We start from the raw sequence: 115,343 nt of genomic DNA, 5'->3' as shown, positions 1-115,343 counted from the left end.
GACTGGAAGGTGTACGGCAAAACGGAGCGTTTTTATATAAAGCGCTACGAGGCCGAAACCAACCTGCGCGCCTACGTGGTGCTTGACGTGAGCAGTTCCATGCGTTTCAAATACTTTGCGGAGTGGAGCAAGCTGCAATATGCCATTCACCTGGCCGGTTCGCTCATGTACATGCTGCATCGCCAGCGGGATGCATGCGGACTCACCCTGTTCGATGAGGAGATCCGCGAAATGCTCCCTGCAAGGTCGTCTTACAGTCACCTTAGGCTGCTCTACACCAAACTGGAGGAGCAGCTGGAGAGGGAACGCAATGAGAAGGAGGATGAGTACGGAACCCGGCGCCGTTCGTCCGCATCAGCAGAAGCGCTTCATCACCTGGCCGAAAGGCTGAAGCACCGCAGCCTGGTGATTGTGATGTCGGACCTCTTTGAAAACGTGGAAAACCATGAGCCGCTGCTGTCGGCACTGCGCCATCTTCGCCACAAAAAACATGAAGTGCTGCTGTTCAACATACTTGAGCACAAAAGCGAGCGCGAACTCGATTTTCCGGACGGCAAGTTTCTTTTTGAGGATATGGAAACCGGTTCCGAACTCGAGGTGATTCCCGCACAGGTTCGCGAGGAGTACAAGCGAAAGGTAAAAGAGTACACCACCCAATTTAAGATCGCATGCAACGACTCCCGCATCGATTTCGAGGAAATAGACACCATGAGCCCCTTCGATTTGGCGCTTCTGGCTTATCTGAATAAGAGGAAACGATTAGGGTGAGTACTTGGAGTTAGGAGTCATGAGTAGTGAGTACTGAGTATTGAGATAGGCTAAAAAATCGCCAGTCACAAGTCGTCAGTCATCAATCAACACCCGTCTCCTGTCTCCCGTTTGACGTTTCACCATTGCCCGACACACTGACATACTTTAAAGCGGCGCTGGAAAGCCATAGTTCTATTTGGTATCAGGATGCGCCGCCATTGTAATATCGTGCCATTGTCATCCCAAGTGAAACCGGTCCGGATGCTTTTTCCGGAGCGGTGGAATCGAGGGATCGCCGAACCCGTAAGAAGTGGGAATTTGCCAAAGTTTGCCCCGTTGCACGATTCGGGGATCCCTCCGCTCCACCGTTGGCTTACGGTTCCGGTCGGGATGAAAGCTGTGGGTTTAGTAATGGACGGCGCGCTAGATTTGGTGTGGAATCGGGACTGTTCCTCGCCGCCAAACATTCATAATCTCCTCGGCCTTTGCCCCGATCCCGAACATTCGGGAGGAGCGATGGAAACAGTACGAAATATTCAACCGAGCAACCGAGCAACCGAGCAACCGAGCAACAGACAAACCGTACAACCGATCAACCGAGTTAATGGCCTATCTCAATAAGAGGAAAAAACTGGGTTAAAGCAGTGCCTGGAGTTAGGAGTACTTGGAGTTGGGGAGTACTTGGAATTTGGTGCTTGTTATTTGGAACTTTACCCTTCTCGGTTCGTCTGTTCGTCCGTTCTTTTGTTCCCTCAGGTCACCTGCACTTTTTTCAAGATCATATTCAGCAGCCGTGGCGAGAGGCGTTTTACGTAAACAGACAGGATTTCAGAGCCGCCGATATAGATCTCTTCTTTCTTTTTGGCCAGTTTGGGCAGCAGCTTTTTGGCAAATTCGTCGGCCGGCATGGCGCTTTTCTGGGCCTTTTCCATCTTGTTGTATTTGTCGCCGTCGCCTGTAAGGGCATTTACCGTGACATTGGTTTTCACAAAGCCGGGGCATACCAGGCTCACGTCAATATCGTGTTCATACACCTCCTGCCTGAGGCAGTCGAACCAGCCGTGCAGCGCGTGCTTGGATGCCGCATAGGCCGAGCGGTACCGGGTGCCAATCTTGCCCATCACGCTGCTGATAACCACAATATGTCCGGAGTTTTGCTCAATCATATGCGGCAGCACCGCGTTGGTGAGAGCTATGGTTCCAAAAAAGTTCACCTCCATGATTCGCCGCACGGTCTCCATGGAGGTGTTCACCGCATAGGCTCGCTGACTGATACCCCCGTTGTTGATCAGCATATCGATGGAGCCGAACATGGAAAGGGCCTCTTTAGTTTTGGCGTTCAGACTCTGTGTATCAGCCAGGTCCAGCGGCAGGATGCGAACGCTCTCATCAGGATTCTCGCACGCAATCTTAACCCGTTCCAGTTCTTCAGGCCTGCGTGAAGAAAGAATTAAGTGTGCCCCTTTTTTGTTAAATTCGTACGCCAGTGCTTCACCGATACCCGATGAGGCGCCGGTGATCCAAATGACTTTTTTTTCTGGGCCCATGGTATTGTTTGATTCAAGTAGTATTGTAAATGCAACACGTTTCAACCGCGATGTCGAAACGGGAGTTGCCCGTCGGCCGATAATCCAAGGTAAAAACCGTACCCTTTAAAAGCTATCATCTGCATGCAGCCGAAACAAACCATTCTATTAGTTGAAGATGAGCAGGAGCCGGCCGAAATGCTGGCCAATTTTCTGGAAATGAGCGACTACCGCGTGTTACTTGCGCGCGACGGCCGCGAGGCGCTGGATATCATCGATAAAGAGGCCGGCGACATCCAGGTTGCGGTGCTCGATATCATGGTTCCGCACGTAAACGGTAAGGAGATCTGCAGAGTGATTCGCAAACACCCCGTACTCAGCGATATTCCTGTCATTTTTCTTACGGCCAAAGACAAGGAGAAGGATGAAATAGAGGGGCTGGAACTTGGAGCCGATGATTACATATCCAAACCTGCCAGCCTGAAACTGGTGAAAGCGCATATCGAATCCCTGTTGCGGAGGCAGCATCCCAAAAACAGCAAATGGATCCAGCACGGATCTCTCTACCTGGATACGGCGGGCAAAGATCTCTATTCAGGCAATCAGCGCATCGACCTCACCTCCACGGAGTATGCGTTGACGGAGCTGTTTTTCCAGAACCCGAAAAGAGTGTACACCCGTCAGGAAATCCTGGAGCATATCAGCGGGGACGATCGCTTTGTATTTGACCGCACGGTGGATGTGCACATTAAGAATCTGAGGCTGAAACTGGGGGAAGATGCCGATATGATTAAAACGTACCGGGGAATGGGGTACGGAATGAACCGGGACCTGATCAATTAACTGAACCGAACCCGCCCATGAGCATCCGCGCAAAACTGGCATGGACCTTCATTCTCTTGCTGATTTTCGGTATCACGGCCATTAGCAGCTACTCTATTCTCTTTATCAGAAATTATCTGCTGGAAGCGGGAAGAGAGCAGATTATCAACGATTCCGAGTGGCTTGCCATTACCATCCAGAACCTGCAGCCCGGCCCTGGCTTCGACACCAACCTGAATGAAGCCGCACGAACCTCCGGCTATCGCATCGCTGTGTACGATGAAGAGGGCGTACTCTTTGCCGAGGTTCCCTACAGCGCAGAGCTCCAGGCGGCAGAAGTTCTGAGCGAAAACATCCTTCAGATGATCGCCGACCGGGAAAGCACCTATCTGCCGGACTCAGAGGGCAGTGAGCGGCTCGAAACGTACCGAAGCCTGGATGCGGATCAGAATCCGGCCGCCTACCTGAAAGTGAGCATCCTGAAAGACCGCCTTTACGAGCCGATTAAAACGATCCGGTGGATTATATACAGCGGGATGTTTATCTCGATGGGGCTTGTAATCCTGGTAAGCATTCTTTTTTCCAGATACATCTCACGTCCCATACTGCAGCTCGAGTCGGCCGCCAGGGATATTGCGGGGGGAAACGTGAACCGTACGCTCAATCTCGACCGCAAGGACGAATTCGGTGATCTTGCCGCTTCCCTGAACAGGATGGCTGAACGTTTTCGCTCCGACAATGAAGAGATTAAAAAACTGTACGAAAAGCAGAGGCAGTTTTTTGCGGACATTACGCACGAAATACGTAACCCGCTGCACACCATTGCCGGCTCGCTTGAAATGCTTCAGATGCAGAGCCTGGATCCGGGCAAGCGTGATCACTACCTGCAAACGGCGATGCGCCAAACCGAACGAATTAATCGGCTGTTCAAGGATCTGCTCACACTTCAGCGGTACGATTCCGACAGCTATTTTATTGAAAAGAAAACATTCGACCTAAGTGAGATAATAAGGCATGTCGTTGAACTCTATCGCGACGAGGCGCGGCTGAAGGGCCTCTCACTACGATACGACGAAGCTCCGCATACCGTGCATGCCGACCCGGACAAAATTGAGCAGGTGATCGAAAACCTGGTTTCAAACGCCGTGAAATATACCGCTGAAGGAGAGATCGGCATTGTGGTCGATGAATATGAAGACAGCGTGAGCGTTGCGATACGCGATACCGGGATCGGAATATCACCTGAACACCTCGAACGGCTGTTCGACCGTTTTTATCGTACGGACAAGGCACGGTCAAGGGATAAGGGCGGCACGGGACTTGGTCTGGCTGTCGTGAAGAGCATCCTGAATGCTCATGGCACGGATATCAGAGTAAAAAGCAAACCGGGCGAGGGCAGCGAATTCAGCTTCGATCTTTCCCGGGGCTGATAACACGTCCATAAATGAAAACGGCTGCGAGCCCTCCCAGCAAAGGAGCAATCAGATAGACGGGGAGATAGTAGTAGGAGTAGCCGTTGTTCAGCGTGTCGGCAACAATAAACATGGTGGTGGTAACGGGATTCAGCCCCATGCCGGTAATCGGTATCGTAATCATGTAGCAGGCCCCAAACACAAGGCCGATGACAAATCCGAATGCGGGATTTTTCCTCCTTCGCGGAGGATACATCATGCCCAGGTACGTCAGCACAAATAACAGTGAGAGGATCAGCTCAAGCGCGATAAATCGAAGTGTACCCACAGAACTTTCAGGCATCGGCGCATAGGTACCGCCTGTAAACCACCATAAAAAGACCACAGCGGGTACTGCACCGCTTAACTGCGCCATCAGGTAGCTCCAGAGCTGCCTCGTGCTGATTTCATCCCTCGCCCAGCAGGCAACAGAAACGGCCGGATTCAGGTGCGCACCTGAAGCATCCGAAAAAAGATAGACCAAGGTGCCGAGAATCAAACCGATGGCAAGAGGACTGGATGTGAGTCCGATTGCAAGCGTTAAAAAAAGTACCCCGATTAGCTCGGCCTGATATTTTTGCATGAAGAACAGTTCAATGAGCAGGTAGCGACCCGAATCTACTTTGAGCTGCACCTATAATGCAAATATTTATATTAATCGTTTGTTTAACTTTGTTAACAGCTCATCTCATCAGGCGTGAAGCGGTTTCGGCAGGGCGGGATCATGAATTTGCTCTTCACGATTGCTTCACAAAAAAACGGTTTCTTTGACAATTGAAGCCTTATAAGACTAAAACAGCCATTTCTGATAAATGTCTATGCGTATTGGAGTAGTACTGATGAACCTCGGCGGTCCCACCCATGAGGACAATGTGAGAATTTTCCTCAAAAACCTCTTTCGGGACGAGGATATCATCAAGCTCGGAGGCGGGGTCACTCAAAAAGCTTTTTCGAATGTGATCTCCAAATTCCGTGCGCCAAGCGTGGCTGAAGATTACAAGGAAATTAACGGATGTCCGAACGGCTGTACAGGGAACAAGCACTGCTTTAACCGAAAGAATAAAGTTGTTTCTGACTGCTGCTCACCGATTAACGGATTGACAGAAGCGCAGAGAAGAGGCCTTGAAAAATATTTCAAAAAAATTATGCCCGGGCATGAGGTTAAAGTCTACACCTGTATGCGCTACTGGCTTCCATTTGCAGACCAAGTGATGGACGACATGGTGGAAGACGGTATTACTCATACAGTTTTGATGCCGCTCTATCCACAGTTTTCATGGACCACCACCGGAAGCAGCTTCCGCGACTGGGAAAATGTGGTGAAGGAGAAGTTTCCCGACGGCAACAAGCCCTGGAAGGAGTTTCATGTGAAGAACTACTACCATAATGAAAGCTACCTGGGAGCGATTAACGCGCGGATCGATGAAGCGCTTGCTGAGATGGATGAGGAAACCCGCAAAAAAACGCATTTCATTTTCAGTGCTCACGGAACACCCCTGCTGGAAGTACGAAGCGGTGATCCCTACACGGTCGAAATTAAAGAGACCATGGAAGCCGTGATGGCCCGCAGAGAGGAGAAAAATTCCTATTGGCTCAGTTTTCAGTCAAGAGTGGGTCCCCAGAAATGGACGCAACCCAATACTGAGGATCTGGTGGAGAGGCATCTCGAGTATGGAATCAAAAATTTTCTTATGATTCCGATCGCGTTCGTGACCGATCATATCGAGACGCTATACGAGCTCGGGGTGGAGCTCGTTGAGGATATGGAAGAGGAAGGTTTTGAGTTTGAGAACTACAAGGTGATGAATGGATTGAACGACCATCCGGGATATATCAGGGCGCTGGCCGAAGAGACCGTCAATGTCCTGAAGCATGAAATTTCCGAAGGGGCCGTTCAATGGGATCAGCAATCAGACGCCGTGCCCGAAAATGGCAGTGCACGTCGCGAAAAGTCAGCAGTTAAAACGTAAGGGATGGTTCATCCGACAATTAAGGATTTTACGGTTATTGGCATCAATCACTGGGATGCTCCGGTGGAGGTGCGTGAAAAATTCAGCCTTGGACGGCACGGGCGCACCATGCTTCTTGACGGCGCCTGCAGGGAGGGCATCAACAGCCTCTTTGTGATTTCAACCTGCAACCGCACCGAGATTTTTGCAGAAGGCGCCACCACACGCGAGCTCATCCGCCTTCTTACTACCTACTCCAAGGGGACCCTCGACGAATTTCACCGCTACGGTTTTGAAATGGAGGGCGAACGTGCGGTAGAACACCTGTTCCGTGTTGCAACCGGCCTCGATTCCCAGATTCTGGGCGACCTGCAGATTGTAAAACAGGTGAAGGAAGGATACGACTATTCCGCATCACGCGACATGGTCTCAGGAGAGTTTCACAGGCTGATGCAGCACGTTTTTCGTGCACACAAGCGCTCCAGGAACGAGACCTCGCTCGGCAGGGGGGCGGCCACGGTGGCGTATGCGGCGATACAGTTTGCCATGCGTACATTCGATAACCTCACCAGTAAGAATATTCTGCTTGTCGGAACCGGCAAAATCGGAAAGGTGACCTGCAAAAACCTGGTGAACCTGGGCGCCAGCAAGCTTACGCTGGTAAACCGCACACGCGACCGTGCAGAATTTGTTGCAGATAAATTCAACCTGGAGGTGGCCGACATGGACCATCTTCCGGAACAGATCGCTGAAGCCGACCTGGTAATTGTGGCTACCGGAGCTTCCGAACCGGTGATCTGCATGGAACACATGGAACCGTCGCTGAAAGACCCGAAGTTCAGGGTAATGCTGGACCTTTCCGTTCCCCGAAACATCGATCCAGAGGTTGCTTCACTCCATTTTATCGATGTTGCCAACATGGATATGCTCAGCGATGTGACTGATGAGGCATACAGGCAGCGCGAGCAGGAGGTGCCGGCTGTCAAAAATATCCTCGCTGAAGAGTTTTCCGACTACAAGCTGTGGCTCAATGAGCAGCGGGTAGTTCCGACCATCAAGGCGCTTACCAGGAAATTTGAAACCATTCGCGAAGATGAGCTCAACTTTTTCCGTAACAAGATCGAGACCGACGATTACGACAAAATTGAGAACCTCACCCGCCGCATTGTCAACAAAATTGCGGCATACAGCATTGAACATCTGAGAGATCACCACAATTCGGATGAGGTGGCGGAAATGGTGGCGCGTATGTTCAAGCTGGAATCGGAAAACAGACATGAGTGACGCTTCCCCGATCCGGATTGGAACGCGCGACAGCGAGCTTGCAACCTGGCAGGCGCATCAGGTGGAAAAAGAGCTTCAAAAACAGGGTCACCCCACAAAGATTGTATTTGTAAAGTCGGAAGGCGACCTGGATCTCACCACACCGCTGACTGAAATGGGCGGGAAAGGCGTATTCACCAAAGCACTCGATGATGCGCTTCTGAAATCACAGATAGATGTAGCGGTTCACTCCTACAAGGATCTTCCAACCGATAACCCGCTTCCACTCGCCGTATCCGCCGTGATGGAGCGGGAGGACCCGCGCGACAGCCTCGTGGCTCCGAAGGGAACGGGTTTTTTGAATGATGACAGCATCTCCGCGATCATCGCCACGAGCAGCAACCGCAGGAAGGCTCAATGGCTTCACCGTTATCCGGGCCATGAAATTACCAATATCCGCGGAAACGTTAATACGCGCCTCCGGAAAGTGCGTGAAAATGAATGGCACGGCGCGATCTTTGCGGCGGCAGGACTGAAACGGATCAGCCTCGACCATCATATCAGCGAGTACCTCGACTGGATGGTCCCCGCGCCCGCACAGGGAGCCATGGCGGTGATGGTTAGGGAAGAGGATGAGCGCATGATTGAAATAACCTCTATTCTGAATCATAAGGAAACAGAACTTTGCACCCGACTGGAACGTGAACTTCTGAACGAATTGGAGGGCGGCTGCAGCGCCCCGGTAGGTGCTTTTGCGTGGATAGAGGGCGACGAGGTTATTCTGCACGCCGTAGTGCTGAAAATTGACGGGTCACTGCAATATGATATTGAAGTAAAAGCGCCGGTGGAAGAGTCGGAAGAGATGGGGCGACATGCTGCACGCAATTTGCTTGCACAGGGAGCGGATAAGCTGGTTGAGGATATGAGGAAACAACAGTAGGAAGTGATGCTTCCGGTCACTCTCTAAAAGAAAAGGGGTCATTCAACCCAAACCAACAACAATGTCTGCAACCCAATCCATACTTGTTACCCGTGAGATGTCGGATGATCAGCGAGAGCTGGCGAAGAAAATCGGCCTTGTCCTTGTTGAAATGCCGGCTATCTCGATCACCTATCGGGACAACTGGTTGTCGGTTCAGGATACAGTACGCCGGGCAGGTAAAATGGTAATTGCTTTTACCAGTGCCAACGGCGTCAGAGGGTTTGAGCGGTTCCGCCGGGCCGGGCTGGATCTTCCCGAAAACCTGCGTGTCTATGCCGTGGGAGGAAAAACAGCTGAAGCACTGTTTGAAGCAGGCTGGGATAAAAAGGATATCCGGACTCCGGAGAGGCAGGATGGCGTGGGGCTGGCACAGCTGCTCGCGGATGACTTTCTCAACGGTGAGGTTCCTGCGGATACCGTGGTACTTCACTTCTGCGGAAACCGGCGCAGGGACGAATTCAGGCAGTATCTTAAAGAATCAAACGTACAGGTCAGGGATATAGTGGTGTATGCCACCGATCTCAATGAGATGGAACTGCCCGACAACCTGAACACGTTTGAAGCAATCCTGTTTTACAGCCCAAGCGCGGTACAGGCCTTCCGGAACAGCGGTGGATTTACCCGAAACGGATTGCCGGAGCTCTTTGCGATCGGTTCAACCACAGCTGAAGAACTCAGCATCGAATCCGGGAAGCATGTTCATATCTCCCCTCAGCCCGATACGGAAATGTTTTTAAAGTTTGTGGCCAAATTAATGGAGGATATTTGAAACTAAAGGAAGAAACCAAAAAGTCCCCTCTCGAGAGGGGATATAGGGGTGTGTTCAACCAGATTGAGAATTGGAGCAGAGCTCATCTCCGAAATGTGAATATCCCCCTTTTCCCATAGGGATCCCCACGGGATAAGGGGGACAAATTCCCAAACATTTTATAAATACCTGAATTAAATAAATCATGTCACACAACTTCCCCGAACTCAAAAACGACCTTTTCCTCCGCGCTCTTAAAGGAGAAGAGGTGGAGCGTCCGCCGGTATGGATGATGCGCCAGGCCGGACGCTACCTGCCGCAGTACATGGTGCTGCGGAAAAAGTACACCTTTTTTGAGCGTGTGGAGACGCCGGAACTGGCCTGTGAAATCACCATTCAGCCGATTGATGAGCTGGAGCCGGACGCAGCCATCATCTTTTCCGATATCCTCACGGTGCCCCAGGCGCTCAACATCGATGTGCAGATGGTGCCGGGCAAGGGGCCTGTGATGGGAAACCCGATCCGGACGGAAGACGATGCGTTTGCCATACTTGCAGAGGACGTGGCGCAAAAGCTGCAGCATGTAATGGACGCCATCACCCTCACCCGGAAGGAGCTGAACGGACGAGTACCGCTGATCGGCTTTGCCGGCGCTCCATGGACCCTCTTTTGCTACATGGTGCAGGGCGAGGGATCCAAAAACTTTGATAAGGCGAAAGCCTTCCTGTTTCAGCATCCGGATGCATCGCGTCATGTGATGAAAGAACTGACCAAAGCCACGATCGACTATCTCCGGGCACAGGTGGACGCCGGTGCGCAGGCGGTTCAGGTTTTCGATTCCTGGGCCGGGCTCCTGAGTCCCGACGATTTCAACGAGTGGGCCATGCCGTACCTGATGGAAATTACGCACGCAATCAGGGATGTACCCGTGATCCTGTTTGCCAAAGGCGCGTGGTACGCGCTTGAACGGCTCAGTTTTAAAAGCGGAGCTGCGGCGCTTGGCCTGGACTGGACAATCTCCCCGGAGTTTGCCCGCCTGAAATCGCGCAGTGAGATTACGCTGCAGGGTAATTTCGATCCGACGCACCTGCTGGCACCCATTCCCGAGATCCGGAAGCAGACCCGAAGGATGATCGACCGTTTTGGAGCCCGGCGCTACATCGCGAACCTGGGCCACGGTATACTGCCCCACGTACCGGTAGATCACGCCAGGGCGTTTGTGGATAGTGTAAAGGAATATGGGAGTGGAGAGTGAAAAGGCAGAAGAGTAATTTTATGGGTTTTTAAGCCATTTAAAGCATGATATGTAAAGTCCCCTCTTGCCCCGAAGGGATCCCAATGGGAAGAGGGGACCGATTTGAGACAGATCGCAAAGCGATACTGTCGAGAATCAGGGGTGTGTTTAGAAAGGCTCGGTAGCCAATAAATTAACTCACTCCTTGCTTTACTAAACAGCACTCTGTGATTTGGGTTTCTAATTAACCCTAAAAAAAGAATAAAACGACCAATGCCAACAACCAAAGAATCTTTTACCCAATACATCCACAACCTGCAGGATGAAATCTGCTCTGCGCTGGAAGAGGTTGACGGAAAAGCTGCGTTTCGCGAGGATAACTGGGAGCGTGACGGAGGCGGCGGCGGACGAACCCGCGTGATTGAAAAAGGAGAGGTATTTGAAAAAGGCGGGGTGAATATTTCAACCGTGCACGGAGAGCTTCCTGATCCGATTAAGAAGCATTTTAACGTGGAGCAGGGGTGGTTCTGGGCCGGGGGCATTTCATTGGTGATTCATCCAGAAAGCCCGATGGTACCCACTGTTCATGCCAATTTCCGCTATTTTGAGCTGTATGAGGATGAGCAGATGGAAAACGTCTCAGACGCCTGGTTTGGCGGCGGGGCCGATCTGACGCCCTATTACCTGTGGGATGAGGATGCGGAACACTTTCACAGGGTGTTCAAAGAGGCGTGCGATCCGCATGGGAAAGACCTCTATCCGAAATTCAAGCAGCAGTGCGATGACTATTTTCACAACTCCCACCGGGGTGAGGCAAGAGGAATCGGCGGACTGTTTTTTGATTACCTGCGCGCCGATGAGAAACGGTCCATCGGTGACTGGCACTCTTTTACTACCGATATTGGAAAAGTTTTTCTGGATGCCTACCTGCCTATCGTTCGCAACCGGGTTCATGAGCCCTATAACCCGGCCCAAAAGTACTGGCAGGAGATACGGCGCGGGCGGTATGTGGAGTTCAACCTGATTCACGACCGGGGAACGCTCTTTGGGCTGAAGACCAACGGCCGCATCGAATCTATCCTCATGAGCCTGCCACCGCAGGTGCGATGGGATTATGATTTTCAGCCGGCAGAAGGCAGCAGAGAGGCGGAACTTATTGAGGTGCTTCAGAATCCCAGGGAGTGGGCCGAATAGGATGAGTGATGGACGATTTGTGACTTGCGATGTGTGATTTTATTTGCCTTAAATAAACTGGATCTCTGGTTTATGACACTCATCCAGTCCGCCGGTTGGCGGATCAACGTCAATAGCCCCAGGCGGAAGCCCGGGGAAGGAATGGGGCATGATCCTGCAACGCCAAAGGCGTTGAATATGTGATTAAGAGGATAATCGTTAAGATTGGCAACCGGTCCTGGCAAGGAATGTGCCACCACATACCATTCAACACCTCCGGTGTTGCCCGATCCCGGCCGATAGCGAACCCCGGGTTGCCACCCGGGGCTAATGAATTTGGACGCCTCCCGGCGTCTGTGAATGTATGTTGAAAATCAACGTATCGGCCCAAAATAATTTTGGTGGTATATTTTAGCATGGAATGAATGGCTATACCATAGTTTCATGTACTGAAACCAATCTGTTAGTGACCTTCAGGATTTGGCCCAGCCAAATGGGTAAGATCTCCTGCCAAGATCCCGATCCGCCGGATGGCGGATCAATGTCAATAGCCCCGGGCGGAAGCCCGGGGTAGGGAAGGGCGCCTTTCCCCACAACGCCGGAGGTGTTGAATAATTCGTGAGGCATAAATTTTTTTTGTAAGGAAATCCTGAATCCCGGTTCATAAGGTTAGAGAGATACAATTTTGGTTTGCATAAAAAACGGAGAGACCATGAATACCTATCTGAAAAATTATCATCACATCGTTTTCAGTACAAAACACCGGTCTGCATGTCTGACAAAACCCGGGAGAGAAGATCTTTACAGATTTATTACAGGGATATTAAGGAACAAGAGATGCAAGCTGTATCAAATCAATGGTGTGGATGACCATATCCACATTCTAAGCCATATTCATCCGGATCAATCTTTATCAGGATTGGTGAAAGATATAAAGCTTGCGAGTACATGTTTTATAAAAGAGATGCAGCTGTTCGAAACATTTTCAGGGTGGCAAAATGGATATGCTGCATTTACGCACAGCGAGAAAGAAAAGTCAAGATTGATTCAATACATAAAAAATCAGGAACAGAGGCACAAGGTCGATTCATTTACCGTGGAATTAAGAGCACTCTTGAAGGAACACAAAGTTGATTTTGATGAGAAGTACCTTGTGTAAGAAATTGAAATGAGAGGTTGAAATTTATAATCCGGAACATCCTCTGGTATTTGGGAGTGAGCCCAAAAACGCAAACTCACGCCGGCTGATACGTGAACTTCCGACACCAGACAATCCGTCCGACGGTGGACCAATCAGAATAGCCCCGGGCGAAAGCCAGGGGAAGGAATGGGGCAACATCCTACAACGCCGGAGGCGTTAAATGTTATAATATGGATTCGATTATTGATTGAGCTGAAAGGAAAATACCAAGGATTTTGAAAATGACTTGTCATTTCGTTATTTCTGGTAAACGATAATCATAGTATTGTTCGATTTGAAATTATTATTCAGGATCACATTCCTCATATTGGTTGTTCAGAACAACCTGTTTGCACAAAATATAAATGTAGAATCCGAGTATCTGTTTACAGTAGGTGAGCAAACAGAATTTGGAGAACCCGGATATCTGTATATGCCTCAATCCGTGGCAACGGACAGTGAAGGACGAATTTTCGTATCGGACCACAGAGGCAGAACCATACACATGTATACCCCGGAGGGTGATTACCTGAAAAGTTTTGGCGGACCGGGAAGGGGCCCCGGCGAGTTTAACAGAATTACGGAAATTGCCATAGATGAGAATGACAATCTTTTGGTGCTCGATCGGTTTCAATTTAAGGTGACTCGCTTCAATATCAGTAAGGACATTGTAGAAGAGCACTTTTACGAAGATATGCCGGAAATGACCACGATGACACTTGCCCCGCTAAGCGGTGATCGTTTTGCCTCTGTTTATGTGGGTATGGAAGTACCAGACAGTACTGAAAGTAATCTTAATGCGGTCAGAGTTTATCAATTTGGGGAAAACGAGGCAAAAACCACTCACTTTGAAATTTTCAAACATCAATTTGACAATCAGATACCCATCGAGAAGAATATGGCCAGGGGTATTGGGCATAAACTTGCACCCGTTGGAGGAGATGTATTAGTGGCCGGTCACATGGTCTATGCCGGAAAACTGTTTTTTATAGATGTAAAATCAGACCAGGTGACTGAAGCAGTAAACCCGGGGCTTAAGCCGCCTTATTACATTGAGTATAATATAGATTCAATCTCTGAGATTCCCGACGTAGCTGGCAGAATTAGTTCCTCGGGCAGGGCCGGGAGCTTTCGGTATCAGGTAATTAATTATTCTCACCTTATTGATTCATCGGATCGTAGAATATTTCATTTTTTTCGGGAAAATGAAGAGCGTGGTGGGACCAAAAGGGATGTCATGGAAATGTATGACCGGAACGGGACTTTTTTGGGCCAGACAACAATCTCAGACCATTTTGATTACGGGCAGGAGGTTCGTGTGTATTATTCCCACATTGATAAAACGGGCCGCCTTTTTATCAGAAGGTATTTTGATGATCGTGATGCTGATGTGAGGGTATACAAAATCAGGTGGTCAGATATTGAATAAGTAATTGATTGAATCAGCCTGTGAGGCTGATCTTGAGAATCATTTATATTGACCTTTCAGATATTAAAAAGATGCTGCCAATCCGCCGGACGGCGGATCAATCAGAATAGCCCCGGGCGTGAGTCCGGGGTAGGTATGGGGCAAGATCCCACAACGCCGCATGCGTTGAATGTTTGATTAAGGGATCATCGTTGATAATGGCAACCGATCCGGTCCGGAAATGTGCCACCACAAGCCATTCAACACCTCCGGTGTTGCAAAATTCGGGCTATCGCTTTACCCCGGGTTTACACCCGGGGCTATTGAGATTGGACGCCTCCCGGCGTCCGATTGGATAATAATCCGAACTGGAGATGGTTAACAGTCCGATAAACCGTTGTTGGCTGCTTTCCTGTGGCAGACTTGATGCCTGAAATCTAGCTCGGGGCCTGACATTGTAAAATCCATGCTATCCTTTTCAAAACAATAGGGATCAATTTACCAGAGGATCATCGTTTAATACGATTGAAATTGTCTGGCAGTCCCCGATCCGCTGAACAGCGGATCAACGTCAATAGCCCCGGGCGGAAGCCCGGGGTAGGGAAGGGCGCCTGCCCCCAACGCCGGAGGCGTTGAATATGAGGTGAAGGGGATATTCTTTGTGTTGGCAACCGTTACAGGTCGAAAATGTGCCACCACAGGCCATTCAACACCTTTGGTGTTGCCCGATCCCGGCCGATAGCCAACCCCGGGTTGCCACCCGGGGCTATTGAGATTGGACGCCTGCCGGCGTCCGATTGGATAATAATCCGGACAGGAGATGGTTAACGGTCCGATAGACAGTTGTTGGCTGCTTTCCTGTGGCAGACTTGATGCCTGAAATCTAGCTCGGCGCCTGACATTGTAAAATCCATGCTATCCTTTTCAAAACAATAGGGATCAATTTACCAGAGGATCATCGTTTAATACGATTGAAATTGTCTGGCAGTCCCCGATCCGCTGAACAGCGGATCAATGTCAATAGCCCCGGGCGGAAGCCCGGGGTAGGGAAGGGCGCCTGTCCCCAACGCCAAAGGCGTTGAATGTGAGGTCAAGAAGATAATCGTTGAGATTGGCAACCGGTCCTGGCAAGGAATGTGCCACCATAGGCCATTCAACACCTCCGGTGTTGCCCGAACCCGGCCGATAGCTAATCCCGGGTTTACACCCGGGGCTAATGAGATTGGACGCCTCCGGCGTCCGATTGAATAATCATCCGGCAATGCGACTGGATGCAGGGCTCTGTCTTTACTTTTTTCCCCTGCGCAAAAACTCTTCCACCCGACGGATGTGCTCCTCACTCTCCCAGAATCGGCTGAACGGCTCCAGCTCTTCGGTGATCTTTTTTCGGTGGTTCTTCTTCATATAATCAATAAAAGTCCGGTCATTGAGCACCAGCTTCTGCATCAGCTTTTCCAGCTTCCCGTCATATTCATCATCCGGGAAAACATCCTGAATTAGCCCTGCGCGCAATGCTTCTTCTGCGCTGATGATTTTTTGCGACGCCAGCCAGTAATCGGCCGTTTTTTTGCCGACAATACGGTTCAAACGCGTCAGCCCGCCCCAGCCGGGCGGCAGGTAGAATTTGCCCTGCGTAAAGCCAAATGATGCCGACTCCCTTGCAACGGCAAAATCAAAACTGATCAGCGTTTCCCACCCGCCTCCGTAAGCAGGTCCGTTCACGGCGGCCAGCGTCCAGCACTCCAGCTGCTCAATCCTTTCCAGTATCGCAAGCATCCTCTCCGACATTTTGCGGGCTCCCTCCGCATCCCGGATGCCATGAAACTCCTTTAGGTCGCCGCCCGCAATAAAACTGTTGCCGGATCCTGTCAGCATAAAAAGGCGCAGGCTTTCATCCTGTTCGGCCATTTCGAGGGCTTCTTCCAGGCCGTTCATCACGTCAAAATTGATGGCGTTCATTGCATCCGGCCGCTGAATGGCAGCAGTCAAAACATGGCCGGATGTCCGTATTGATACAGGCATATGCAGCAAATTGAGCTCTGGTATTCTATTTGAGATCAGCACCGGGAGGAAGAGGGGGCTGGACGGATGTAATCAGCCAGTTCAGGTAGTCCTCATTTCCCTCCTGTTCAGCGAGATTGATGCTAATGATGCAGGGTACATCATAAGAATGAAGTTCTTTCACCTTTTTGGTGAGCCGGGATACATTGCTGTGTGTGGTTTTTGCAATGAGAATACACTCCGACTCAGCAACAATCTCTCCATCCCAGCGGTAGATAGACTCCATACCGTCAATAATATTCACACAGGCAACAAACTTTCTTTTTACCAGCTCTTCGCCAATTTTTCGTGCTTCTTCCCGGTCTTTTGTGGTTATGTAAACAAGGCGCAGATTTCTGAACATGGAATTAAATCAGTCAGATATGATATGATTAATTGATTATCAGGATCGATAAGTAAAACTACAAAAAAGAAGGGAATGTGGTGTGTAAAAAGAGTAAGCTAAAGGAAGTCTCACAGGTTGAATCAGGATAGATAAAACCGTATTTTATTAGGCTCTGATTCAAATCATTATTTGAACCCGGAAAAGGCCCTGCGAGAGTGGCGGAATTGGTAGACGCGCCAGATTTAGGATCTGGTACTTTAACCGGTGTGGGGGTTCGAGTCCCCCCTCTCGTACTCCATTCTTACAGCCAGAGAAACTGCAGGTACATTAAATTATTTAAAACCAAACTGAACACACGTGAACATTTCTGTTGAAGAACTGACTTCTGTAGATAAAGAGATTACCATCAAAGCAAACCGGGAAGACCTTTCCCCCAAATTCAATCAGGCGTTTAAAAAATATCAGAAACAGATCCAGATGCCAGGTTTTCGGCCCGGAAATGTTCCTATCGGACTGGTAAAAAAACGCTTTGGCCGGGAAATTGAGATGGAAGAGATCAACAGCTATGTCCAGGAGGTGTACGAAAAGGAGATCGTGCCCGAATATGAGCCCGTCGGGGAAACCCAGATGGTGGATATGAAATGGGAAGACGACCAGCTCGAAGTTACCTTCAAGGTAGGTGCCAAGCCCTCTTTCGAACTCACCGACCTATCGAAAGTAAAAGTTGACAAGATGGTTCACGATGTATCCGATGAGGAGGTGGAAGAGGAGATCGAACGGACCCTCGACAAGCAAGGCAATTGGGCTGAAACAGACGGTGAAATTACCGAAGAGAGCCGTGTTACCGTTGATGCTGTAACACTCGACGCCGAAGGCAATCCTGTAGAAGGTGAAACCGATGAAGATCAAAAGCTGGACTTGCGCCAGGAAGGAGCCAAAGAATTCCGCGAAAACCTTATCGGAAAAAAAGCAGGCGATGTTGTGAACATGGAGCTGGGCGAAGGCGACGATGCCGACAGATTTGAGCTGCATGTGAAAAAAGTGGAAGAGATGCAGAAAGCAGAACTAACAGACGAATTCGCCAAAGAACAGTCGCAGGGACAGGCAGCCAATGTTGATGAATTCCGCAGCTATATCAAAAGCAGCATGCAGGAATACTATGATCAGTCGGCCAACGACATGTTTCGCAATGATGTTGTAAATGAACTGACCGAAGCACACGATTTTGAAATCCCGGACGTAATGGAAGAACAGATCCTGGAATCGTATGTGGAATATGCCAAACAGCAGTCGGGCGGACAGCTTCCGGAGGATTTCAATTTTGATGAATACAAGGAACGCATGCGAGACTCTGCTGTACGTGAAGGAAAATGGGCATTTATCAGCGAGAAACTCCAGGAAAAATTTGATGATATCGAAATCAAACCTGAAGATATTGATGAATTTATTGCTGTGGAAGCAGCCCGTTACGGTGCCACAGCCGATCAGCTGAAGAGCTACTACGCACAGAATCCTTCTCAGCTTGAAAACCTTCGTAACAGCATACGCGAAAATAAAGTTTTTGATAAATTGAACGAGGTTGTTACCATCAATGAACTCCCGAAAGAAGAGTTTCGTGAAAAGCGGGAGAAAAAAGAGGAAAAACAGGAAAAAGCCAAGTAATCAAGTAATTACGTAACACAGAAAGAATCGACATGAATGTGAAACAACCCCTGTACGAAATTCCTGATATGAATGATATAGACCGAATTCAGAATAATCTTATACCCATGGTTGTGGAAACAACCAACAGGGGAGAACGCGCCTACGATATCTACTCCCGTCTGCTAAAAGACCGGATTGTTATTTTGGGTACTCCCGTAAACGATACCGTTGCCAGTACCATCGTTGCACAGCTTCTCTTCCTGGAATCGCAGGATGCCGAGAAAGACATTAACCTCTATATCAACAGCCCGGGCGGAGTCGTATCGGCCGGTATGGCTATATATGACACCATGCAGTATGTGAAATGTGATGTGGCCACCACATGTGTGGGAATGGCAGCATCCATGGGCGCCGTTCTGCTCACTGCAGGCGCCAAGGGCAAGCGAAGTGCGCTGCCGCATGCGCGGGTCATGATCCACCAGCCGCTGGGTGGTGTGCAGGGTCAGGCGAGTGATATTGAAATTGAAGCACAGGAAATCCTCCGTATCAAGCGTACGCTCAGTGAGGTTCTGGCGCATCATACCGGTAAGTCGGTGGATCAGATTGTTGAAGATTCCGACCGTAACAAGTGGTTAACGGCCGACGAAGCCCAGGATTACGGACTGGTTGACCGTGTGATGAGACGCGAGAAAGATAACAAGTAATAAACCGGGTTATTTTGGCCAGACGGTTATAAGACCAGGTCAAATACACAAAGAAGAGCCAATCCGGTAAAATGAAATCCGGCATAAATGAGTAAGAAAAAAGAGAACGAACTTGTCTACTGCTCCTTCTGCGGCAGGTCGAGCCAGGAAGTAAGTTCCATGGTTGCTGGTCCCGATGTATATATCTGTAATCACTGCGTGGAGGATGCATCCAGTATTATTCAGAGCGATTTGGCTTCACTGTCGCGCCGGCGCGAAAAGCAGTACAGCCCGATGCTCAAGCCTTTAGAGATCAAGGCGCGGCTTGATGAGTATGTGATTGGTCAGAATGATGCAAAAAAAGCACTCTCCGTAGCTGTTTACAATCACTACAAGCGTATCTCCAACGGCGGGGAAATCAATTTTGAAGACACCCGCATTGAAAAGAGCAATATCTGCCTTCTGGGGCCAACCGGATCGGGCAAAACACTTCTGGCCCGGACACTCGCAAAGATTATTGATGTTCCCTTTACCATTGCCGACGCAACCGTTCTCACCGAAGCCGGTTATGTGGGCGAGGATGTAGAGAGCATACTCAGCAATCTTCTTCAGGCCGCCGACTATGATGTGGAACGTGCCCGGCGCGGCATCGTATATATCGATGAGATCGACAAAGTTTCACGTAAAAGTGACAACCCGTCCATTACCCGCGACGTATCGGGCGAAGGCGTGCAGCAGGCACTTCTCAAAATATTGGAGGGAACTACCGCAAATATCCCTCCCAAAGGCGGCCGGAAACATCCTGAGCAAAGCTTTATACAGCTCGATACATCCGACATCCTGTTTGTATGCGGGGGCGCTTTCAGCGGACTTGAAGAAATTATTGCCCGAAGGCTATCTACGTCTGCCATGGGCTTCCATTCCGTGGACCAGAGAAAATTTGACAAGAACGATCCTGAAATTTTTACGCATGTAGAGCCCGAAGACCTTCAAAAATTCGGACTTATTCCCGAACTCATCGGTCGTCTGCCGATTATTTGTGGCCTCGAAGAACTTTCTGACGAAGCCATGATCGAAATTCTCCTCACTCCAAAAAATGCGATCACCAAGCAATACAAAAAACTGTTTCAGATGGAGGATGTAGAGCTTGTGTTTGAAGAGGATGCACTTCATGCTATTGTAGAGAGGGCAAGGGAAAGGAAAACGGGAGCCCGTGGATTGCGCTCTATTCTGGAAGATGCCATGCTGGATGTTATGTTTACCATTCCTTCCATGAAAAATGTGAAGCGATGTATTGTAACGCGTGAAACCATCGAAAAGAAGGCACCTCCCGTATACGAAAAACACAAGGCTTCTGCCTGATTGTTATTTGCTGCTGAAAGCTGCACAATAAGCACCATTGGCTTGGAAGCCTGCTTTTTTGGATATTGATTCCGGTTCTCACCCGTTTAATAAACGATATGCACCGACTGCTTCCATCCAACCGGATTAAAATCATTTTAGTGACGCTGCTCATGCTGCTTGCAGGCGCATCGTTCATCTACAACCAGTTTCTGCTGAACAGAATTATGGAGCAGGAACGCGCCAGCATTGAGTTGTGGACCCGTGCATTTGAGTTTAACAATCTGCCCATCCATCAACAGAAAAGTCTCACCCTTTTTTCTGTGGCCAACCAGCTTCAGGGGTATCCGCAGGTTCCCGACAGCTTATCGCGAATGGTACTCGATGCGGAAGCGGCAGAAAGCCAGAGTGATTTCGTGTTCAGTGAAATCATTCAGCCCAATCTGTTCCAGATTCCGGTGATGCTCGTGGATGAATCAGGATTTATCGTTCACTACAGGAACCTCGAAGAAGAGGACCTGGATATGAACATTGACCAGTTTATTGAAAAATACCGTGCCTACAGCGACCCCATCCCTCTCGTGTTTGGGGAAGAGCCAAATATTCAGAGACAGTTTGCCTACTTTGGTGAAAGTCCCACACTGCAATATCTTCGCTACTTTCCATATATCCAGTTTGGAATACTGGCTTTGCTGCTGGGCGTAGGTTACACAACCTACCGGAGCATTACCCGCTCGGAGCAGTCAAATCTCTGGGTGGGGATGACTAAGGAAGCTGCCCATCAGCTGGGAACTCCGTTATCAAGCATGTACGGCTGGCTGCAGCTGCTGAAGGAGAAAAATCAGAACGACGAGGAGGCCCTGTCCATCGTTTATGAGGTCGAAAATGATGTTACCAGGCTGAAGGGTATTGCTGAGCGGTTTAATAAGATAGGGTCAAGGCCGGAACTGAAAAAGGTAAGTGTGGAGCCCATAATTGATGATGTGATCGCCTATATGGAGAAACGATTGCCGCAGTTTGGAAAACACATCGAGGTGAAGAAGTCCATTCAGACAAACGCAAAACTCAACCTAAATCCGCAGCTTTTCCAATGGGCAATTGAAAATCTCATTAAAAACTCCATGGACGCGATGAAAGAGGTTAAGGATGGAGCCTATGTATCAATCCGGGTAACGCGAGACATGGACCAGGTGCGGATAGATATCGAGGACAGTGGAGCAGGAATTGACAAAAAAGTGCTGCACGAAATTTTTAAACCGGGGTACAGTACAAAGAAGAGAGGATGGGGGCTTGGTCTCAGTCTTACCCGGCGCATTATTGAAGAGTACCACGACGGAAAAGTATTTGTTCTGAACTCTGAAATGGGCCGTGGAACAACAATCAGGGTGCTATTGCCCTGCCCCGTTTAGTCGTGAGTGTACCCGCGTTTGGTAGCGTAATCCATCAGCTGTGCTTTCAGCAGATTACGGCCCCGGTGCAGGCGTGAGCGTATTGTTCCGATGGGTACGTCGAGCATATTGGCGATCTCCTCGTAAGTGAAATCCTCCACGTCGCAAAGAAGCACGACAGTCCTGAAATCTTCCGGAATTTCGTCGAGCGCATTGGAGATATCATCATCGATGAGCTCTCTGAACATCTTGTCTTCAAGATCGGACGTTTCGGTACGCTCTGCGCGAATGGTTTCGTAAAAAGTGGCTACTTCATCATAGTCAACTTCCTGAGGTTTTTTGGACTTCTTCCGGTAGTTGTTGATGTAGGAATTTTTCAGAATTCTGAAAAGCCATGCCTTTGCATTGGTGCCTTTCTCATAGCTGCTGAAAAACCGGTAAGCTTTTACAATGGTATCCTGCACCAGATCCTCTGCATCATTTGGATCAGATGTAAGTCGAAGCCCGAAATTATATAAAGCATCAAGATGAGGAATGATCTCATCATTAAAATCCTGCTGCTTTTGAACTTCCTTTTTGGTGAGTTCAGCCATCCCGTTAGTCAGAACGTTAAAAGTGAAAAATATACATTGTGCGAAACGTACAACCTTAAAGAATCGCGTTTTCGCAACAATCGTTCACATCAAGTGAGAAGCTACCATTCCGAGTGCTAACAATCCAATTGATAGAATTGATCGACGCTTTAGTTTAAACCTAACAAGTCCCGATTTTTAACTTGTTACATCCTCATTATTACGATCAGATCATACAAAGCGTGTGTCCACGCTGCCATCCCAAATCCTCTTATAACATAAACAACATTTAGCGCCAAGCCAAATAAAAAGCGAAATAAAAACGAGCCAAGCTCAAACGAATCACCCATTTGACCAATGTAGTGGACGGTGCTAAACATAAGCGCTGCAAGGATTGCGGAGAGTGCATATGTTGTATTCTTCGACTTCAGGTATCGCTTGAAAATAAAAACTAGCAGACCTACCAGTATCACCCTGAAAAAGAGTTCCTCGTAAAGCCCTGCTCCCAGGGAAAGTGCGATAAGCTGCAGCTTGCTCATGCCGGCCAGAGCCGAATCCGCAGATATGTTCAGAAGAAATCCAAGAAATTGACTGATAACCAAACTGATAACGACTGCATAAATGAACGATTCGGCAATCATGAACCAAAAATACCGGCTTTTAACCGATGCCAGTTCAGAACGCTGCCTGTAGAGTATCACTCCCCCCGCTACCGCTGCGACAAGAAGGGTAGCCGTTATTGTATGCAGTCCGAATGAGGCAAACAGTGACTTAAACCATGCATCAACGGATATTCTGACCAGGTAATCCGGGTTGGGCTGAGAAAGTATGATGAGAACCTCATAGAGCAGAAGCAGAGGCAGGGATATCAGATAGCTGTATAGCAGGCTGCCGGATTCACGATGATAGGCCGAAATCGGATTCACGATATATGCACGGGTTCCTTAATGAATTCGTTAGTTATCGAGATATATTGTAACACTCTGTCCGTTTCCGGCCGAAAGGCCCAGCATAGTGTATGCTTTTCCTGAAAGTTTGAGCCCTTCTCCGGAGTGCCGGTCGTTGATCTTAACAAACACCCCGCGGCCGTTTTCAGGATTTTCCAGGTAAATCACGTTTCCAAGGCTCATATTTGCGTGAGCGGCCGTCAGCTGATCCGGGTTGTACAGCTCTCCGCTTGTTGTTGGCGAAGCCGTTTCATTGTCGCTGTACCTGAATACCGGTACACGTCCCAGGTCCTGCAGTGAAGCCCCTTTCTTATACGGATTGGCAAAGGTGCGATTGGGAGGAAGAAGTACGGTAACAAGCTGGCCGGATGCAAGTTCTTCCAATTCAACGCCCGGATTAAGTGCGGAAAGCTCCTGCTCGCTCATATTGAATTTCTGTAAAAGATCTCCGGATGATTCGCCGCGCTCCATGCGGTACTGTACAAACCGCCCCTGTGGCGTTGATTCATCCGGGTTCTCGGCAACCGAAGGAGCAGATGACTCCGTTTCCCTCACAATCAGCTGCTGACCGATTCGCAGCATGTCGCCTTCCAGATTGTTCAGATTGCGCAACTCCCCAATTGTCATCCCGTGGTCGCCAGCAATTTTGTACAGCGTATCACCGCTGCGTACAGTATAATAGGTATTGGCTGTTCCTGAATCTGCCGATCTTACAATGGATTCTCTCTGTTCCGGTATCTGTCCGCCATTCGCGGGATCGGGTGTTACAAGAGGTTCCTCGGCGTTGCCGGGTTCAGGCAGATAAATCACTAGTTCACTTCCAAGATCCAGGTTATTGGTTCTCAGATCATTCCACTGCTGTATCTCGGCAATGGTAACTCCATATTTCCGCGAGATCGAAAAGAGTGTTTCACCCTGATCAACCGTGTGAGTGATTTGGTTTTCAGCGGGAGGAGGTGAAATCCGGATCGACTGGCCGGGCCTCAGGTTGTCAGACTCCAGGCCATTCCATTGCCGTAATTCACCAACGGTAATATTATAATCTCTGGCTATGCTGAAGAGGGTTTCGCCCTGTTGTACAACATGAACCTCCGTTGTCTGTTGTGAGTGTGCCGGTATCGCAATCGTTGCCATAAGTATGACCAACAGAGCCATGGTGGGCCGAATGTTGAATAAAAAGGCTTTTACATTCATCATGATCACAGTAAACGTTAATACGTTAAAAGTTCAAGAGCATCTATCAGCTCGGCTTCAGTGCGCTGGTTTCCCTGCTCGCGGGCAAGATCCACTCCCTGCTTATACAGGGTTTCGGCCTCTCCGTTGAGTCCTATGCGCTCATAAAGCTTGCCCAGATGATAATAAACGCCCAGATAGTCAGGATCTTGCGCCAGTATCGATTCAAACAACACTCTCGCTTTGGATACTGAATTCTGCTTCATCAGTTCCAGTGCCAGGGCAAATTTGGAAAAAGAATCGCCCGGGTTCTGTTTCACGTATCCTGCAAGTTGCTTGATTTTGTCGCTGTTTTCAGCCATTTCAGTATGCCGTTATGTTCGTTCTATCGGGATGGATAACGGTCTTTGATCTCATCCATTGAGTCTCCGCCGAATTTTTCCAGTATGGCATTTGCAATTACCGGTGCAATTACGCTTTCCGCTACAACAACGGCCCTGGGCAGGGCACACACGTCAGACCGCTCATACCGGGTATCCAACTCCTCTTTGGTGTCAATATCGGCTGTTTTAAGCGGTTTGATCATGGTGGGTATCGGCTTCATCACGCCTCGGATAATCAGCGGCATGCCGGTGGTTACCCCGCCCTCAAGACCGCCCAGCCTGTTTGTTTTTCGTGTGAAATGGTGGTCGGCATAGGCTATTTCATCGTGTACATCATGGCCTTGTCGCCTTCCTGATTCAAAACCGAGACCGATCTCGATGCCCTTCATGGCTTGTGTTCCCATAATTGCCTGTGCAAGCAAACCGTCCAGTTTTCTGTCCCAGTGCACGTAGCTGCCAAGCCCGGCGGGTACTCCGGTAACCAGAATCTCATAAATCCCTCCCAGGGAGGTGCCCTCTTTGCGTCGCTTCTTGATCTCTTCGCGCATCTGTTCACTCAGGGTGCCGTCAAGGCAGCGCACATCCGATTTGTCTGCTGTGCGCCATACGTTTTCTGCTCCTTCACTGCTCTCTGCGATGGTGTCGGCAGCGGATCGTACCTCTTCCCACGACCCGTACCCAACGGAGCCGATCTGAATCACATGTCCGCCGATGCGGATTCCAAGCTCCTGGAGAAACCTTCTTGCTACTGAACAGCAGGCCACCCTCATAGCCGTTTCACGCGCACTGGAGCGTTCGATGACCGGTCGAATATCGTCAAACCCGTATTTTTGGACACCCACAAGATCTGCGTGGCCTGGCCGAGGCAGTGTGATGCGTTCGACGTCGCCGCGTTCTCCATCTTTGGCCATCACTTTTGGCCAGTTGCTGTCATCTTTTTCGTAAGCCCTGTTAATCATGCTGAGCGAGATGGGGGCACCGGTTGTCAGGCCGAAACGAACTCCTGACCGGATTTCAGCCCGGTCTTTTTCGAAAGCCATACGTCCGCCCCGGCCATAACCCTGTTGTCGGCGAACCAGGTGCTCTTCAATAAACTCTTCGGTAAGCGGCAAGCCTGCGGGAATACCTTCTGCAATTCCGGTTAATTCCGGTCCGTGCGATTCACCCGCTGTAAAATATCTGAACATAAGATGATTGAATTAGAGATCGTCTGAGATTTTCAGGAAGATAAGAGATAAATTAGCTACCTGCTTTTATTGTTAATCGGCTGATAAAAACTTTAAGTTCCATCTTTCGATAGTAAAAACCCGTATCCGGGGTTGCTGCGTAAGCTGAAGCATATGTCCATGTTAATTTATATAATAAAATCAAAAGCATAGACCGAAACGTTTCTTTCAGGTTTCCTATATGTCAGGTTGAAAAGTAATCCATGCAGTCTCTCAACGAGTTAGGGAAATACAGCACACTGCTTTATCAGGCCCTTCGTTCATCAACGGAATTCAGCACGTATCGCAAGAATCTGTTCCAGGAACTGGTGAAGGTAGGCTATGATTCCGTGCCCATTATTGTACTTACCGGTATTTTTACGGGTTCGGTGATGACGCTGCAATCGGCCTACCAGCTGGAATCTGCTTTTATTCCCCTTTCTACAATCGGTGCAATTGTGTCGGAGTCGATTCTGATTGAGCTGGCCGCCGTTATCTCCAGCCTTGTTCTTGCCGGAAAGGTGGGGGCGCGTGTTGCAACAGAGCTCGGCACGATGCGCGTAAGCGAACAGATCGACGCCCTGGAGTCGATGGGCTTCAACTCTGTCTCTTTCCTGGTGGTTCCGAGAGTGCTCGCGGGAATCCTGATGTTTCCGGTTCTCTATATCGTTGCAAGCATTTTTGGGATCGGAGGGGGAATCTCCGCCGGGTATTTTTCCGGAACTGTCCCTCCGGCTGATTTTCTTCAGGGAGCCCGCATGTACTTTTATCCATGGAATGTTGTTTTCGGATTCGTGAAGATGTTCGTATTTGGATTTATTATTACGTCTGTTTCATGTTACAAAGGGTATTTTGCAACGGGCGGGGCAGAAGGAGTGGGTAAAAGTACAACCGATGCAACCGTATTGAGCTGTATTCTTATTCTACTTGCTGATTTTATCCTGGCAGCTATACTACTATGATCGAAATTCAAAACCTTACAAAAAGTTTTGACGACCTTCTCGTATGGGAGGATGTAAGCTTCAGCATTGATGACAATGAAACGGTTGCGGTAATCGGACGTTCCGGCTGCGGCAAATCTGTTCTGCTGAAACACATCAATGCTCTGCTCACGCCCGACAGCGGAAAGGTAATTATCGATGGAAAAGATCTGTTCAGTCTTGATTACGTGGACCAAAGAAAACTGCGGCAGGAATTTGGAATTCTTTTTCAGGGGTCAGCACTCTTCGATTCAATCAATACCTTCGAGAACGTAGCGTTTCCGCTGAGGTATTTTACAGACCGGAGCGAGGCGGAAATCCGGGAGCGGGTGATGCACTGCCTGGAATATGTGAACCTTCAGGATGCTTCGGACAAAGAGACCTCGGAACTTTCAGGAGGTATGAGGAAAAGAGTGGGCCTGGCCAGGGCCATTGTGCTCGAGCCCAAATATATCATGTACGATGAGCCCACATCAGGGCTTGATCCGCAAACAGCGGATGAAATAAATGGGTTGATCATGTCGATGGCCCAGGGGCTCAATATTACCTCTGTGGTGATTACACACGACATGCACAGCGTTTTAAAAGTAGCCGATAAAGTGGCTTTTCTGGACAAACACAAGCTGAGCTGGTTCGGAACCGTTGATGAAATGAGACGTACCGACCATAAGGGGCTGCTCGAATTTGTGACTGCCAGTGAATATCAATTATAAGCTTAATGAACTATGCTAAACCTGAGTAATGAAGTAAAAGTAGGGATCACGGTGCTTGTGGCGTTTATGATTGCCTTTGTCGGATTTCGCTTTATGCGGGACATCCCCATCTTCAGGCAGACTTTCCAGATAACCGCAACATTCGACAGGGGTGACGGAATCAGCCGCGGCAGCCTGGTAAATGTAAGCGGCGTAAAGGTGGGTTCGGTTAGCTCAGTGGAGCTGAACCGCAATGGCCGTGTGAAGGTAACAATGAGCCTTGACGGTGATTTTCCGATACCCGACGATACCGTGGCACAGCTTACTTCGCTGGGTATTGTGGAGGGAAAATCGATCGTGCTCAGATTAGGCGATTCAGACAGCAATATTGAGTACGGAGATGAGATTGAAGGTGAATATGTGGAAAGCGTGACGGAAGTGCTGGGCAGCCGGAGTGAGGAGATCGCAGGAGACGTATCGGAATCCCTGTCTGAGCTGAACACTTTTTTGAGGCAGCTGAACTCTACGTTTGATGACAGTACACGCGCCACACTCGATGAAACCATTGTAAGCGCATCTCAGGCCGCCGAACAGCTCTCTCTCATACTTACGCAACGCCAGCAGGATATCAGCCGCGCAATCACCTCCGGCTCACAAATGCTAAGCCGGCTCGATACCCTTGCCGCCGACAACAGCCCCCGGGTAGACAGTATCATGGTGTCGCTGGAGAAAAACATCTCGGAACTGGAACTTCTGAGAACGGAACTGGAAAGCGCAACATCCAACCTTAATCAGATACTTGACAAGATCAACAGCGGAGAGGGTACTATCGGTAAACTGGTGAACGACCCGGCCGTTTATGACAATGTAGAAGAACTTTCGAGGGAACTTAAGGAACTGATCAGGAACCTGAATGAAGAGCCCGGCAGGTATCTGCGGCATATGAATATCATTGAACTTTTTTAGATTAAAATGATCTTCGCCCTTCCCCGTTAAAGGATGGCAGAATTGCGACTCGCAAGATGTTGTCGTATATTTTCAGGCTCAAAAAATTTATTAGAAACATAACTTTTAAAGTACTTTTCAGAGGATCTCTTCATGGGTGTAATGGAAAAAATGAGAAACAGTACGTCCTCCATTTTGTGGATACTGATTTTCTCGTTTGGAATTTTATGGGTGCTCGCAGACGTCGACTTTTTTGGTGGGGTGACCCAGGGACCAAGAAGTCTCGGTATTGTAAATGGTGACGAAATCACCCTGAATGAATACAATCAGCGGGTTAGCTTCTATACAGAACAGTTCAATCAGCAATCCGGAAACCCGATGTCGCCCGAAATCAGGGCCCTGTACGAAAATCAGGCCTGGGAAGACCTGGTTGCCGCACGCCTGATTCGCCAAAAAATGGATGAACTTGGCATCACGGTTACAGACACCGAATTGATGGAAATGGTAACCGGAGATAATCCTGATCCTTTTATCAGGCAGCAGTTTGCTGACGAGACCGGTCAGATTGACCGAATTGCCCTTCAAACGGCCATCGATTCACCCGAAAACAGTGAAGTTTGGATCCTCATTGAGCAGCAGCTGCGAGAGAATCGCCGTCAGCAAAAACTCAATAACTACATTTCGTCCGGGCTGAGAGTAACTCCCATGGAGATCCGGAATGAGTATGTGAGAGAAAACTCCTTTGCTGATATAGAATTTGTTCGTTTTCCTTACAGCGAGATTCAGGACGAGGAAATTTCAATGACCGATTCGGAACTTCAGCAGTATTACAGGGAGAACTCCGATCTGTACCAAAGAGAGGAGACCTACAGGTTCCGGTATGTAAGCTGGGATAAAACACCCACCGCCGAAGATACGCTGAATACCGTCAGAGAAATTGAGGACCTTCGATCAGCGTTTGAATCTGCAGAAAATGATTCCCTTTTCGTGCTGCGGTACCAGTCATCCACTCCGTTCCGGGGAGCTTACGTAAACGTTGATAATATTCGTGAGGAGTTCAGTCCCGTTGTGGACCTTGAGATCGGAGAAGTTTCGGATGTTGAGATGGTTAATGGCAACCCGCACCTGTTCAAAAAGATTGATCAGCAGGGAGATGAGATTAAATTTGCAGTACTTTCCTACGATGTCATCGCTGATCCCATTGCTACAATCGACCGACTTGCTGAAGAGGCAAGCGAGTTCAAGTTTTATGCGGAATCCGAAAGTTTTGAGGAAGAAGCGGAGCGCAATGACAAGCCTGTCCGGGAAGCCACCGCTACAAAAGACACTCCATTTATTCCCGGTCTGGGGCAAAGCCAGGTTGCAGTAGATGCACTTGAAGATTTAAGTGTGAACAGCATTTCAGAACCTATTGAATTGAATGACCAATTTATCGTAGCACAGATGCTCGAGCGTACGCCCGCAGGCACGCGGCCATTTGATGAAGTAAGAACACAGGTTGAAAATGCGCTGCGTAACGACAAACGTCAGGTTCAGGCGCTGGCTGCAGTCACCGAACAGCTTACAGCCAATTCCGACCTCGAGAGCCTTGCTTCGGCACTCGACACTGAAATATCCGAAGCGGAAGGTGTAAGATACAGCAGTACCACGATACCCGGTGCAGGCCGTGAAGTGGAAGTAATCGGTGCAATTTTTGGTATGGAAGAAGGCGGTATGTCCGGTGCGATACAGGGTTCCAATGCAGTTTTTGTTATTCGGGTGGTAAATATGGACATGGCTGATGCGCAGAACATGACTGCTGAGCAGCAGAATACACTTCGCAATCGGCTCGAGCAGCAGAAATTCATGGCATTTAACCAGGTATTTATTGACAGGCTGAAAGAAGACGCATCAATTCAGGATAACCGCGACCGGATTCTGCGCTGATCTCACAGAGATTCTGCATTGTAGAAAATGAACGAATTTGGAGGGCAGGAGATCGGATATCTTCTGCCCTTTTTATTTTCATTGAAGATGCCATTCTGCACTGCAGGCTCAGATTCGGAGAGCTGTAACTCCCTCTGTCGGTCGGGCTGAGGATTCGGCCATCTTCACAACAAACGCCTGAAAAATTTTTAGAGAGTATTTAGAATTGATAAATCCTTCTTACGGAATAACGTTAACTTCATAGCATCCTCAGTTCAGAAGAGTTTTATGAGTGATTCAGCAGCCCAGCAAAATGGAAATTACCGGCTTTGGATGCAGCGTGCTTTAAACCTTGCCCTGCGGGGAAAAGGCTATGTGTCGCCGAATCCGATGGTAGGATGTGTGATCGTTTCTAAAGACGGAAACATCATTGGGGAGGGTTATCACGAAAGATACGGCAAGGCACATGCAGAGGTAAATGCCGTTCAATCGGTTGAGAACCGTGAGCTGCTGAAAAACGCTACGGTTGTGGTTACTCTTGAGCCGTGTTCCCATACCGGTAAAACGCCGCCCTGTGCCGATATGCTCGCTGAACTGCCAATTGCCCGGGTGGTTATTGCAATGAAAGATCCTCACCCTTCTGTAAACGGCAAAGGCATTAAAAAGCTGAAAGCGGCAGATATTGAGGTCATTACAGGTGTTTTGCAGAAAGAGGCAGAGAAGCTGAATGAAACGTGGCTTCACGCTCTTGAATTGGGCAGGCCTTTTGTGACGCTTAAAATTGCCCAGACGGCCGATGGCTATATCGCAGCGCCAAACGGTGATTCAAAATGGATCTCTTGCGAAGAGTCGAGGAAGTTGGTACACCGGTGGAGAAGTGAGGATGATGCCGTGATGGTGGGTCGCAATACGGCTCTGCACGACAATCCTTCGCTTACGGTACGGCTGGTAGAGGGCAGGCAGCCGAAAAGGGTGGTAATTGACGGGCCCTTTGAACTGCCGCGGCACCTGAATCTGTTATCCGATCAGTATGAGGAGAAAACAATCGTGATAACCCATAACCGGGAGAAATGGGAGAAAGAGTCGGACCCCATGCTGAAAATGCTGCAAAGCAATTACTTCAGGGGAGAAGTCATCCACGCGGAAAAGTCGGGAGGGCACGTGCGGCTGAAAGACGCTCTTCGAAAGCTGCATGACAACGGTATTCACTCGCTTCTTGTTGAGGGAGGAAGGGATCTGTCTTCCGCATTGGTCAGGGCCGGCCTGGTTGATCGTCTTCGTCTTTTTATTTCACCAAAGCTGCTGGGTGGCGGAACAAAATCAATTTCGGGCCTGAATGTTCAGCGCATGGAGGATATCGTCCCGTTCCGTGATTTTAAATGGGAGCAAAGCGGCTCCGATATGTTATTAACTGCAAATCTATAGATTATGTTTACCGGTATAATTTCTGAAGTGGGCAGGGTGTCAGCCATTAAAAAAATGAAGGGCGGAAAGGAGCTCGCAATTGCCTGTTCCTTTGCCGGAAATACACATGAGGATGAGAGTATCGCCGTGAATGGGGTTTGCCTCACGGTCGTATCCTTTAATGGCGATCAGTTTCATGTGCAGTGCGTTGAGGAAACACTCAGAAAAACAAGTCTGGGTGATTTAAAGGAGGGAAGCCCTGTGAACCTGGAGCGATCTCTCACGCTTGATAAAGGAATTGAAGGCCACCTGGTGCAGGGTCATGTCGATACTACCGGTGTAATCACGTCCATTGACCAGAAAGACGCCGATCTGCTGATTTCAGTGGAGTACCCCCAGGAATTCAGTGATCTTGTGGTTGGGCGCGGCAGTATTGCCATCGACGGAATCAGCCTTACGATAGCGCGGCATGAGAAAAACCGGTTTACGGTCGCGATTATCCCCTATACCTGGGAACACACCAATCTGATAGACAAATCGGAAGGTGACCGGGTAAACCTGGAGTTCGATATGTTCGGTAAGTACATTATCCAATACCTGAAAAATCGCGAAAGCGGCAACGGATAATTCAATTCAATCCGGCTTTTTGTGCACCGTGCATTTTATAAAATCAATAACGGCGAGGCGAGCGGCCCGTGGGAGACGAGCTCCGTTCCAGGTTGTTCAGCCCGGGCAGTTTCTGGAAAAGGCTGGCAATTTGTGAATTACTCAGTGAAAGCTTGAAGAAATAGTACTGGAAATCACCGAATGGATTAAAGGTGAATGAGAGGTTCCAGCAGATCATGTTGCGGGTCAGGCTGAATTGAGCCGGCGTGAGATCCTTTTCAATAAAATCGTACCCCATACTTGTATTTACCTGCCACTTTGGAGTAAGCCTGAAGCGGATACTGTTTGCGTTGAGAATGGCGCTTTTTTGCGCCTCCCGTTCAAACCTGTAGGTCCACCGATAACTGAAATCCAGTCCAAAACCCCAGGGAGAATCTGCACGCTGTACAGGCTGTGCGTTAAATCGCGGGTCTATGGGACTGAAAAATGCCTGGTCAAGAGGATCGTAGGAGCGATATTCCGGTGTGGTTAAACGAGGCCCGTTGCTGCCGCCCTGGAAGGAGGTTGATAAACTCAGGCTGTAATTGAGGGGTTGCAGAATTTTATTGCTGGCGTTCCAGATAAAGGTGTCGATTTCACGCCCGTTTTCATCCCGTGTGTAAAACGAGTAGTTGGCGCTGACCCGAAGCCGCAAGCCGTCAACCACCCGTGAAGAGAGCCGTACATTCAGACGGCTCAGTTTCAGGCTGTCTGCCGCAAAGTTATAACCTGCACTTGCCGACAGGTTATCAATCAGTTTCAGGTTGGTTGACTTCACCTCGCCCGTTGTATCCCGCTTCACCTGCTTGGTTTCCAGGATATTGGTCAGATCGAACGACATGGATTGAACTTTACCTGCCCCGGGCCCTCCGAGTATACCGTCCTCAAAAATAGAATATCGCTGCGTATTGCCGAGGGTATCAGACTGAACTTCGCGATAAAAGCCCCATCGTTCGTCCGAAAAATCAGGCCGGTAACTGAAGCTTACCGTTGGCCTCAGTGTGTGGCGAAACCCCTCCAGGTTCCCGATTTTAGCCTGGGAAATACCGTACAGTGTGGTGCTGAAATTGAGGGAGGTATTGAAATCCCGTGCAGCAGCAAATCCGTCTACCCGGCGGGACACAAGCCGGTTTTCTTCCGGATCCAGTTCTTTTCTGATTGTGGAGGGATACCAGTACTCGTTATAGCTGATGCTGGAGCTGACATTCAGGTATTGACTTGGAATCAGCTGACCAATGGAAATGGAGGCCGACTGTTCAAGGCCGTATCGTATGTGATCGTCGTTTCCGGTTGCCTCCTCGTAAAGAGTGCGGTCAAACAGGGCATCGAGCCAGTTAACGGTGGCCGAATCGGCATCAATGGGCCTGAAGTTATAGTCCGACCGAAACTGGTTTCTGTAATTGATGCTGATTCTCTCATACCATCTCTCCCTGTTCACGCCGGGCTGATCTGATTTGAAGGGAGTGATCTGGCGAAGTGAGAACTGCATATCCGGACCGCTGAAACGGGTGCTGTTTCTGGTAAATTGCTGATTCAGGCTCGAGGAAAGGCTGAAATTGTAAATATTTTCAGGATGGCTGTAACGGTACGATATCCTGGATGTACTGTTGGTCTGCGCCCGCTCATTCGGATCAAATGAGTTTCGCTGGAAGTAATTCGCAGTCTGAAGGTTAATATTTGCGGTAAGGTTGGCATAGGGCGAGATCTGTTGATTATGACTCACCGACAAACGTTTACTTGTAACCTCCTGAAAGTTTGGATCGGTGGGTTCTAGGCCGCGCTCATAGGAATAACCCAAAGTTACAGAGCCGCTGAAGCGGTCAGTGTCACGGTACTGCCACCTTGATGTTGTAAAAATGGTACCTGAAGTGAATACGTCAAATGCGATTTGTCCCGTCAGATAATCATTGAAATACTGAAACCAGCCCAGGTTCTGGAGCCCGATACCGCGCGTAGAGGTATTTTGAAAAACGTAGGTGGGTTCGAGCAGGCCGGACTGGCGCGACTCAATGCCCGCGGGTACGTATCCAAATGGGAAGACCAGTGGATAAGGGATATCAAGGATATACAGACGCGCATTGGTAAAAAAGACCTCCTCCTCATCCACCACCTTCATCCGTTTTGCCTGAATATAGTAATACATATGGTCGGGCGGACAGGTGGAGTAGATGCCGTCTTCAATGAAAACCTCGCTTTGCGAAACATTTTTCACCTTTGTACCTATCAGATGACCGTCAGGAACGGATATTTCAGCCACCTCAAATTTACCCCGTTCCGTTTCGTAGTTGAACAGGATACGATTGCTTCGCAGGTTCTGTCCATCTTGGCGAAGAACCGGGTAGGAAAGGGTATCGGCCGGGCTTTGGGCGGTGGCCTGTACCAGGTTTTGATCCAGGTCGAGTTCAATGGTGCCCGCGCTCAGTTCCCCGCTGGTATGTTTAACGTTGCCGGACCCATAAAGGAGTGCGGTTCGCTGACCCCTGAAGTTAAATGTAAGAGAATCCCTTGCCGAAAAACTTACCGCATCGGGTACGGACTCGCGCGCAGCCTCGCGCGACTGGGGAACCTGTGAGGGCTGACCGGATCGGGAAAGCGTGTCGGGCACCGATGGTGTCTGGCCTGTACGTGAAAGCGTATCGGGCACCGATGATGTTCGCAGGGAGTCGGGTACTCCCTGAGCCATGGCAGGAGCCGAACTCAACATACAGAGCACAAGTAAAACGGGGGCTGCTTTTAAAAGCCCGGCATGGCTGCATGTTTTTAGGAACATCCGCATGGATCAGATTATCGGGATCACTGCAGCTCTTCGAACGCCAGGCTTGCCGCTCCTAAAAGTGCTGCATCGTTTCCAAGTGATTCATAGATGATTTCGAATTCTTCCAGAAAAGGAGGCATCAGATATTTTGCCGCCGTGTCATAAGCCGGTTTCAGGAGAAATTTGCCTGCTTTGGCAACTCCTCCGCTTACTACAATTTTCCGGATATCGAGAATATGGACATAGTTTACAATTGCATAGCCGAGTTTCTCACCGGCTTTCCTCAGAATATCAATGGCGAGATTATTGTCCTCATTGGCTGCCTTGTAAAGGTCCACAGGCTCCAGTTTTTCAAAATCCTTATGAAATTTAATGTACAGGGGGTTGTCTGTATTCTGACGAATAAGGTCTGCGGCAAAGCGGCTTAAAAAACGCTGCCCCAGGTATGCTTCCACTCCTCCCCTTGTGTTACTGTTGGATAACGGGCCGTGGTAGTCAATAATTACATGCCCCAGTTCACCCGCCATTCCGGTGGTGCCGCGATATATTTTATTATTGATGATAATGCCGCCGCCAACCCCGGTTCCCAGGGTAACCATAATGAAATAATCCAGTTCAGTTCCCACACCGAAACGGGCAGAACCCAGTGCAGCCAGATTTGCATCATTTTCTATTACACAGGGAAGCCCGGTCCGTTTTTCGATTTCTGATGATACATTTTCTGTTTTCCATCCGGGCAGGTTGGGAGGACTTTTTACTGTTTTTCTGTCCATGCTCACCATTCCGGGAAGCCCCATTCCGACACCAATCGGTTTATCTTTCTCATCTTTAAGCAAGGCCTCTATTGCAAGCGCAATGCGGTCAAAGACGTGTTCCTTGCCCTCCTCGGCCTCGGTGGGAATGGAGGATGTTTTAAGAAACCCCTTCTCTCTGTGAACAAGAGCCGTCTTGATGTTGGTGCCACCCAAATCGATGCCAATCGAGATCATGTGTGTAGCGTTTAGATTAAAAAAACGAAAATAGTGAAAAATGAGCTAAACCATCAGAAAAGAAGAAAAAGGATACTATTCTGCAGGTTCAATACGGTATACGGTTTCGCCGGGTTTGCGCATCCCATACTCTTCACGGGCAATTTTTTCAAGCAGGTGGGGATTATTCTCCAACGCGTTGATTTTCTCTTTCAGCTCTTGGGTCATCATATTGTACTCGGCGGTTTTTTCAATGAGTACGTCTTTTCTTGACTCCAGCTGATAGCGGGTAAGCAGGCTGTAGGTGTCGATAAACAAGAACCAGATGACGATAAATGCAAGGAAAACGGACACCAAAACAGGGCGTTTCCAGCGAAGCGGATTGAGGTATTCAGTTTTCATGGAGTGATACTGTAGATGAACTGCAAAATTACTTTAAAAAATGAATTTCACAAAACCGGATACGCTCACATGTATAAGAAAGGCAGGGAGGTATAAAAAATAACCCCTACCGGGTATCAGCCGATAAGGGTTAATCAAGAGAGAGTCAATAAAATAATGGAAACTCATTGCAATATGAGTCGTGAATCGGGTGGGGCTCGAACCCACGACCCGCGGCTTAAAAGGCCGCTGCTCTACCAGCTGAGCTACCGATTCAATAAAAGAATCAAGACTCCTAAGATAAGGAGTGAAGCCCCTGAAAATCAAACTGCAGTTTATAAAATTTTAAAATAAACCATGCTGCACTGAATTTCCCGGCCGGCATGCGGCGGTTGCTTTCTTTGCCTAAGTTTGTACATTTAAACAGAAAAAAAAGAACGCAACTGTTACTATAGAAAAGAAACGAGATGGCAACCATATTTACAAAAATTATACAGGGTGAAATTCCCTGCCATAAAGTAGCTGAAAATGATTCACATATCGCTTTCCTCGATATCAATCCCATAGCAAAGGGACACGCACTTGTGGTGCCAAAGAGAGAGACGGATTATCTTTTTGACCTGCCGGACGACCTTCTGGGCGATACCCTCATTTTTGCAAAACGGGTGGCTTATGCAATCGATCTCGCCCTCGATCCTCTTCGCACCGGCATCATTGTGGAAGGGCTCGAAGTGCCGCATGCGCACGTACACCTGGTACCGATCTATCATGAAGGGCAAAATGTATCCCTCCGAAACAAGGTGCAGATTTCAGAAGAGGAGATGAAGCAGATAGCAGACGCGGTTGCCTCGGAGGTGAAGCTGTGAAGTTTTTAATTTTGAACGGCCCGAACCTGAATCTGCTGGGTGAAAGGGATCCGTCTGTTTATGGGGCTAACAGACTGAGCGATATAGAAAACCTGATCAGGCAAACGTTTCCGGATCATGTATTCAGATTTGTTCAGAGCAATCACGAAGGGGAGCTGATTGACGCCATACAGTCTGCCAAAAACGGATCTGTGGATGCACTCATCGCAAACTGGGGAGGCTTCACCCACTCATCCGTTGCCATACATGATGCGCTGGAACTTCTTCAAATTCCAAAAGTTGAAGTTCATCTTTCCAATATTCATGCTCGTGAAGAATTCCGGGAGCGCTCACTGACCGGTAAGGCTATGCACGGTATTATTACCGGATTTGGCCCGGACAGCTATCTTCTTGGAATAGATGCAGCACTGAAAATGCTGAACAGAAAATAAAACCTTGCAAAAACTCAAAGAACTCTTTTCCGATACGCTGGTTTACGGCATCAGCAGTGTGCTTGCAAGGTTTATCAATTATCTGCTTGTACCCCTGCACACCGGTGTGTTCAATACGGCACAATATGGAGTAATTGGTCTGGTGTATGCAGCTATTGCATTTCTGAACGTGGTTTTTACGTTTGGGATGGAGTCGGCGTACCTGCGATATGCTGAAAACCGGGAAAATGCACCCCACGTTTTCAAAACGCTGCAAACCGGACTCCTGATATTCGCATCACTGCTTTGCTTGCTCCTCTACTTGCTGATGCCCTTGCTGTTGCCGCTGATGAGCCTTCCTCCGGGTATTTCAGATATCTTTCTGTTGATGCTGGGCATTCTGTGGCTGGATACGCTATCTATTGTTCCGCTGGCTGAACTGCGCCTCACGCGGCGTTCATGGCTGTTTGCCGGCATCAAGCTGATGAATGTCAGTATCAATATCGGAATGAACTTCTACCTGATTCTTGGATTGGGAATGGGTATTGAATCGGTGTTTCTGGCTAACCTGGCTGCTTCGTTTGTGATGACGATCGTTGCATGGAGTGTAACGGCCGATCTGCTGAAGGGATCATTCAGCCGCGATTGGATGGTGACTGCATTCCGTTTCGGGTGGCCGTTCGTTCCGTCCGGCATCGGTTTCGTGATCAATGAGATGCTCGACCGGTTTCTGCTGTACGGGATAAACCCTGAAAATGCAGCCAGGCTTTACGGGGATGGAACCACTCCTGAGGATGTGGTGGGAATCTACAATGCCTGCTATAAGCTGGCCGTTTTTATGCTGCTGGCGGTACAGATGTTCCGAATGGCATGGCAGCCGTTTTTTATGAGGCATGCGGAAGAGAGGGAGTCCCGAATCATTTTCGGACAGGCTTTTGCATGGTATAATACGTTCTCCGCGCTCCTTTTTTTGGCGGTTGCACTATTCAGGGATCTGATTGTGGCTATAGAGATACCAGGAACGGGGGCCACCATTATCGATAGTGCGTATTGGTCAGGGCTGGAAATTGTACCGTTTTTGCTGCTGGCCTACTGGTTCCATGGATGGTACATCAATTTCTCATCGGGTGTGTTTATCAAGGAGAAAACCCGGGTTTTCTACAAAATAACGCTGATGGGGGCGGGGGTTACGATTGTGTCGAACCTGCTGCTGATACCTCACTTCGGCATGTCCGGTGCCGCAACCGCTACACTTTTGAGCTATGGTGCGATGGCTGTGACGCTCGGGCTGTATAGCAGGAAAGTTATGGAGGTGCCATATCGCCTTACAGAAAGTTTTGCCTTGATGGTGCTTACAGGGGGGCTTGTGTTTGCTGAACCATGGTTTGCAACGCAGATCCCCGTTGGTGAAATGGCTCTCCGGATCCTGTTGCTTATATCAGGAGCACTGATCTCCGTGGCATATCTTGCATGGTATCTCAAAAAGAGTGCAGAGGCAGAACCCTGATGAAACTTCACGACACCAGGCGTCCCTCCGGAACGCATTGAGAGTGCAGTGTCCACCCGTTGGCTGTACCGACCAGACGTTCCTCCGGAACGCGGCAGGTATCTGGTAATGAGTTTGGGTTACTAACATAAAATCATCCCTGATGCGGATTTTATCTGCTGTTTGGGGTTCCCAAAACCACCAAACGTCCAGGTGGGGTGCTTTCCGGTAATATGGGTATGTGATGAGCTCTTTAGTGCAAGGGTGAGTTACGGCTGATCTGTAAATTAAGCCCTAATAGATAAACCCGGACCGGGGTTGAAAATTGGCCGGAAAGCCGCCGGCAAAGCATCCGTCCGGGATGCGGGGTCTGTCTGCTGCCTGCGTTCTGGAAGCCATCTGCGCGCTCCGTTGGTTCGTGCGGTTGGCAACTCCTGCAAACCCGGGACTGTCACTCCGCGCATTCCGGAAAACCGAGTGGTTGACAACTCCTGTAGATCCTGGGTGCCACACCCTTGCATTCCGTAGGGCCGTGCGGTTAGCAATCCCTGCATACCCGGGAATGCCGCTCTACACATCCCGGAAAATCGAGTGGTTGACAACTCCTGTAGATCCTGGGTGCCACACCCTTGCATTCCGTAGGGCCATGCGGTTAGTAATCCCTGCATACCCGGGAATGCCGCTCCACACATCCCGGACAATCGTCTGGCTGGCAACTCCTGCATACCCTGGGCGTTCCATCTTCGCATCCGGGAGGGTCTTTTGGTTGGCAATCTCTCCATATCCGGGCTGTTCTATCTCTGCGTTCCAGCGGAACGCCTGATCGGTAACCCCGCAATAATCTGATCTCTCCATCTCCGCGTTCCGGAGGAACGCCTGATGTCTTACAGATATCGCAACCCCAAATGCTGCCCGTCATATCCCGATCAAAGCAAAAAAATCTGTAAGGAACTACCCAAAAAGAGATCATACATACACAAGAGTGTTAAAAAATCAATTGAGAAGTTGAAAAAGTGAGAAAAACTCAAAACAAAAAAAGCAACGTCCCAAACACCTACTCCCAAATTCATATACATTTGGTTTTTGCTGTGAAATTCAGAAGGGCATTAATCCTTCCGCAATGGAAAAACAGACTTCATATGTACATGACGGGCATTATTCAGAACAATGGACATAAACTGGTCCAGATTAATAGTATGCCAGATCATCTGCACATCCTGATTGGATATAAAATGCATCAGGCCATACCGGCTCTTGTACAAAATCTGAAATCGGAAAGCACCAAATGGATCAACCGAATGGGGCTCAGTAAAGAGACTTTTGCATGGCAGAAAGGATACGGTGCATTTTCCTACTGTAAAAGGGATCTCTCATACGTAATCAGATATATTCAGAATCAGGAATTGCGTCACAAAAAAGAGTCTTTTCTTGGTGAGTATGTTAAAATGCTGGAATCGTTTGAAGTAGATTATAACCCTGAGTATCTGTTTAATGAACTCATTTGAAAAAAAGAGGAAGAAAAAAGGGCTATGAAACAGTGAGAAATCGATTTTTGCATGTAATCTTAAAAGTCAATCATGGGTGATTTAACCAGTTTCAAACATTAAATATCAGATGTCAGTGAACGGTGTCACCAGGCGTCCCTCCGGGACGCATTGAGAGTGCTGCGTCCACCCGGTGGGTGTACCGACCAGACGTTCCTCCGGAACGCTTGCTGGTAATGTGCTCATTTGGCCATAAAATGACTGTTTTGATAAAGGCAGAACACTGATGGTGCTATTGTCCCGGATGCACAATTGGCGGCTTCAGGCAATGCGTTTGAATTCTAAACCGTAGGGGCAAAGGATTGAGTGATCAGCGGATGTATATTCGAATTTGAATCTGTATTTTAGATCACCGGAAAAATGGGAGCTGTCATGCAGCGATTCCGTAAAGTGCCTTTATCGCACCGCGTGACCCACCGCTTCCTTTTACCATATGGTCAGTACATTTAACGGATCAACCCACAATGATCAAATCACTCTACATCAAAGATTTTGCCCTGATTGACGAGCTGGAAGTAGGCTTTGACAGCGGGCTGAACATTCTGACCGGACAGACCGGGGCGGGTAAATCCATTATCATCGGAGCACTGAATATGATTTTGGGTGAGCGGGCGGATACGGAGGTCATCCGGCAGGGCGCTGATAAAGCCATTGCAGAAGCTGCCATTCAGGTGGGCGAGAATGAATCCCTCAAAAGTCTTCTTGAAGAAAATGCAGTCGAATTCAGAGAGGAACTCATTCTGAGACGCGAAATTCGTCAATCAGCCAGCCGTGCGTTTATAAATGATACACCCGTAACCATTTCGGTGTTGAAACTGGTGGGCGATCAGCTGGTGGACCTCCATGGGCAGCACGACCATCAGATGCTTCTTCGCGATGAGAATCATCTTGGTGTGATTGATCAGTACGATGCCATCAAACCCCTGCTGAAGGAGTACAGGGAAGCTTATGAAAAAATGAAGTCTCTACGGCTGGAACTGTCAGCTTTGAGGAAACGTGAACGAGACCTCATGGAAAAAACGGAACTCTATCAGTTTCAGGTTAAGGAGCTGGAAGAGGCTGAACTTTCCGTTCATGAGGAAGAGGAGATTGAAGCGGAAATGAATCTGCTCGACAATGCGGAAGATCTGGATCAAAAGGCGGCATCCATCGCTGAAATCGGAGCAGGAGAAGATATCAGCCTGATGGAGATGCTCAATAACATCAAGCTGACCCTCGAGGATATGGCGCGCATCGAGCCCGAATTCGAAACCTATCTGCAGGAAGTGAACTCCGCTCGGATCAGCATCCAGGAGGCCGTCAGTTTTGCAGAGCGGTATCGCAGCAGGATCGAGTTTAATCCGCAGCGGCTGGAGAAACTTCGCAGTCGTCAGTCTGAGCTAAACCGTCTTCGAAAAAAATACCAGCGTACCATTCCGGAGTTGATCTCTTATTACAATGAGATCAAAAAGGAGCTGAACGTAGCAGAGAACTTTGACCTCGAGATCGAAAAACTGGAAACGGATATCTCTAAACAGGCAGAGATACTTCGGCAGCGTGCAATAAGAGTTCATAACGAGCGGGAACGCATTGGTGAAGTGCTCTCCGCTGAGATTGTAGCCGCACTTGCAAATCTGGGTATCGGCCACGGACAGTTCCGCGTGGACGTGGAGTGGAAAGAGTCGGATACCGGCTGGATTCAGATTGACGGCAAGCAGGTTGAGTGTACCGTTAACGGGTGTGACGACGTTCGGTTTTTCATCTCCACCAATAAGGGTGAAGATCCAAAGCCTTTGGCAAAAATTGCATCAGGCGGTGAAGTGAGCCGTGTGATGCTCTCCCTGAAATCGATTCTGGCCAGGGAACAGCATCTGCCGGTCATGATTTTTGATGAGATCGACACCGGAATCAGCGGCAATATTTCTGAAAAAGTAGGCCGTGAAATGCGAAAGCTTTCCGGACACTGTCAGATTGTAGCGATTACACACCAGCCGCAGATTGCCAGTCAGGCACACAGGCACTACCGCGTAGAAAAAAGGGAAACCGGGGACCGCACAGTTACTCAGATTACACCGCTATCACCTGAAGAGCATATCCGTGAAGTGGCTGCACTGATGAGCGGTGAGAGCATATCCGATTCTGCACTAAGCAGTGCCCGTGAGCTTATTGAGAGAGTGGGAATTCAAAATTAGATAAGAAAAAAGCCCGGTAACAGGCTGCCATTACAAAACATTTCTATCATTCAGCCGTATTTGTGTATCGCAGGTAACCGACATCTTTTGCAGAATAACCGTCCCGTGTAAAACCAAAATTCAAAAAAAGGAAACCAATGACCCCAAAAATGACCTTCCCTTTTTTCCTACTGGTCCTCTCTTTGTGGATTCTGCCTGCTTCAATGCAGGCACAGGACCGAACGGGTGAAACGGTACGGATTGAAACGAACGATGGCACAGTACTGGTCGGCCGGATTGTAGAAGAAAATGAGGATCAGATCATTCTCAGGGTGGATGGACTGGGCGAGATCACCATTGAGAAAACAAACATCCGCTCTTTGCGAACCATTGAACCGGACAGAATCAGGGATGGGAGCTACTGGTTCGAGAACCCTCAGGGTACCCGGTACTTTTTTGCCCCGAATGCGATCGGACTGAAACAGGGTGCCGGATACTACCAAAACACCTGGATTCTGTTAAACAATGCCAATGTGGGAATAACCGATAATGTGTCCATCGGTGCCGGTTTGGTTCCGCTATTTCTATTTGGCCAGTCATCGTTCCCATTCTGGATACTACCCAAAGTTTCCATTCCCATCACTCACGGTAAATTTTATGCGGGTGGAGGAGCCTTGATCGGTGGTGTGGTCGGCGAAGACACCGATGGCGGTTTCGGATTGTTTTATGGAAATACAACGATTGGCAACAGGGATAAAAACCTCACCATAGGCTTTGGATATGGGTTTGGCGGAGGAGAAATTTCCGATACACCGCTGGTAAACGTGAGCGGACTGATCAGGACAAACAGAACATTTCAGCTGCTTGGCGAGATTTACTTTTTGCCGGGTATCGAAGGCAGCGGGTTTGGTATCTTCGGGGGAAGATGGGCTCCAGAAAATTTTGCGCTCGATTTTGGCCTGGCCCGCCCGCTGTCGGCTGTTGACATCGTAGGCGTGCCATGGCTCAGTGTCACCATTCCGTTCGGGAACAGATAATCCGGGACACCGCAGTTTCTTAGTATAACCCCTAATCAAAGATTGATGAAACAGGCAACGTTAACCGTTTTTATTCTTCTTTTTTTTATTAGCAGTTACTCTGCATTTGCTCAAAAAACGGTATTGATTGCATATCACTCCGAAACGGGAAATACGGAGATGATGGCCCGCAGCGTGGCCGACGGAGCAAGGTCGGTTGATGGTATTCAGGTCCTGCTGAAACAGTCTGCAGATGTTACGGAAACGGATCTGAAAAATGCAGATGCTATCATCGTGGGCAGCCCGGTGTATAATGCCGCCATAACCCCCGAAATATCGAGATTTATCGCTTCATGGCCGTTTGAGGGTTCACCGCTGAAGGATAAAATCGGTGCCGTTTTTGTTACCGGGGGTGGTATTTCTGCAGGGGAGGAGCTGGCGCAAACCGGTGTTCTGCAGAGTATGCTCATTTTCGGGATGATTGTGGTAGGCGGCCCCGACTGGACCCAGGCCTTTGGTGCGTCTGCCATTACATCCGAAGAACCGTTCGCTGCAGGGCAACCGGAAAACATTCATCCCCGATTTCTGGAAAAAGGAAGAAAACTGGGTGAACGTGTTGCTCAGGTTACACTTCGCTTCAGTATTGCAGAGTAAAGTTAAACAGATGACTGCAAAGGTTGGTTGAGATCAGAAGGTGAAGCCCATACCAACACTTATTCTGCGGTACGTCAAATCCGTACGCACCACTTCGGTTCCCCATCCGTCAAACTCGAAGGATGACTGATCGATATTATAGCCCGCCTGAATATACCAACCGAAGCCCGATGCGAAATTGAAGTCGATTCCCGCACCGGGATTTATGAGCAATCCTCCTGTATGGCGGTTCAGCGCGGCAGTATCTTCATTTTCGTTCTTCATGGTGAAATTGTATCCCGCTTTCAGATAGATATAGGGGGAGGTGTTGGCTTTCAGGAGCCTGTAATTTACATCCGCAAAGAAAGGGATCAGGTTCAGCGGATCATTGTAGGGTGTAAGGCCTATTCCCAGGCCTGCCGATAGGTGCGGATTGAAATGGAGGCCGTGAATGCTGGCAAACCGAAACGTATTACCGCCTGTACCGCTCAATATTTCAAATCCTGACCGGTTCATATAACCGGAAGTGTTGTAGTGAAGTCCGGTGGAAACCCGGTCACGGTTCACACGCAGGATGTCGTTTACCATTATCAACAGCTCATCAGAATTCGAATAGCGAATGCGTATATGCCCGTTCTCTTTGATCTCCAGAATTTCACCGCGGATCACGCTGCCATTTTTCAGATATATGACGTCTGTTCCGGCTTCACGCTGTTGTCCGGACAGCACGCCGGTAACAGAGACGCATAGCGTAAAAAGAATGAGGAGTGTTTTCATGATATACAATCTGAAAGGTGTTAAATCATCCAGGTTTATGAGAGAACGCTTTTAGTTTCGTAAAAAGTCAACATTTCAACTGAGTTTAGGATAAAAGCTTGTTGAAGAGTGTCCCTCCGTCGGCTGACGGAGGGCAATGGGGCTCTTCCTGTTCAATTTCTTATTTCGCCCCGTGAGGGATCCCTTCGGGAAACTCACGTTAAATCAGCTTATTGGCCCAAATCATCCACCTCACTTACCGGAACCCTGTGATGTTACTCGCTGTACACAGGTATGGTGCTCAGTAGCCGCAGATTATCGAGGTCTGAGTAGTCGTACTGAACAATTCCGCCGCCGCCGGTCACCATCAGCACACCATTCAGGGGGATCACATCATAAGCCTGTATATCCGTGATGTGTCGCAGCTGACGTATTTCAAGCGGATTGGCTGCATCCAGGATTTTTAACCCGTACTCGCCTTCGCTGACAAAGAGCGTTCCGTTATCGATTCCCAGCCCGTGCGGATTGATCATTTCATAGGACTGCACCTTGGTGGGCTGCGTCAGGTTCTCTACATCGATAACTTCAAGGCGGTTGATGCCTCGCGGACACCGTTCACCCTCCCTCAGGGTCACAAAGGCATAATCTCCCTCAACCACAACAGGGTCGCAGGAGGTTGCATGCAGATATACCGAAAGTTGTGAGGGACTGGTCGGGTTGCTCAGCTCATAGATGTACATGGCCGATTCCGACCCGATAAACAGGTTTTCCTGATACGGGAATATGGTTTCAATAGCCCATCCAAGACTTTTCTGATCCACCTTAATCGTATTGTCGGCAGACGTTACGTTAAATGTGATCAGGTCGGTATGGTCCACCGCATACAGGTAATCGCCCTGAATTGTGAACCGGGCCATGGATCCCCCGACCCCGCTTTGCGAACCCTCAGAGCCCGCCCCGCCGCTGAACATCGCGTCGGTGGATGCAAGCGTGCGAAATCCCCAGCCGGGGTGCGATCTGCAGGTTCCTTCACAAATCTCTTCCTTCACTACGGGTTTCCAGTCGATTACGAGGCCCTTTTCCGGATCAACCGCCTGGGTTGTGAATCCGGGAGCCATCTCTGCACTGGTGTTGAATACGTCTTCAATGCGCTCGATAAGCTCAGCATTTTCCAGGTCACTGATATCGAATATCAGCAGGTCTTTTTGCGAATCTGCGTAAAGAATATCGTTCCGGATTGCGAGATCTTTATTTGCCGGAATATTGATGAATCCGACATTAACTGGGCTGGAAGGATCCCGGTTGTCGATGATGTGGATTCCCTCATTTACCTCATTCACAAAAAGGTAGCCGTTGTAAAAATAGATCTTGCCCGGGTTCTCAAGGTCTTTGGCACTTTCCTGTGCAACGGAGTTCAGGAACTCCTCCTGCGACATGTAAACAGGTTCAAATTCAACCCAGGTAATGGTCTGCTTGGTGATGTCATCACAGGAGCTGAGCAACAGCAAGATAAGAACAGGAAATAGCAGAAGGCTGGCGGCTGGTTTTTTCATAGCGGAAACGGTTTAAGGATAATGAAATGGTTTCTGCTATGAGTACAGCCGGGAAAAGAGAGATACCTATGGAGAGAAGAAAAACAGATGAACAGACGAACAGATGAACAGAGAAACAGACGAACAGAGAAACAGAGAAACAGAGAAACCGAACAAGGAGCAACGAACTACGAACAACTATCAACGAACCACGAACTACCAACCTCCAACTACATCCCTCCAAAGGCATTTTCCATGATTACGGCCGGATGCAGGGCTTTGCGCTTAACCCCGTCGGTGATCTGATGCCGGCAGGAGAAGCCCGGTGCGCAGACGATGGCATCGTCCGGCAGTTCGCGAAGTGCGGGAAAGAGCACCTGTTCACCCACGGACATCGATACATCATACTTATCCCGTTCATAACCGAAACTACCCGCCATCCCGCAGCAGCCCGTCTTCAGAGCAACCGGTTCGAAACCCATCAGCTTAAAGGCTTGCATCAGGGGATCTCCACCAACGAGCGCCTTCGTGTGGCAGTGGCCATGAATGTAAACCGTTGACCCGCCAGCCTGCGGCGCATCATCCAATGCCGACAACTCGGTTGTGATAAATTCTTCCCACAAAAACGCGTTTCGCGCGATGGCTGTCGCGTCGTCAAAATCTTGCTCGCTGCAGAGATCGGTGTATTCGTCTCGAAGGGTAAGGATTTCGCTGGGTTCGAGCCCCACAATGGGCATGCTTTTATCCGCATAACCTTTCAGACGGTGAATGTTTTCGGTACAGATGGCCGATGCCTCATCCAGCAGCCCTTTTGAGATCTGCGGCCTTCCCGTGGGAAATATTCCGGGAAATGCTACATCATACCCAAGCTTGTCAATGATTTTGCTGGCGGCAATGGCTGCATCCGGCTCATGGTAGTTGGTAAAGATATCGACCAGCAAAACCACCTCTTTTCTGTCGCGCCCGGTATGGGTTGTCCTGTTCTTTCGGAACCAGCTTTCAAAAGTTTCGGATGCGAACTCCGGCAGGTTTCGTCGCGAATCGATATTGAAAAGCTTTTCAAGAAGCACCTTCACCGGTTTTTGCCGGTTGATAAGATTGGTGACCGGGGCAAATGCGGAAGCCAACGGATAGAGTTTTTCCGGCTGACCAAAAAAGCGTTCCCCGGCGCTTGTACCTTGCTGTTTATGCCATCCGTTCATGAACTCCGCCTTCATTTTAGCCATGTCCACATTGGCGGGGCACTCGCTCTTGCACGCTTTGCAGCTCAGGCAGAGGCTGAGGGCGTCCTTGAGCTCTTCGGATGAAAAAGCCTCCTGCTGCTTGCCGGAAAAAAGCTGACGGAACAGGTTCGCACGTCCGCGGGTATTGTCTTTCTCCTCACGTGTAGCGTGGTAAGAGGGACACATGGTGCCGCCGCTCGCTGCAAGTTTTCTGCACACACCGGCCCCGTTACACTGCTCCACGGCCGCATCAAAACCTCCCGCTTTCCGCCAGTGAAAAATCGTGTCTACATCCGGTTTTTTGTAATCAGGAGAAAATCGAAGATGAGAGTCGATAGGTGCCGGACGAACAATTTTACCGGGGTTGAACCGGTTTTCGGGATCCCAGATATCTTTCACCCGTTCCAGGAGCGGCATCATCTCCTTTCCAAGCACGGTTTCAATGTACGGTGCGCGGGCGCGTCCGTCGCCGTGCTCACCCGACAATGAACCGCGATATTTTTTAACCAGCTCCGCCACTTCTTCGGCAATCTCTTTCAGCGTTTGGATGCCCTCAGGTTTTGTGGTGTCGATAACGGGCCGCAGATGAAGCTCTCCTACCGAAGCATGGGCGTAGAACACGCAGCTGGTGTTGTGCTTTTGCAGGATCTGCTGAAACTCTTCTACATAGTCGGGAAGATCATCCACCCGTACTGCAGTATCTTCCACAAATGTCGGCGAAGGGGATTTTCTCCCCAGACCCATCAGCAGGCCCAGGCCGGCTTTACGGAGATCCCAGACCCGGCTCATCTCCTCTTCGGCAGCGTGCACAGGATGTGCATATCCAAGCCCTTTATCTTTCAGAGCCTTGCCCAGGCCGTGTGCCTTTTCCGCAATCTCTTCCGCATCGTCGCCCTCAAACTGGATAATCAGAATACAGCCGGGTTCACCATCGAGGAAGAACCGGTTTCGCCTCTGTTCGATATTGCCTTTGGTTGCGTCCAGGATAATGTTGTCGACCAGCTCTACTGCGGCCGGATTCCATTTCACGGCCTCCACGGTTGCGAGCATCGACTCGCGAAGGGTTTTGAACTGCGGGATGAGAAGTACTTTGTGCTTGGGGACCGGCACCAGATTCAGTTTGGCTGATGTTGTCATGGCCAGGGTTCCCTCGCTGCCGCACAACAGTTCGGCCATGTTGAACGGACGGCCGCCCGGCGTGACAGGTTCCATCTCACACAATCTGTCGAGTGCATAGCCCGTATTTCTTCGGATGATATCCGGGTGAGGATAGTTCTTAAAAATGGCGTCGCGATACTTGTGAAGCAGCTCAAGCATCCCACGATAGATGTCGCCCTCAAGGTTTTCGAGCGACAGTTTATTTTGAAGCTCTTTTTCAGAAAGCGGATGGAACACCGCCGTTGACCCGTCCGACAAGACCGCGTCGATCTCCAGGATATGCTCCCGGGTGGTTTTATGTTTTATAGAAAATGCACCGCAGGAGTTGTTGCCGATCATTCCGCCGATCATGCAGCGGTTGGTGGTGGCCGTATCGGGACCGAATTGCAGGCCGTATTGACCGGCCTCGCGGTTAAGCGTATCACGGATCACGCCCGGCTCCACGCGCGCCCATCGTTCATCCGGGTTGATCTCCAGGATGCGGGTCATGTGACGGGATACATCCATGATCACGCCGCTCCCTGTTGTCTGCCCGGCCAGGCTGGTACCGGCGCTTCGTGGGGTTATGGAAAAACCCTCTTCCGCTGACCGGAAAACAAGACGGCGGATATCGTCCGGATTTTCAGGGAATGCCACACCTTTCGGAAGCTCTTCATAGAGGGAGGCATCGGTAGAGTAAAGCCGGCGGGTAAGGGTATCGGTTTGGAAAGTTGACAAGATTACAATCTGAAATAGTTATATAAGTAATTACAAAATGTTTTTACATTTTTTTACTTGACAATAATATCTGGGGGGGGGGTTATTTACATTTACGCTTGTTATTTATTAACTAAACGGTATTAAATTATGAAAACATTACAAAGAAAATTAAAGATGGTATTTACTTTGGTTTCAGTAAGCATAGCCGCAATTGCTTTATTTATTGTGGTGCCTGAAGAAACATGTGCAGAAGGATCATTTGTATCATGTGATGATGAAATATGGGTAATCTGGACTAACGCACAGGAATGTGGATGTTACACGATTACATACCCAGAACAAATTGGATTTGCATGTCCTGGTGAATGTTGCAGCATAGGTGGTGGTGGTGGAAGTGATCCAGGTGAAGGAAACTGAAAAATATCAATTTTTTATAATCCACGAAGGCATAGACCTTCGTGGGTTTAAATCTTATAGTTCATGAGAAACATAGTTTATACAATATTAGTTATAATTTTTATTAATTCATCAACTAATTTTTTTGAAGAAGAAATTGTTATAATCAAAAAAATTATTCTTCAAGAAAATCTACAACATGCCGTAGATTTGCAAGAGGTCAGTTTTTTTTCAGATTCATCATTTGTTGCAAGTTCTCATCCCAGTCGGTATCCTCAAGTAATACATTATAATAAAGACGGTTTGCAGATAAATGTAATTTCAAAAAGGGGGCGTGGTCCATTTGAATTTATGCGACCTACGAATGTTCAAGTTTGTAATGATGAAATATATGTATGGGATCATCAGTTATCCAAGCTTATGATTTTTGACCGCAACGGTGAAGGAATCAAAGAGAGCACTATAATGGAAAATAATTCAGCCTCCATGGCTCTGGATTGTAATGAAAACATTATAGCCTATTTCACAAGAAGGAGTGTGCCATTAAACTTTGTACGAATCATAAACTACGAAGAGGATATTTTTATCAAAGATGTTGGAAGTCAAACAATTGAACATGAACTTATGACAACCAGGGTTGATTTCCATTTCAATATGTATATGAATTATCCCAATTTGTATTATGGAAGCCCTATCAGGGATGAAATAGTTGTTTACAATATTCTTTCAGATTCAGAAAAAAATATATCATTAAATGATGACGATTTTTATTTAGGACCGAATAGGTATGAAACAAGAGACCAGGTAAATCAAGATATTAGAAATGCAATCAGAATGCCTTATATATTCAGTCAATTCAAAGGTATATATGAATTGACAGATTTTATAGTTGGAATTACCGAAGTTGGGTTCTATAATCCTGAGAATATTGGCATATTGATTGGTAATGAATATAACTACGAAGAGGATGATCCCAGAAGATTAAACTTGTTTGTTTATGACAAAAACATGGGCTTTATAAAAAAAATAAACATGAATAAAGAAATTCATGAAGAAGTAGGCTTGAAGGTTGTTTCTAGTTTCGGTAATAGCCTTGTTTTTTATAGGGCCGATTCAGATTCAGATGAGGTTCAGCATACTTTATATTTTTTAAGAATATCACTTTAGAATTTTTAATTAAAAAATTTAATGATATTTCAATTTATATCTTCTAAAGCCCAAAGCTGCTTTTAACCTTCTCCGTAATTTCAGAACCGATCGCAAGTCCGGCCGTGGCCGCGGGACTCGGGGCGTTCAGTACGTGAACTTCGTTCTCTGTGGTTTCGAAATAGAAGTCGTCCAGAATTTCGCCGTCGGGCTTCAGGGCCATGGCGCGTACACCCGATGGTGATTCCGTAATGTCGCTGATCCCGATCGAAGGGATCAGTTTCTGAAGATTTTCAAGAAACCCCTGCTTTGAGAAGGAGCGGTAGAGTTCGTCAATGCCCATGCGCCAGTGATTTCCCGCAAGCTTCCAAAAACCCGGAAAATTGAAGGTATCGATCACATCGTTTATGTCGAATGAGGTTTTTTCATACCCTTCCCGCTTGAAGGCAAAAACGGCGTTGGGTCCGCACTCCACGCCGCCGAGGGCCATGCGTGTAAAATGAACGCCTAAAAAGGGAAATTCAGGATTGGGGACGGGATAGATCAATGCCTTTACCTTGTGCTGGGCATTGGGTGTGAGCTCATAATACTCGCCGCGAAAGGGCACGATTTTTACAGGAGAGGTGATACCGGAAGCGTGCGCGATTCTGTCGGAGTGCAGGCCCGCGCAATTGATCAGGTAACGTGCGCTGATTCGCTCTTTGCCGGTCTGAACCGTGACGGTACCATTGTTATGATAAACGGATTTGACAGCACTATTGAGCCGTATTTCGTTGCCTGCATCATTCAGCAATTCTGCAAGTTTGCGGCATACACCAGCGTAGTCTACAATGCCTGAACAGGGTACGTGGATGGCCTGAATACCATTCACCCAGGGCTCAATTTCCTTCATTTCATCGGGTCCGATCATAGAGATCCCCTCGATTTCATTCTCGAGGCCCCTCTGATAGATTTTTTCGAGTCCCGGTTTCTCCGATTCATCAGTCGCAACGATCACCTTGCCGCAGACCTCATGGGTAATTCCGTGTTCACGGCAGAATGCCACCAGTTCGTGCCTGCCCTCTACACAATTCCTGGCTTTGTAACTTCCGGGCTTATAGTAGATGCCGGAATGGATCACACCCGAGTTTCTTCCTGTTTGATGCGCTGCTACACGATCCTCTTTTTCCAGTACGAGGATATTGGCATCGGGATAGGCTTTCGATAGCTTATATGCGGTTGACAGGCCGACGATGCCTGCACCCACAATTAAAAAATCGTACGTCATAAAACGGACTTCTGTTTGGTTTTGTTGGAGCCGGTGTAAGAATGAATATTCATTGAAAATAAAGAAATCAGGGCTTTGTAGTTAGTTAAAACATTTTTATCGAATATCCCTTATTTTGAGTGCTTGAACTAATTCTGAAAACTTCTATGAAATACCTTTTATCATCAATTTTTCTGGTCGGTATGCTGCTGTTCATGTCAGCCTGCTCCGGCGATCCCAATACTCCGGAAGCTATCGTGGAAAATGCGGTATTTGCCGACCTTGACGGAAATGAGGTACATGTAAGCGACTTCGAGGGAAAACTTCTCATTATTGATTTCTGGGAGACCTGGTGCGGCCCCTGCCTGCAGGTGTTTCCCTCACTCGATCAGCTTCGCGAGGAATACCCGGACAATTTTGAAGTTCTGGCTGTTACGGCCGGGATGAATGAAGGACCTGAGGATGCCCGCGCTTTTGCCGAAGAAAACGACTATGACTTCAACTGGCTTTATGACCAGAACGGCGTATTTACAAAACTCGGCGGATATGCTATACCATTTAAGGTCTTTGTGGATCCTGATGGAAACTTAATCAAAATAGAAATGGGTTCATATGGCCGTGAGGGCGACTACAACCGCACAAAAGCGATGATCGAAGAGTACATGTAGCCAGCCTGAATGACCGGCTTAAAAAAACTGTTAATCAGAAAATCTTTAAGAACAAAATCAATAGAATGGAACAACAAGTAGACAAATTGCCATATAAGGTAAAAGATATCAGCCTCGCGAAATACGGACGGGATGAAATCCGTCTGGCGGAAGCTGAAATGCCGGGGTTGATGGCAACCCGCGAAGAATTTGGAAAGGATAAACCACTGAAAGGAGCCCGGATCGCAGGCTGTCTTCATATGACGGTTCAGACCGCCGTGCTGATTGAAACGCTGATTGAGCTGGGTGCGGAAGTACAATGGTCATCCTGCAACATTTACTCCACGCAGGATCACGCAGCAGCTGCCATTGCCAAAGCCGGAATCCCGGTCTATGCATGGAAGGGAATGACCGAGGAAGAGTATGAATGGTGCATCGAGCAAACCCTCTTTTTTGAGGATGGCCAGCCCCTTAACATGATTCTGGATGATGGCGGCGACCTCACCAACATGGTACTCGACAAATATCCCGAGTTAACAAATAACATCCGCGGTATATCCGAAGAAACCACAACCGGTGTTCTGAGGCTCTATGAGCGTATGAAGAACAATACGCTTACCATTCCTGCTATAAACGTGAACGACTCTGTCACCAAGTCAAAGTTTGACAACAAATATGGCTGTAAAGAGTCCTGCGTAGATGCAATCCGGCGCGCCACCGATGTGATGATGGCCGGCAAGGTTGCTGTTGTGGCCGGTTACGGAGATGTGGGTAAAGGATCCGCAGCATCGCTTCGCGGCGCCGGCGCACGCGTTATTGTGACCGAAATTGATCCAATCTGTGCACTTCAGGCGGCTATGGACGGATATGCTGTGAAGAAAATGTCGGATGCCGTTAAGGAAGCCGATATTGTGGTTACAGCCACAGGTAACAAGGATATCCTTACCGCTGAGCATTTTGAAAGCATGAAAGACAAAGCGATTGTTGGAAACATCGGTCATTTCGACAATGAAATAGACGTGAAATGGCTCAAGACAAATGCTGAAGAGGAAAATATCAAACCACAGGTAGACCTGTTTCGCCTGAAAGACGGAAAAGAGATTATTCTCCTCTCACAGGGCCGCCTGATGAACCTGGGTAATGCAACGGGTCATCCAAGCTTTGTGATGAGCAATAGCTTCACCAACCAGACCATTGCGCAGATTGCGCTCTGGAATGAAGAGTTTGAGGTAGGAGTGCATGTTCTGCCGAAACACCTTGACGAGAAAGTAGCCCGGCTCCACCTGAAGAAAATCGGTGTGGATCTGGAGGAGCTTACCGATGAGCAGTCGGAGTATATCGGTGTGTCGAAAGAAGGCCCATATAAGCCCGATCACTACCGGTACTGATCCAAAAAAATCCGACAAAGGTTCTATAAAAGGCGTGGAGAAGAGACTCTTCACGCCTTTTTTATTTCAGAGATAATCAATCGGTGAATCGTTCGTTCATCGTCGTTCGTCAATCAGGTACCTCTGAACTGCGAATCACCGAACGACCGAATTACGATTTCAGAAGCATTTCTAATACTGAAACTTGCACCCTGCACCCTGCACCCTGCACCTTGCACCTTGCACCCAAAAAATAAAAAAGCGCTGTACCGTTCGATACAGCGCTCTGAAGTTACTGCTTAAGTCCTGCCGTCTCAGTTTTTAGTGAACTGTACGTTCAGGTTCAGTTTTACATCATCCGAAACTACAATATTTCCCGCCTCAGTAACGGCGCTCCATGTAAGGCCAAACTCTTTGCGATTGATCTTTCCGGATACCTCAAAGCCTGCTTTGGTATTTCCATAAGGATCCACAACGGTTCCTCCATACTCTGCATCCAGCTCCACCTTTCGGGTATTGCCCCGGATGGTGAGGTCGCCGGTAAGTCTGTAGAGGCCATCTCCAACTTTGGTAAATGAATCGGAAACAAAAGAAAGGGAGGGGTATTCCACTGCATTAAAGAAATCGTCCGACTTCAGATGATTGTCACGGTCTTCATTTCCGGTATCGATACTGTCAATAGCAGCTTCAAAGGCGATCCTGGCATTCTCAAAATCCTCGTTGTCAGTTTCAACGCTTGCATCAAACTGCTTGAATTTTCCGGTAACGGTTGAAATTACAAGATGCTTAACTTTGAATGTGATTTCAGAATGTGTGGTATCGATACCCCATTGGGTAAGTGTATTGGTGCTCATTTGATTCAAATTTTAGAGTTAATGTAAAATAGTTTAATGTTGAACTATATTACGTACTTCATCATTCCGGATCAAGAAAATTTTTCCACTTTTCTGCATCGGTAAAACCCCTATATGGGTTTCAGTGTGTTCCTTATATACGTTCCACAAGGTTTTTTGTTGATTACGTACAGGTAGTGTCAATAAAACGAACTGAAGCGTGTTGATGCGGCTCAATGTTTCGACACAAATAACAGTTTGTATACAGTTCGGTAACAAAAGGTGGTTAATATGGTTGATGAAACATATCATGATAGAGAATCGAGCCTTCAGGAGAGGGTAAATATGCTCAATCGAAGGGGATACAGAGGATTTTCAGTGAAAAGCTGTAATCGCAAATGGGATGGTGTTGAGGTAAAAGTGGTCAACAGTTCCGGAAAAGTATTTACGGCAATAGGCGAAACCGTGGATGAAGCCTATGGAAATGTTATTGAGGAGATTGACCTCTTGCTCGACTCCTGAGCATATTTTTAACCTGTAACCCAAAGCAAACATAAAATGGGCAAGATTCAAAGAGTTCTGGTCCCAACTGATTTTTCCGATGATTCAGGATACGCACTTGACGTTGCAGTGAGGATTGCTGAACAAAAAGGAGCTGAAGTAGACCTGATCTACGTAGTTCCTTCGTTGCAGCATTTTCTGCGTTTTCTAAGCTCAGAGATGAATACTGAATATGCCAATACACTTTACGATCAGGCTCAAACCCGTCTTGAACAGCTGATGGAGCAGATAAATCCGGAAAACAGGGGAGATCTGTTTGTGAAGCTCGATAAAAAGCCGGGCATTTCCGTTTTGGATCAAATAAAGGCCGGAAGTTATGACCTGGTCGTAATCGGCTCGAAGGGAAGCGACAAGACAAAACTTGGAAGGGGCAGCACGGCTCAGCATATCATCCGGGGCTCACATGTACCGGTACTGGCTGTTGACCGGGAATTAAGCAGTGAAACCGTTAATCATATTCTGGTTACGACAGATGGTTCGGAACTGTCGTTTACGGCTCTCTCTCCCGCGGTGGTAATGGCTGAACTTTGGAATGCGGATATAACGCTGCTCTATATTCATGAATTACGGGGCGGGCTCATCGAAAATATATATACACCGCCTGAAGGCATTCAGAAAGAGAAAGTCTATGAAAAACTGATGTCGAAGCTTGAGAGCTTCATAAGCGAACATAAAACCGGAGGCATTCACCTTAAGCGGGGTGAAAAAATGTATCATGACACGATCCTGATTAAGAATAATTCGGACCATTCTTCCACGGACCTGATTACGGATGTCATAACAGGGTTCTCTTCCCACTACGAAATTGAACAGTACGCCGAGAAACATTCAGACCTTGTGGTGATGGGAACGCACGGATACAGCGGTTTCGCTCATGTGATGCTTGGCTCGGTTACTGAAAAAGTAATCCAGCAAATGAAAAAACCGGTGCTTACCGTTCGGCCATTTGAGTCCGATTTTCTGCTCTCTAAAGGCGGAATAGATGAGGCTGAAGGTGAAACGTCTTCTATACCACCCTGGCACTGGCTCTGATGAATGCATACAGATGCCGCTTCTGAACAAAATCAGGACGAGACCTGTCCGATCCAGTTGTGAATATCGGTAAATACCTCGTCTCTGTTGATTTCATTGAGCGGTTCATGGCGTGCGCCCTGGTAGATCATCAGGTCCACGCGATCCTCATTTCCGGATCGGGTGAGAAGTTTCTTCAGTGCTTTAACCCCTTTTCCCATATCGGAAACTGGATCCCGGTCACCGCCAATAACCAGGATCGGTGTGTGAACCGAAGCTCCTGCAAAGGGACGGTGGGAGTGCAGCTTAAGGAGTCCGCTGAAAAAGTGATGATAAAAACTCACAGAAGGAACAAATCCACAGGCGGGATCATCCACAAACAGCTGAACCATATCTTTATCCCGGCTTAACCAGTCAAACTCTGTCCGGGCAGGCTCAAACGGCTTATTAAAGCGGCCAAACACCAGATTGTGAATCAGCTGGCTGCGATAGGCCGGACCTTTGCGCTTCATGATCCACTTCGACAGAAACTTACCGGCATATAGTGTAAGAGGTGGCTTTCCGCTGCTTCCCGAATAGATGAGGCCCGCCGGTAATTCTGTTGAATCCTCTGGAAGCAGCTGCATCATTCTTTGAGCCAGGAAAGATCCCATGCTGTGGCCCAGCACGAAAAGAGGCAGATCCGGATAGCGATTGTTCAATAGCGTGAATACGTGGATCGCATCTTCCGCAAGCAGATCAAACTGAGAGGAGGCACTGGCATCTATGAATCCGTGATGGTCGGGATCCGTCATGCCGTGTCCGCGGTGATCGTAAGCACAAACAAGATACCCATGGCCCGTAAAAAAGCGGGCCACATGACTATATCGTCCGGAGTGTTCAGTCAGGCCATGCAGAATCAGAATAACGCCTGCAGGTGGGGAATCGGGCACCCATTGTGTGCAGTGCAGAATCTTGTAACCTTGCGATTTGGTTGTGAAGGTCTCTTTCTTCATTGTAGGGATGATGAAGGGTTACCCAATTATACAACATCAATCGAGCGGGTAAAAGAAGAAAGTGCCGAATGGCAAGTACTGCAACCTGCGTGATGTTTATGTGGTGAAAGAAACGGAAAAGGCCTTAAAAACACGTTACAGGAAAGAGTTCAGCAGCATCTTCTCCTAAATGTGCAACATGCTTTCAGAAAGATTTAAGACAACACATGGAATATGCTATCCATAATTCTTGACTGAACGAAGTATCTCTTCCGGATCGAATACAATGATATCGTCGGCCCTCTCCTCAAGATGAGCGGGCGTCTCACGATTTTTATAGGATCGGATAACTATTACCGGCATATCCATATCCTCTGCAAGTTTAAGTTCTTTCTCTGCCCACTCTTTATGCTCATCATATAAATCGACGGGCAAAAGAAATACATCCGCTTTAGCCATCTGATCTTTAACTGTGATGTCAAGGCTATCCAATGCTGTCTCCATGGGTTCCCTGGTATCGTAATTTCCATGATTCACATAGGCAAACTGATCATCCATTCTGCCGGCCCTGTCCAGCTCTTCCTGCAGCTTGTGTATATGATCACTGTATTGCCATCCGTGCGCAATAAATATATCGCGTGTTTGAACGATAGTAGCCATAAATACGGGTTTTTGGGTTCATATTGTGTGAAAGTACCTATGTACTGTAATAACAGAATTCACCTTGCCATCATTTACAGTCATCTGCTGGAAGGGCATGAAAACATAAAAGGCATGTGTGAGGCTTCCATCAATAACAGGATTGCTGCCACCTGCAGCTGTTTTCCGGCAGAGCAGGTATAAAATGTTCAGGCTTATACTTTGCTAAAAGAGATCTGTTATCAATGTGTTTAGCTTTGGCCGCGGTTGCAAGTGCCCCGATATTCGAAAATTGAATGCCTTGCTACATATAATCGTTATAACTAAAAGAACCAGAACAGGTTAGGTTATGGATGACCTGTTGGAAAAAACGTGTAATTAAAACAGAGAAAACCCTGGATGGGATATAAAAAGATAAAGAGGGTTGAGGGTGCGGACGAACAGAAAGAAGCATTGGACTATATCCTGAAGGATATCAGCACGCTGGAAGCTTTGATCGGTGATAGTAGAATTGAAAGAGCAAACCGGTTGGGAATAGAGCAGGAACTATGTCTGGTTGATCGTGAATTGTATCCCTCTCCCGTCGTTTTGGATGCTCTTAAGCACCTTGATGAAGATTTTTTTACAACAGAACTGGCCAGGCACAATCTGGAAATCAACCTGAAACCGCTTGAAATTAAATCCGGGATACTGGATTCGCTTGAACAGAAACTTTATAAATATATCGGAGAGGCAGGCGATGCCGCCTCAAAGCTGAATTGTGATGTAATGTTGATAGGAATATTGCCAACTATCAGGAGGCACTATATCAGCAAAAAACATATGACCCCTCAAGACCGGTTCCGATATATGATTCGTGCAATGAATGAGCTGCGGCGCAATGAATATGTCATTCAAATCGATGGGGTAGAACGCTTGGTGGCAGAAGATAAGTCAAACCTGTTTCAGTACTGCAACACCAGTTTTCAGATGCATTATCAGCTTGATGCTGAGAACATACCGGCACAGTATAATTATGCACAGCTTATTGCAGCCCCTGTTTTAGCCGCTGGAGGTAATTCGCCCTATCTGCTGGATAAATTGCTTTGGCATGAAACCCGAATTGCCCTTTTCCAAAAAGCCGTGGATACAAGGGAGACGAACTATCATGCATCCGATAATTACCTCCGTGTACCTTTTGGATCCAAATGGCTGAAAGAATCCCCACTCGAACTATACAGGGACGACCTGACCCGGTACGATATATTTATGAGGCCTGCTGAATTCGCAGATTCCCCCAAACAGTATGAAGAGGGGGAAATACCGGATCTGCGATCACTTGAAGTATTCAACAGTTCAGTTTTCAGGTGGAACCGCCTCTGTTACGGTGTAATGAATGGCAAACCTCACCTCAGAGTGGAAAACAGGCTGATGCCATCGGGGCCGACCGTGCACGACGAAGTTGCAAATGCTGCTTTTTGGCTCGGGTTAATGCATGGATTGCCGGAAAAATATACAAATCTGCCTGTAAAAATGGACTTCCATGAAGTGAAAGTAAATACGATAAAAGCGGCACAATACGGCCTGGATGCAGGTTTTAACTGGATCAATGGCGAAAACCGCTCAGCATCCGAATTAATCAGAAATGAATTGCTTCCCATTGCCGGGAACGGTTTGAAAAAAGCCGGGTTGGCGGAGGAGGAAATTGAAAAGTATCTGGGTGTTATACATTCACGGATCGACAACGGCCAGACAGGATCGGTATGGATGATAAATGCACATAAAAAAATCAGTACGGGAAATACGCCACCTGTATCAAATGCAATTTTGACCTCTGAAATTCTGAAACGGCAAAAAGAGGGTTCTCCGGTTCACGAATGGATGACTCCGGACTCATATGACTTTGAAATTCAAGACTGGGGAAGCCTTGAAGTAAAAAAATTCATGACGGACAAGGTTTTTACACTTAGCTATGATGAGCAAATTGATCAGGCCGCATATAAAATGAAACAGCATGATCACTGCGTGGTGCCGGTTGTAGATGAAAACTGGTCGTTGTGTGGTTTATTGACCTCATCAGACCTGATGAATTATTACCGGGAAGCAAAAGACGGCCTAACCGAAGAGAAGACAAAGCTTGCTGAACTTGTCAGGGAACCGCAATTCACGTTAAATCCGGACGATTCAGCCCGGAAAGCTGCGAATATTTTAGACCGGGAGAAGTTAAAGTCGCTGCCTGTCGTTTCAGATAACCGTCTGATAGGGATTGTGTCCGGACACGACCTTTTCAATGTCACAAAATATGCAAAGCATAGTGAAATAGAATCATGAAATATTATGATTGAAGTCACAAACAGAGCTTTAGATGAGACCATAGAAATCGGCCGGATTCTTGGAAAGTATAAGGGTGAAAAGGAGGGGCCTGTAATTGTTTTTATCGGTGGAACTCATGGCAATGAAACATCCAGTATTTTTGCCCTCAGTCAGGTTTTTGAATACCTGAACAGGCTTCAGCCGTCCTTTTCAGGAGAGGTAATTGCTGCGTTTGCCGGGAATCTGGAAGCGCTGGATAAAGGAGTGCGCTGGATTGATAACGATATGAACAGAATCTGGGTCACCGACAGGCTGCAGAAGCTCGGATTTATCGATGAAAGAAATTTGCCTGTCGGGAATGAGCAAAAGCAACAAAAAGAGTTACTGGACATATTGAATCCCGTCTTTGATCAGGCAGACGGCCCCGTTTTTGTATTTGATCTCCATACAACGTCATCGGTAAGTCCGCCATTCATCGGAGCGAGCGATACGATACGAAATCGTCAGCTCGCCCTCCAATACCCACTGCCTTGCGTAGTCGGATTTGATGAAGCGATGCGCGGTACGTTTATGAATTATATCAATGAAAGAGGCCACTCCGGCGTGGCTCTGGAGGCCGGTGAACACTACTCAATGGCAGCCGTTGAAAACAACATCTCGTTTATCTGGCATACATTGAAAATTCTGGGGTCAATGGAAAAAAATGATATACCCAAGTACAATATTCATTACCAGCGGCTTTGCAGGTCACTTGCCGAAAACAGGAAAATTTTTGACCTGAAGTTTACCTATAAGATTGGAGAAGACGAGAAGTTTCAGATGCGATCGGGTTACGCCACGTTCGATAAAGTGAAAAAAGGTGAAATACTTGCGGATAATCAATATGGTGAAATCAAGGCTCCATATTCCGGCAGAATCTTCATGCCTCTGTATCAGTCCCAGGGCGATGACGGATTTTTTATTATCAGAGAGATCAGTGAGTTTAAGCTTGACCTGTCGAGATACCTGCGCACCCATAACCTGGGCAGGTATCTTCGGTATTTACCGGGTATTAAAAAACATCCGGATGATGAAAATACGATCATGGTGCACCCCATATTGAATAAGAAGTTTTTTCACGATTTTCTGCACGCATTCGGATATCGCCGGAAGATGTTAAAGGATGGCAGTTTGATTATAACCCGGCGAAAGTTTGATGTGAGAATACCGACAAAAGAGGAGAAAATGGCATTTAAAGAGTCAAACGGGCAGCAGGAAGACAGTGATTAATTTCGTTCCGAACATGTTGTGAAGACTGCAACCCTTCAGCGTTGTCTGAAAAAAAGCACAAGGCAATACTTCCTGAATCCGTATGGAAAGAGTATTGGCGAAATGCGTTTTTTCAATACAAAGAATTTCTTACCTTTAATGCTCTGTAAAAAACTATGGATTTCTTTGCAGGGAAGGCATTACGGTATATTGATGGCGTAGGTGCGAAAGCGGGATCTGAAAAGATTGACAAGTCTGCATCTGCTGATAATTGTAACGCTGCTAATGCCCTTTGAGGAAGGCTTTTTACGAAAGCATTTTTGACATTGTGAAATGAATAATGCGCCCGGGACCTTGGGAAGCATCTGACTTCGGATCTACACTGATCCGGAAGTGACAATTTTTGAAATACTGACGATAATTGCGCCCGTAGCTCAATCCCGAGACGTCGGGAAGCATCTGGCATTGGATCTATACTGATCCGGAAATAACGAATTTTGAAATACTGACAATAAATGCGCCCGTAGTTCAATCCCGAGACGTCGGGAAGCATCTGACATTGGATCTATACTGATCCGAAAATAACGATTTTTGAAATACTGACGATAATTGCGCCCGTAGCTCAACTGGATAGAGCATCTGACTTCGGATCAGAAGGTTTGGGGTTCGAATCCCTACGGGCGTACTTTGACGGTGAACAGTGTGTCAGGAATCAGTTGACAGTGAATATGGAAGTAACATAGAATTTCCGGACATTAACACTTAGCTATGCCTCAGAGAATTGACCCCTGACACACAGTTCACTGATATACTGTAAACTGAAATGCACCCGTAGCTCAACTGGATAGAGTACCTGACTACGAATCAGGCGGTTACAGGTTCGAATCCTGTCGGGTGTACCACGAAAAAGCTCCGTATTCTAATCATGAATCGGAGCTTTTTTTATGTCCGTTTGTCAATAAACGGATCCGGGCGTTGTTGTTCCGAAGGCATGCTTCGGGGTTCTCACCTGTCGGGTGTACTATGAAAAAGCTCCGTATTCTAATCATGAATCGGAGCTTTTTTTATGTCTGCTTGTCATAAACGGATCCGGGCGTTGATATTCCGAAGGCATGCTTCGGGGTTCTCACCTGTCGGGTGTACTATGAAAAAGCTCCGTATTCTAATCATGAATCGGAGCTTTTTTTATGGCCGCATGTCATAAACGGATCCGGGCGTTGATATTCCGAAGGCATGCTTCGGGGTTCTCACCTGTCGGGTGTACTATGAAAAAGCTCCGTATTCTAATCATGAATCGGAGCTTTTTTTTATGGCCGCATGTCATAAACGGATCCGGGCGTTGTTGTTCCGAAGGCATGCTTCGGGGTTCTCACCTGTCGGGAGCACAATAGAAAGTTCGGATTTCCAATCCGGAATCTGAGCCTTTGTAATTTGTGAACAGATTGGTTGTGACAGGCTGATTTTTAGCAGAATTATAAAAACTAAAATGAATACGACCCCCGTCTGCACCTGACCTTCCCGATTAACCGGAAAATAAACCGGCAAAAAAAGATATATAAATGTTCTTCAAATAACATATTTTCCTATTTGAAACAACTATTTATGCCTGGATAATAACCGGAAAATAAACCGGCAAAATAATAGGAAAACAAATACTTATCATTTAATGATATGTTTGATCATCCGCGCCATATGGAACCTATGTTTCCGAAGGATTCCTCGGATTTAATACATTTAGCCATGGAGGTATTTCGTAAATCAGCCTCACTGGATGATCTGTTGCATCCTGTCACCCGAAGAGAGGTCACCAGATTGCTTCGCCATATTAATAGTTATTATTCTAACAGAATAGAAGGCGAGCATACGGCACCGGCAGATATTGAAAGAGCGGTAAAAAATGATTTTAGCAGAGATGAAAAAAAGAAACGCCTGCAAAAACTGAATGTAGCGCATATCGACGTTCAAGATTTGATTGACAGCTGGCTCAGTAAAAATCCGGGATTAAATGTTTGTTCAAAGGATTTCTTGTGCAGTATACACAAAGAGTTTTATGAGCGGGTACCTGAAAACTTTTTAAATATTAATGATCCCGATACCGGTGATGTTCTAAAAATGGTTCCGGGGGAAATTAGAACGAGGGAAGTAAAAATAGCGAATCATATTCCCCCCAAGGCAGAATCGCTTGAGTTGTTTCTTGACCGATTTGAAAATGCCTATTCACCAGAGAAACTTGTTGGCCATAAGAAATTGATTGCAGCTGCCGCAAGCCATCACAGACTAGCATGGATACATCCGTTTATAGATGGAAATGGACGAGTTTCTCGTCTGTTTAGCTATGCATATATGAAAAAAGTGAAGTTGGATTCGTTAGGGTTGTGGACAATATCCAGAGGGCTTGCCCGCCGAATAGAAGATTATAAAGAATTTCTTGCAGTAGCGGACGCTGGCCGTAAAGGCGATTTTGATGGGCGCGGCAACTTATCTGAAAGAGGGTTGCATCGCTTCTGTGAATTTTATTTTGATGTGGCTGATGACCAGGTCTCGTTTATGAGAGAGGTATTGCAGCTTGATAAACTTCGTGAGCGCATAACAGGGTATGTGAATCTGCGATCAGAAAAAATGATCCCAAATGAAAAGCCACTACGGACAGAAGCGAAATATGTATTGGCAGAAATTATGATGAGAGGTGAAATAGCACGTGGCGAAGCAAAAAGAATTTCTGGTTTGGCAGAGCGAACAGCCAGGGATTTGACAAGTCAGCTTGAAAGTGAAGAGCTAATCAAGTCGGCAAGTCACAGGGCACCATTACAATTTCATATTCCATCGAAGGTAGTGGGGTACTATTTTCCTTCGCTCTACCCGGAGGGAACTATTTGAAATTTCATTTTCAAAAATCTGCGACTATCAAAAATTCAGAGTTTTCAAACCTGGTGGTACATGAAATCCCAAAAAGGTGTACCACGAAAAAGCTCCGTATTCTAATCATGAATCGGAGCTTTTTTACTCCCCGGACCAGGCTTCTTCTATCTCAAGAATGATCTTTTCATATTCGGGACGGGATCGAAATTCACTTAATAATTCAGGGAAGTAGTAGCGCATGGAAAGATTGGGCCACATGCTGTACTCCTGTATATTTTCAAATTCTTTGGCTGCCCGTTCGTGCTCTCCTTGAGCAGATAATTTTAATCCTTCCCAAAAACGATTCTCTTTTGGAAGCAGCCGCATGTCCGTCTGACCGGGTAATTCTTCATAGTTCAATTTTAGTCGTGTGATTTCAACCATTGTTCTGACATCCGGCACCCAGATGGAGCTGATCTCGTTTGCAATCAGGCTGTCGGCTGTTTGAAATGATTCAAGGGCATTCTCATACTGCTGATTATGATATTGAATCAGTCCAAGAATCGCATACACCTCACCCCATTCAGGCTGAATTTCACGGGCGCGCTGTACTTGTTGCAGTGCCATTTCTGGCTGCCCGTTAGCGAGATAACTGAGTGAAGGATAGAGTCGTGCAGCGGGTGCAAAAGGGCTTAATTCAATGGTTTCAGCAGCGTATTTCAACGACTGTTCACGGTTGCCTGTGAGCAGGTAGACAAAGTTAAGCCAGTTAAAGGCAGTCTCAAAACTTGGCTGAAGCTCGACAGCTCTATGTAGTGAACGAATTGCCTCGGGCCCGTTTTTTTCTGTATACCTCAGGATCCCGAGGGAGGCATGGGCCTCTGCCAGGTTGGGGTTCAATTCAAGCGCCGTTTCAATGGCCTCAATTGCGGTGATGCTGTAGTCGTTGATGTCCGCATAGTTATAATATTTGATATAGATCAGAGATTCTGCCAGAATAGCCCATGCCGGAGCAAAATCCGGATCCTCCTCAATAGCATTCATGAAGTAATCCACGGATAACAGAATGGCTTGCTGGGTTCTCTGTTCCAGTAAACTCACTCCCTGTGCAAAGTCTCTGTAAGCCTTAAGATTATCTGCCGGTTTCCTGTCAATCAGGGTACTCTCCTCCGCACTGATCCGTGTCTGAAGCTCTCCTGCGATTTCGCGGGTCAGCTCATTCTGAATATCAAAAATATTCTCTGATGTGAGTCTGCGCTGATAGTCTTTTGCCCAAACCTGACGATCTTCCGAAGCATGGATCAGTCGAGCATTCACAAGGATCTGATCACTTGCTTCCTGCACCTCACCTCTCACAATCCATTCAACACTGAGTTCTTCACCGATTTCTGAAACCGGTTTGATTATACTGGCATATTGAAGGGTGGAGGTTCTTGAAATAACTCGTAAGCCGGAAATACTGGAAAGGCGTGTCATCAGGCCTACCTGTATTCCACTGGTAATCGATGTGGAGGAGGTACCGTCAATGGTTTCGAAGGGAAGCACAGCGATGGATTGTTGTTGCCGGGAGCCTCCCGGTTCCTCACTGCTCAGATTCCAGATATACATACCGGAAACAAGTATAATCACTACTAGAATCACTTTAAAAGCTCTGTTGAAGAAGGCCTGGTTTGCAGGTTCGTCACCGGATTCAGCAGCCTTCTTCCGGTCATCCCCTTCGTTTAATGCATCAACATTGTCAACCTTACTATCATTGGTTGAGCTTGTTTTGATACCATCAGGCGTCAATTCAAACGCCCAGGCAAAGATGAGTGCGAAGGGAAAACCGATAATGATGAGCACAGTAAGCAACGTAACTGACCAGGCGGGCAGTTTAAGAATGGGAAAAACCGTATTTATCACCTGTATGGATACCCACGCTGTAACAGCGTATACCGTTGCTACCCGAAATACATTCCGGCGCTTCAGTTCATCATAAAACTTGCGAAGTCGCATAGATTTGAATTCAATTCCGCATTGAATATAAATAATAATATAGGAGGGATGCAGAACTGATATCCAGCGGAATCACATAAAATGAAATCTTTAACTGACTACCGGTCAGGCGCAGGAGTTGCTATATCCACATCAATCATATTACCTGCAGAAAAAGTTTGAGCAAGCCAGAAAATAAAACTGTAGAAAATACCAGTTTCGGATCTACTCAATCGTAAACCGTTGCACCATTCCTTTGGACCCGGGCTCCGGAACTTCTGCGATCCACATGTAGTCGCCGGGTTCCAGATTCAGGTGAAGATAGGCACTTGATCCGGCCGGCATTTCGTTCGTTCCGGCTATAAATGTGGCCGGAGCAGGAGTTTCAAGTCCTGAGGGCGATGTCCAGTTCATCCAGGACGAAATGGCCTCCTCATCTGCCGCTTCATCAAGCCGGACCAGATGAACGTCATGCCCTACAAAATTTGCATAGGTATTCTGATCCTCAAAAATAACCTCAACGACATTCTCGCCCCGCACCTGTGATCCGGTCATCTCTATCCCGCCTTCGCTCGAAATGTTCAGTGTGGATGTTGACGCGGGCGGTGCGGTTGCATCCGGATTTTCTGTTACGGTAATCTCTATGGCCATTCCATATACATCGGGGGACGGATTGTAGGAGTGAAAAATTCCGTTGGTTTTTACATAGCACTCAACGAGGTAGGTTCCCGGTTCAATATAGAAGGTGGTTTCCGCATTCAAGTTGCCGGAAACAAGACCGGGACCGCCCATCATCTGCACATTGGAGTACCATTCAGGCGGTGCAGCGCCAATTTCCGGATCGGCGGGTTCCATGCCATTGATTCCATTCATAACATTCTGGAAAAAGGGTGCTATTTCCTCCTGATGATCAACCAACCCTTTTCCCTGGGGAAATTTCTGAAAAAGGGCGAAATGGATCATGTCGGATTGATTGTCCAGCTGAAATGTAGTCCAGCCCGACTGTATGGTATCGGGCGCTTCAAAGGTTAGTCCCACAGCAGTGATGGTAACTTTATTTGGCTCCATTTCAGGGGGCGTTTCGGAAGCACAACCGGCAGCTAAAAATAAAACAAGTATAGTTGCGATACCCGGTAATGAAAAGATGGTGATTTTCGTATCGGATGTATAGCTCTTTTTTATTTCCATGACTTAGATTTCTTGATTAATCATATATCGGCCAGTAAGCTGAACCCTCATTGCCAATATAAAATTATTCATGAGAAATGCATTTTTTGGCAGGAGGCGGGAGGCAGGAGACAGAAAAGTGAAAAGGGAAAAGTGAAAAGGGTTCGAAGCGGGGAGTAAAGGGGGCTGAATTGATGCACCCCCTTTTAGTTATCCTGGTACTACATACGGTTGGTCAGATATACTCAGCGTACCATGTCTATAAGTGTAGCCAGGTACGACCATTCCATGGTTCTGGTTTGTAATCCTCTTTCAATTAAAAGATCGTCGGAAAATGAATCACCGCCCATGCCGCCGGAAAAGTATTGTTCCCATCCGTTATACATGTTAAATGTGATGTGACTGAATCCGGTGGCATTTCCGATGGGAGACATTACCCGGTATAATCCCCATGATTCTTTTGTTCCATTCTGAATCGCTTCTTCGTGCCATGGCATAAAAACGTCCATCTCTGTCTGCTCATAAATGTCATAGCTCGTCATATTATCAAATTCAACTTTCATCATGTCCATTGAACTCACAGTGCCTATTTCAAGCTCATAGTCGGAACCGACCCCTCCAACGCGTGCCATATAGTACCGGGAGGCCAAATCACGGGTAGAGGCTCCCTTATCAAGTTCAGCCATCAACTCCTCATCACTCATGTCGGGATATGCATTGCGGGCATGTTCCATAAAGTTTCCGCCCTGCATCATCTCCACCGGATCATCATAAATGGTTACCGTAAGGTATTGTGCTCCCTGGTTTTCACCTCCCGGTCTTAGCCACCATAAATCCCATCCGATAATATCGCCGGCATTAACACGCTCCTGATGGATATTTCTCCAAAAGCTTTCCGTTTCACCGTATGCTGTTTCTTGTTCATTATCAACATGCATGAATTCCAGAACCAGATAAGAAGCGCCTCTGTTTTCCTGACCATTTGCCTCTAAGGCATAAACGGTCAAAAAAATGAACGAGCCTATAAGAATATATACCAGGTAAAGGTTGTTTTTTAGAATCATAAATTCCCCATTTTTTTGTTTGAAGCATGCATAGAAAAGCAGGCATGCAATTATTAAAAGGGATAATAGTGCGGCTTCATAAAAAGTATCCCTGACGATTCACTACCAATTAAGTTGAATATTTTTTAAGAATCAATTCTTTTTTGTTTTTGAGTAATGAGAAAAATTGATTTCAATTTATACAAAAATATTTAATAATTGATCAATTTAAATTATATCAATCTGTTTTTATTCATATATGATGATAAAATCAATAAAAGAGATACAAGTTATGTCTGCGGTAGAGTTGCAAGGCAGAAATGAAAACAGAAGCTAAGTGTAGAACCGCGAAGCGAAAGGGGTAGAGGGGGACCGCAGAACAAGTCCTATTTTCAATAAACAATTAACAGCAACCAACCAACAACTGACCACTCAAACACTTTAAGCAAATTCAACATCAAGCGGTGCTTCCTGTATGCCCGCTTTGAACTCCATATAAAACGTAGTGGTATCACCGCTGTCATCGTATCCGTAATCGGCCTCCAGCTGCCGGGTAAGGGTTGAAATGAGCTCCATACCCAGTTTCTTATCCGCTTTCTCCGGGAAACCATCAGGAAGGCCCACGCCGTTATCCGTTATCTCAATGCGGCATGTGCCAGGGCTTTTCGAGGCCACACGAAGATTGATGATGCCGTCCGGTTTTTTTGTAAATGCATGTTTGATGATGTTTGTAACGATTTCATTGACAACCAGCGAACAGGGTATGGCTTCATTTACACTGATCTCCACATCATCACTTTCACACTGCAATGTAATCTCCGTTCCGGTTTGCATCGTTTCTATAACGGTGGTGATAAGCTGCTCCAGGCTGCGCCCGAGGTCTATCCTCGAGAAGCTTTTTGACTGGTAGAGCTGTTCATGAATGTTGGCGATCGATTTGATACGCATCATGCTGTCGATGAGCTTCTCGCTAAGCTGTTCGTTCTCTTCCTGGAAAAGCTGCAGCTGCAGCATTCCTGTAACTGCCGCCAGGTTGTTTTTGACGCGATGGTGTATTTCAGCAAGAAGGGTCTCTTTCTCTTCAAGCGATTCACGGATAAACATCTCGTTGTCTTTCATGGGAGAGATGTCGAGCATACCCCCTACAAAACGAACAGGTTTCCCTTCAGGTTCTCTGATTATAAATCCCCGGTCAAGTACCCAGGCATAGGACCCATTTTCTTTTTTGAATCTGTACTCCTCTTTCCAGTCCTTGGCGGTATCGGATTGTACAACCCCTAAAAAGGAACCTTTTACCCGCTCCAGATCATCGGGATGAATTTTTCCAAACCAGCTTTCAAGCGAAATCTCCGACGGATGAGCGGTATTTTTTACCAGGTTATCATGCTCGCCCATCCAGAAATGGACATCGTTTTCAAAATCCCACTCCCATATTACTTCGTTGGTAATTTTACAGATTGTATTGTACCGGGTCTGGGTCAGTTCCACTTCACGATTCTTCTGTTTTAACTCTGAGAGGGAACGGTTCAATTCATTCTGTGCTATCCTGTATTTGGCGATAGTTTCCTGCAGACCATCAAATAGAATGGGAAACAATATAACGGAGACAATACTGAGAATGAGGGAGTTTGAGGAAATGGTAAGCCATGAGGCCACTTTGTAACTGTCTCGAAGAATATACTCCACCAAACCGAAATGTATCAGAAGGCCATAGACGCCGAAAATAAAAGCATTGATAAACACGGTAATCAGCCCTGCACGGTTCGAGGCGATGAGCAGCGCAAAGATGGTGATGCCATAAAAATAGGTTAGAGCAGACCCCATAACGTTCAGGTAGTAGAGCAGAACCGATGCAACGAAATAGAGTACAAACAGAAAGAGAATCTTTCGCGCAAAAAGGGTAAAGTTCTGGTACAGCGCGATAAAAGTGACAATAAAGAGGGTCAGAATATAGCTTATCGCAAGGCCCGGCACCTGAGAGTTAATAACCACAATCAGAGAAGGCAGCACGAGCAGTAAACCCAGGGGCGGCAGGTAGATCATTATACCCGCAAAAAGCTTCTTTCGCCAGTAGTCAAGGCCTTCTGCTACATCGGAACCCTGCATAAAGTTCCGCATCACCCTGTTTTTGTATTTTTGCCAAAGACTGATGATGGCCGTAATGGGAATTCGTTAATAGTGGCAAATTGATTTATGAGAAGCCGCTCAGCCTATTTTTCAGGTACCACAGGGCTTCGCAAAAAATCAGTGGTAAATATATAAAATCCTGAACTTGTTTCTACTGAAATTAAGAATTGAAATGACGGTCCGGCCAATCTGCCTTTATACCGGTTAATCATGCAAAAAATTAGCAGTGCTGAGTAACTTCTGCCTGTATCCGGCAAACTGTTTTGCCTGTTGCAATTAAAAAAAAGGCAGCTGTACCGGTGTAACAGCTGCCTGAAAAAAATAATATGATGGGTCACTCTCAGCGCCTCCATCCGCTGCCGCGGCCACCGCTCCCCGCACCCGCATCGCTGTTGAAATTGTACCTGAAATTCAGGCGGAATGATCGGGTCGACCAGCTGTACTGGCTGCTGGTGAAAGAGTTTGGATTCAAGATTTCCCGGTCACTGAACCTTGTATTGAATAGGTCGCGAACATTCAGTGAGAGGGTCGCTTTACCATCCAGCAGCCGTTTTGAGAGTCCGCTGCCAAAAAACATTGAGGATTCCCTGCGACCCTGCGTGGTTTGCTCGGGCCCCCGGTAGAATGCATTGGCCTGAAAATTCCATGTATTCAGGAAGCGCCACCGGATCCGGACCCTGCTGGTAAAGGAGTCAGATTCGCTGCCGTAAACCGTGCCTTCGAATGTTCCGTCGCGCTCTGACTGAAACAGATTCAGGCTGCCCGTAAAATCAATTTTGCTGAACAATCGCTGATCGAAGGTAAATTCAACACCCCATGCGTTTTCTGTAGCAAGGTTGATAGGCCTGCTGGTCGATATTCCAAGGCCGTTGATGGTTGTAACGCGCTCGGTAACGTCTGTGCGGTATCTGTAATAGACGCTGGAGAGAAGTGATCCGCTTTCCCAGCTGCGCATATAACCCAATTCAAATGAATTTCCGAATTCAGGCCGTAGATCCGGATTCCCGATACGGCGGCTTCGGGTATCGGATATTTCGGTAAATGGCAGCAAAAGCCGTGACCAGGGACGTGAGATTCTGCGGCTGTAATTTATCTGAAATGAGTTCTGCTCGCTGAGTGTATAGGACAAGAATGCACTTGGAAACAGATTCAGATAATTCTGACTGCTTCCCGTACCGGTCTGGTCAAGCTGGGTTTCGATGCGTGTATTCTCTGCGCGAAGGCCCAGCTGGAAGGTGAAATCTCCTGCATTGCCGTTTAAAATGGCATAGAGAGCATTCACGTTTTCAAAATAGGTGAAGTTGTCGCTGATGCCGATCTCATCACCCGGAACGACCCAGTTCCCATCTTGCAATTCCTCGATTCGGTAATCATTATCAAGCCAGTCCATGCTGATTCTCATGCCGGATTCAAATTTGGCCCATTCGCCGAGAGGGCGCTCATAGTCGGTGTCGAACCGCACTTCACGATAAGCTTCATCACCGAAAGTACGCTGGTTCAATGGGCTTCCCTGGCCTTGTTCGATGATTTGATTCAGATTGGAATCGTCGTCCTCATTTCCGAATTCAAAATCAAAATCTGCCGTAAGCCTGTGATCGCGCCCGCCAAACCGATTTTCGTACTGCAAGCGAAGCGAATAGTCGCTCTCCCGCGCTTCTTCAATATTTTCTCTCTGTGTTTGCCTCACAATATTCCAGTTATCAAAAACTGTGCGATATATACCGGGTGATCCGGGGTCATAATCCCGGTAAAATACATCCGTGTTCTCGCGGCCGCCTTCAAGATTTATTCTGGCAGATGCTGTAAGAACCTGTTCGCCGGGTAGAAAAATATCTGCGCCGAAATAGGTGCTTCCTTCCATTTCACGTTCTCTGGAGTCGGTAGACTCTTCAAAGGCAAAGGTGGTGTCGGCACTAAAGCTTCTGAAGGTGGAGCCGGAGCGCGGGTCGTTTTCATACTCAAAATCCACGTTCAAAAACCAGTTTATGTTATTGACATGGTAATTAAGGTTGGCTCCGATGCCGTGATCCTGCGGCATTCCGGTGTTGGCCTGAACGCTGCCGTTGAATCCAAGTCTCACATCGTCAATCAAAACAATATCAATGATCCCTGCCGTGCCGTCTGCAGCATACCGGGCGGACGGATTAGTAATGATGTTGATCTCCTTAATCATGCTGGCGGGTATGCTGCTAAGCGCGTCCGTACCATTTCGGACGAGGTTGGATGGCCGTCCGTTAATAAGAATCTGTACCCCCTGATTGCCCCTGAGGCTTACATTTCCTTCAAAATCGGTTGAGATGGACGGTACGTTGTCCAGAACATCAAGAGCGTTGCCGCCAAGGCTTGTAATATCTGAGCCCACATTAAATGTGCGGCTGTCAAAATTCATTTCCATGTAAGAACGCTCACCTGTAACAACTACCTCATCCAGTATATTCTCTTCCTCCCGGAGTTTAATGGTTCCAAGTTCCAGTGTGCCGGCACCGTTCAGTTCAATGTCAGATTGATATTTCTGAAAAGCTACATAGGATACTTCCAGAACATATTCGCCGCTTCTGGCGGTAAGTGTGAATTCGCCATCCGGATTGGTAACCGTGCCGGAGATTATCTCTGTTTGTGCTCTGTCGTATAAGGCAACGGAGGCGTTTGGGATGGCTACTGAATTATCATCTACCACTTTCCCGCTTATAGAAGGAGATTTTGTCTGCGTCTGTGCCTGCGCCGAGTGGACAATAAAGAACGCGAAGCAGAGCATTAAAAATGACGTGAAGTATTTCATGATTTTTAAATGTGAACGGTTACCGGGAAAACTTAAAGTTGTTACGACAGACTTAGAATGAATAGAGAGTTGGATTCATTCCATATCACAGACACTTATTGAATGGTTTACAACTTTTAATGCCGGGGTCCGGGGATTTTGGTATTCTGTAAAGAGATTATTCCAGGGGCTTTATGCCGCGCTTATCTTATCAGGCGATTCATGGCAGGGGTGCAATAATCTGAATAGTGTTAAGTACGTGACGGGGATACATTCCTGCCACTAATGCAATTGACTGACGCTCCACACGGGCGCTTCTATAAACACTGAAAAAATGGTGCTCCCCTGGTTTTATATTTTATTTTCAGCTATTGAGGGTCTCATACCCGGCAGGGCAAATTCGAATACTGGAGCAAGCTGAAGTTTTTAAAAAAGGCGTACAAATGGTCTGAAAGGCAATTTTTTTGAATTTGAACCGTGCACTTAGTACACTGTACAGAATAAATCCGTTAATTTAATCACTGATTATGCCTAAATGCGAAATATATGAAGATGTAAAAGGCGAATGGCGCTGGAGAAGGACCAATAAAAAGGGAGATATTCTTGAGTATTCAAAAAAAGGGTTCGAATCACGTGAAGAGTGTGAAAAAAACGGAAAAGAGGAAGGCAGCTGCACCAGCTACAAGCTGGCGCTGTAACGCGCAGTATTTATATCATGAAGAGCAGAAACCGGAGTAAACAGCTATCAATTTGAAGCCGGCTCAAGATAGGCGCGGGCAATGGCGGTGAATTTGGCGGGCTGGTCGAGGAATGCGTAATGGCCGGCCTCTGAGATGGTAACAAGTGCACAATCCGGCAGATTTTTTTCAAATCGCACGGCCTGATCCATGGGTGTTGCCGTATCATTTTCTCCCCAGATGAGAAGTATCTCATGACTCACCTTCGGCAGGAGTTCATCCAGATACTCCGTTACTGATTTTACAAAGGTCTCCCTCATCACCCCGGAGAGCTTGCTGTAGTCGGAGGAGCCCAGTTTTTTCCACAAGTTTGTACTCCGTAGCTGTGTAAGCCCTTTGTCGCGCAGATTTCCGGGCAAAATCATAAATGGTGCCTTTACCATCTTTGCGGTGTATTTTTTCAGATAGTATGAAGGTTTCCTTTTTGGTTTCAGCCCCGCAGCACCTGTAAAGATTACTTTATCGAATGATGCATCTGCGTCCTGGCGTGTAAGGAGCTTGAGCGCAATGCGGGCCCCAAATGAGTGCACCAGCAGGTCTGTTTTCTGATCTTCATGGTTTTGTGCGATAATTTCCCTGACAAAAGCTTCCGACAGATCAGCATACCGGTCCACACTCCATGCTTCAGGAGGTTCGGAAGAATTACCGAAACCCGGCAGGTCAATGAGATAGCAGGTTCTGACGCTGCTGAGGGACTCAGCAAGTGGTTTCATGAGCTGCGAGTTACTGCCCCACCCGTGTAATAGGAGCAGCGGTTTCCCGCTTCCAGTCACGTCCCACCAACAGTTTGCACCTTCATATTCAAAAATATTTTCCGCCATCTGCGTTTTTATCTGTAAGGAATTGAGAATTTTGGGTTCATAAAGATAAGGGAATTGTTCAAAATCGCTGCCAAGAATACAATCTGCAAATAATCAGGAGTAAGGATGAGACGATACCTTTTTTTTCTGGCTGAACGCCTTGAGATCTCCAGGAGCGAACGTATAGCTGTAATTGCACTACTGATTATTACTGTACTTCTTTCAGCCGCTTATCATCTGAGGGAACCCGCATTCAATGCAAATCCCGAACATTATGCTGAACTGGAGCAGATGTTCAGTCAAAAGAGTGCCCAGCGGGAGGCGGAGCGGAACGCCATTCTTGCACGCTACTCACCGGAACCCGAATCCGGATCCATATCAGCGTCGGTACAGGAAAGTCGTCTTCATCCGGCCCAAATTGTAGACGGGATGGATGAGTTGGCAGCTGAGCCGGCACGTTCGGATCCTGAGAAAATTAATATCAATACGGCAACGGCGGAGGAGCTGATGCGTCTGCCGGGTATCGGTCCGGCCTATGCGGACAGGATTGTAGAATGGAGGCGGGAAAACGGTCGCTTTGTCCGTATCGAACAGTTGCTGGAAATAAGGGGAATTGGGGAAAAACGCCTGGAAAAGCTGCGGCCCTACATAGTACTTGTTAATCCGGAAGATAATGAGAGTGAGTGAGAGATTTTATGGGCTGTAAACATATGTGGGGCAGGCAAGCAGCGGATTCTCTGAGTCTGTTACGTCTATCAAAAGCAGCAAAGCGGCTAAAAATGAGAAGGAAACCGTTTCGATCCGCAAAAAGCTTCTGTATTTTAAAGGGATTTAGAATTCCAATCTATCCTGATGTCAACAAAAATACTGTGGGCTGATGACGAAATCGATCAGCTGAAGGCCCATATCATATTTCTCGAAAACAAGGGATTCCAGGTAACGCCTGTTACCAATGGTGAGGATGCTGTATCTCTGATTCGGAAACAGTCGTACGATATTGTATTTCTGGACGAACAGATGCCGGGAATGGATGGAATTGCAACACTTGAAAAAATACAGGGTCTGGAGCCATCGCTTCCTGTTGTGATGATCACCAAGAGTGAAGAAGAATCTATTATGGAAGACGCAATCGGCAATAAAATATCCGATTATCTGATCAAGCCGGTTAACCCCAACCAGATTCTGCTTACAACCAAGCGCATACTCGACAAGCAGCGCATCCTGAATGAAAAAACGGCCCAGTCATACCTCAGAAACTTCAATGAACTATCGGCCCGCTTCAGTGAAGAGACTGACTGGGAGGGATGGATCGATATCTACAAGAAATTAACGCACTGGGAAATGAACCTGGAGTCGGGGGATGAGGCTCTCCAGCAGGTGCTTCACGACCAGTTTCAGCAGGCCAATCAGGTATTTGGAAAATTTGTAGAACAGGAGTACAAGGGCTGGCTTCATAATGACGATGACAAACCCGTGTTAAGTCCCGGACTGCTGAAGAAAAAAGTTTTTCCGCTGCTGAGAAAGGGTGAAACCGTCGTATTTATCCTGATTGACTGCATGCGATACGATCAGTGGATACTGTTTCAGAGGCTTTTGTCCGACTATTATACCATATCCACCGATTTTTATTATTCCATACTTCCCACGGCGACACCCTTTTCAAGAAATGCCATCTTTTCAGGGCTCTATCCACTTCAGATAGAGCAAAGATATCCCCGGTTGTGGGAGATGGGCCAGGATGAAACTTCACTGAACCGGCACGAAGAGGAGCTGGTGATGCGAAACATGGAACGGAATCATCTTCCGGCCCAGGTGAAATATGAGAAAATTATACAGCCGGAAGAGGGTGGAAGAATAGCGGATAAAATCAGGAATTATACACAGTCGCCCTTCACTGCAATCGTTTATAACTTTGTGGATACGCTGGTTCACAGCCGGTCCGATTCGGAAGTACTGAAACAGCTGGCACCCGATGAAGCCGCGTTCAGATCACTCACCGAAACCTGGTTCCAGCACTCTTCGCTGCTCCGCATTTTTCGTGAACTGGCAAATGAAAAGGTATCGGTTGTTGTAACAAGCGACCACGGATCGGTTCGGTCGCTTCGGGATACTAAAGTATTCGGTGACCGGGATGCGGCGACAAACCTGCGGTACAAATACGGCCGAAACCTGAAAGCGGAAGAGAGTGCGGCCATATATATCCGCAGGCCGGAAGAGTACCTGCTTCCAGTAAACGCTCCCGCCAACAGCTACATTTTTGCCAAGGAGGATTACTTTTTCGTATACCCGAATAACTACAATAAATTTCAAAACAGGTATCGCGATACGTTTCAGCATGGGGGAGCATCGATGGAGGAGATGATTCTGCCCGTTGCTTTGCTGAAACCGAGACTGTAATCGTATGACTCAGGATTTCATCAGCCATAGCGTATCGGAAACATTGCGGATTGCAGAAGAATTTGCTGAAACGGTGAGCCCGGGTGATGTGATCCTGCTGGAGGGAGATCTTGGCGCGGGAAAAACACACTTTGTAAAAGGCTTTGTGCGACGGTTCGGTTTAAGTTCCGAAGTGGTCAGCTCTCCGACTTTTACGATAATTAATGAGTATATCGGCTCACTTGCGGTGTATCATTTTGATTTTTACCGGATTGAAAACATTGAAGAAGCACTTGAAATTGGCACAGAAGAATATTTATATGGTACCGGCGTTTGCATCGTTGAATGGCCTGAAAGGGTGCGGGATATACTCCCGGAAGATGCACAGACAGTACATATTACAACCATAGCCCCGGAAAAGCGCATGATTACAATTGTCGGCTAGAGCACCATGGAAGCAAAAAAACGACGACTATCATACAGGCTCGACCTTTTGCCGGTTATTTACCCGTTTCACAGACGTTCAGTAAATAGCATTCAACTGGGAGACCTGGTCTATTATGGTCCCTCCCCCGAATATTACGGGATCGGGGAAGTTGTGAAAGCTGAAGAAAATTACTGTGTAGTGGATTTCAGGGGTACCGGCCTCCTGGGTATTCAAAAAGACGTTTTTTCAAATAAATACCTCATTCCTATCCATAAACTGAACCTTAGCCACATACTTAAGAGTACCTGAACCCATTCAGGCGCAAGTACTTAAGCTTGTTTTGCACATCTTTTTTTTGTTCATTTGAAAATCCCCGTGTGATAAATGCCAGCCGTATATGGGGCTAAAGGGGCAGAATAAAATCCTACAATCAAATAGAGGGGTGAGTTATGGAAGGTACAGATGTAAACATTTGGGCTGTTATTGTTTCAGCACTTTCAGCATTTCTGATTGGCGGCCTTTGGTATTCTCCGGCACTGTTTGGTAAGGCCTGGATGAAGGAAACCGGTCTGACCAACGAAGAAATTGAAAATGCCAATATGGCTAAAATATTCGGCCTTGCGTTCATTTTTATCCTGGTTATGGCGTACAGCCTGGCAATGTTCCTGAATGATCCTTCAATAGATATGCAGATGGGGGCTTTTTACGGATTTCTCACAGGGTTCACCTGGGTGGCGCTTGCACTGGCCGTAAACAGTCTGTATGAAAGGAAATCATGGAAATATATGGTTATAAACGGAGCGTACTGGTCGGTGGTTTTTACGCTGATGGGCCTGATATTGGGAGCCTGGAAATAGCACCTCCGCACCGTTATAGGAGTGTTGGCACACCCGTCTCATTTCATTCAGAGTGGGCCGGTACTTGCCGTCTGAAGTTCGCCGTGCATCGAATATACAGCCGGCACCTCCCATGAGTTAAACCTTTACCTGCATCGGGTTGAAGATGAACCCGTTCGACTTGCATCTCGTCTTTCGAATGATGAAGGTATTTCCGCCATCTGTGCATTCCTGAAATGATGTGCAGCTGATTCTGTATATAATGGCTCATTCATTGTGTCAGGCTGATTCACGTCCGAACAGCCAGAGCAGAACAGCGGTAAAAAGTCCCGGATAGAAGGGTTCCATTCCCAGATATGCGTAACCTCCCGCCTCTGAAGGATAGAGGGTGCCCAGCACAAGCCAGAAAAGAGAGACGGCGGTACATCCGATGATGGAGAGAAAAACAAATCCGGGCCGGATGGCAAACGGTTTCAGGTATATCCCAAGAACGGGTATGAGGAGCCCCGGAATAAAGACGGAACCGATCACATACCACAGATCGATTACGCTCGGATAGATAATAATGAGCAGAATACCCAGCAGGGCCGAAATCAGGATACTGATTCGGGTCAGCAGCGTGGGCCGGGTACGGGGAAAATAGGCGGCCAGATAGTCGCGTCCGAGAGTCTGACCTGAAATAAAGAGGTAGCTGTCGAGCGTCGACATAATGGTGGCGAGCAAAGAGATAAAAAAGAGCCCTTTGAACCCGAGGGGTAAAATCTGATCGGCCAGAAGCGGATAGGCCATGACCGGCTGATCAAGTCCGGGTCCCAGGATGGCAAATGCATAGAGCCCGGAAAAAGCCGTCAAAAAATCAAAAGCGATCCAGAAGGCTATCGATACAAAGATTCCCTTTTTGGCCGTTTCGGGAGATTCTGCAGCCGCAGCGCGCTGATGAAAACTGGGATCCACAAATGTCCATAGTGCGATGAAAAACCAGACAATGATATATTGAATGGTGTTGCCCCCGGTAAGATCCCGGTGAATATCCGACACACCGCTCCAAACGCGGCCAATCCCGCCAAATTCGCCTGCTGCGAAAAAAAGGAGGACAAGAAACCCGGCAAACATCAGGATAACCTGGAGCATATCGGTACGAATAACGGCACCAAATCCCCCAACGGTAATGTAAAGCACAGAAAACAGCGCCACCAGTGAGGCATAAAAGAGAAAGGGAGCGTCACCCCCTGCCAGAAACTGGAAAAGCAGCCCGAGCATGAGAATATAGGGTGCCGGACTCACAAGGATGAATATGGGAAGGGCACTGAGCCTACCGGCCCGTTTGCTGTAACGGTTGCTGATTGCCTCGGGTATGGTGAGGGCTTTGTTGAGCCGGATCTTACCGGCCAGAAATACAGCAAAAAGTGCAGAAAAAAGGTAAAACGGGGCTCCCAATATGAGCCATTGAGAGATTCCGAATTGATAGCTCCACTCCCCAACGCCCAATATACCGCCGTACCACGTCGAAACAAGCGTTGCCACGAATGCCGGGAGGGTAACCTTTCTGCCACTCAGAAGAAAGTCTTCCTCTGTGTCGGACTGCCACCCTTTTTTCCAGCTCAGCCAGATCAGAAACAGAAAATAGGCGGAAACAATAAGCCAGTCTAATGTGGAAAATTCAGCCGTCACGCTTCTTCGGTTTTATGATTGATGAACATCAGAAGGTCTCCCTTTTCGAATTCAATTTCGACTCTGTTTTTGATGGTTTCATTTGACGTGCCATCACGTATGCCGTTCTCAAGATCTTCATTGTTGAGAGGGTATCTGAACCCCCGGGTGGTAATACCGGTAACCCTGCCCGAGAGCGGAAAGAGCGATACGGATGTATGAATGGGCAGCTCGGCCTGATAGGGTGAATGGACCAGGAAAATATCGGCATAGCGGTCTCTGAAGGTGAGGCTCTCAAATTTGTGGTCGAATTGCTTCAGTACGGAAAGGTTTTTCAGCGTGTGGTCGAGCCTTTTGCCGGTGGCGCCAAATACGGTGGCGGAAACCGCACCTTTACCAATTGCATAGGCGAGGGCTTTTTCAAGATCGTTGGTTTCCTGATCAGGATCTGTGATGATTTCGCCCGGCTCATCCCCGTTGGGTATGAAACTGTCAAAATCACCAATAATGACATCCGGATGAAGCCCCATGGAACGTGCGGTGAGAGCTCCGCCATCAGCTGCAATAAAGAGAAAGGCATTGTCGAGGAAGCGGTTCAGTACATCAGCAGCGGGCGGCGTACCGTCGCATAGAATCACGGCATTCATAATAGAACAGGATTAAGCGGGTTCGTCACAGGTTGATTTCTTACCTTTTATTTTTCTTGCGAAGCGATAACAAAACGGTCATCTTCAACAATTCATCGTATCGTTAGGTATACGTCAGAATCATACAGAATATATGTTTAAAGAATTCATTAACTCGCTCCAAAATTACAAATCAATTGGGGTTTTTTCTCATGTAAGGCCCGATGGAGACTGTATCGGATCGCAGGTGGCGCTTTGTCGCTGGCTGGAGGCCAACGGGTGGACTGCACATGCGTTTAATGACGATGACGTACCCCCGAACATGACCTGGCTGGCTGAATTCTATCCGATTGAAAAACCGGATGAGGAGAAAGTGAGAAGTTTGGATGCACTGATCATGGTTGACGGGAATATGCCCTCCAGGTTCGGTGTTATCGGCAACCTTAATAATTCACTGGCCCTGCCAATGTTTATGATCGATCACCATCCGGATCCGGAGGATGTTTTCATTGAGGCGGTTTCGGTACCGGAAGCATCCTCAACATGTGAACTGATCTACCGGCTCTATGAGGAATCAGGAATCGGTTTAATTGATGAAGTTACGGCCAAAGCTCTCTATACCGGAATTATTACCGATACAGGTTCTCTTCACTTTGACAGTGTGACCCCGGAGACAGTCGAAATAGTGGCTGACCTGCTTCGAAGAGGGGACTTTAAACCCAATGAGGTTATTGAAAAAATTTACTCCAACCGCACAATCAACCAGTATAAGCTGTTGAGCCGGGCATTGGGTACCATTGAAATGTTTCTGGATAATCAAGTGGCAGTGATGCACGTTACTCAGCAAATGCTTCATGAAACAGGAACATCCAACGTAGACACGGACGGTTTTGTGAGTTATCCGCTCAGTATTACCGGTGTCAAGGTTGCCATCCTGTTCAAAGACCTTAAGGATGAGGGTATCAAAATGAGTTTGCGCTCCAGAAGCGCGGTCGACGTAAATGTATGGGCGCGCAAACTCGGCGGAGGCGGCCACAAAAAAGCTGCGGGAGCCTGGCATGAAGGTCCATTGCAGAAAGCAATCCGCGATACCATTGAATTCGGTAAAAAACTGATAGAAAAAAGTGAAACACCTGCTGAATCCTGAACATTTTCAAAGAGTCCTTATTGGGACCATTCTTTTGATACCGCTATTGCTCTATGGCTGCGGAGCAGAAGAAACCGGGAGCGGTACAGCTGAAAGCGGGACGGAAGATGCATCCGGAAACCTCCCGTTCTCTGCAGTAAACATCGATCAGTCGGACAACGGGATCTCTTCGGATCCGGAAGTGGAATCCAGGGAGTTTAGCAATTCGATTGAGAACAGCCGCCGTAACGCCATCACCAATGCTGTTGAAAGCGCGAGCGCATCCGTTGTCAGTATTATGGCTACCGAGCCTGTGCGGCAGCTGAATCCGCAGGATGAATTTTTCCGCTACTTTTTTGGGGGCCAGATGCCGCGCGAGAACTCAAGCATGGGGTCCGGTTTCCTGATCAGCGAAGACGGACTGATCGTAACCAACCAGCATGTGGTTGGTACAAACCCTTCTGAAATCATGGTTTCGACCATAGACGGTAAAACGTATCCTGCAGAGCTTATCGGGGTAGATGAGCTTACGGATATCGCCCTGATCCGCATTGAGACGGAAGAACCGATGCCCTATACGGAGTTTGCCGATTCGGATGAAGTGATTGTTGGTGAATGGGCCATTGCGCTCGGCAATCCGTTCGGGCTGTTCGATGACGGAAATCCAACAGTAACCGTTGGGGTAATCAGCGCTACAAACAGGGATTTCAGGCCCGATCCCAACAACCCCAGGGTGTATATCGACATGATCCAGACCGATGCGGCGATCAACAGGGGCAACTCAGGCGGCCCTCTGCTGAACAGCAGCGGAGATATTATCGGCATGAACACATTTATCTATACGGGTGGGACAAGCGCAGGGTTTGTTGGGCTCAGCTTTGCCATACCAAGCAACCGGATAGAGCGCATTATCAACCAGCTGCTGACAACCGGTGTGGTGATGCTTGATTATGATCCGGGTATGGAATTTACGTCCATGACCGAACAGCTCATTTACAGGTACCGTCTTCCCTATGTACATGGACTCCTGGTTACAGGCGTGAACAGGGGAGGGCCCGCATTTGATAGCGGTATCATGCCGGGTGATGTAATTGTCAAGATTGGGGAAGAGAGAGTAGTCAGTGAAATGCACGCTTGGGCTCTTCTCAGGGATTTTGAGGTGGGAGATACCATGCGGGTTGAGCTAATACGGGAGTATGAACTCTTTGAAACGGATATCAGTCTTCGCCAGAAGGTATCGGCGTCAAAATAGAAAACCGCGAACAATACAATGATTGCCCGCGGCTTGCTCATCCCTTGATATCTTCATGTATCCCCTTGATTCCTTGTTTTCTCACTCTGGCTTTAAGTGTAAACCTGTCTTGAAAGTTAAATTCGTGTTCTCCTTTATATGTATGAACCGAAAAAGAGCGATCCCTTACAGAATTTTTTCATTTTTTTGAATTGAGCCCTCGAAACGAATGAAACTGAGATATTTTGTATCATAAGCGTCTATGCTGGTAGAAAAAGAAAATCAGAATAAAACAGAATATTTACTTGAAGTGCCCGACGGTCAGCACAGTGATGTGCGACTGGATAAATACATCACATCCTTCGTTCAAAATGCAACACGAAACAAGGTTCAAAAAGCAATTAAGGACGGATATGTACTTGTAAACGGTAAGCATGAAAAGTCATCGTATATCATGCAGCCGGGTGATACAATTGAAATCAGTCTTCCAAAACCGCCGCCTCCCAAAGCACAGCCGGAGCCTGTGCCTCTGGATATTGTTTATGAAGACGATTATTTGCTGATCGTGAATAAAGATGCGGACATGGTGGTCCATCCGGCTTACGGAAACTGGACCGGAACCCTGGTGAACGGCTTGCTTTATCATACCGGAAAAAACCTGTCGAAAGCAGATCAGAAAACCCTCAGGCCCGGCATCGTCCATCGGCTCGATAAGGATACAAGCGGACTTCTTGTAGTTGCAAAGGATGAGGAGACCCATCAAAAGCTGGCGAGCCAATTTTCAAATAAAACCGTCGACCGTACCTATTGGGCAATCGTTTGGGGAAACCCGCCGGAAGAAGGAACCATTACGGGTAATATCGGCCGCTCTCCAAGGGACCGGAAAATAATGACGGTGGTGGAAGAGGGCCGCGGCAAGAAAGCCGTAACTCATTTTAAAAAACTTGAGCAGTTCGATCATCTGGCCCTGGTGGAGATCAGCCTGGAAACGGGACGAACTCACCAGATCAGGGTTCATATGCAGCACGAAGGCTATTATGTATTTGGTGATCCCACCTATGGCGGAAATTCCATCCGGTACGGTCCCGGCACAGGTTCCAGAAAATCAATGTTTAAAAATTTATTCTCTTTGCTGAACCGGCAGGCACTGCATGCCAAGACGCTGGGCTTTGTGCACCCCGGTACCGGCGAAAAGGTGACGTTTGACTCCACATTGCCAGCCGACTTTCAGGAAGTACTTGACGCGCTTCGAACCAATTGCAAACCAACACATACGTATGACTAATCAGAACAAGAAAATAAATATTGAAGTAGAGCTGGACGAAAATAATGTGCCCGAAAACATTGTCTGGTCTGCTACCGACCTGGAAGGGTATGATGAAGCCACCTGCAGGGCAATGCTGCTCTCTTTGTGGGACCATGAACGCAAAGACACCCTGCGACTCGACCTGTGGACAAAGAAAATGACGGTGGATGAGATGAAGATTTTTTTCCATCAAACACTGGTAACCATGGCCGATACCCTGGAAAAATCGATCAACGACCCCCGGATCAGCGGCGACATGCGTGATTTTTGCGATTATTTTGCGGAGCGGATGGAAATCTCCGAATAGCAGAAATCATCTGCAGAGCACCGAAGAATGTTGTTATATTAAAAAATCAACGGAAACCAAGAACTTCATATGCAATACCTCGATTTTGAACAGCCGATTGCCGACCTGGAGAAAAAAATTGATGAACTTAACGAGCTCTCCGTAGGTGATGACGTTTTAAAGCCGGAAATAGAAAGGCTGCGAAAAAAGGCGGATCAGCTTCGTGAATCCATCTTCTCAAACCTCACAAGATGGCAGCGCGTGCAGCTGGCAAGGCATCCGGAGCGCCCTTACACGCTCGATTATATCGAACTGATGTGCGATGATTTTATCGAACTGTACGGAGACCGCTATCATGCCGACGACAAGGCGATGGTCGGCGGACTGGCTACAATTGATGGGCAGTCTGTAATGGTTATCGGCCATCAAAAAGGCAGGGACACCAAAAGCAGGCAATACAGAAATTTTGGTATGGCCAATCCTGAGGGGTACCGAAAGGCGCACCGCCTCATGGAAATGGCTGAAAAATTTAATCTACCCGTTTTAACGCTGCTTGATACTCCCGGTGCCTATCCCGGTCTGGAAGCGGAAGAGCGCGGTCAGGCAGAGGCCATTGCCAGAAACCTGAAGTTAATGGCCGTACTTGAAGTGCCGATCATAACCGTTGTTATCGGCGAAGGGGCCAGTGGCGGCGCTATCGGAATAGGCATGGGTAATGATGTGTATATGATGGAAAATACATGGTATTCGGTGATCGCGCCCGAATCATGCTCCTCTATTTTGTGGAAAACGTGGGAGTATAAAGAGCAGGCTGCCTCGGCACTGAAGCTGACGGCAAAAGATCTGCTGGAGCTCAAGATTATAGACGGCATCATTCCGGAACCGCTGGGCGGTGCTCATCGCGATCACAGGGCATCTGCAGATGCTGTCAAGAAACAAATTCTGAAAAGCCTTAAAAAGCTTGCAAAGATGAAACCTGATAAATTGGTTGATCACAGAATTGATAAATATTCATCTATGGGTGTTTGGGAAACGGCAGGCAAAACATCCTGAATCCATCCGTTGAAGAAAACCCCGCCCGCAGAATCTGAGAAATGGCTGAATGGGTTCAAACAGCCCGGGCGTCTGTAACCTCTGATGTGCATATTCGTAATAAAACAGGACATTCAGTTGTCCGGAGAGGGAAATTGTTCAAAACGCACGTTTTGAACAGGTAGAAACCTGAAAGAAAGACTTACTGCCTCAGCAATGATCAATAAGGGACTCTATGTTGGATTACTTGTATCCCTGATTGCGCTTGTGCTGGCTGCATTGGGAAAAGGAATGTGGGGTGGTGACAGCAGTATCGGATTCCACTGGACTGAAAGGCTTTTTTACGGAATCTGCCACCAGATACCGGAACGCACCTTTTTTTTGAATGAAATGCCCATGGCTGTAAATTCAAGATGTTTTGGAATATTTACGGGTCTTTTGGGCGGGTGGATTACAATTACTTTGCTGTCTTCGGATATGCGGAACAGCAAATGGCTGTTTAGATTGTTGATCATAGCCGTAGTTATTCAAATAATTGACTATTTGGGGAATTTATCCGGCTGGTGGACCAATACAAATGAATCAAGATTTTTACTGGGATTTATTTTAGGTTTTTCAGGACCGCTGAATATCGCCAGCATGTTTTATACACAACCACCAACATAACGCAATTAACCATGGAAGAAACAAATGTAGATGCAGGTCAAGACCAAAATCCGGCAAACGGCTTTTCAGACTATTGGCAATCGATTGTGCTGGTAGGTGCAATATTCAGCATTATCAGTTTTGCTCTGTCACTGTTTTTTGGCTACAGACAGATAAATGCAGAACCGTCTGGAGCGATCTTTTCTCCCATGATGTTCAGCGGTGTTGTTATCTGTCTGATAACATGTGTGGCCGGCGCAATAGCGGTCTGGCACTACACCAAGGAGGTGTCGCCTTTTATCAAGCTTGGTCAGGGTGCCTTGGTCGGTTTTTTAACCGGCGCAGTAATTGTACTCGTGTCAGTGGTGCTCAATGAAGTGTGGACGTTTATTGATCCGGAATACACCGATAAACTGGTGGAGGCTGCAATTGCCAACGTGGAGGCCATGGACATGCCTTCATCCACCCGGGACGACATGATCGACACTATGGCAGAAAGCGTTCGTTCCTCACAATCACTAACGCAGCAGCTCTTTTGGGGTATTCCCGTTACCGGTTTATTGAATCTCATATCCGGAATGATCGGTGCCAAAATATTTGGCAAGAAGGAGGACGAGTCGTTTTAAGCACTCTTTTATGATGAATCAATTTGAAGAACCGTCATCGATGGACTCGGTCCGTTCGTGGGCCGAAAAGAACGGGTTTGCCGACTGGGCCATAGCAGGAATATGGCTGGTTTTAGCGTGGGTTTTGTTTCAGGCCATAGCCGGTTTCGTGCTTGTGGGACTACTGCTTGTGTCGGGCGACCTTCAGTCGGTTGACACATCGGATGTTCAGACTCTGCTCATGTCGCGGCTGGACCTGCTTTTTATTGGCAATTCCACCGGCCAGATTCTGATTATCGGCCTTGCCACGTTCCTGATTGTCCGGCTCCATCTTGGCAATGAGCAATCCGGGCATTTTCTGAGGCTATCCTGGACGGAAAAAACACCTCTTTACCTTGGGCTGGGCTCCCTGCTGATTGTGGCCATACAACCCGCCATTATCTATCTGGGATATCTGAACTCGCTCATTCCGATGCCTGAAAGTATGCTCGATATGCAGATCTCACAATATGAAATTATCGAAAAATTTCTGACGCAGGAGGGCATACTTCTGTTTGGTCTGTTCAATGTTGCGGTTGTACCCGCTTTCTGTGAAGAGATCATGTTCAGAGGATACATAATGCGTGCACTGGAGAGAAGCTGGGGTATTATTGCAGGCATTGTTGTTTCAGGATTTCTTTTCGGAATGTTCCATCTGCAGCTGCCCAACCTTTTCCCTCTGGCAATGATCGGCGTTGTGCTGGCGCTGATGACGTGGCTTAGCGGTTCGATATGGCCTGCGGTACTGGCTCATTTTATCAATAACGGGGCGGCGGTTCTTTTGGGTTCTACCTACCCGGAACTGGCATTCGCCGAGATGAGTGCGGAATCACTTCCTCCGATATGGTCACTTGTGATCAGCATTATTCTATCGGTGGTTCTGATACGATATATGCTTCGCATGTCAACTGAAAAGAGCGGATAGAAAAGATATGTTCAGAGATTCCAAACCGGATAAGATTGATAACTGGGTTTGCGTACTTGAAAGGGGTACGGAGTACGAAGTGGAACTGGCCAGGAGTTATTTATCGAACCTGAAAATACCCTCCAATATTTTATCAAAAAGAGACAGCTCCTACAGTCTCAATTTCGGTGAAATGTCGATGGTTTACCTTTACGTTCCGAAAGAGTTTGAAAAAAAAGCACGGCGTGCACTTGAGGAGCTTGATGAATCGATCGACATGGACGAAGATGTGCCGGGTGAGGATAGCGGCGAATCGGATCCCGGTATAGAGGATCGGGGTACACCGTGAGTGAGCTGACCAAGCGCATACTCTTTGCCGTCCCGGCTGCAGCTTTCTTCCTGTGGATTACATGGCTTGGCGGAAACGCATTTCAGACTCTGATTTTTGCCATTGCACTGCTGACGGTCTGGGAGGTGCACAGGCTTACACAGCGAACTCCCTATTCCGATCTTTTTCCGATCTCCCTGATAATTACCCTGATGATCTGGAGGGGTGAACTGTTGCCGCCATGGATATTGTATCCTGCCGCCGGTATGGTGATTGCGGCAACGTTATGGGCATGGATCAGCAAAAAAGATGAGTGGGCACGGCGCTGGTTTTCAACGTTATTAACCGGGGTGTACGCACCCTTTGGCTTTTATATGCTGATTGAACTTCGTCAGCTGGGCACGAATACGGAGGGCTTCTGGCTAACATTGTCACTGCTTCTGATGATTTGGGGAAATGACATGCTGGCGTACTTCGGAGGGAGAAAATTTGGCAAAAACAAGCTTGCACCGGTTAGTAGTCCCAATAAAACCTGGGAAGGATTTGCTTTCGGTTTTTTGGGTGCGGCACTTGGCTTCACAATTACGTGGTTCATATCAGATACGTTTCCAGTAGCGGCTGTAGCCGCCATCCCGGCCATCATCATTGTAAGTACAATGGGACCCTTGGGTGACGTAACGGCCAGCAGGCTGAAACGCATTGCAGATGTAAAAGACTCGTCGTCGCTGCTTCCGGGGCACGGTGGCCTCTTCGATCGGTTTGATTCACTGATTCTGAGCGCTCCTTTTGTTTACTTTCTGTACAGGATGTTTATGCACTGACTGCCGGACTGATTATTCTGCACAATCTGTTCTTAGAACAGGGTGTTAAGATCTCGCGGGACGGTTACGCGGACACGAGAGTTCGGGCACTTGTTAGGATATTTGATCACAACGAACCGGGAATAAACAATCAGACATGGACTCAAAACAAATTCTTATCACCGGGGGAACCGGATTTATTGGTACTCATTTGAGTGAAATTCTAATGAGAGACGGGCACTATATCACCATAGTTACACGCTCGCCCGAAGCCCACAAAAACGAGGAAGCGAAAAATCAGAAATTTATACCCTGGGATGATCTTACATCCGTTATGGGTTCGATTGATGTGGTCATTAATATGGCAGGTGAAAATCTGTTCGGACAGCGCTGGACACCCGAGGTTAAGGAGAAGCTGTATAACAGCAGAATTCTGACTACGCGCAAGCTGGTAGATGCGATCAGGGCATCTGTATCGAAGCCGGAAGTTTTTATCTCAACATCGGGAGTTAACTATTACAAAGATTCAGGTGACGACGTAATTACGGAGGAGAGTGAGCCGGGTGATGATTTTCTTGCCAACCTTTGCATTGACTGGGAAAAAGAAGCCGAACTTGCATCCGATCTGGGCGTGAGGGTAGTAATTGCAAGGTTTGGTATTGTACTCGAAAAGAATGGCGGAGTGATAGATAAGATGAGACTGCCTTTTAAACTTTTTGTCGGAGGCCCTGTAGGATCCGGAGATCAATACATGCCTTGGATACACATGGAAGATCTTTGTCATATTCTGATTTATGCCATGGAAAATGAAGAGCTTGAAGGGGCTCTCAATGCGTGCTCACCCGAACCGGTTACCATGGATGAATTTGCCGACACTCTGGGCGATGTAATGAATAGGCCATCATTTTTCAGAGTACCTGAGTTTGTACTCGATATTGTGCTCGGAGAAGCAGCCGTTCCTGTTACAGGCAGCTTGCGTGTGCAGCCCAAAGTATTGCAAAAAAGCGGATTCGAGTTTGAGTATGATGACCTGGGAACTGCGCTGGCCGATATCATGTAACCCGGTGTATGCCGGATCAATCAAGCCACTCAAAATCGGCGTGTATTTTTACTCATTCTCCTCTTCGGCCGCAGTAGAAGATTCAAGCATACTCTCCCGCCGGGTCTGTATGATGGTCCAGCTGCGCAGTCCATCCCTTGTTTCTGCTATTAATTCGTGCTGACCATCCTCTGATATGTCGCTGATTACTATATGGCTCATTCCAGTTGTGGGGAGGTCGAACAACCTTTCGCCGCTTAGCAGGTCCCAGGCATACATTCTTCCAAAATCTGCCACTGCAACCAGGTCCTGTCTGCCGTTCATATCCAGGTCGGATATCATGGGGGGAGTTGAAGATGAGGCCGGCTGTGCCATGGATGCGGTAAACCTCAACACACCTTCACTGTTATACAGAAACAAGGACCCATTTGCAGATTGAACAAGAATCAGATCTTCACGGATAAATCCCTCTTCTTCATCCCTGAGTAAAATACTGTGAACCTGAGGTGTGGAGTTGAGGCTGCTGTTCGTTATTTGAACAGACTGTACCTGCAGTGAATCCGTATTGTGAGAAGAGGCAAGTGAATCGGAAAAGAACGGCTGCAATCCAACACTATACAGGTTTCCGTCAAGCCCCGAACCTAAAATGGTATTGTTGTACCGGGCAGGATTTCCGGCCATTTGCGTTGGCAGAAAGACGGGAAATCCCTGGCGGCGGGCACTGTTGATGTTCCATGCGTGCAGTGTATTTTCTGCAAATGTAAACAGCGACCATTCATCCTCAATTTCGGTAATCAAAGGCGATCCGTTAACAACGGTATTGGTGCTTTGAGGCCACCCTTCAAGAGGCGCTCCGCGGCTGTTCAGAATATGTATCCTCCTGTCGGATGTACCCACAATGATCTCTGCCACGCCGTTACGCGTCACATCCATCACCGTAAGTGGCGTTGTAATGTTTTCAGCCAGCGACACGGGAAAGTTGGGCAGCAGGTTGCCGTTTGAATTCCAGGCATAAATCCGGTTCCCGGCTGCCTGCATAACCACCCGCTGATTATTTCCATACCAGTCGTACACAACAGGTGAACCTGTCGGTTCGTCTCCGCCCGTCGATACTTCCAGTACAGACGTACCATCGGCTGCAAGTGCAATCACTTGGCCGTCGAGTGTGGAGAATACAATCTCATTACGCTCACCGGCTGTAATATTTGCCAATACAGGTTTACCGGTAAGTTCAGAACCCTGAAGCGGAAAGATCCAGTTTTCACGGTACGGCTGCTCAGAATCCTGTAACTCGAATGAGCTGAACGTAACGCTCAGTGGTTGTTCGGTTGACGAGCGCTCTCCGCTGATTACAAATTGGTCCAATTCGGAAAGAAGAGTATTGATATTGTGCTGTGGATTCAGCCAGGGTTGTATGTACCTGATAAAGCGGGGGGTGTTGAGATAAAAAACAAAGCTGAGGTTATCGGGCAGGGCCTCCCGGATTTCAATGTAGTCGTCATCATAATACACCACCCGTCGCCTCTGCGCATCAGGTATAACGCTTTGAGAAAGACCTTTGCGAAGAGAAAGCGCCGCCACATCACGGTAAAGTGTGACGTAAAAATCGCTCATTGCACTCAATTCTGAACCGAACAGAATGGAAAGCCAGCGGCTGTTTACCTGGTATGTGTTGCCGTCACGAACTGCGAGCCCTTCCTGCTCGAGCCTGTTCAGTGCATCGCGGATACTGGCATTGCCGGAAGTTTTACGGTAAAACATGTACTCGCTGCTGCTTGAAGCTCCCGACTCGGCAAATGTGGCAAATGCGAGTTCACTTTCAAGCTGAGATGCGATCAGGCTCCATATTTCCGGGTTATCCCGGATATACCTGTCTGTTTCATTGGCGGCATCCAGACCCGTAATCGGGACCGCCCTTGGTTCCAGTCTCAATATGCTGAACCCCGATGTGTTAACCGAGATGTATCTGTCGAGTGTAAATTCTTCAGAAATGGAACTGATTGCACGAAGCGGGGTGCTGCCGATCGAGTCGACGACCATCTCGCCTGTAAGCTGCCAGTTCAGCGATTCACCTTCTTCTTCTTCCGGTGTACTGAAAGAGAGAGAGAGCGGACCTGCCCCGTCAAAGAGATCTAACAGGTAGGGCCGGTATGAAACCTGGGCTACCTGTTGCACCCAGTGTTCAACACTTTCCATATTTATAATAAACCGGCCGGGTTCAATCTGATCTGCTTCCAGCTTTACAGCACTGTTCTGGCCGTTCAGCGTTCTTAGAATAGCTTCAAGGCTCAGGCTCGATTCTGAAAAAATGAGGTAAGGGCTCAGCTCAAGTGCAAAAACGGTTCTGTCCGAAATCAGCAGCTTCTCAATGGTATATCCGTTGAAATGATACCGATTTTGATTAAAAGGCTGTTGATACCTGCCGGTAAGTCCTTCCATTACAGCCTCGCGCGGCGTAGTGACCCAGACAGGCTGCCAGTTGTTTGAAGTTTCAGGATACAGCAGCAGTGCATTAACAGTAATCTGGTATTGATTCTCAGCCGTAAGTGAAGATATCATCTGTACGGCAGACGGTGTAAGATCGTCAAAAAGAGGCATATAATTCGCGGATAGGGCTTCGGAAAGGCCGGTATTTTCCTGCGGAACAATAAGAAAAGGTGTTTCGCCCGGCACAAATTCAGACCAGTGTCCGGGGTCGCCGGATCGGCAGCCCGTAATCAGGAGCAAAACAATAAAGACGAAAAAAACCGGCAGCAGCCGTTGATGGGATCTAATCACAGATACACAGGATAATATGTTTGTTCAGAAAGGGTTATTACCATAGCTTAACCTTTCCGGGCAATTTTGTTCCTTGCAGGTAACAGCCTGCCAAGGTAAAAACTTTTTCTGTAATGAGCTTTTTAAATCCGCTGTTTCTTACGGCACTCGCAGCAATTGCAATTCCTCTTTTAATCTACCTTTTTAACCTGAGGAAGCCGAAAAGGGTTCGATTTTCCACACTTGCCTTTTTTGACTCTTTGAAAAACACCGCGATAAAGCGATTAAAAATTAAGCGGTGGTTGCTTCTCACTCTGCGAATGCTGGCAGTCATGATGCTGGCAATCGCTATATCACGCCCGGTCTTAACGGATAATGCGGGTGCAGCTGCCGGCAGCGACCAGGATCCCGGTGTGATTGGCATCCTGATTGATAACAGCCCGGGCATGATGCAGGTTGACAGAAACGGGCCGCTCATCGATCAGGCCAAATCGGTAGCACTGCAAATTGCAGAACGTGCCAATCAGAACGACAGAATTTTGCTGGAAACAACTCATGGTGAATCGCTCAATTCACCTTTTCTTACGGGCGGCAGCGCCCGGGCTGAAATACAGGATATTGTTTCTGTGGTAAAGGGCGGATATACCTACGAGCGTATCAACAATCTTAAAAGCAGACTGGAAAATGCTTCTGAACCAAATAAAATTTTCTTTCTTGTAACTTCAGGAAGAACCGGACACTTTGCGGATTTTGCAAATGATCCAACGGAGGAAGCAGATGCGTCTGTCCGGGCCCGGATTATTAAAATTGGCTCTGAATCCGGTTCAAATACAGGTTTTGCATCTGTGGATGTGGAAGAAGAGTCATCGGCAGATCCCGGAGAGCTGCAGGTGCGATCCGTAGTGCAAAATTATGGCGATCAACAGGTAAGCAATCTTTTTCTGAATCTATATGCCGGTAATGATCTTATCGTACAGCAACCGGTTTCGCTGGGTGGGAATGAAGCGGGAGAGTATCTGTTCACACTGCCCAACCCGGATCAAACGGTTATTGAAGCTGAATTGCGCATAGAAGGGGATGAGCTAACGTTCGACAACCGGTACTATCTTACAATACAAAAACCGCAGCCCAGAAATGTTCTGGTACTGTCAGGAAGCCGCAGAGATGCAGAAGTACGGTCCTATCTCACGCCGGTTCTTGAATTAATGGCAGAGGATACGGACCGCTTCAGCCTCAGCTTTTACGAACCGGACGAGCTTGAAATCTCACAGCTGGATGATTACGATGCTGTTGTACTTGACGGTATTCGCAATATACCTGATTATCTGTCATCGGCTCTGATAGACCATGTTCAGCAGGGTGCGGGTATGCTTTTCCTGCCTTCTGCAGATGGCAACCTTGATAATTACAACAAGCTGCTTAATGCTCTGGGTGCAGGGAGCTACACGGGCATTGTAGGCACTTACGGATCATTCAGAAGTATTGACAGGCTTTCAGTTCCTGAATCAGGGCATCCTCTTCTTGAAGATTTGTTTGATGCAGCAGAGAATGAAGAGATCCGCCTTAATCTGCCAGAGCTCTATTACTATTTTGAAATGGAACAGGAAGGTCGCCTAGCGCCCCTGCCCGTGCTGCGCAGCGGCAGCGGGGCATCTGTAATGAGTGAGATCAATTCAGGAAACGGGAAAGTGATTGTTTCCGCAATTGGAACCGATCCGGGCTGGTCAAATTTTCCCGTTAAACCGTTTTTTGCACCGTTCTTTTATCGTTCCGTAGAATATCTTGCCCGCGGGGAAGGGGCAGCAGCCAATGTACATCTGCTGGGAAGGCCCTTTCGTGCCATGCTGCCCGGTTCTGCCGACCCTGAATCCGTTCTGATACTCAAGAATGGTGATGAGATCATCCCGGAAATCAGACAAACGTTCCGCGGCACCATACTCGTCTACAGCAGTGAAGAGTGGTCACCCGGCCGGATTGTTGTGGATACGCGGAATCCGGAAAACAGGCAATATCACTCAATTAATCTGGATGCAATGGAATCATCACTTCAAACGTTAGATGAACAAGAGTTCGAAGAAATATTCGGAAACCGTTTTGCTGATGTTGATGTTGTAGAAAACATTGGGTTTTCCGATACTATTGCAAGTACATTCGAGGATGCATCCTTTGGCCGGGAAATTTGGTTTTGGTTTATCACAGCCGCAATTATATTATTATTGGCAGAATCACTTGCATCGAGACATCTTAAAGCTGAATCAATTGGATGAATTTAACCACTGACACATACAGTATTTTTGTATTGCTGCTGGCTCTGTTTACCCTTGGAGCCACGTTTCTTGCCGCGTATTCATTTGCGAATACGGTTCGGCTGAGAAATGTGCGTCTAAGCTGGAAAAGTGGAAAATTATACGGATACCCGCTCTTTTCCACACTTTTTATGCTGTCTGCGGCAACCGTTGGGGGCTGGGTTCTTTACCATGATATGAGCTCATATTATGCCATTATGGGTAGTTACAGCTGGATGGGCCTCTGCTGGTTTGTGTCGAGTTATTTCTCGTCCAAGGCCTACATAACAGACCATGGAATTGTCAAGAATATCAACGATCCCTCACAGACCATTGCCTGGCATCAGGTGGATGATTATGTGGAAAAGCCGGCTGAAAAAGGGATTGATTATGTTTTTATTTATCATGAGAGACAGCGCGAGACGCTGAAACAAACACGTCTTATACGGCTCGAGCTATTCGTGCCCGATAAAAAAAGTGCCAAATTTGACAAATTGGTCACGCTCAAAATCGGAAAGACCATGACGTCAGTTTCCGACACCTCTTTTGATATCAAAGCGTTCGATTAATTATACAGTTTTAGACATACACTGATTTGCTCGAAGATTTACGAAAACCCACAAATACGAAAGAGAGGGCTGTCCTGGTTGGTATTTATGGTCCGGACACCCCGCGATGGCTGGCATCCGAATACCTTGAAGAGCTGGATTTACTGGCAGATACCGCCGGTGCGGCAACGGTCGATAAAATACTGCAGAATCGCCCTCATCCCGATCCAACCACATATGTCGGTAAAGGTAAGCTGAATCAGCTAAAGAGCATCGCGTCTGATAAACGCGCCGATATTCTGATTTTTGACGATGACTTATCTCCGACACAGGTACGGAACATTGAAAAGACCACAGGTGTAAAAGTTCTTGACCGAAGCGGCCTTATTCTGGACATTTTTGCTTCCAGGGCAAAAACCTCTGCTGCCAAAACACAGGTTGAGCTGGCTCAGTTACAGTACCTTCTGCCACGGTTAACACGGTTCTGGACCCACCTCTCACGACAGAAAGGAGGTATAGGCACCAAAGGTCCCGGAGAAACGCAGATAGAAACGGACCGCCGGTTAATCGGAAAGAGAATATCCGTATTGAAAGAAAAACTGGAAAAGCTGGACAGGCAGAGAACCACGCAGCGAAAAGGCCGTGAAGAAATTACCCGTGTTGCCCTTGTGGGGTATACCAATGCGGGCAAGTCAACTTTGATGAATACATTAACAGAAACGTCGGTATTGGCCGAAGACCGGCTTTTTGCAACCCTCGACTCCACGGTCAGGCGCCTGGAGCTCGATAATCATGAGCTGCTGTTGTCCGACACGGTGGGGTTCATACGAAAACTTCCCCATAACCTGATAGAGAGCTTCAAGTCGACACTGGATGAGGTAAGGGAGTCTGACGTGCTTCTTCATGTGGTGGACGCTTCGAGCAGAATGGTTGACGATTATATTGATGTTGTAGAAGGAACACTGGACGAACTGGATGCAAATTCCGAAAAGAAAATTCTTGTTTTCAACAAAATAGACCTTCTCGAACCTGAAAAATTGATTGAATTGAAAAAAGAATACCCCGGTGCTGTATTTGTTTCCGCTTACAGGGGCATTGGTCTGAACAGGCTTCTGGAACGTTTGGAGGGCATTATTGAGGAAGATTATGTGGAATTTGCATACAACGTTCCAATGTCGCATTATAAGGCAGTGGCCTTTTTACACGATGTGGCGATAATCAGCAGAGAACATTTTGAAGGAAACAGCGTAACAATAGAAGGCACCATATCAAAAACAGACCGCGAGAGGTTTGAAAGTATGATGGCTGACATTGAACTTGTGAAAGACTGAATACTGTGTTAGCAAAAGAACTATTAAATACCGATTTCACCCCACTTGACCCCGAAAAGCCGGTTTCAGCCGCGCTTGCCAAGATGGATGCGTGGCAAACAACCGCAGTACCGGTGGTGGATCCGGATTCAGGTGATATACTGGGTCAGGTGAACTTTAATGATATCGTGGATCTGAGTGACGAATCCGTTCCGCTCTCTACGCTGGAACTCAGCACCCCTATCTACGTTTTTGAAACACAGCATATCTTTGAAGTAGCCAGGAAGATGCTGCAGCACGAAGTTCGACTTTTACCTGTTGTTGACGATGAGAAGCTCTACACGGGCATTATTGAAAAGAAATATGTTCTGGAAGCATTCTCTGAACTTCTCAATATCACGACTCAGGGATCTGTTATTACCGTAGAAATGCACCAAAGTGATTTCACCCTGTCAGAACTGGTGCATTTAATTGAAACCGAGGGTGCTAAAATACTTGGTCTCACAGTGGGCAAGTCGAGGGAAAACGAATCCATGCTGCACGTTTCCATTAAGCTCAGCCTTACTGATACGTCTGCTGTCACCTCATCCCTGCAGCGACACGGCTACCATACCATCACCGAAAATAAGTACGACCTTATACAGACCGACTTGTCATCACGTGCTGATGAATTGCTCCGATACCTTGATGTGTAAATATTGAGAAAGCAGGCTGTTCTTTTCAGGAACATATTCTCCACAGTTGGTATATTTAGGCGATTGAACCGGAAAATTGATTATCTGTCACTTACTGCATGACCCGCACCGTCACGTTCTCCATTTTGTTATTCGTATCTGTCATCTCTCTGCCACTCAATCTGACAGCCCAGGAGTTACAGGAATCCTATCAAAAAGTTTTTCAGCAGGGACTCGAACTGTTTGAAAAAGGACTTTATGCCGAAGCGCTCCCTTATTTTGAACAGGCGGCCGGCAAAAATGAGATGAACGCAACCGGTGAATCTGCGCAATTCTACAGGGCGAGGGTTTTGGTTAAACTTGATTCTTCGTCTGCAGACCTCTATACCGACAGGTTTTTGCAGCAGTACCCCAGAAGCAACCGGGCAGCCGAACTTTTAAAAGATATTTCAGCCCGCCATCTTGAGGAAGGAAATCTGGAGAACGCAATCCAAAGAATGGATCAGGCGCTCAACTACCCGCAGACCCGGAACGAACGGTCCGAGCTATATTATAAGCTTGGTGAGACTGCTGCAGAAGCAGGGCGGTATGATCTTGCCAGAGAATACTTTCTTACACTTTCTGACTACAACAGGCGGAGCGAATGGTCGCCCAAAGCACTCTACAGGCGGGGCACACTATTTTTGGAGGAAGAAAAATTCACGGAATCTGCCCGTGCATTTGAGCTGTTGAGGGAACGCCATCCGCTGGATCCGATGACCCGGCGAATAGGGACTGCACTCGGAGAGTCGTATTACCAGCAGGGAGAGTACGAGCAGGCAGTCGAAGCATTTCAGGATGCCCTTCCCAATTTGGATCACGAAAACCGGCAAAAAGCTGTTTATCTGATGGCAGAAAGCTATAATGCCCTGCAGCAGTTTGATAATGCGGTGCGATATTACCGTTTCTTCATAAATGGTGCTGAAGAGGGAGATGATACCCGGGTTGCCCATTACGGGCTGGGCTGGGTTTACCACAAACAGGATATTTATCACTGGGCAGCCAGGGCTTTCGGTGAAGCTGCGACAGGGAATGATGAGCTGGCCCGCAAGGCGCTGTATTATAAGGCTGCAAATGAGAAGCTGGCAAGCAGGTACGATCAGGCCATTGAAACATTCCGGGAGTTTGGCACAAGGTTCACGGACGGCACGTTTACAGAGCAGGCGTATTTCGAATGGGGTGTAACAGCCTTTGAAGCAGGATTTTACGGTGAGGCTATTGAAGCTCTCAGGCCCCTGGCGCAGCGAGCCGACAACCTGGAAAATCCCGGTCAGGTACTCACATTTCTGGGTGAGGTTTACTTTGCAAACGGCGAGTATTCACGGGCCATCGAGGCATTTGAACTGGCAGAAGAGATACGGGACCTGGATCCGCAAATTAAAAGACAGGCAAGATTTCAGAGAGCGTGGGTGCGCTACAGAAATCAGGCTTATGCACAGGCTCAGCCGGAGTTTGAACAGGTGTATCGTGACGCACCCGATACACCATTGGGAAGGGAGGCCCTGTTCTGGAGCGCCGATGCACTTTATCAGATAAGAAATTATGGAAGAGCAGCCGGACAATATGCCGAATTTGTGGAGAACTACCCCGGGCATGAGCTTATTGGAGCAGCGAAATATGCGCTTGGATGGGCCTACTTCATGATGGGTGACTATGAAAATGCCACCGGTCCGCTGATCGATTTTCTTGAAAACTATGAGCCCCCCGAAATTGCCCTTTTCCCGTTTGATACGGATACGCAGCTTCGTATCGGAGATGCGCTCTATGCCCAGGGGAGATATAGTGATGCCCTTGAATACTATAACCGTGCCATCGGTGCGGAGCCCGGCGGTGATTATGCCATGTTCCAGGTGGCAAACAGTTACTATAGAATGAACCGGAATTTTGAGGCTGTGAGCCAGTTCCGGAGGCTACTTAGAATCTATCCCTTTTCGTCCCTTAGAGAGCAGTCGCAGTATAACATTGCATATATCTATCTGAATACCGGTAATTATGATCAGGCTGTGGAGGAGTTCAGAACCGTGATCAGCCGATTTCCGGGAACTGAATGGGCTGCCCGCGCTCAGTACAATATCGGTGACTCCTATTATAATGCGGGCGATTATGAAGAAGCCATATCATCCTATCGTGACGTGCTTCAAAACTATCCGCGCAGCAGTTATATCATTGAAGCGATAAACGGTATTCAGTTCGCTCAGCTATCAGCCGGAAGTGACGACACCTCAACCGATATTCTGGAAGATTTTCTGGCTGATAACCCGACATCCACTACCGCCGACAGGCTCCGGTTCCGTCAGGCGGAGAACCTGTTGCAGGCCGGCGACTATGATGCTGCAGTTCGTGAGTTCAGGCAATATCTGCGGATTACGAACAACCAGGAACTTGTGCCCGATGCATATTTCAATATGGCCGATGCGTTTCAGCGAACTGACGATATCGATGGTGCAATCAGCGCTTATGAGACGCTCATAAATGAATATCCGGATTCTGAACGTGCAGCACCCGCCCTTGCTGAACTGGGTCGCCTGCTGCTTATGGAAGGCGCCTATGAGGAGTCTATTGAAAGATACAATCAGCTTGCAGAAAAAGATGCACGATACCGGCAGGAGGCTTTTTTAGGCCTGGGCAATGCACACCTTGCTATGGACAGAACCAATGAAGCCCGGCAAAATTTTGAGCAGGTTCTGTCGCTCAATCCCGGCAGCGATGCCGCAAGGGTAGGCCTTGGCAAGGTTCTGCTTGAGGATTCACGGCCGGACGAGGCGCGCAGATTCTTTTCACTGGTGTCAGACAACAATACAACAGCAATAGGTGCTGAAGCGCAATACCTGCTTGGGGAAAGCTACCTGCAGCAGCAGGAGATGGAAACAGCCCTGGAGGAGTTTTCCAAGGTTAGCAGCCTGTATCAGGCTTATGATGTCTGGGTGGCGGAGGCACAGTATAAGATAGCTGAAATTTATATCCGGGAAGGACGCCGGGGCGATGCCATTAATCTACTCACCAATATTGTAGAACAGTATCCGGGTACTGACGGAGCCGAGAAAGCGCAAAGACTTCTCAACAGAGATTGATCCATGATTAAAAAAGTACAGCCGGGCACTAAACTCTCCGGCACCGTTACAGCACCCCCTGATAAATCCATTTCTCACAGATCGGCACTTTTTGCGGCATTATCCCGCGAAGTCAGCGTTATAGAGAACTTTTCTGAAGCTGCTGACCCCCAAAGTACGCTGAACTGTTTGACATTGCTGGGCGTGGAAATTGACAGAAACGGAAGGAGTGTCAGGATTCGGGGTGTGGGGCGCGATGGCTTTCAGACTCCTCTAAAACCACTGGATTGCGGCAATTCGGGTACTACCATGAGGCTCCTCAGCGGCATAGTTGCGGGTGCCGGCATTGAGTGCCGGTTGACAGGCGATGCATCGCTTTCATCCCGCACAATGAAACGGATAATGGATCCGCTTAAACAGATGGGGTGCACAATTGACGGGAAAGACGGTGAATATGCACCCATTCATATTGGAAAAAACCAGGGACTCCGGCCCCTCAGATATCCCTTGCCGATTCCAAGTGCACAGCTCAAGTCGTGCGTGCTGCTTGCGGGACTCTTTAGTGACGACCCGGTGGAAGTGGTTGAGCCCATTCCCAGCAGAGACCACACAGAGAGGTTGCTTGAACTTGATTCCGAAGCTTTCGGCACTGCAAAGGTGATCAGAAGCAGCCGCTCAGACGTTATACCGGCACAAAACTATGAGGTACCCGGCGATTTTTCTGCTGCAGCATTCTGGATGGTTGGAGGAACCATATTTCCCGGCGCAGAAATCAGAATTTCCAATACAGGGATGAATCCAACCCGCAATGCAGCCTACCACATTCTTGAACAGATGGGGGCAGAATTTGAACGAACAAACGACCGTTTTGCGCAGAAAGAACCGGTATCCGACCTCACGGTTACCTCATCAGCGCTCCGGGCCATTGAGCTCGATCCTGCCCTGGTACCCAATTGCATTGATGAACTGCCTGTTTTAATGGTGGCAATGTGTTTTGCCGAGGGCCGCTCTGTGATCAGCGGAGCAAGTGAATTGCGGCATAAAGAGACCGACAGGCTTGCTGCGATGCATGAAATTCTGACTCTTGCGGGGGCAAAAACCGAATTAAAAGAAGACGGCATTATCATTTACGGTAACCCGGACTTTGAGCCGCTGGCAGCACGATATCCCTCTTTTCACGATCACCGCATGGCCATGGCATCCGCTATTCTGGCTCTCCGTTCAAAAGGCAGTTCAGAGATTGTGGATGCAGAGTGCACGGCAATATCCTATCCGCATTTCTGGCAAGACCTCTCCGCGTTGCAAGAAAATTGATTGACAATCTGGCAACCCTTCTCTCTTCTCTTCACTGCCATGTCAATACGTCAGTTATTGGTTCCTGATCAAATGCTTGGCACTGTGATTGCTCTCATATGATTAAAAGCGGTGTTCGGCGGCAGAATCAAAGAGATTCAGCGTAAAATCTTTGGGTTTTACACGAACACCGGAAATCAAAAGGAGCATTCATGAGTAATTTTTCCATAGATCTTGAAAAGCAGCTGTCTAAACTGGGAAAGGATATTCAGCAGTTTGTAGAGCGCACAGTGCCCGGTCAGGCTGATTCCTCTTACTTCAATCCTTCCAGCGATGTGATTGAGAGTGAGGATATGTACACAATTCTTCTGGATCTGCCGGGTATGTCGAAAAAAGAGGTGAAAATTACGCTGAAACACCACGTGCTTACCGTTAGCGGTGAAAGAGAGCTCTATCTGGAAGACGGTGAAACACTGGTAAGACATGAAAGGAAGCAAGGTGCATTTTCAAAAGCATTTGCTGTTCCCGAACAGGTTGATGAATCATCTGTAAGTGCTTCTTTTTCAAACGGAGTTTTAAAAATCACTTTGAAGAAAACGGGCATGGAAGACGACAGCGAAGCGACATCCATTCCGATCAAGTAAACGATTTAATTATAAGCTAAAGCAAACAGGAAAACAGAATTATGGGTAAAATCATAGGAATTGACTTAGGTACAACCAACTCGTGTGTCTCCGTAATGGAAGGCAATGAACCGGTTGTTATTCAAAACTCGGAAGGCGGCAGAACAACACCTTCCGTTGTGGCTTTTACAAAAGACGGAGAGCGGCTTGTGGGCGCACCTGCCAAGCGTCAGGCTATTACCAATCCCGACAAAACCGTTTCTTCCATCAAGCGTTTTATGGGACGCATGTATAATGAAGTAAAAGAAGAGATTGGCCAGGTTTCATACAAGGTAGTGAAATCGGAAGATGATGGAACTGCACGCGTACAGATTGAAGACAGAAAGTATGCGCCACAAGAAATCTCAGCCATGGTTCTTCAGAAAATGAAGCAGACCGCCGAGGAGTACCTGGGCGAAAAAGTAACGGAAGCGGTTATTACCGTTCCCGCGTACTTTAACGATGCACAGAGAAAGGCCACGCAGGAAGCGGGTAAAATTGCCGGGCTTGATGTGAAACGTATCATTAACGAGCCCACTGCCGCATCGCTTGCATACGGTCTTGATAAAAAAGACCAGGATCAGACGATAATTGTATACGACCTGGGTGGAGGTACGTTCGACGTGTCTGTACTGGACCTTGGCGACGGGGTTTTTGAAGTGAAATCTACCAGCGGTGACACGCACCTTGGTGGTGACGACTTTGACCAGAGGGTTATTAATTTTCTGGCCGATGAATTCAAAAAGGATGAAGGAATCGACCTCAGAAAAGATCCAATGGCCATGCAGCGTCTGAAGGATGCAGCAGAAAAGGCAAAGATTGAACTTTCCAGCTCTCAGAAAACCAATGTGAACCTTCCGTTTATAACGGCTACCGACTCGGGTCCCAAGCACCTGAATATTGACCTGACAAGAGCCAAATTTGAGCAGCTGGTGGATGATCTGGTGAAGAGAACCATCAAGCCATGCGAAAAAGCGATCAAGGATGCCGGGATCAGTAAGAATGAAATTGATCAGGTAATCCTGGTGGGCGGTTCTACCAGAATTCCGAAAATCCAGGAAGTGGTGAAAGAGTTCTTTGGCAAAGATCCAAGCAAAGGCGTTAACCCGGATGAGGTTGTTGCCATTGGTGCAGCAATTCAGGGTGGTGTGATGTCGGGCGACGTAGACGATGTTGTTCTGCTTGATGTAACACCGCTTACACTCGGTATCGAAACACTGGGTGGCGTGATGACCAAGCTGATAGAATCCAATACAACCATACCGACAAGCAAGAAAGAGGTCTTCTCAACCGCTGCTGACAGTCAGACAAGCGTGGAGATCCACATTTTGCAGGGTGAAAGGGCCAAAGCCCAGGACAACAGAACACTGGGACGCTTCCACCTTGACGGAATTCCACCTGCACCCCGCGGTGTGCCGCAGATCGAAGTAACGTTCGACATCGACGCCAACGGCGTATTGAATGTGAGCGCGAAAGATAAAGGCACCGGTAAGGAACAAAGCATCCGGATCGAATCATCCTCAGGCCTGAGTGAAGAGGAGATCGAGAAGATGAAGACAGCTGCCGAAGAGCATGCCGAAGAGGATAAAAAAGTACGGGAGAAAATTGAGACGCTGAATAAGGCCGACTCCCTCATCTTTACAACCAAAAAACAGCTCGACGAGCATAAGGATAAGATTTCCGAAGATAACCGCACCAAAATTGAAGAAGCAGTGAGCAAGCTCGAGGAACTCCACAAAAATGAAAATGTGGATGAGATCGAAGGCGCCATCGAAGAACTGAATCAGGTTTGGGCGGCCGCTTCCCAGGAAATCTATCAGGCCTCTGAAGCTGCGGGAGAACCTTCAGCTGAAGGTGCCGCAGAAGCGGAAGCTTCTGAAGAAGAAGGAGACGATGCCGTTGATGCGGACTTTGAAGTTGTAGATGAAGAAGAGGATGACAAAAAATAATCCTGCTTCAGAATAAAAAAAGTAAAAGCCTCCCGGCCATAAAAGGTCTGGAGGCTTTTTTATGCCGTGTTGTCCTGTTACAGTGAAATTTATAGGCGGTATGATCCCTATTTGGAGCTGAGTATGCGCGAAACTGCCAAAATCTCAAGATTATAGCTGACGGCATACAGTTTGCTGCGTATATTGACGATGAGGTGATACTATGGATTATAAAGATTATTACAAGGTGTTGGGGGTATCAAGAGATGCTTCCCAGGAAGAGATCAAGAAGAAATACAGGAAGATGGCGGCCAAATTCCATCCGGATAAAAATCCGGGTAATGAGAGGGCCGAAGCTAAATTTAAAGAGATTGGTGAGGCATATGAGGTTCTGAAGGATCCTGAGAAGAGGAAACTGTATGACAAGGTAGGATCCGATTGGAAACGGTATCAGCAGGCCGGGGCCGATCCTGACGATTTTAACTGGTCGCAGTACGCCGGCCGCGGACAGGGACAACGGGTAAATGTAAATTTTGATGACATATTCGGTGATACCCGACAAGGCGGCGGCAGCCCTTTTTCAAGTTTTTTTGAGACGTTGTTCGGTGGAGGTCAATATGGAAATGGGGGCACGTACAGGACTGGGGGCCAGCGAACCCGCTCAAGGGCACCCCGTAAAGCACCGGATACGGAAGCAGCCATTACGGTTGAGCTCGCGGATCTTTTCCACGGTGTGGAAAAATATCTGAGAATCAATGGTGATAAAGTTAAAGTAAGGATCCCGGCTGGCATAGAAGACGGCAAACGACTGAAGCTGAAGGGCAGGGGCCGCACAGCCAGCGGTATGCCCAAAGGCGATCTCTACCTGAAAATTAATGTTAATATCCCCCCAGGCTACGAACGCAGGGGAAAGGATGTGTACCAAACGGTTCCCGTAGACCTGTATACGGCTCTTTTGGGTGGTGAAACTACAATCCAGACGCTCGATGGAAAGGTGAAGCTGGCCATACCTCCTGAATCATCCAATGGCAAAACATTTCGCCTTCCGGAAAGAGGCCTGCCCGAAATGTCAAAAAACGGGAAAAGAGGAAATTATTTCATAGTGATGGAGGTTTCTCTGCCCAAGAATTTGACAATGAAAGAGAAGCAGTTGTTTAAAGAGCTGGCCGAACTTCGTAAGAAGTAAGCTATTGGCTTCTATATGTCGTTACTACAGGAGAAGTTGCGAAAACCGTATTCTTCTTGAAAAGTTCAAGCATTCAGTCAAAATAAATTAAATATCATGATACAACAGCACATACTACTCCTGATGGTCTCTCTTCTTCTCGTTGGCAGCAGCACGGATAATTCAGGCAAATGGGGGCAGATCGGGCACTATGTGACCGGTGAAATTGCCGAACGCCATCTTACGGAACAAGCCAGGGAAAAAGTAAACTCTTTACTGGGTGATATGACCATGGCGCGTGCTACTGTTTGGATGGACGACATTCGTTCGGACAGCAGCTACGACTATACGGCAACATGGCACTGGGCAACCATCCCTGATGGCCTTACCTATGAGCAGGCCGAGCAGGAAGAGGCCGGTGATATTATCTGGGCTCTGGAGACATTAATTGCAGAATTGAAAAGCGGAGAGCTCAGCGTTGCGGAGGAGCGTGAGAAACTGATGCTTGTAATGCATATGATTGGAGATATTCATCAGCCGATGCATGTTGGCACGGGAGAAGACAGGGGTGGAAATGATGTTCGACTGCAGTGGATGGGAGAGAACTCCAACCTGCATAGGGTTTGGGACAGCGATATCATCAATTCACTTCAAATGAGCTATAGCGAGCTTGCCAGGGAGCTGGATACTGCGACAGCTCTGCAGATCGAAGAGTGGCAGAATTCCTCCGTCCGTGACTGGGCGTATGAGTCGATGACCTACAGAGACAGGATCTATGACCTGCCGGACAATATGCGATTAAGTTATCCCTACAGATACGAAAATCTGGACATCGCCTTCAGGCGTTTACTTCAGGCCGGAATCCGTATGGCCGGTGTTCTTAACGAAATTTATGGGGATAGATAATGAGAACGGTACTGCATAGCACAAATTCATCCGGCAGGCGCCAGGATAATTACATCTCCTTCAATACATCCCAGTGCAGATTGTAGTCAGCCGGACTCCAAAGAACAAACCGCACATAGGAAACAGACCGAAGATTTGGTGCTGACTTTTTGATGGTTTCGAACGCCACTGTGGCTGCTTCCTTCATTGGGTAACCAAATGCACCGGTAGAGATGGATGGAAAGGCGATGGATTCAACCTGGTGTTCGTCAGCGAGTTTTAAAGCATTCGAGTAACAGTTGGTAAGAAGTTCATCAGAGGGAGTATCCTTTCCGTATACGGGTCCCAGACAGTGAATCACGTATTTAAACGGCATATTGGGAGCCTCCGTAATAACAGCTTCGCCCGGCTCAATAGGGGCGAGAGGTTTTGTAAGCTCTTCAAGTTCAGGGTCACCTGCAGAGTGAATGGCACCTGCAACGCCCCCGCCCGTTCGGAGCTGAGCATTCGCTGCATTTACAATAGCGTCGCAGTCGTTCTGCTCAACAATGTCGCCATTTGTAATTTCAACGGTTAGACGGTCGAATCGCACACTTCTCATATTGTACTGTCTGTATTTAGATCATTTTGATATACATATCAGAATGTAACCTATAGAAATGTGTTGTCAACACAAAATCGGTATTCACAACATTTACTCTCAGGTTTCATGGATATCGTACTGAAAGAATGTCTTTGGCAGGCAGAATGAAGCGCTTCCCTGTGTCTTTAAAGCCCTTTTTAGATGTTTTTTTGTCAGTACAAATAAGAAGTTTTATGTAAGCGCTTTTTGGATTATATGAAATTGTAAGGGCTTTTCTGCAAAACAGACAAAGAAAATAATTTTGACTGTCAGATGTATTATTAACTGAATGTTAACGGAAATATAAATAGAAGGGCTTTCATGAAAAAATGACACGGTATATGGATTTGAATAGGAAAATTATATTGACACCCCTCTTGATTGAGGATTGAATGCAGCTCTATCTTTATGGCGAATCGATAAAGTATCGATCTCGACAGACAAGGACTCAATAACATATAAGAGATATGAATAAAATAAAGTACGTAATCATCTCATTTGCGATTGCTCTCTCAGGTTCAATTAACCTGGTTTCGGCACAATCTGCAACGTCTCAGATCACTAAAACAGATCAACTAAACGAAGTCGACAAGGATAGTCATTTCAGAAATTTGGAAGACACGATTCTTTTCGGCCTGCAATCTGATGTGCATGGAGTAGTTGAATCAGCGCTTTTCAACGCTGTAAGCTACAAGATTGTGTATCCGGACTTCAGGTCGAACAGGGTACTTGGCCGTCTCAGCAAAATTGCGCTGGAAGGCCCGTCACACTCAATCAGATTCAAAGCCTATCTTGCACTTGAATATTACCAAAACCAGGATGAATTCAAGGAGCCGGTGGCTCTGACGGGCTATATCGATCTGACTGATCAAAACAGGGTTTTCTACTACCTTCAGAATGAGGTTCAGGAATCCAGCGTCACCGTATCAAACAATTAGAACGGGTAGTTTAAAACAACCCTTCTTATACAATTCAGAGCCACAGCGTACCCGTTTCGGGATACACTGTGGCTTTTTTTATTTTTTTATGCCATTTCGTGTGATGAACTCACATGATCTGTCAGTACACTGACATGCAGGTGAGATTATTCACCCCAATAGCTCTGTAGCAGCTAAACTTCTGCAATTCCGACAGCTTTCAGCCTACAGGGTATGATTTTGGCTTTGAATAAAGTGAAACAAATAATCAGAGTCAGAATCCATGAATTTCAACAAGTTTACCATTAAAGCTCAGGAAGCCGTACAGGCGGCCATCGATCTTGCACAGAATGAGAATCATCAGGCTGTAGAACCCGCACATGTTCTGAAGGCTCTGCTAAGTGATTCAGAAAATGTTACAGTGCAGGTTTTGAAGAAAGTAGGTATCAATGTACCATCGTTTATCGAAAAACTGGATGCTGCCATTGCGTCTTTTCCGATAGTAAAGGGTGCATCGGTGTCCGGCCAGTATCTGTCGAACAACTCCAAGGCTGTATTTGATAACGCACAAAAAGAAGCTGCTGAGCTTGGTGATGAGTATATCAGCTCAGAGCATATTCTTTTGGGCGTTCTCACTGCTTCCTCTGAAGCTTCAACCCTAATGAAAAAAGAGGGTGTTACCAGGGATCAGATACTGAATGTGCTGAAAGGAATACGCGGGACACAAACTGTGGATGATCCCAATGCCGAAAGCCGGTATCAGGCGCTTAAGAAGTATGCGCGCAATCTGAATGAGCTGGCTGAAAAAAATAAGCTGGATCCCGTAATTGGACGCGATCAGGAGATACGCAGGGTTATGCAGATTTTGTCACGGCGGACCAAAAATAACCCTGTACTGATTGGTGAACCGGGCGTGGGTAAAACGGCTATTGCTGAAGGACTTGCTCTCAGAATTGTTCGGGGAGACGTGCCGGAAGGGCTCAAGACCAAACAGATAGTTGCGCTGGATATGGGTGCTCTTGTAGCAGGCACAAAGTTCCGCGGAGAGTTTGAAGAGCGGCTGAAAGCCGTCGTGAAAGAGGTAATGGAATCGGACGGTGAACTTATCCTGTTTATCGACGAAATTCATACGCTGGTAGGCGCAGGAGCCACAGAAGGATCGATGGATGCTGCTAACATCCTGAAGCCGTCACTGGCCCGGGGCGAACTGCATGCCATTGGTGCTACTACGCTCACCGAATATCGAAAATATATCGAGAAAGATAAGGCGCTCGAAAGAAGGCTACAGACGGTGTACGTGGGTGAACCCTCGGTTGAAGACACCGTATCCATTTTGAGAGGCCTCCAGGAGCGATATGAGGTGCACCACGGTGTCCGCATAACCGATGCTGCAATTGTTGCCGCCGCAGAGCTGTCGCACCGCTACATCTCCGACAGGTTTCTGCCCGATAAGGCAATAGACCTTATTGATGAAGCGGCTTCACGATTACGTCTGCAGATCGACTCTATGCCGGAAGAACTGGATAGCATCGAACGGCAAATACGCCAGCTTGAAATCGAGCGTGAGGCACTGAAACGTGAAAAGGACGAAGCCAAACTGAAGAGCAATGAAAAGGAGCTGGCCGACCTGGAAGAGAAGCGCAAATCTATGCGCGCACAATGGGACCTTGAAAAGGGGCTGATTCAGAAAACGCGTGAACTGAAACAGGCAATTGAAACAGCCCGTAATCAGGCCGACAAGGCCGAGAGGCAGGGTCAGTACGAGAAAGTGGCCGAGCTTCGCTATGGAACCATTACACAGCTTGAGAAAGACCTTGAAGAGACCAAGAAAAAGCTGAACGAGGTGCAGGAAGGGCGATCGCTTCTTAAAGAACAGGTTGAAGCGGAAGAAATCGCGGATATTGTATCCAGATGGACGGGAATTCCGGTTAGTAAAATGCTCTCAAGTGAAAGGCAGAAACTGTTGCATCTCGAAGAAGAGCTGCACAAACGCGTAATCGGGCAGGATCAGGCCATTGCAGCTGTATCCGACGCGGTAAGGCGCGCAAGAGCCGGTTTGCAGGACGAACAGCGCCCGATTGGGTCGTTCATGTTTCTGGGATCAACCGGTGTAGGTAAAACAGAACTGGCACGGTCACTGGCCGATTTCCTTTTCAATGATGAGGATGCCATGATCCGGATCGACATGAGTGAGTACATGGAAAAACACAGTGTAAGCCGGTTGATCGGGGCGCCTCCCGGTTACGTTGGCTATGAGGAGGGCGGGCAGCTTACGGAAGCCGTACGCAGAAAACCCTATTCCGTTGTATTGCTTGACGAGATCGAAAAAGCCCATCCCGATGCCTTCAATATCCTGCTTCAGGTTCTGGATGATGGAAGGCTGACCGATAACAAAGGGGTTACCGTAGACTTCACCAATACAATTGTGATTATGACCAGCAACATCGGTTCACATCTCATCTCAGAGCAGATTGAGAAAAGCGGCGGGGAAATGGATGAAAGCACCTACACTGAACTGCAGAATCAGCTTCTTGAACAGCTCAGGAGAACCATTCGCCCTGAATTTCTGAACCGCATTGATGATGTGGTCATCTTCCATCCGCTTGATCAGCGGCATATCCGTCAGATAGTGGATATTCAGCTGCAGCGGGTAGATAAAATGCTCGCCAAAAATAATGTGCTTCTTTCCGTATCAGACAACGTGAAAGACTGGCTTGCAGTTAGGGGGTATGACCCGGTATACGGCGCCAGACCTCTTAAGCGGGTGATTCAAACCCAGATCGTTAATCAGCTTGCCAGACAGCTTATTCAGCGTGATGACGATTCCAGGGGCATTGAATTTGAGGCGACGGTCAGTAAGGACGGTCAACGCCTGGAGTTTGCGGAAGTGTACAGCGATGCCGAAGCCTGGGCAGATTAATCAATGTAAAGATCACTGAAAATACTCATAAAAGAGGCAGCCGGGACTTAAACCGGCTGTCTTTTTCCTTTTAAGCTTCACTTTTCCTGAAGAAAGGAAAGAATTTTGGAACTCTCTCCCTGTAGTCGCCGTATTTGTCGCCGAACCGTTTCATCATGGCCTTCTCTTCAAAGTAAACGCCAACCAATATATATAGGGTCATTCCGGCTGAAAAAATCAGATGTCCGGTGCTCATTTCGGGGGTTGACCAGAAGGCAATTAAAAAACCTGTCATGAGTGGATGACGGACATATTTATAGAAACCGGGCTCCATAAAACCGGGATGATCCATTTCGTGATGCTTCATGTAGTTCCAGGTTTGTTTCAACCCGAACAGATTGAAATGGTCGATCATCCATGTGGATAGAAAAACGATCGTCCATCCAAGCCAGAATCCCCACTCCAGCAACATGGATGCCCAGCCTGTTTCAACATCCCAGATCACACCCGGAAGGGGCTGCCAGAACAGCATCAGGATGATCACTGCAAGGCTTGAAAAAAGGACATAGGTGCTTCGTTCTATCGGATTTGGAATAATTTGTGTCCAGCGGTCCTTAAAAGATTTCCTGGCCATTACCGTATGCTGAACACCAAACAGGCCAATCAAGCCCAGATTGATGAGAACAGCTGTAAGAGCTGCAGCTCCATCACCTGAATTAACGGTTTTGGGTACCAGCATATCGCCCAGAAAAAAAACCAAATAGAGAAAAGTGCCGATGAAAGTAAAATAGCTGATTACGGAATAGATGAAAGCGCTAATACGTTTCATGGTGCTCTGAATAATTTAAGGGTTGTTTGAATTGATAATTATCTGGTTCCTGTTACAATCACGAACTCTCCGGGTATGGAGTATCCGGCGGCTTGTTTGTACTGACGTATTGAGTCCAGGTACTCCGCATGAACCTCCTCGCGGGTTTGATTGTCAAATTTTTGATAGGCCAGTGCCACAGCGCCGCCCAGAAATGCAGCAACGCACGCCTCTTCATCATCCCTGAATTCAAGCCTTTTCGAAAATCGGCACGAATCGGTATGTGTGAAGCCGGCATTCATAAAAGCTTGTTCAAGTGCATCACCGATACCGAGCCGGAAAAAGAGCGGGCAGACGTCCGATTTCACACGACGGTCTGTAATGGGGAAAATGGACGCCCAACCGCATTGCTGCCTTGCACCCCATACCAGTGCTGAAACCCTGCCGCCAGGCTTTACAACCCTAAACATCTCATCAATGGCCCTCTCGGGTCTGGGGAAATACATCAGTCCAAGCGAGCAGATAGCAGCATCGAATGTTATGTCCTCAAATATGAGATCTTCCGCATCCATACGCCGGAAAGAGCAGTTGCTGTAGGAACCATTCAGGCGAGTTCGGGCTTTTTCAATCATCTGTTCCGACAAATCAATACCGGTTACACTTCCTTCAGAACCCACGGCTTCAGTAACCTTCTGTGTGATCAGACCGGTACCGCAGGAAACGTCTAAAACGCTCTCACCGGGTTTGAGGCCCGCTTTATTCAAAAGTTTTAACTGGGCCGGCTTAAGCTGTCTTTGCCAGCCGGAGTCGTAATAGGGTGCGGCTTTGTCCCATCCGTATCGTTGAATGCGACGTTGCAGATTGGGTTTCATAACTTATACATATAAGGTTTAATAGATTCCGGTTAGAGAGCCATAAGTACACCGTACACAAGGATACCGGCACTGACCAGAATAAGAGGGGTGCCGGACGATGAAACTTTGTATCCCAAAGATCTCTCTGCGAAAGCATCTTCAGAGCCTTGAAGCCAATTGATCGTGAGGCCAAGATCGAATAACAAGACACCTCCTGTGAACAGGGAAGCGATTAGCGTTTCAATCCACGAGGCAAGCATTGAAAAATCAAATGCAACGGTTAAAGCCAGCAGTATGCTGCCTTGAATAAGAGCCGCAAGGTGCGCTGCAATCAAATATCTCGGAGCTCTTGATGCTTTTTTTCGCGCACGGGCCATTGGAATTCCGAGCAAAAAACCATACATCAGAACAATCAGGCCTGCAACAATAAGTATTTGGGGTGCAATGTCCATTCGATTCTGTCTCTGTGTGTTCAAATACGTTTTTTAATTGTCAGTACGGAGCTGAAATTCAGCTACGAAGCACTGATAAATAGTGTACAGACTGAATTCAGGATCGCGATCATTCTCTTATTCTCCCGCTGTATGCAGACCCCGTGAGGGCTGGATATGCACCCTCCGTTTTACGGGTACAGGCCGCGTGAAGTCGTCGAGTACCGGACTGTGGGCGTCTGCTTTTTCTATCAGTTCCTGCAAGGTCTCTTCATCAGCCTCGCTTTCGATCATTACGTCATAGCGAATTTCCTTAAACCCGGGAGGATTTTTTCCCACCCCGAACATGGCACGCGCGTCGAAATCACTTTCAACGTGGACCTCAATATGGTCTACCGGAATATCCAGATATGCTGCCCACATTGAGTAGCCCATTGCAAGACAGCTGCCCAGGGCTCCTCTTTCGAGAACACCGGGTCCCGGTCCCTCATCATTGCCTCCCTGTTCCCGGCCAACATCGCATACAAGTTCTTTGGAACCGTTTGTTATGACACAGGTGGTGCCGTTTCGCAGACGAACAGTTGTAGATCCGGTAGACTGTCCGATTGAGGGGCGCTTTTCAAGTGCTTCAACGTTTCGTTCAAACACCCTTCTGATTGTATTTGTGTCAGACATAATTCGATTTAGGATTATTCACACGCAATGCGAATTCTTCTCATCGGGGATGCTGATTACAGGGTACCCTCAACCGGATAGGCATCCACCGGCTTATTAAACGCGATGAAAAGCACACACGGCTC

Annotated in this window: 101 protein-coding genes and 4 tRNA genes (2 of these 105 running past the window's edge); 69 read left to right on the top strand and 36 right to left on the bottom strand. The window is 47.6% G+C overall.

The genetic code is table 11. The features are described 5' to 3' along the window. Positions 1–768, top strand: the 3' portion of a protein-coding gene (locus DDZ15_RS00950; RefSeq protein ID WP_109643932.1) for a DUF58 domain-containing protein. Its footprint begins 168 nt before the window's first position; 768 of the gene's 936 nt are visible here — the last part of the coding sequence; its start codon lies off the left edge, out of view; the stop codon is at positions 766–768. Positions 769–1,502: 734 nt separating this feature from the next. Here DDZ15_RS00950 and DDZ15_RS00940 read toward each other — a convergent pair. Beyond that, on the bottom strand, positions 1,503–2,297 hold the full coding sequence (locus DDZ15_RS00940; RefSeq protein WP_109643928.1) for an SDR family oxidoreductase: 795 nt from the start codon (positions 2,295–2,297) through the stop codon (positions 1,503–1,505). A 123-nt stretch (positions 2,298–2,420) separates the two neighbouring features. On the opposite strand from DDZ15_RS00940, the gene DDZ15_RS00935 reads away from it, so the two are divergent. Further along, positions 2,421–3,119: a response regulator transcription factor gene (locus DDZ15_RS00935; RefSeq protein ID WP_109643926.1), complete on the top strand. Its 699-nt coding sequence runs from the start codon at positions 2,421–2,423 to the stop codon at positions 3,117–3,119. A 17-nt stretch (positions 3,120–3,136) separates the two neighbouring features. Next, entirely contained in the window at positions 3,137–4,528 is a 1,392-nt protein-coding gene (locus DDZ15_RS00930; RefSeq protein ID WP_109643924.1) for a sensor histidine kinase, read from the top strand. Here DDZ15_RS00930 and DDZ15_RS00925 read toward each other — a convergent pair. After that, positions 4,503–5,183, bottom strand: coding sequence for an MIP/aquaporin family protein (locus DDZ15_RS00925; protein ID WP_109643922.1), 681 nt, complete (start codon positions 5,181–5,183; stop codon positions 4,503–4,505). The two genes, DDZ15_RS00930 and DDZ15_RS00925, sit on opposite strands and share 26 nt — an antisense overlap. A 178-nt stretch (positions 5,184–5,361) precedes the next feature. On the opposite strand from DDZ15_RS00925, the gene hemH reads away from it, so the two are divergent. The 8 genes from hemH to DDZ15_RS00880 all read left to right on the top strand — a co-directional run bounded on the left by hemH (position 5,362) and on the right by DDZ15_RS00880 (position 14,507). Continuing rightward, positions 5,362–6,519 carry a ferrochelatase gene (gene hemH / locus DDZ15_RS00920; protein ID WP_109643921.1) on the top strand — a complete coding sequence of 386 codons (1,158 nt, stop codon included), beginning with the start codon at positions 5,362–5,364 and terminating at the stop codon, positions 6,517–6,519. Positions 6,520–6,522: 3 nt separating this feature from the next. Further along, positions 6,523–7,782, top strand: coding sequence for a glutamyl-tRNA reductase (gene hemA, locus DDZ15_RS00915; protein ID WP_109643919.1), 1,260 nt, complete (start codon positions 6,523–6,525; stop codon positions 7,780–7,782). Further along, the gene (hemC, locus tag DDZ15_RS00910) at positions 7,775–8,701 is read left to right on the top strand and encodes a hydroxymethylbilane synthase (protein WP_109643917.1); all 927 of its coding nucleotides are present in this window, start codon (positions 7,775–7,777) and stop codon (positions 8,699–8,701) included. The genes hemA and hemC overlap by 8 nt, the downstream gene beginning before the upstream one ends. 61 nt (positions 8,702–8,762) lie before the next feature. Continuing rightward, positions 8,763–9,512, top strand: coding sequence for a uroporphyrinogen-III synthase (locus DDZ15_RS00905; RefSeq protein ID WP_109643916.1), 750 nt, complete (start codon positions 8,763–8,765; stop codon positions 9,510–9,512). 184 nt (positions 9,513–9,696) lie between these two features. Then, positions 9,697–10,746, top strand: a complete 1,050-nt coding sequence (gene hemE / locus DDZ15_RS00900; protein WP_109643914.1) for a uroporphyrinogen decarboxylase — start codon at positions 9,697–9,699, stop codon at positions 10,744–10,746. Positions 10,747–10,998: 252 nt separating this feature from the next. Then, positions 10,999–11,919: an oxygen-dependent coproporphyrinogen oxidase gene (gene hemF, locus DDZ15_RS00895; protein WP_109643912.1), complete on the top strand. Its 921-nt coding sequence runs from the start codon at positions 10,999–11,001 to the stop codon at positions 11,917–11,919. A gap of 691 nt (positions 11,920–12,610) precedes the next feature. Then, positions 12,611–13,057, top strand: a complete 447-nt coding sequence (tnpA, locus tag DDZ15_RS00885) for an IS200/IS605 family transposase (RefSeq protein WP_109643908.1) — start codon at positions 12,611–12,613, stop codon at positions 13,055–13,057. 316 nt (positions 13,058–13,373) lie between these two features. Then, positions 13,374–14,507 carry a 6-bladed beta-propeller gene (locus DDZ15_RS00880; protein WP_146198473.1) on the top strand — a complete coding sequence of 378 codons (1,134 nt, stop codon included), beginning with the start codon at positions 13,374–13,376 and terminating at the stop codon, positions 14,505–14,507. Positions 14,508–15,773: 1,266 nt separating this feature from the next. On the opposite strand, the gene DDZ15_RS00875 is transcribed toward DDZ15_RS00880, so the two are convergent. Continuing rightward, complete coding sequence (locus tag DDZ15_RS00875; RefSeq protein WP_109643904.1) at positions 15,774–16,508, bottom strand: enoyl-CoA hydratase/isomerase family protein; 735 nt, start codon at positions 16,506–16,508, stop codon at positions 15,774–15,776. Positions 16,509–16,533: 25 nt separating this feature from the next. Then, the gene (gene cutA / locus DDZ15_RS00870; protein ID WP_109643902.1) at positions 16,534–16,890 is read right to left on the bottom strand and encodes a divalent-cation tolerance protein CutA; all 357 of its coding nucleotides are present in this window, start codon (positions 16,888–16,890) and stop codon (positions 16,534–16,536) included. 191 nt (positions 16,891–17,081) lie between these two features. On the opposite strand from cutA, the gene DDZ15_RS00865 reads away from it, so the two are divergent. From DDZ15_RS00865 to DDZ15_RS00845, 5 genes are all read left to right on the top strand, one after another. Beyond that, positions 17,082–17,165, top strand: a tRNA-Leu gene (locus tag DDZ15_RS00865). A 64-nt stretch (positions 17,166–17,229) separates the two neighbouring features. Beyond that, the gene (gene tig / locus DDZ15_RS00860) at positions 17,230–18,534 is read left to right on the top strand and encodes a trigger factor (RefSeq protein ID WP_109643900.1); all 1,305 of its coding nucleotides are present in this window, start codon (positions 17,230–17,232) and stop codon (positions 18,532–18,534) included. Positions 18,535–18,566: 32 nt separating this feature from the next. Beyond that, complete coding sequence (clpP, locus tag DDZ15_RS00855; protein ID WP_109643898.1) at positions 18,567–19,220, top strand: ATP-dependent Clp endopeptidase proteolytic subunit ClpP; 654 nt, start codon at positions 18,567–18,569, stop codon at positions 19,218–19,220. Positions 19,221–19,307: 87 nt separating this feature from the next. Beyond that, the gene (clpX, locus tag DDZ15_RS00850; RefSeq protein ID WP_109643896.1) at positions 19,308–20,561 is read left to right on the top strand and encodes an ATP-dependent Clp protease ATP-binding subunit ClpX; all 1,254 of its coding nucleotides are present in this window, start codon (positions 19,308–19,310) and stop codon (positions 20,559–20,561) included. Between the two features lie 98 nt (positions 20,562–20,659). Further along, positions 20,660–21,949 (top strand): sensor histidine kinase, encoded by a 1,290-nt coding sequence (locus DDZ15_RS00845; RefSeq protein ID WP_242978816.1) that lies wholly within the window; start codon positions 20,660–20,662, stop codon positions 21,947–21,949. On the opposite strand, the gene DDZ15_RS00840 is transcribed toward DDZ15_RS00845, so the two are convergent. From DDZ15_RS00840 to aroC, 5 genes are all read right to left on the bottom strand, one after another. After that, the gene (locus DDZ15_RS00840; RefSeq protein ID WP_109643894.1) at positions 21,946–22,521 is read right to left on the bottom strand and encodes a sigma-70 family RNA polymerase sigma factor; all 576 of its coding nucleotides are present in this window, start codon (positions 22,519–22,521) and stop codon (positions 21,946–21,948) included. The genes DDZ15_RS00845 and DDZ15_RS00840 overlap by 4 nt on opposite strands. 185 nt (positions 22,522–22,706) lie before the next feature. Beyond that, positions 22,707–23,426 carry a CPBP family intramembrane glutamic endopeptidase gene (locus DDZ15_RS00835; protein ID WP_242978814.1) on the bottom strand — a complete coding sequence of 240 codons (720 nt, stop codon included), beginning with the start codon at positions 23,424–23,426 and terminating at the stop codon, positions 22,707–22,709. Between the two features lie 30 nt (positions 23,427–23,456). After that, on the bottom strand, positions 23,457–24,644 hold the full coding sequence (locus DDZ15_RS00830; RefSeq protein WP_109643890.1) for a LysM peptidoglycan-binding domain-containing protein: 1,188 nt from the start codon (positions 24,642–24,644) through the stop codon (positions 23,457–23,459). Between the two features lie 14 nt (positions 24,645–24,658). Then, positions 24,659–24,982: a tetratricopeptide repeat protein gene (locus DDZ15_RS00825; RefSeq protein ID WP_109643888.1), complete on the bottom strand. Its 324-nt coding sequence runs from the start codon at positions 24,980–24,982 to the stop codon at positions 24,659–24,661. Between the two features lie 23 nt (positions 24,983–25,005). After that, positions 25,006–26,190, bottom strand: a complete 1,185-nt coding sequence (aroC, locus tag DDZ15_RS00820; protein ID WP_109643886.1) for a chorismate synthase — start codon at positions 26,188–26,190, stop codon at positions 25,006–25,008. Between the two features lie 242 nt (positions 26,191–26,432). Here aroC and DDZ15_RS00815 point away from each other — a divergent pair, with 242 nt between their 5' ends. From DDZ15_RS00815 to DDZ15_RS00790, 6 genes are all read left to right on the top strand, one after another. Then, the gene (locus DDZ15_RS00815; RefSeq protein ID WP_109643884.1) at positions 26,433–27,170 is read left to right on the top strand and encodes an MlaE family ABC transporter permease; all 738 of its coding nucleotides are present in this window, start codon (positions 26,433–26,435) and stop codon (positions 27,168–27,170) included. Then, entirely contained in the window at positions 27,167–27,901 is a 735-nt protein-coding gene (locus DDZ15_RS00810) for an ABC transporter ATP-binding protein (RefSeq protein ID WP_109643882.1), read from the top strand. Before DDZ15_RS00815 ends, DDZ15_RS00810 begins: the two co-directional genes overlap by 4 nt. Before the next feature lie 12 nt (positions 27,902–27,913). Beyond that, entirely contained in the window at positions 27,914–28,846 is a 933-nt protein-coding gene (locus DDZ15_RS00805) for an MlaD family protein (protein ID WP_109643880.1), read from the top strand. Between the two features lie 150 nt (positions 28,847–28,996). Further along, the gene (locus DDZ15_RS00800; RefSeq protein ID WP_242978812.1) at positions 28,997–30,751 is read left to right on the top strand and encodes a peptidylprolyl isomerase; all 1,755 of its coding nucleotides are present in this window, start codon (positions 28,997–28,999) and stop codon (positions 30,749–30,751) included. A 267-nt stretch (positions 30,752–31,018) separates the two neighbouring features. Then, a complete protein-coding gene (gene ribD, locus DDZ15_RS00795) occupies positions 31,019–32,155 on the top strand; it encodes a bifunctional diaminohydroxyphosphoribosylaminopyrimidine deaminase/5-amino-6-(5-phosphoribosylamino)uracil reductase RibD (RefSeq protein WP_109643875.1) in 1,137 nt (378 codons plus the stop codon). A gap of 3 nt (positions 32,156–32,158) precedes the next feature. Then, positions 32,159–32,761, top strand: a complete 603-nt coding sequence (locus DDZ15_RS00790; RefSeq protein ID WP_109643873.1) for a riboflavin synthase — start codon at positions 32,159–32,161, stop codon at positions 32,759–32,761. Between the two features lie 43 nt (positions 32,762–32,804). Here DDZ15_RS00790 and DDZ15_RS00785 read toward each other — a convergent pair whose 3' ends face one another. The 4 genes from DDZ15_RS00785 to DDZ15_RS00770 all read right to left on the bottom strand — a co-directional run bounded on the left by DDZ15_RS00785 (position 32,805) and on the right by DDZ15_RS00770 (position 37,159). After that, positions 32,805–35,549 (bottom strand): putative LPS assembly protein LptD, encoded by a 2,745-nt coding sequence (locus DDZ15_RS00785; RefSeq protein ID WP_242978810.1) that lies wholly within the window; start codon positions 35,547–35,549, stop codon positions 32,805–32,807. 23 nt (positions 35,550–35,572) lie between these two features. Then, positions 35,573–36,523 (bottom strand): ROK family protein, encoded by a 951-nt coding sequence (locus tag DDZ15_RS00780; protein WP_109643871.1) that lies wholly within the window; start codon positions 36,521–36,523, stop codon positions 35,573–35,575. Positions 36,524–36,598: 75 nt separating this feature from the next. Next, positions 36,599–36,904, bottom strand: a complete 306-nt coding sequence (locus DDZ15_RS00775; protein WP_109643869.1) for an FtsB family cell division protein — start codon at positions 36,902–36,904, stop codon at positions 36,599–36,601. A gap of 182 nt (positions 36,905–37,086) precedes the next feature. Continuing rightward, positions 37,087–37,159 (bottom strand) — tRNA-Lys (locus DDZ15_RS00770). A 191-nt stretch (positions 37,160–37,350) separates the two neighbouring features. Between DDZ15_RS00770 and DDZ15_RS00760 the strand changes: the two genes are divergently transcribed. The 3 genes from DDZ15_RS00760 to DDZ15_RS00750 are packed head-to-tail and all read left to right on the top strand — an operon-like array spanning position 37,351 to position 39,666. After that, on the top strand, positions 37,351–37,749 hold the full coding sequence (locus DDZ15_RS00760) for an HIT family protein (protein ID WP_109643866.1): 399 nt from the start codon (positions 37,351–37,353) through the stop codon (positions 37,747–37,749). Then, positions 37,746–38,180 carry a type II 3-dehydroquinate dehydratase gene (locus tag DDZ15_RS00755; protein WP_109643864.1) on the top strand — a complete coding sequence of 145 codons (435 nt, stop codon included), beginning with the start codon at positions 37,746–37,748 and terminating at the stop codon, positions 38,178–38,180. The genes DDZ15_RS00760 and DDZ15_RS00755 overlap by 4 nt, the downstream gene beginning before the upstream one ends. A gap of 4 nt (positions 38,181–38,184) precedes the next feature. Then, positions 38,185–39,666: a lipopolysaccharide biosynthesis protein gene (locus tag DDZ15_RS00750; protein ID WP_109643861.1), complete on the top strand. Its 1,482-nt coding sequence runs from the start codon at positions 38,185–38,187 to the stop codon at positions 39,664–39,666. Positions 39,667–40,215: 549 nt separating this feature from the next. Here the strand turns inward: DDZ15_RS00750 and DDZ15_RS00745 are convergent. After that, positions 40,216–40,500 (bottom strand): hypothetical protein, encoded by a 285-nt coding sequence (locus DDZ15_RS00745; RefSeq protein ID WP_109643859.1) that lies wholly within the window; start codon positions 40,498–40,500, stop codon positions 40,216–40,218. Positions 40,501–40,658: 158 nt separating this feature from the next. On the opposite strand from DDZ15_RS00745, the gene tnpA (DDZ15_RS00740) reads away from it, so the two are divergent. The 4 genes from tnpA (DDZ15_RS00740) (at position 40,659) to DDZ15_RS00725 (ending at position 45,009) form a co-directional block, all read left to right on the top strand. After that, positions 40,659–41,150, top strand: a complete 492-nt coding sequence (gene tnpA, locus DDZ15_RS00740; RefSeq protein ID WP_109643857.1) for an IS200/IS605 family transposase — start codon at positions 40,659–40,661, stop codon at positions 41,148–41,150. 503 nt (positions 41,151–41,653) lie between these two features. Then, positions 41,654–43,360, top strand: coding sequence for a DNA repair protein RecN (gene recN / locus DDZ15_RS00735; protein WP_109643855.1), 1,707 nt, complete (start codon positions 41,654–41,656; stop codon positions 43,358–43,360). A gap of 137 nt (positions 43,361–43,497) precedes the next feature. Further along, positions 43,498–44,376, top strand: a complete 879-nt coding sequence (locus tag DDZ15_RS00730; protein WP_199222840.1) for an LSm family protein — start codon at positions 43,498–43,500, stop codon at positions 44,374–44,376. 45 nt (positions 44,377–44,421) lie between these two features. Then, entirely contained in the window at positions 44,422–45,009 is a 588-nt protein-coding gene (locus DDZ15_RS00725; RefSeq protein ID WP_109643853.1) for a flavodoxin family protein, read from the top strand. Between the two features lie 33 nt (positions 45,010–45,042). Here the strand turns inward: DDZ15_RS00725 and DDZ15_RS00720 are convergent, their stop codons facing one another. From DDZ15_RS00720 to DDZ15_RS00710, 3 genes are all read right to left on the bottom strand, one after another. After that, on the bottom strand, positions 45,043–45,765 hold the full coding sequence (locus DDZ15_RS00720) for a hypothetical protein (protein WP_109643851.1): 723 nt from the start codon (positions 45,763–45,765) through the stop codon (positions 45,043–45,045). 254 nt (positions 45,766–46,019) lie between these two features. Beyond that, the gene (locus tag DDZ15_RS00715; protein ID WP_109643849.1) at positions 46,020–47,297 is read right to left on the bottom strand and encodes an LVIVD repeat-containing protein; all 1,278 of its coding nucleotides are present in this window, start codon (positions 47,295–47,297) and stop codon (positions 46,020–46,022) included. Positions 47,298–47,506: 209 nt separating this feature from the next. Beyond that, positions 47,507–50,374, bottom strand: a complete 2,868-nt coding sequence (locus DDZ15_RS00710; protein WP_109643847.1) for an FAD-binding and (Fe-S)-binding domain-containing protein — start codon at positions 50,372–50,374, stop codon at positions 47,507–47,509. A gap of 129 nt (positions 50,375–50,503) precedes the next feature. Between DDZ15_RS00710 and DDZ15_RS16570 the strand changes: the two genes are divergently transcribed. After that, positions 50,504–50,773 (top strand): hypothetical protein, encoded by a 270-nt coding sequence (locus DDZ15_RS16570; protein ID WP_146198472.1) that lies wholly within the window; start codon positions 50,504–50,506, stop codon positions 50,771–50,773. A 63-nt stretch (positions 50,774–50,836) separates the two neighbouring features. Continuing rightward, a complete protein-coding gene (locus DDZ15_RS00705) occupies positions 50,837–51,919 on the top strand; it encodes a 6-bladed beta-propeller (protein WP_109643845.1) in 1,083 nt (360 codons plus the stop codon). 43 nt (positions 51,920–51,962) lie between these two features. On the opposite strand, the gene lhgO is transcribed toward DDZ15_RS00705, so the two are convergent. Next, positions 51,963–53,165 carry an L-2-hydroxyglutarate oxidase gene (lhgO, locus tag DDZ15_RS00700; protein WP_109643843.1) on the bottom strand — a complete coding sequence of 401 codons (1,203 nt, stop codon included), beginning with the start codon at positions 53,163–53,165 and terminating at the stop codon, positions 51,963–51,965. Between the two features lie 146 nt (positions 53,166–53,311). On the opposite strand from lhgO, the gene DDZ15_RS00695 reads away from it, so the two are divergent. Both DDZ15_RS00695 and ahcY read left to right on the top strand, forming a co-directional pair. Continuing rightward, a complete protein-coding gene (locus DDZ15_RS00695; RefSeq protein ID WP_146198471.1) occupies positions 53,312–53,812 on the top strand; it encodes a TlpA family protein disulfide reductase in 501 nt (166 codons plus the stop codon). Between the two features lie 65 nt (positions 53,813–53,877). Beyond that, entirely contained in the window at positions 53,878–55,179 is a 1,302-nt protein-coding gene (gene ahcY, locus DDZ15_RS00690; RefSeq protein ID WP_109643839.1) for an adenosylhomocysteinase, read from the top strand. 293 nt (positions 55,180–55,472) lie between these two features. On the opposite strand, the gene DDZ15_RS00685 is transcribed toward ahcY, so the two are convergent. Beyond that, positions 55,473–56,012: a YceI family protein gene (locus DDZ15_RS00685; RefSeq protein ID WP_109643838.1), complete on the bottom strand. Its 540-nt coding sequence runs from the start codon at positions 56,010–56,012 to the stop codon at positions 55,473–55,475. A gap of 270 nt (positions 56,013–56,282) precedes the next feature. On the opposite strand from DDZ15_RS00685, the gene DDZ15_RS00680 reads away from it, so the two are divergent. Then, on the top strand, positions 56,283–56,513 hold the full coding sequence (locus DDZ15_RS00680) for a hypothetical protein (protein WP_109643836.1): 231 nt from the start codon (positions 56,283–56,285) through the stop codon (positions 56,511–56,513). Between the two features lie 36 nt (positions 56,514–56,549). Further along, positions 56,550–57,584: a universal stress protein gene (locus DDZ15_RS00675; protein WP_109643834.1), complete on the top strand. Its 1,035-nt coding sequence runs from the start codon at positions 56,550–56,552 to the stop codon at positions 57,582–57,584. Between the two features lie 32 nt (positions 57,585–57,616). On the opposite strand, the gene DDZ15_RS00670 is transcribed toward DDZ15_RS00675, so the two are convergent. After that, on the bottom strand, positions 57,617–58,558 hold the full coding sequence (locus tag DDZ15_RS00670; protein ID WP_109643832.1) for an alpha/beta fold hydrolase: 942 nt from the start codon (positions 58,556–58,558) through the stop codon (positions 57,617–57,619). A 216-nt stretch (positions 58,559–58,774) separates the two neighbouring features. Further along, positions 58,775–59,197, bottom strand: a complete 423-nt coding sequence (locus tag DDZ15_RS00665; RefSeq protein WP_109643830.1) for a TIR domain-containing protein — start codon at positions 59,195–59,197, stop codon at positions 58,775–58,777. A 378-nt stretch (positions 59,198–59,575) separates the two neighbouring features. Here DDZ15_RS00665 and DDZ15_RS00660 point away from each other — a divergent pair, with 378 nt between their 5' ends. The 5 genes from DDZ15_RS00660 to DDZ15_RS00640 all read left to right on the top strand — a co-directional run bounded on the left by DDZ15_RS00660 (position 59,576) and on the right by DDZ15_RS00640 (position 65,593). Then, positions 59,576–61,486, top strand: coding sequence for a glutamate-cysteine ligase family protein (locus tag DDZ15_RS00660; RefSeq protein ID WP_109643828.1), 1,911 nt, complete (start codon positions 59,576–59,578; stop codon positions 61,484–61,486). A gap of 6 nt (positions 61,487–61,492) precedes the next feature. Then, on the top strand, positions 61,493–62,737 hold the full coding sequence (locus DDZ15_RS00655; protein WP_109643826.1) for a succinylglutamate desuccinylase/aspartoacylase family protein: 1,245 nt from the start codon (positions 61,493–61,495) through the stop codon (positions 62,735–62,737). Positions 62,738–63,327: 590 nt separating this feature from the next. Next, positions 63,328–63,401 (top strand) — tRNA-Arg (locus DDZ15_RS00650). 140 nt (positions 63,402–63,541) lie between these two features. Then, a tRNA-Arg gene (locus DDZ15_RS00645) sits at positions 63,542–63,618 on the top strand. Between the two features lie 769 nt (positions 63,619–64,387). Further along, the gene (locus DDZ15_RS00640) at positions 64,388–65,593 is read left to right on the top strand and encodes a Fic family protein (RefSeq protein WP_109643824.1); all 1,206 of its coding nucleotides are present in this window, start codon (positions 64,388–64,390) and stop codon (positions 65,591–65,593) included. Positions 65,594–65,716: 123 nt separating this feature from the next. Here DDZ15_RS00640 and DDZ15_RS00635 read toward each other — a convergent pair whose 3' ends face one another. From DDZ15_RS00635 to DDZ15_RS00615, 5 genes are all read right to left on the bottom strand, one after another. Further along, positions 65,717–67,549: a tetratricopeptide repeat protein gene (locus DDZ15_RS00635; RefSeq protein ID WP_109643822.1), complete on the bottom strand. Its 1,833-nt coding sequence runs from the start codon at positions 67,547–67,549 to the stop codon at positions 65,717–65,719. Positions 67,550–67,753: 204 nt separating this feature from the next. Then, positions 67,754–68,716 carry a hypothetical protein gene (locus DDZ15_RS00630; RefSeq protein ID WP_109643820.1) on the bottom strand — a complete coding sequence of 321 codons (963 nt, stop codon included), beginning with the start codon at positions 68,714–68,716 and terminating at the stop codon, positions 67,754–67,756. A 224-nt stretch (positions 68,717–68,940) separates the two neighbouring features. Further along, positions 68,941–69,759 (bottom strand): hypothetical protein, encoded by an 819-nt coding sequence (locus DDZ15_RS00625; RefSeq protein WP_109643818.1) that lies wholly within the window; start codon positions 69,757–69,759, stop codon positions 68,941–68,943. Positions 69,760–70,179: 420 nt separating this feature from the next. Next, positions 70,180–71,856, bottom strand: a complete 1,677-nt coding sequence (locus DDZ15_RS00620; protein ID WP_109643817.1) for a sensor histidine kinase — start codon at positions 71,854–71,856, stop codon at positions 70,180–70,182. Between the two features lie 349 nt (positions 71,857–72,205). Then, the gene (locus tag DDZ15_RS00615; RefSeq protein WP_278336116.1) at positions 72,206–74,620 is read right to left on the bottom strand and encodes a TonB-dependent receptor; all 2,415 of its coding nucleotides are present in this window, start codon (positions 74,618–74,620) and stop codon (positions 72,206–72,208) included. Between the two features lie 530 nt (positions 74,621–75,150). Here DDZ15_RS00615 and DDZ15_RS16780 point away from each other — a divergent pair. Then, entirely contained in the window at positions 75,151–75,321 is a 171-nt protein-coding gene (locus DDZ15_RS16780) for a YegP family protein (RefSeq protein ID WP_199222839.1), read from the top strand. A gap of 47 nt (positions 75,322–75,368) precedes the next feature. Here DDZ15_RS16780 and DDZ15_RS00610 read toward each other — a convergent pair whose 3' ends face one another. Continuing rightward, positions 75,369–76,181, bottom strand: coding sequence for an alpha/beta fold hydrolase (locus tag DDZ15_RS00610; protein WP_109643813.1), 813 nt, complete (start codon positions 76,179–76,181; stop codon positions 75,369–75,371). Between the two features lie 105 nt (positions 76,182–76,286). Here DDZ15_RS00610 and DDZ15_RS00605 point away from each other — a divergent pair, with 105 nt between their 5' ends. From DDZ15_RS00605 to DDZ15_RS00585, 5 genes are all read left to right on the top strand, one after another. Then, complete coding sequence (locus DDZ15_RS00605; RefSeq protein WP_109643811.1) at positions 76,287–76,847, top strand: ComEA family DNA-binding protein; 561 nt, start codon at positions 76,287–76,289, stop codon at positions 76,845–76,847. A 165-nt stretch (positions 76,848–77,012) separates the two neighbouring features. Continuing rightward, on the top strand, positions 77,013–78,557 hold the full coding sequence (gene porX, locus DDZ15_RS00600; protein WP_109643809.1) for a T9SS response regulator signal transducer PorX: 1,545 nt from the start codon (positions 77,013–77,015) through the stop codon (positions 78,555–78,557). A 4-nt stretch (positions 78,558–78,561) separates the two neighbouring features. After that, positions 78,562–78,981 (top strand): tRNA (adenosine(37)-N6)-threonylcarbamoyltransferase complex ATPase subunit type 1 TsaE, encoded by a 420-nt coding sequence (gene tsaE, locus DDZ15_RS00595; RefSeq protein WP_109643807.1) that lies wholly within the window; start codon positions 78,562–78,564, stop codon positions 78,979–78,981. Positions 78,982–78,987: 6 nt separating this feature from the next. Continuing rightward, positions 78,988–79,272, top strand: coding sequence for a hypothetical protein (locus tag DDZ15_RS00590; protein ID WP_109643805.1), 285 nt, complete (start codon positions 78,988–78,990; stop codon positions 79,270–79,272). Between the two features lie 140 nt (positions 79,273–79,412). Further along, the gene (locus tag DDZ15_RS00585) at positions 79,413–79,820 is read left to right on the top strand and encodes a DUF1761 domain-containing protein (protein WP_109643803.1); all 408 of its coding nucleotides are present in this window, start codon (positions 79,413–79,415) and stop codon (positions 79,818–79,820) included. A gap of 258 nt (positions 79,821–80,078) precedes the next feature. Here DDZ15_RS00585 and DDZ15_RS00580 read toward each other — a convergent pair whose 3' ends face one another. Together DDZ15_RS00580 and DDZ15_RS00575 are read right to left on the bottom strand one after the other, a co-directional pair. Then, positions 80,079–81,470, bottom strand: a complete 1,392-nt coding sequence (locus DDZ15_RS00580; RefSeq protein WP_109643801.1) for a sodium:solute symporter family protein — start codon at positions 81,468–81,470, stop codon at positions 80,079–80,081. After that, positions 81,467–82,096: a thiamine diphosphokinase gene (locus tag DDZ15_RS00575; protein WP_109643799.1), complete on the bottom strand. Its 630-nt coding sequence runs from the start codon at positions 82,094–82,096 to the stop codon at positions 81,467–81,469. The genes DDZ15_RS00580 and DDZ15_RS00575 overlap by 4 nt, the downstream gene beginning before the upstream one ends. 133 nt (positions 82,097–82,229) lie before the next feature. Here DDZ15_RS00575 and DDZ15_RS00570 point away from each other — a divergent pair, with 133 nt between their 5' ends. The 11 genes from DDZ15_RS00570 (at position 82,230) to DDZ15_RS00520 (ending at position 91,437) form a co-directional block, all read left to right on the top strand. Beyond that, positions 82,230–83,222: a DHH family phosphoesterase gene (locus tag DDZ15_RS00570; RefSeq protein ID WP_109643797.1), complete on the top strand. Its 993-nt coding sequence runs from the start codon at positions 82,230–82,232 to the stop codon at positions 83,220–83,222. Then, complete coding sequence (locus DDZ15_RS00565) at positions 83,200–84,453, top strand: S1C family serine protease (protein ID WP_242978807.1); 1,254 nt, start codon at positions 83,200–83,202, stop codon at positions 84,451–84,453. Before DDZ15_RS00570 ends, DDZ15_RS00565 begins: the two co-directional genes overlap by 23 nt. Positions 84,454–84,694: 241 nt before the next feature. After that, entirely contained in the window at positions 84,695–85,717 is a 1,023-nt protein-coding gene (locus tag DDZ15_RS00560; protein WP_109643795.1) for an RluA family pseudouridine synthase, read from the top strand. Continuing rightward, positions 85,710–86,045 carry a gliding motility protein GldC gene (gene gldC / locus DDZ15_RS00555; protein WP_109643793.1) on the top strand — a complete coding sequence of 112 codons (336 nt, stop codon included), beginning with the start codon at positions 85,710–85,712 and terminating at the stop codon, positions 86,043–86,045. Before DDZ15_RS00560 ends, gldC begins: the two co-directional genes overlap by 8 nt. Before the next feature lie 69 nt (positions 86,046–86,114). After that, on the top strand, positions 86,115–87,077 hold the full coding sequence (locus DDZ15_RS00550) for an acetyl-CoA carboxylase carboxyltransferase subunit alpha (protein ID WP_109643791.1): 963 nt from the start codon (positions 86,115–86,117) through the stop codon (positions 87,075–87,077). 195 nt (positions 87,078–87,272) lie between these two features. After that, a complete protein-coding gene (locus DDZ15_RS00545) occupies positions 87,273–87,722 on the top strand; it encodes a DUF2085 domain-containing protein (RefSeq protein WP_109643790.1) in 450 nt (149 codons plus the stop codon). A gap of 11 nt (positions 87,723–87,733) precedes the next feature. Further along, complete coding sequence (locus DDZ15_RS00540; protein WP_109643788.1) at positions 87,734–88,327, top strand: DUF4199 domain-containing protein; 594 nt, start codon at positions 87,734–87,736, stop codon at positions 88,325–88,327. Positions 88,328–88,337: 10 nt separating this feature from the next. Next, on the top strand, positions 88,338–89,270 hold the full coding sequence (locus DDZ15_RS00535) for a CPBP family intramembrane glutamic endopeptidase (protein ID WP_109643786.1): 933 nt from the start codon (positions 88,338–88,340) through the stop codon (positions 89,268–89,270). 7 nt (positions 89,271–89,277) lie between these two features. Then, positions 89,278–89,598, top strand: coding sequence for a hypothetical protein (locus tag DDZ15_RS00530; protein WP_109643784.1), 321 nt, complete (start codon positions 89,278–89,280; stop codon positions 89,596–89,598). Next, a complete protein-coding gene (locus DDZ15_RS00525) occupies positions 89,595–90,398 on the top strand; it encodes a phosphatidate cytidylyltransferase (RefSeq protein WP_158278568.1) in 804 nt (267 codons plus the stop codon). The genes DDZ15_RS00530 and DDZ15_RS00525 overlap by 4 nt, the downstream gene beginning before the upstream one ends. 136 nt (positions 90,399–90,534) lie before the next feature. Next, positions 90,535–91,437: a TIGR01777 family oxidoreductase gene (locus DDZ15_RS00520; RefSeq protein WP_109643780.1), complete on the top strand. Its 903-nt coding sequence runs from the start codon at positions 90,535–90,537 to the stop codon at positions 91,435–91,437. A gap of 48 nt (positions 91,438–91,485) precedes the next feature. On the opposite strand, the gene DDZ15_RS00515 is transcribed toward DDZ15_RS00520, so the two are convergent. Next, entirely contained in the window at positions 91,486–94,194 is a 2,709-nt protein-coding gene (locus DDZ15_RS00515; protein ID WP_109643779.1) for a PQQ-binding-like beta-propeller repeat protein, read from the bottom strand. Positions 94,195–94,307: 113 nt separating this feature from the next. Between DDZ15_RS00515 and DDZ15_RS00510 the strand changes: the two genes are divergently transcribed. The 10 genes from DDZ15_RS00510 (at position 94,308) to DDZ15_RS00465 (ending at position 108,033) form a co-directional block, all read left to right on the top strand. Further along, positions 94,308–96,440, top strand: coding sequence for a BatA domain-containing protein (locus DDZ15_RS00510; RefSeq protein ID WP_109643777.1), 2,133 nt, complete (start codon positions 94,308–94,310; stop codon positions 96,438–96,440). Next, positions 96,437–97,027, top strand: a complete 591-nt coding sequence (locus tag DDZ15_RS00505; RefSeq protein WP_109643775.1) for a hypothetical protein — start codon at positions 96,437–96,439, stop codon at positions 97,025–97,027. The genes DDZ15_RS00510 and DDZ15_RS00505 overlap by 4 nt, the downstream gene beginning before the upstream one ends. Before the next feature lie 26 nt (positions 97,028–97,053). Then, complete coding sequence (gene hflX, locus DDZ15_RS00500; RefSeq protein WP_109643773.1) at positions 97,054–98,337, top strand: GTPase HflX; 1,284 nt, start codon at positions 97,054–97,056, stop codon at positions 98,335–98,337. A 5-nt stretch (positions 98,338–98,342) separates the two neighbouring features. Further along, complete coding sequence (locus DDZ15_RS00495) at positions 98,343–99,011, top strand: CBS domain-containing protein (protein WP_109643771.1); 669 nt, start codon at positions 98,343–98,345, stop codon at positions 99,009–99,011. Between the two features lie 98 nt (positions 99,012–99,109). Next, a complete protein-coding gene (locus DDZ15_RS00490; RefSeq protein WP_109643769.1) occupies positions 99,110–102,100 on the top strand; it encodes a tetratricopeptide repeat protein in 2,991 nt (996 codons plus the stop codon). Positions 102,101–102,103: 3 nt separating this feature from the next. Continuing rightward, entirely contained in the window at positions 102,104–103,393 is a 1,290-nt protein-coding gene (gene aroA / locus DDZ15_RS00485; RefSeq protein WP_109643767.1) for a 3-phosphoshikimate 1-carboxyvinyltransferase, read from the top strand. A gap of 191 nt (positions 103,394–103,584) precedes the next feature. Further along, on the top strand, positions 103,585–104,016 hold the full coding sequence (locus DDZ15_RS00480) for an Hsp20/alpha crystallin family protein (RefSeq protein WP_109643764.1): 432 nt from the start codon (positions 103,585–103,587) through the stop codon (positions 104,014–104,016). A gap of 41 nt (positions 104,017–104,057) precedes the next feature. Next, entirely contained in the window at positions 104,058–105,983 is a 1,926-nt protein-coding gene (gene dnaK, locus DDZ15_RS00475) for a molecular chaperone DnaK (RefSeq protein ID WP_109643762.1), read from the top strand. Positions 105,984–106,185: 202 nt separating this feature from the next. Next, a complete protein-coding gene (locus DDZ15_RS16990; protein WP_109643761.1) occupies positions 106,186–107,148 on the top strand; it encodes a DnaJ C-terminal domain-containing protein in 963 nt (320 codons plus the stop codon). Between the two features lie 96 nt (positions 107,149–107,244). Further along, complete coding sequence (locus tag DDZ15_RS00465) at positions 107,245–108,033, top strand: S1/P1 nuclease (RefSeq protein WP_109643759.1); 789 nt, start codon at positions 107,245–107,247, stop codon at positions 108,031–108,033. A 49-nt stretch (positions 108,034–108,082) separates the two neighbouring features. On the opposite strand, the gene DDZ15_RS00460 is transcribed toward DDZ15_RS00465, so the two are convergent. After that, the gene (locus DDZ15_RS00460) at positions 108,083–108,613 is read right to left on the bottom strand and encodes a macro domain-containing protein (protein ID WP_109643757.1); all 531 of its coding nucleotides are present in this window, start codon (positions 108,611–108,613) and stop codon (positions 108,083–108,085) included. 488 nt (positions 108,614–109,101) lie between these two features. Here DDZ15_RS00460 and DDZ15_RS00455 point away from each other — a divergent pair, with 488 nt between their 5' ends. Next, a complete protein-coding gene (locus tag DDZ15_RS00455) occupies positions 109,102–109,572 on the top strand; it encodes a hypothetical protein (RefSeq protein WP_109643755.1) in 471 nt (156 codons plus the stop codon). Positions 109,573–109,834: 262 nt separating this feature from the next. Next, positions 109,835–112,471 (top strand): ATP-dependent chaperone ClpB, encoded by a 2,637-nt coding sequence (gene clpB, locus DDZ15_RS00450; RefSeq protein ID WP_109643753.1) that lies wholly within the window; start codon positions 109,835–109,837, stop codon positions 112,469–112,471. A 70-nt stretch (positions 112,472–112,541) separates the two neighbouring features. Here clpB and mddA read toward each other — a convergent pair whose 3' ends face one another. From mddA to DDZ15_RS00425, 5 genes are all read right to left on the bottom strand, one after another. Further along, positions 112,542–113,279 (bottom strand): methanethiol S-methyltransferase, encoded by a 738-nt coding sequence (mddA, locus tag DDZ15_RS00445; RefSeq protein ID WP_109643752.1) that lies wholly within the window; start codon positions 113,277–113,279, stop codon positions 112,542–112,544. A 38-nt stretch (positions 113,280–113,317) separates the two neighbouring features. Next, positions 113,318–114,130: a class I SAM-dependent methyltransferase gene (locus tag DDZ15_RS00440; protein ID WP_109643750.1), complete on the bottom strand. Its 813-nt coding sequence runs from the start codon at positions 114,128–114,130 to the stop codon at positions 113,318–113,320. A 32-nt stretch (positions 114,131–114,162) separates the two neighbouring features. Then, a complete protein-coding gene (locus tag DDZ15_RS00435) occupies positions 114,163–114,588 on the bottom strand; it encodes a hypothetical protein (protein ID WP_146198470.1) in 426 nt (141 codons plus the stop codon). Between the two features lie 93 nt (positions 114,589–114,681). Further along, positions 114,682–115,218 carry an OsmC family protein gene (locus DDZ15_RS00430; protein ID WP_109643746.1) on the bottom strand — a complete coding sequence of 179 codons (537 nt, stop codon included), beginning with the start codon at positions 115,216–115,218 and terminating at the stop codon, positions 114,682–114,684. A gap of 56 nt (positions 115,219–115,274) precedes the next feature. Continuing rightward, on the bottom strand, positions 115,275–115,343 hold the 3' end of the coding sequence (locus DDZ15_RS00425) for a cupin domain-containing protein (protein WP_199222838.1). Its footprint extends 399 nt past the window's final position; only the last 69 of its 468 coding nucleotides appear in the window; its start codon lies off the right edge, out of view — the gene reads right to left on this strand; it ends in the stop codon at positions 115,275–115,277.

It is taken from the genome of Rhodohalobacter mucosus, from assembly GCF_003150675.1.
Classification (GTDB): domain Bacteria; phylum Bacteroidota; class Rhodothermia; order Balneolales; family Balneolaceae; genus Rhodohalobacter; species Rhodohalobacter mucosus.
Note: the sequence above shows the minus strand (reverse complement) of the source record. Positions and strands in the feature narration are given on the sequence as shown.

What these genes read in the sequence shown, in the direction of transcription:
- DDZ15_RS00940 (WP_109643928.1), bottom strand. Translation starts at nt 2,297, where the DNA reads ATGGGCCCAGAAAAAAAAGTCATTTGGATCACCGGCGCCTCATCGGGT.
- DDZ15_RS00935 (WP_109643926.1), top strand. Translation starts at nt 2,421, where the DNA reads ATGCAGCCGAAACAAACCATTCTATTAGTTGAAGATGAGCAGGAGCCG.
- DDZ15_RS00930 (WP_109643924.1), top strand. Translation starts at nt 3,137, where the DNA reads ATGAGCATCCGCGCAAAACTGGCATGGACCTTCATTCTCTTGCTGATT.
- hemH (WP_109643921.1), top strand. Translation starts at nt 5,362, where the DNA reads ATGTCTATGCGTATTGGAGTAGTACTGATGAACCTCGGCGGTCCCACC.
- hemA (WP_109643919.1), top strand. Translation starts at nt 6,523, where the DNA reads ATGGTTCATCCGACAATTAAGGATTTTACGGTTATTGGCATCAATCAC.
- hemC (WP_109643917.1), top strand. Translation starts at nt 7,775, where the DNA reads ATGAGTGACGCTTCCCCGATCCGGATTGGAACGCGCGACAGCGAGCTT.
- DDZ15_RS00905 (WP_109643916.1), top strand. Translation starts at nt 8,763, where the DNA reads ATGTCTGCAACCCAATCCATACTTGTTACCCGTGAGATGTCGGATGAT.
- hemE (WP_109643914.1), top strand. Translation starts at nt 9,697, where the DNA reads ATGTCACACAACTTCCCCGAACTCAAAAACGACCTTTTCCTCCGCGCT.
- hemF (WP_109643912.1), top strand. Translation starts at nt 10,999, where the DNA reads ATGCCAACAACCAAAGAATCTTTTACCCAATACATCCACAACCTGCAG.
- tnpA (WP_109643908.1), top strand. Translation starts at nt 12,611, where the DNA reads ATGAATACCTATCTGAAAAATTATCATCACATCGTTTTCAGTACAAAA.
- DDZ15_RS00875 (WP_109643904.1), bottom strand. Translation starts at nt 16,508, where the DNA reads ATGCCTGTATCAATACGGACATCCGGCCATGTTTTGACTGCTGCCATT.
- cutA (WP_109643902.1), bottom strand. Translation starts at nt 16,890, where the DNA reads ATGTTCAGAAATCTGCGCCTTGTTTACATAACCACAAAAGACCGGGAA.
- clpP (WP_109643898.1), top strand. Translation starts at nt 18,567, where the DNA reads ATGAATGTGAAACAACCCCTGTACGAAATTCCTGATATGAATGATATA.
- clpX (WP_109643896.1), top strand. Translation starts at nt 19,308, where the DNA reads ATGAGTAAGAAAAAAGAGAACGAACTTGTCTACTGCTCCTTCTGCGGC.
- DDZ15_RS00845 (WP_242978816.1), top strand. Translation starts at nt 20,660, where the DNA reads ATGCACCGACTGCTTCCATCCAACCGGATTAAAATCATTTTAGTGACG.
- DDZ15_RS00840 (WP_109643894.1), bottom strand. Translation starts at nt 22,521, where the DNA reads ATGGCTGAACTCACCAAAAAGGAAGTTCAAAAGCAGCAGGATTTTAAT.
- DDZ15_RS00830 (WP_109643890.1), bottom strand. Translation starts at nt 24,644, where the DNA reads ATGATGAATGTAAAAGCCTTTTTATTCAACATTCGGCCCACCATGGCT.
- DDZ15_RS00825 (WP_109643888.1), bottom strand. Translation starts at nt 24,982, where the DNA reads ATGGCTGAAAACAGCGACAAAATCAAGCAACTTGCAGGATACGTGAAA.
- aroC (WP_109643886.1), bottom strand. Translation starts at nt 26,190, where the DNA reads ATGTTCAGATATTTTACAGCGGGTGAATCGCACGGACCGGAATTAACC.
- DDZ15_RS00815 (WP_109643884.1), top strand. Translation starts at nt 26,433, where the DNA reads ATGCAGTCTCTCAACGAGTTAGGGAAATACAGCACACTGCTTTATCAG.
- DDZ15_RS00810 (WP_109643882.1), top strand. Translation starts at nt 27,167, where the DNA reads ATGATCGAAATTCAAAACCTTACAAAAAGTTTTGACGACCTTCTCGTA.
- DDZ15_RS00805 (WP_109643880.1), top strand. Translation starts at nt 27,914, where the DNA reads ATGCTAAACCTGAGTAATGAAGTAAAAGTAGGGATCACGGTGCTTGTG.
- DDZ15_RS00800 (WP_242978812.1), top strand. Translation starts at nt 28,997, where the DNA reads ATGAGAAACAGTACGTCCTCCATTTTGTGGATACTGATTTTCTCGTTT.
- ribD (WP_109643875.1), top strand. Translation starts at nt 31,019, where the DNA reads ATGAGTGATTCAGCAGCCCAGCAAAATGGAAATTACCGGCTTTGGATG.
- DDZ15_RS00790 (WP_109643873.1), top strand. Translation starts at nt 32,159, where the DNA reads ATGTTTACCGGTATAATTTCTGAAGTGGGCAGGGTGTCAGCCATTAAA.
- DDZ15_RS00785 (WP_242978810.1), bottom strand. Translation starts at nt 35,549, where the DNA reads ATGTTCCTAAAAACATGCAGCCATGCCGGGCTTTTAAAAGCAGCCCCC.
- DDZ15_RS00780 (WP_109643871.1), bottom strand. Translation starts at nt 36,523, where the DNA reads ATGATCTCGATTGGCATCGATTTGGGTGGCACCAACATCAAGACGGCT.
- DDZ15_RS00775 (WP_109643869.1), bottom strand. Translation starts at nt 36,904, where the DNA reads ATGAAAACTGAATACCTCAATCCGCTTCGCTGGAAACGCCCTGTTTTG.
- DDZ15_RS00760 (WP_109643866.1), top strand. Translation starts at nt 37,351, where the DNA reads ATGGCAACCATATTTACAAAAATTATACAGGGTGAAATTCCCTGCCAT.
- DDZ15_RS00745 (WP_109643859.1), bottom strand. Translation starts at nt 40,500, where the DNA reads ATGGAGAGATCAGATTATTGCGGGGTTACCGATCAGGCGTTCCGCTGG.
- recN (WP_109643855.1), top strand. Translation starts at nt 41,654, where the DNA reads ATGATCAAATCACTCTACATCAAAGATTTTGCCCTGATTGACGAGCTG.
- DDZ15_RS00730 (WP_199222840.1), top strand. Translation starts at nt 43,498, where the DNA reads ATGACCCCAAAAATGACCTTCCCTTTTTTCCTACTGGTCCTCTCTTTG.
- DDZ15_RS00725 (WP_109643853.1), top strand. Translation starts at nt 44,422, where the DNA reads ATGAAACAGGCAACGTTAACCGTTTTTATTCTTCTTTTTTTTATTAGC.
- DDZ15_RS00720 (WP_109643851.1), bottom strand. Translation starts at nt 45,765, where the DNA reads ATGAAAACACTCCTCATTCTTTTTACGCTATGCGTCTCTGTTACCGGC.
- DDZ15_RS00715 (WP_109643849.1), bottom strand. Translation starts at nt 47,297, where the DNA reads ATGAAAAAACCAGCCGCCAGCCTTCTGCTATTTCCTGTTCTTATCTTG.
- DDZ15_RS16570 (WP_146198472.1), top strand. Translation starts at nt 50,504, where the DNA reads ATGAAAACATTACAAAGAAAATTAAAGATGGTATTTACTTTGGTTTCA.
- DDZ15_RS00705 (WP_109643845.1), top strand. Translation starts at nt 50,837, where the DNA reads ATGAGAAACATAGTTTATACAATATTAGTTATAATTTTTATTAATTCA.
- lhgO (WP_109643843.1), bottom strand. Translation starts at nt 53,165, where the DNA reads ATGACGTACGATTTTTTAATTGTGGGTGCAGGCATCGTCGGCCTGTCA.
- DDZ15_RS00695 (WP_146198471.1), top strand. Translation starts at nt 53,312, where the DNA reads ATGAAATACCTTTTATCATCAATTTTTCTGGTCGGTATGCTGCTGTTC.
- ahcY (WP_109643839.1), top strand. Translation starts at nt 53,878, where the DNA reads ATGGAACAACAAGTAGACAAATTGCCATATAAGGTAAAAGATATCAGC.
- DDZ15_RS00685 (WP_109643838.1), bottom strand. Translation starts at nt 56,012, where the DNA reads ATGAGCACCAATACACTTACCCAATGGGGTATCGATACCACACATTCT.
- DDZ15_RS00680 (WP_109643836.1), top strand. Translation starts at nt 56,283, where the DNA reads ATGGTTGATGAAACATATCATGATAGAGAATCGAGCCTTCAGGAGAGG.
- DDZ15_RS00675 (WP_109643834.1), top strand. Translation starts at nt 56,550, where the DNA reads ATGGGCAAGATTCAAAGAGTTCTGGTCCCAACTGATTTTTCCGATGAT.
- DDZ15_RS00670 (WP_109643832.1), bottom strand. Translation starts at nt 58,558, where the DNA reads ATGAAGAAAGAGACCTTCACAACCAAATCGCAAGGTTACAAGATTCTG.
- DDZ15_RS00665 (WP_109643830.1), bottom strand. Translation starts at nt 59,197, where the DNA reads ATGGCTACTATCGTTCAAACACGCGATATATTTATTGCGCACGGATGG.
- DDZ15_RS00660 (WP_109643828.1), top strand. Translation starts at nt 59,576, where the DNA reads ATGGGATATAAAAAGATAAAGAGGGTTGAGGGTGCGGACGAACAGAAA.
- DDZ15_RS00655 (WP_109643826.1), top strand. Translation starts at nt 61,493, where the DNA reads ATGATTGAAGTCACAAACAGAGCTTTAGATGAGACCATAGAAATCGGC.
- DDZ15_RS00640 (WP_109643824.1), top strand. Translation starts at nt 64,388, where the DNA reads ATGTTTGATCATCCGCGCCATATGGAACCTATGTTTCCGAAGGATTCC.
- DDZ15_RS00635 (WP_109643822.1), bottom strand. Translation starts at nt 67,549, where the DNA reads ATGCGACTTCGCAAGTTTTATGATGAACTGAAGCGCCGGAATGTATTT.
- DDZ15_RS00630 (WP_109643820.1), bottom strand. Translation starts at nt 68,716, where the DNA reads ATGGAAATAAAAAAGAGCTATACATCCGATACGAAAATCACCATCTTT.
- DDZ15_RS00625 (WP_109643818.1), bottom strand. Translation starts at nt 69,759, where the DNA reads ATGATTCTAAAAAACAACCTTTACCTGGTATATATTCTTATAGGCTCG.
- DDZ15_RS00620 (WP_109643817.1), bottom strand. Translation starts at nt 71,856, where the DNA reads ATGCGGAACTTTATGCAGGGTTCCGATGTAGCAGAAGGCCTTGACTAC.
- DDZ15_RS00615 (WP_278336116.1), bottom strand. Translation starts at nt 74,620, where the DNA reads ATGCTCTGCTTCGCGTTCTTTATTGTCCACTCGGCGCAGGCACAGACG.
- DDZ15_RS16780 (WP_199222839.1), top strand. Translation starts at nt 75,151, where the DNA reads ATGCCTAAATGCGAAATATATGAAGATGTAAAAGGCGAATGGCGCTGG.
- DDZ15_RS00610 (WP_109643813.1), bottom strand. Translation starts at nt 76,181, where the DNA reads ATGGCGGAAAATATTTTTGAATATGAAGGTGCAAACTGTTGGTGGGAC.
- DDZ15_RS00605 (WP_109643811.1), top strand. Translation starts at nt 76,287, where the DNA reads ATGAGACGATACCTTTTTTTTCTGGCTGAACGCCTTGAGATCTCCAGG.
- porX (WP_109643809.1), top strand. Translation starts at nt 77,013, where the DNA reads ATGTCAACAAAAATACTGTGGGCTGATGACGAAATCGATCAGCTGAAG.
- tsaE (WP_109643807.1), top strand. Translation starts at nt 78,562, where the DNA reads ATGACTCAGGATTTCATCAGCCATAGCGTATCGGAAACATTGCGGATT.
- DDZ15_RS00590 (WP_109643805.1), top strand. Translation starts at nt 78,988, where the DNA reads ATGGAAGCAAAAAAACGACGACTATCATACAGGCTCGACCTTTTGCCG.
- DDZ15_RS00585 (WP_109643803.1), top strand. Translation starts at nt 79,413, where the DNA reads ATGGAAGGTACAGATGTAAACATTTGGGCTGTTATTGTTTCAGCACTT.
- DDZ15_RS00575 (WP_109643799.1), bottom strand. Translation starts at nt 82,096, where the DNA reads ATGAATGCCGTGATTCTATGCGACGGTACGCCGCCCGCTGCTGATGTA.
- DDZ15_RS00570 (WP_109643797.1), top strand. Translation starts at nt 82,230, where the DNA reads ATGTTTAAAGAATTCATTAACTCGCTCCAAAATTACAAATCAATTGGG.
- DDZ15_RS00560 (WP_109643795.1), top strand. Translation starts at nt 84,695, where the DNA reads ATGCTGGTAGAAAAAGAAAATCAGAATAAAACAGAATATTTACTTGAA.
- gldC (WP_109643793.1), top strand. Translation starts at nt 85,710, where the DNA reads ATGACTAATCAGAACAAGAAAATAAATATTGAAGTAGAGCTGGACGAA.
- DDZ15_RS00550 (WP_109643791.1), top strand. Translation starts at nt 86,115, where the DNA reads ATGCAATACCTCGATTTTGAACAGCCGATTGCCGACCTGGAGAAAAAA.
- DDZ15_RS00545 (WP_109643790.1), top strand. Translation starts at nt 87,273, where the DNA reads ATGATCAATAAGGGACTCTATGTTGGATTACTTGTATCCCTGATTGCG.
- DDZ15_RS00540 (WP_109643788.1), top strand. Translation starts at nt 87,734, where the DNA reads ATGGAAGAAACAAATGTAGATGCAGGTCAAGACCAAAATCCGGCAAAC.
- DDZ15_RS00535 (WP_109643786.1), top strand. Translation starts at nt 88,338, where the DNA reads ATGATGAATCAATTTGAAGAACCGTCATCGATGGACTCGGTCCGTTCG.
- DDZ15_RS00530 (WP_109643784.1), top strand. Translation starts at nt 89,278, where the DNA reads ATGTTCAGAGATTCCAAACCGGATAAGATTGATAACTGGGTTTGCGTA.
- DDZ15_RS00520 (WP_109643780.1), top strand. Translation starts at nt 90,535, where the DNA reads ATGGACTCAAAACAAATTCTTATCACCGGGGGAACCGGATTTATTGGT.
- DDZ15_RS00510 (WP_109643777.1), top strand. Translation starts at nt 94,308, where the DNA reads ATGAGCTTTTTAAATCCGCTGTTTCTTACGGCACTCGCAGCAATTGCA.
- DDZ15_RS00505 (WP_109643775.1), top strand. Translation starts at nt 96,437, where the DNA reads ATGAATTTAACCACTGACACATACAGTATTTTTGTATTGCTGCTGGCT.
- DDZ15_RS00490 (WP_109643769.1), top strand. Translation starts at nt 99,110, where the DNA reads ATGACCCGCACCGTCACGTTCTCCATTTTGTTATTCGTATCTGTCATC.
- aroA (WP_109643767.1), top strand. Translation starts at nt 102,104, where the DNA reads ATGATTAAAAAAGTACAGCCGGGCACTAAACTCTCCGGCACCGTTACA.
- DDZ15_RS00480 (WP_109643764.1), top strand. Translation starts at nt 103,585, where the DNA reads ATGAGTAATTTTTCCATAGATCTTGAAAAGCAGCTGTCTAAACTGGGA.
- dnaK (WP_109643762.1), top strand. Translation starts at nt 104,058, where the DNA reads ATGGGTAAAATCATAGGAATTGACTTAGGTACAACCAACTCGTGTGTC.
- DDZ15_RS16990 (WP_109643761.1), top strand. Translation starts at nt 106,186, where the DNA reads ATGGATTATAAAGATTATTACAAGGTGTTGGGGGTATCAAGAGATGCT.
- DDZ15_RS00465 (WP_109643759.1), top strand. Translation starts at nt 107,245, where the DNA reads ATGATACAACAGCACATACTACTCCTGATGGTCTCTCTTCTTCTCGTT.
- DDZ15_RS00460 (WP_109643757.1), bottom strand. Translation starts at nt 108,613, where the DNA reads ATGAGAAGTGTGCGATTCGACCGTCTAACCGTTGAAATTACAAATGGC.
- DDZ15_RS00455 (WP_109643755.1), top strand. Translation starts at nt 109,102, where the DNA reads ATGAATAAAATAAAGTACGTAATCATCTCATTTGCGATTGCTCTCTCA.
- clpB (WP_109643753.1), top strand. Translation starts at nt 109,835, where the DNA reads ATGAATTTCAACAAGTTTACCATTAAAGCTCAGGAAGCCGTACAGGCG.
- mddA (WP_109643752.1), bottom strand. Translation starts at nt 113,279, where the DNA reads ATGAAACGTATTAGCGCTTTCATCTATTCCGTAATCAGCTATTTTACT.
- DDZ15_RS00440 (WP_109643750.1), bottom strand. Translation starts at nt 114,130, where the DNA reads ATGAAACCCAATCTGCAACGTCGCATTCAACGATACGGATGGGACAAA.
- DDZ15_RS00430 (WP_109643746.1), bottom strand. Translation starts at nt 115,218, where the DNA reads ATGTCTGACACAAATACAATCAGAAGGGTGTTTGAACGAAACGTTGAA.